This window comes from Streptomyces sp. NPDC088747, from assembly GCF_044751025.1.
In the GTDB taxonomy this organism is placed as follows: domain Bacteria; phylum Actinomycetota; class Actinomycetes; order Streptomycetales; family Streptomycetaceae; genus Streptomyces.
Genome location: NZ_JBIVKZ010000007.1, coordinates 171,679 through 260,971, shown reverse-complemented (window position 1 = coordinate 260,971; position 89,293 = coordinate 171,679). Strand labels below are relative to the sequence as shown.

Below are 89,293 nucleotides of genomic sequence, written 5' to 3'. Positions count from 1 at the left end.
GCCGCCCCCCCCGGCGCGGGGGGGGGGGGGGGGGGTGGGGTGGTTGAACGGCGTCCGCCGCGTTTCCCACCCCCCCCCCGACGCCTCCAGCAGCTGCCGGAGGCCGGTCACCTGGCGCCCGAGGACCGCTTCCGCCTCTCACACACAGCGACCGCGACACCCACTCACCCGCTCACCACCCGCTCACCCACACCAGGACACCCTCCTGCGTGATCGACAGGCGGCAGCCACATCCCCCTTGAGCCGGCGCGGACACGGGTCCGTGCCGCGTGGAGGGCGTGCGGCGCATGGGCATGTTTGCGCGGTGGTGTGGAGGGCCTGCGACGGAACCGCAGGTCTGCGGTGGCGTTTCCAGGGCATACGGCGTTGGTCCGGAGGACACACCCCCGGCGGAGAAGAACGCCGCGAGGCCCTGACATGTGGGAGTCCTGATGCCGACCGCCGTGCCGGAGGAACCCAGCGTTTTGTCCGGTCAATCACCTCGGGCCGTCAAGTCGGCTCGCGCCCTCACCCTGCCTCGTGGCACCGGTCGGACCGCCGCGCGCATCGGCGCTCTGACGCTCTGCCAGGCCGCGTTCATGGTGGGCATCGGGCTGCTGATCACAGGTCCCGCCCGCGACGTATGGCCGATGACCGTCGAGGACGACCTCAACGAGGCCATGGAGCGGCACCGCACTGGCGCCCTCACCAGCCTCTCGTGGTTCGCGTCGGAGGCCGGCAACACCCTCACAGTGATCGCCGTCACGCTCGCGGCGTGCCTGGGACTGGTGCTGATCCCCCGTCTGCCGATGTGGCGCCAGGCCGCCTTCCTGGCTGTCGCCGTATCGCTCCAGGCGCTGGTCTTCCTCGTCATCACCGAGTCGGTGGACCGTCAACGGCCGGAGGTGGACCGCCTCGACGCGTCCCCGCCCACCTCCAGCTACACCTCGGGGCACACCGGGGCGGCCACCGCGCTGTATGCGGGACTCGCCGCGCTCGCCCTGTCCCACGTCCGTGGTCGGCTGCGCAAGCTCGTGTGCGCACTCCTGCTGCTCCTGCCGCTGATGGTGGCCATCGCCCGCCTCTACCGGGGCATGCACCACCCCACCGATCTCGTGGGCGGCCTTGTCAACGGAAGCCTGTCGCTGTTGATCGTCGGCCGTGCCCTCTTCACGGAAGGGACGGTGGCCGCCGCCCCGTCGGCGCGCCCCGCGCCGGGCGTCGGCCCCGGCGCCAGTGCACCGCGCGTGTTGGCGCCGGGCCGCACCGTCGTGGTCGTCAACCCCACCGTGACCGACGAGAACACCTGCGCCGAGCTGCGGGACGTACTGCGGCAACACGGCCACAGCACGGTGGAGTTCGTGGAGACCACGGCCAAAGACCCCGGAGGCGGCCAGGCCGCCCGCGCGGTCCGCGACGGCGCGAGCCTGGTGGTGGTCTGCGGTGGGGACGGCACCCTGCGCGCGGCGGCCGACGCCATGGCCGCCAGTGACGTACCGCTCGCGCTGGTGCCCAGCGGCACCGGCAATCTGCTCGCCCGCAACCTCGACCTGCCGCTGTCACCCACCGCCGCGCTCGACGCCGCGCTGGGCGGCTCGGTGCACCACATCGACCTGGGCCGCATCGAGGGCGACGGCGTGGAAGCGACCCACTTCGCCGCCATGTCCGGGGCGGGACTCGACGCCGCGATCATGGAGAACACCGACGATCGGACCAAGTCCTTCCTGGGCTGGCCCGCCTACGTACTGGCCGGCATCACCACCCTGCGCTCACCCCGGATGCGTCTGACGATCCAGCTCGACGGCGCCCCCGCCCTGCGCCGTACCGCCCGCATGGTCCTCCTCGCCAACGTCGGGACCGTACAGGGCGGTCTCACCCTCGTGCCCGCCGCCCGGTGCGACGACGGACAGCTCGACCTGCTGGTCCTCGACCCGCACGGACCCGGCGGCTGGATCCGTGCCCTCGGAACCCTGCTGCGCGGCGGCGCGAGGACGACCCGGCCCACATCTGTGGAGACCCTCACCGTCCACGACGCCGACTCCGGCGTACCGGTGGAGTACTTCACCTTCCGGCGCGCCGAACTCACCTTCGAGTCCGAGCAGTCCCGCGAACTCGACGGGGACCCGGTGGCTCCCGGCCGACGCCTGACCGCCGAGGTCCGTCCGGGCGCGCTGACGATGCTGCTGCCGCCCCGGGAGAAGTGATGGGTACCGCAACCAAGGTCCCCGAGACCAGGGACATGACCGGCGAGGAACTCTCCGCCGACGAGGCCCTCACGTCGCTGCGCCGCTACGGCCGCTGGCCGCTGCTGCGCGACGCCTTCATCCGGTTCCGCTACGCCGACGGGTTCACGCACTCCCGAGCGCTGGCCCTGCAGACGGTGCTCTCGGTGATCCCACTGGTGATCGCCTTTGTCGGACTCTCCACCACCCTGCACACCGAGAACATCGGGAGGCTCGCCGAGCTGACCATCCACCGGATCGCCCAGGGCCCAAGCGCCGAGGTGGTCGACGACGCGCTGGACCGGAGCAAGCGGACGGCGGGCGACGGGGACCAGATAGCTCTCTGGTTCGGCCTGCTCTTCTCGCTGGTCAACACCACGACGGCGATGTGCCAGGTCGAGCGTGGCGCCAACCGTATCTACGGCAACGAACGCGACCGCCCCTTCCACCTCAAGTACCTGCGCGGCCTGGTGATGTCCCTCAGCGCCGGCCTGCCGCTCGGCGTGGGGTTCATCGTGGTGGTGGCCGGCGCGGACCTGGCCTCCGCGGCGGTGACGGTGTACCACCTGGAGGACAGCACGCTCACCGTGTGGAACATTCTTCGCTGGCCGCTCGGCCTGATCCTCGTGCTCATCTCGGCCAGTGCCATCTTCCGCCGCTCGCCGCGCCGGAAGCAGCCCGGCTACACCTGGCTGCTCTTCGGCGCCATGGTGTACCTGGTGCTGTGGACGACCCTCACCTGGTTGCTGAGCCTCTACCTGGGCATCAGCGGCTCCTTCGACACCGTCTACGGTCCACTCAGCGCCTTCATGTCGCTGCTGCTGTGGGCCTACCTGACCTCCATCGCCCTGTTCCTCGGACTGTCCTTCTCCGCGCAGTTGGAAGCCGCGCGCGCCATGCGCCCCGGTCCGATCCTCGCCGACCCGGGAGTCTGAATGGTTCTGCGGTTCACCATGCGCCGTTTCCGCGAGCGTCGCCGCCGGGAGGCCGATCGCCGGTTCGGTGCCCGGCTGCTCGGCGCGGCTGTCCTGGCCGCGATCCCCGCGGTGCTCTTCGGCCTGGTGCTGGTTCTTGTCGAAGGGCATTGGCAGCCGCTGCGCCGACTCGACGCGGGCGCGGCGCGGCGCCTCAACGAGACCGCGTTGGACCACCCCGCCTGGACCGACACCCTGCGTCTCCTGTCGGACTGGGTGTGGGATCCACTGACGCTGCGCGTCGTGGTCGCGCTTGTCACCCTGTGGCTGCTTCACCGCAGGGCGTGGCGGCTCGCCGCCTGGTCCGCCGTGACGGCGGTGGCCGGCGGACTGATCGGGCTGCTCGTCAAGGTCGTCGTCGAGCGGGCCAGGCCTTCCCTGCAGGACCCGGTCGCGCATGCCCCGGGCTTCTCGTTCCCCTCCGGCCATGCCATGACCGCCACGACGTCGTTCGCGATCCTGCTGCTGGTCCTGCTGCCCATGGTGCCGCGCGCCTGGCGAGTGGCCTGCTGGTGCATCGCGGTGCTGTCGGTACTCGGGGTCGGCTTCACCCGTGTCGCGCTGGGTGTGCACTGGTTCAGCGACGTGGTGGGCGGCTGGCTCCTCGGTCTCACCGTCGTCTCCCTCACCGCCTGGGCCTTCAAGGCGTGGCGCACCGACATCGGCCGCCGCACCACTGAACTCACGGACGGCCTGGAGCCCGAACTCACCGACGCTCACCCCGAACCCGACCCCGTACTGCACAGGAAGCACTGAACAGGGCCCGACCGAAACCCCTTTCGAGGTCCGCAGGACTCTGTCCGATCTGGTGGGCGAGCTGACCGCAGAGGCCGACCGGCGCGCCCGCGACGTCGTCACCGGCACTCATCCGTCCCGCCCGTCCCGCCCGGGTCCTCGGTGGGGACCGGATGAATGACGACGTCGCCACAATCCGTCGGCCTGGCTACAGAAAGGGGCACACCTGCTCGGTTCCGGACAGGCTGACATGCCACCGCGCAGGGCGGGCAGAGACACCACGCCGTTGCCCCTTCAGGAGGTTTCATGTCTGCCGCTACACCGGACCAAGAGGAGTCACCGCAGCGCGGAAGCGGGGAGGATAGGCGCTGGAACTGGACCACGATCGGCAACTTCATAGCGGCGGCTGGGGTCGTGGGCGGACTCGTGTTCGCCGGTGCCGGGGTGTGGATGCAGGCCGAGCAGGCGAAGGAGCAGACGAAAACCCTCAAAGATGAAGACGACAGAGCCGCGAAACAGCAGGCGGTGCAAGTCGCGATACAGCCCCTCACCACGTTCGACGACGGCCGACGCACGGCGGTCGTCACCAACCGCTCGTCCAGCCCGATCTACCAGTTACGTGTCTACACCGCTCTCAGCCGCTCTTCGAGCGACACCGAGCACGGAGACATCGCCTTCGTCACCCTGGGATCCCTGTCACCCTGCACGAACGTCAGGGTCGACCTGAACGCCGTGGCGAACGATCTGCCCGTGACGCGCAAGGCATTGCTCGACCACCGGCCTCTCGACTACGGGGTCACGTTCACCGACTCGTTGGGGAAGGGGTTCCACCGGCACGCGGCCGGCATGTTCAACCCGAGTGCCTGGCTCGAATACGTCGACAACGGAGTCGGCACCCCGGCGCTGCCCAACGCGTTCCAGCACTTCGACAGGCATACCGACACGAGCCGGAGCGGTGTGATCGGAGCGATGACCGCCGGTGTGAAGAGCGACCAGTACGGTGTGGTCGGGACGCCGTCCGAAGCTGACCTCTGCGTGAACAGCCAGTAGCCGTCTACCGGCGATCCTTCGGCAGTGCGCCGGTCCACGGTGGAACGTCCCACCCGGAGCCGGCCTGACCTTGACGCCAGGTCAACCCTCCATCCTTCCGGTCGGAGCGTCCTCGCGGTCGCGTGGAGCAACTCCGCGAAGGAGGCTATGGCCATGACCGCTCAGACGATCGCCGGTCCGGCGATGCACGTGCGAGGGATGGATCTTCGATCTCAACTTGCCTCGGTCGGTCGGATTCGGTCCGTCAAGGGCCCCCTACAGCCCGCATATTGACGGAGTCGATCACACAGCGCGAGTAGTCGAATTCCCCGCGGGCGCCGAGTTCGTCGAGGATGACTCGGCGAAGCGCCGGCAGAGGGCGGGCACCGGCCTCCGTTACTTGGTCGCCTGTGCGTCCAGGGCCATGGCCGACTCCAGCGAGACCAGGCGTGCGTTCTGCAGCGTCGCGATCTCCCAGCGGTCGTTCTGCCAGACCATCGCGAACAGTTGCAGGAAGTAGCGGGTCGGCGGGGGTTCCTCTTCGCCGGCCATCATCATGCCGAAGCGGTGGTGTACCACGGCGCAGCCCGGCCCGACGAGCCGGGTGAAGTGCACCTCGCTCCGCACGAGCCGGGAGCCCTTCAGCACCGTGTCGAAGACCGGCTGCTGAAATGCGATCACCGTGTCACGTCCCTTGTGGACTGTGCCGTCGAAATCAATGAGTTCGGCGTCCTGCGCGAAATCCGCGGCGAACGCGGTCGCGTCACCACGGTTCCACCCCTCGATCATTCGGGCAGGGACAGCGGGCAGAGTTTCGAGCGACGGATTCATTTCAGGGCCCTTTCCGCTTTCGGTCTTTCAGTCACCATCCTTACCGGGTCCGACGAAGTGGTCATTGACGATCAGTGCACCGTCGTTGGACACGCGTGCCCCCGGACTGTGTCCGTAGGTGGCCTTGAACAGCCGACTGAAGTGCGCCGGGTCCGCGAAACCCCACGAGGCGGCCACCGCGGCGACCGTGGTGTTCCTCCGGGTCAGATCCGCGTAGCACCGCTCCAGGCGCCGTCGGCGGATCAGGGCAGCCACGGTCAGAGGCTGGTCCTGGAAGAGTTTGTGCAGCCGGCGCACCGACACATGATGTGCCGCGGCCACCTTGGCCGGGGTGAGATCCCGGTCGGACAGTCTCGCCTCGATGAAGCCGATGACTCTCGTGCGGAGTACGTCGTCCTCGACCGGGCGGACGTCACCCAGGCGAGACGCCAGCGTCACCGCGATCAGTTCGATCACCGCAGCCGCCGACCGGTCCGCTTCATGGGCGCGGAACCCGTCCACCGTCCGCGCCATGTCCCGTACGAGCGAGGACACCAGAGCTCCGGGGCCCCGGTCACCACGAATTCCTACGCCGACCAGCCGCGCCACGTCGTCCGCGCCGAGCCGCAGCAGGTGTCGCGGCATCAGCATGGTCACGTGCGTGGTCGCGGAACTAGCGAAACGCACCGGCCGTGACGGGTCGATGAGGACCAGGTCCATGGGTCCCAGCACGGCGGTGCTGCCGCCCTGCTCGGCACGTACCTGTCCTCGTGTCACCACCTCGACCTGCCACAGTTCGCTGTCGCAGGCACGTGCGGATCGGGCGTCGCGGAAGCACTCGCCCTCCGGGGTCACCAGCTCGGTCAGGCGCAAGGGGCCGAGGTCGCGGCTCACCAGGTCGGCGCGGAAGTCCTCACCTGTGTGCCGGTCGCCGCGCAGCGGCGGCAGGCCGCTGCGCTCAAGCATCTCCAGAAAGCCGTCGGCGCTTGTCATTCGGGCCTCGGCTTGCGCGACGCCGCTCAGCCGCGGCCTGTCACCGTCCATCACGGCCATTGTTTCACGTCATGCGGGCGGTGATGCGTTTGCCGACCGGCTCCCGTTGTACCTCGAAGCCCTGCGCGACGGCCATGACGATCTCCAGACCGTGCTGCCCCACCCTGCCCGCATCAGCGGCCCACGCCACCGGCAGAACCGGATCGCCGTCCCACACGACCACCTCCACCACAGCGCCCGAAACGCGCAGCTCCAACAGCAGGGCCCGGGCGCGTATCTGAGGACGTTGGTGACCAGCTCGCTGACCACCAGGCGGGTCAGGTCCATCGCGCGCGCGGACACCGGCAGACCGTACTCGGCCTGGACCTGGGCGAGGAAGTCCACCGCGCGGTGGCGTGCCTCGGCGATGCAGGAGCCGTCGCCGTGCCGGCAGGCGTAATGGTCGCATGTCAGCGGGGGTCCCCGTGCAGGCACCGGTGATTTCACCGATTCATTGCGCCGCGACCGCCGGTTGAATCGCCGTGAGCCGATGGCGGTGGAACGCTCTCCGGCTGTCGGGCACGAGTACTCCCCCGCGTACGTGCCGAAACGGAGCGCCTGGCCGGTCGGAAGGCGCAGTTCAGAGGGGAACCCCGGATATGTCTCGCATCAGCCCCGCCTGCGTGTGTCAGGTGCCGTGTTAGTCAGCACCCTGGTCGTGTGCGCCATCAGCTCGGCCGCGACGCCCGCCTCCGCCGCCACGCAGATCCACCGTGAGGACTTCGCGAACGGGCTCGGCGCCTACACCGCCTCCGGTTCCGTCAGCACCTCCACCGGCGCCGCCCGGTTGAGCGGGTCACTCCTTACCGATCCAGTGCTGACGTCCGCTCCCCTCAGCCTGTCCGGGTACCGCGACGTGTCGGTCTCGTACTCCCGTGCCGCGTCGGGGCTCGACCTCGGCGAGTCGTTCACCGCGGCCTACTCCGTGGACGGCGGTGCCTACACGCCTCTGGAATCAGCGCGCACCGCCACGGGCGGCGCGTCGTTCCGCCTGCCGGCGTCGGTCGACAACCGCACCCTGCGGCTGCGGTTCTCCCTGGACGCCAACAGCGCCCTGGAGACCCTGACCGTCGACGACGTGCTCGTGCAGGCCACAGGCGGCGGAGGTCCCACCGACCCGCCGCCCGGGTCGCTGCCTCCGGTGGCGGACGTCACCGCGCCGGGGCCGTACGCGGTGACCGTCGACAGCACCGCGGGCCCCGACGACGACGGGTGGCTGGTGTACCCGGCGAACGCCGGCCAGGACGGCGTGGACCACCCGGTCCTCGTCTGGGGCCCGGGGGCGGGGTCCGACCCCGCCGCCTACGAAGACATGCTGCGCCAGTGGGCCTCGCACGGCTTCGTCGTCTACAGCGAGGTCTCCTCCAGCAGCGGCGCCTACATGGTCGACGCCGTCGACTGGCTGGAGGACCAGAACGCGAGCCCGAGCAGTCCGCTTCACCAGGCCCTCGACATCTCCGAAGTCGCCTTCGGTGGCCACTCCCGCGGGTCGATCGGCACGTTCGACGTGGCGGACGAACAACGGCTGGAGACCACCGTCCACGTGGCCGGCGGCTCCTTCGACGGCACCGGCCCGGACAGTCTGCGGAATCCGGCCCTCTACGTCGGCGGCGACGAGGACTTCGCCACGGCGAACATGGAACGCGACTACACCAACACCGATGTGCCCGTCTGGTTCAACATCCTCAACGGCACCGACCACCTCCTGGCCACCCGCAACGGCCAGCACATCATCACCGCCTGGCTGCGGTGGCACCTGGCCGACGAGGAGTTCCGCCGCGCGGAGGACTTCCTGAGCGCCGGCTGCACCTTCTGCGGCCTCGGCGCCGTCCGGCACAAGAACTGGTGACGCCCCCCCCTGAACGGGAGCCCCACCTCGCCGCCTACCGTGGTCCGCGTGAGCCAAACGACCCAGCTCTCCCAGCCGACCCCGGGCAGGACCCGCGGCCCCGAGGTTGCCGCTACACGACGGATAACGGCAGCTTCACGAGTACAGGACCGCCTCAGTGGGCAGCGTCTCCCGCACTCGTCGACATCGAGCTCCAGGCTCGGCGGGTGCCTATCGAGGTTGTCGAGAAGCGACTTCACATGAGTTCGATAAAGCCAGACTGTGCGCTCAACTGGCGCCAGGCACCTCAACTTATCGGCTAGGACGTCGCCGTAGGCCAGCGGACGAGTAGTGCTTCGTTGGGAGGCTTGTGCTGGTGCCTCGACTTTTGGGTCGAGCCTGTGAAGTGTGAGGGAGGCCCAGGCCGTGCTTGAGTTCGCGGTAATCGTGGTCGATCCGCCAGCGCAGCTTCGTCCACCGGGCCAGATCAGCTGCCGGTGTGGTGGCAGGAAGGTTCGATGTCCAGTAGTCCGTCGGGGTGTTCTGGCCGTCCGGCCCTTCGACCTTGAAGGTCTGGGTGGGCAAGGACGCCGTCCCACCGGTTGCGGCCGCCACCCGTTTCCTGGGCAGCGGCCAGGGACTGTTTGCCGGGGGGCCGCACTGTCCGCACCGTGAACCGTGAGGGTCATCGCGCCTTTGCTGCCCTGCCGCCAGGTCACCTCGGTAAACCGCTTTGCGCCCGCCCCAGAGGAAGTCGTTCGATGATCTTGCAGTCGATGCGTACTCCGATCCGCCTGCCGCAGGATGGAGTTCGGCAGTGCGCGAAGAGTGCGGCCGGCTCACCCGGTGGCCGGGGTTCCGCGCGGCCCGTCAGGCGTCACCGTGATCTCGCCACCGGCCCCGCAGACCGTGCTGCTCCCAGTTCGTCGAGCTCGGAAAGTTGTTGAGACGTGCTCTTCGCCATGGCCGCGGCCAGCTTCTTCGGCTCGTCGGCTCGGCCTTGGTTCTGTTCTCCGACGCAGAGCATCCGGGACTGCGTGAAGTGGGCCCTCAGCGCATCGGTGAGAATCCGGTCGAACGCCCGGCCCTTCGTGACGGCAGCCTTGTCGAGGGTGTCGAGGCCGACCATGCCCGGCATGTTGTGACCTTCGTGGGGGCGGGTGTCAGGGACGCCGGAGAGTTTCAGTGCGGCGCGCAGGCGACGCAGGTCCTCGCGCAGCGTCGCGCTCGTCTCCATCGCCACTGTGGCCACGGCCGGGTCTGCCGAGCGGGAAGGAGCCAGGTCGGTCAGTTGCCGTGCACGCTCGGCCATGGGAATCATCAACAGGATCCAGGCGGTGTCGGTCGGGTTGAAGGCCGATGCCTGGGACGCGGCGGCTCCCGGCGACGTACCACTGGTCGCCGGCTGCGCGGAGCAGCCGACGACCAGCAGCGCCACAGCCGCGGCGCACACCGACCACAGGGTCAGAACGTGCCGGCGGAGTTGCACTTGGCCTTCTGGGTAATGCAGTCCTTCACACGGTGTCCGAGAGCGGCGTTGTCCCAGGTGTTGAAGAAGTCACCGTGGATGGACGATGCCATGCCCGAGGCCAGCCGGAAGCCCGCACTGCTGCCGCTGGTCGGGTAACTGGTGACGAACGACAGGTTGGGGATGGCGACGGGGTAGGTGCCGCTGCATTTGCCGTCGTAGGTGAAAGCCACGTGCGACTTGTGGTCGGGACTGTCGAGGTTCTTGCCGTCCCAGCAGTCGGGGAAGACGAGTTGATGGGTGAGGTGGGCCTTCGGGGCGCAGAGCGGCCAGTTGCCGTCGGCGCTGCGGCCGATCTCACCGCCCTCACCGGCGCACCAGAACTGGCCGATCGACCCAGCCGGGGTGGGCGTCTGCGTCTTGGCGTTGCCTGCGATCATGCGGAATCCCTGCGGGAAGGGCACGGTCGGCGAGGGGTCGGTGAGCCGGGACCCGTAGTAGACGATCATGCCCTCGGGCTCGACCGCCCGGTCGCCCTCGTAGAGGGTGGGGATCCAGTACGCCGAGAAGTCGTCGGCAGGGGTGCAACTGGTCGGCTTGTTGGCCAGCAGCGACTGGGTCGTGGAGAAGGCGTCCGTGCTCTTGTTGCCGAAGAAGCTGTGCATGTGGGACGCGCCGGGAAGGCCCGGCAGGACGATGGGGTCGTCCGGCTTGGAGTGACTGTAGGTGCAGGTGGCGTTGAACTCGGGAACCCGGACCGCACCGGCGGGCACCGCGGCCGGCGTCATCGCACGGAACTGCGTCAGTTGGGCGTTCCACTGGGCCGCGTCGATGGGGACCCAGCCAGGCGCTGGGCCCACCCCCTCACCGACGAAGGAGAACCAGTTGATGTTGACGAAGTCGCCGGGTGTCGTGCTGCGCACCAAGGCGAACACGGTCTGAGAACCGGTGGGATGGCTGGAGACCTCGGTGGCCTGGGTCGCCCAGGTCTGCCAACCGCCGGTCGGGGAGACCGGTATGACGGCGAGCAGTGGTCCGGTGACGCTGGTGGTACGCAGCTCCACTGTGCCCGAGCCGACGGCGGAGGCGATCCGCGCCGACACCGTCAGCCGGCCGGCCGCGCCGAGGTCGACGTTGTCGAAGCGCATCCAGTCGCCGTCGGCGAGGAACGCGGCGTTCTGCCCGCCTCCCATGTCCGATGTTGCTTCCAACGTGACGCCCGACTGGGCCGCGTACGACTCGGCCTGGACGGTGACCGTGGCGGCTTGCGCCCGCTGGGTCGAGACGGTCAGGCTCAGAGCGGCGGCCAGCACGACCACCAGGGTGTTCACCAACAGTGTGTACAGAGGGACGCGATATCTGCGCATCTCACTTCCTCACGAACATCGGGGTTGAAGGGGCTGCTTCTTGCCGGAGTGCGGTGATGGGGAGCGCGGGACCCGGACAGTGACGCGTTCCCGCGGCTTGATCCAGGCGTCCCGGGCCGGTCCGCCCCGAGGAGACGGGGCGGACCGGCCCGGGAGTATGACGAACGCCGCTGGTGGGAGCGGGAGTTACTGATAGACCCGTACGTAGTCGACGAGCATCTTGGCGGGGAAGGGGGTACTGGCGTCTGTCGGGCCCGGCCAGTCACCTCCGACCGCGAGGTTGAGGATCATGTAGTGGGGGTGGTCGAAGATCCACGGTCCGCGGGTCTGCTCCACCTGGTCCTTGTCGAGGGACAGGACGGTCCGGCCGTCCAGGCTGAAGGTGATGCCTCTGCTGTTCCAGTCGGCGGCTCAGGTGTGGAAGTCGTCGGAGAAGTCGGCGCTCCCAGGCAGCGTGTATGGCGACCCGATTCCGCCTCCGCCGTTGTAGGCGGGCGCGTGGACGGTCGAGTACGAGGTCTTCACGTCCTTGCCGAGGACCTCCATGATGTCGACCTCGCCGTTGTACGGCCACGGTCGGCCCGTGAGGAAGTCGGCGCCCATCATCCAGAACGCGGGCCACAGACCGTTGCCCTTGGGCACCTTGACGCGTGCTTCGACGCGCCCGTAGGTGAATTGGAACGTCGCCCCGGTGTTCATCCGCGCTGAGGTGTACTGGCAGGTGGTGCTGCCGCTCAGCGGGTCACGTGGGCACGACGATCCGGCGGTGACCTCCTTGCGCGCCTCCATCACCAGGTGCCCCGACCCGTCCAGTGAGGCGTTCCGGTGGTCGGTGTAGTACTCCAGTTCGTTGTTCGGCCCGGTGCCCGGATCGGCCCTCCACTTCGAGGGATCGGGCTTGCCGCCGGCCGCGCCGTCGAAGTCGTCGCTCCACACCAGCCGCGGCGGGTTCGCGGGATCACTGGGCAGCGGCGGAGCCGGTATCGGATCGCCGCCGGAGCCGTACACCTGGAACTCCCACAGCGAGTAGCCGTAGGCCGTGGCACGTTCAGTGCCGTACATGCGGACATGGCGACCGGTGCCGGAGACGGCCAGCGTTTGCCTGAAGCCCGTACCGGACGTCGTCGAATAGATCGGTGTCCAGTCGGTTCCGTTCGGTGAGACCTGAATCTGGAAGGACTTGGCGTACGCGGGATCCCACTGCAGGACGACCTTGTCGATCTGTGCCGTCGCGCCGAGGTCGACGGAGATCCAGGCCGGATCGGTCCATCCCGTGGTGGAGCTCGTGGCCCAGCGGGAGGCCGGATCCCGGTCGAAGGCCCTGGCCGGCGTGCACTCCCAGCAGTTCTGGTCGCTCTGGGAAGAAGAAGCCGCCCCCGGCCTGCCGTAGGAGAGCAGTCGGCCGGTGTCACCCCCGGGGCTGGCGGCGGTGCCGTACACCTGGAACTCCCACAGTGAGTAGCCGTAGGCGGTGGCACGCTGTGTGCCGTGCATGCGCACGTAGCGGCCGGTGCCGGTAACGGTCAGGCTCTGGGTGCCGCCTGTGCCCGTGGCCGTCTGATGGACGGCGGTCCAGCTCTGGGCGTCGCTCGACACCTCGATCCTGAACGCCGAGCCGTACGCGGCTTCCCAGCTGAGGACAACCCGGCTGATCTCGGCACTCGCTCCCAGATCGACTTGGATCCACTGCGGATCGGCGAAGGCGCTGGACCACCGCGTCCCGGGGTCGCCGTCGACGGCGCTCCGAGCGGTGAAGTTTCCCTCGGTACTTGAGGCTGTGGCCGGCTTTCCCTGGGAGAGCAGGACCTCCGCTGCCTGAGCGGAAGGAGCGGGGAGAGCGATGAAAGCGAGCAAAGAGACCGCGAGTGCCGTAAATAAGCCGAAGCGACGCAGCAGCGCATGCATGGGCGACTCCTCAAGTGGGGGAGGGAAGTGAGGGAGCGCTCCCTGAGGGGGAGAATGGAGCGGCGGGTAAGGGCTGTCAAGGGCTCTCTCACCTCGAATAAACAGCGGTGTAACGCGTATGACTTCTGCGGGGAGCGGTCTCTCGTGATCGTTATGACAGATCGTCAGCGGTGAGGTGACGCGAGGAGAGAGGGGCTCTTGGGCATGCTCATGACGCCCCGGCCTGCGGATACGCTGCCGACAACGTCATCACGCTGAGCCGGAGGTCGCCCTGATGAGAAAACCCGCCCCGCGTACGAACCCGGGCGGCGGCACAGGGGACGGACCGGCATGAAACGCCCCACTCTGGAAGTGGTCGCCGCTCGGGCGGGCGTGTCCAAATCGAGCGTCTCCCGAGTCATCAACGGCGAGACGACGGTTGCCCCGGCGATCCGGGACGTCGTCATGCGCGCCGTACACGAGCTGGGCTACGTGCCCAACGGGGCCGCGCGCAACCTCGTCACCCGCCGCACGGACACCCTCGCCCTCGTGGTCTCCGACCCACCACAAGGAGTCGTCTCCGACGACCCCCTCTTCTCCGCCGTGGTCCGCGCTGTCAGCAGAGAGCTCGAGAAGGCAGGCAAACGGCTGGTGCTGATGCTCGCGGAATCGGACCAGAGCCGGACCAGAGTGGCGCAGTACATCGCCGGCGGACATGTGGACGGCGTGCTCCTGGTCGCCCTGCACGGCACGGACTCGCTGCCGACCGCACTGGCCCGGCAGGGCCTGCCCGTCGTGTCCTTCAACCGCACCTCCGCACAGGACGTCCCGTACGTGGCACTGGACAACGCCGGCGGAGCGGCCCTGGCCGTACGTCATCTGCTGGAGCGCGGCCGGCGCCGGATCGCCACCATCACCGGGCCGCTCGAACTCTACGAGTCGCGTGAGCGTCTCGACGGCTACCGCCGGACACTGCGTGACACCGGCCGACGCTCCATCGTGGCACTGGGCGACTTCACCAGAGCCTCCGGCGCCGAAGCCATGAGCCAGCTTCTGGAGGACGATCCCGACCTCGACGCGGTGTTCGCCGCCAACGACCTGATGGCGATCGGAGCTCTGCGCACCCTCCATCAAGCGGGCCGACGCGTCCCCGAGGACGTGGCGGTCATCGGCTTCGACGACATAGAGGCCGCGTCCTACACCAGCCCCGCGCTCACCTCGGTGCGCAGCCCGATGGCCGACCAGGCGACCGCAGCCGTCCACCTGCTCCTCAGCCTGATCGACGGTGGGCCCACAGACCCGGTGATCATGCCGAATGAACTCGTCGTACGCGAATCGACCTGATCGCGCGACTGATCTCCCTGATGGAGCGGGACCGTGCTCAACCCCGTCGACGCCGCCGTCATCCGTGACGGCGGTGCCGCGGGCCGGTTTCCCCGCCGGCTCCGCGAAAGCGTGCCTGGTGGCTGAGCGTCTGCCTCGTCCTCACCGAGAAGGCCCGGCGCATCGTCGTCGCCCACAACGGGCATCCGGCCATCGCCCAGTTCGCCGGCCGCCTGTGCCGCGGAGCCACCAACGCACAGCACTACGCCCGCAACGTGCGACGCATGGGCCGCCAGACTGAGGAACGGTTCCTCGAAACGCTCCAACACCGCCAAGGAGCACCAGGAGCGTGGCTTCCACCCGCCGGCGCAACGGCGCCGTGTTCATCACCTTCGACTCCCTGCGCAACGGCGTCGCGCGCGACGCCCTCGACGCCGGGTGCGCGCCCCACCTGGCAAAGTCGCTGCCGGGCAAGACTTGGAAACGGCGGCACACCCAGGGTGCCTTCAACCTCCGCGCCCGCATGGCGTCCGTGGGTCTATGACGTTTCGTTACCGCTCAGCGACAGCGGTCGGTGGCTGTTGCTGGGGCCGTCGGCGCGCCAGGAGTGCCCGGCACCACACGGCCACGGTCCCCCTCCGCGACTACGGGTGCAGCTTCTCGCCCTTCGCCAGCATCGCTACGTACTTTTCGATACGGCGCGCCCGGGTCTCGGCCTTCTTGGCGTCTTGGATCCGGTAGAGGATCGCGTAGCGGTTCTGCCGGTCCAGCGTCCCGAAGAACTCCGCCGCGGCCGGGTCGGCGGTCAGGGCCGCCATGAGGTCGTCCGGCACCGTGGCGGTCCTCGCGCCGTCGTAGGCCGCTTCCCAGCGGCCGTCGGCCTTGGCGCGGTCGACCTCGGCCTGTCCCGGCGGACGCATCCGGCCCTGCTCGATCAGGGCGGCCACCTTGTCCCGGTTGACCTTGGACCACTTGCTGCGCGGCTTGCGCGGGGTGACCCGCTGGAGCCACCACCGGTCGTCGAACTTCGCCTTCTGGCCGTCGATCCAGCCGTAGCAGAGTGCCACGTCGAGCGCTTGGGCGTAGTCCAGCGCGACGATGCCGGGGCCCTTCTTGCGAAGCTTGAGCCAGACGCCGGGCGAGACGGCGTGGTTCTCGCCGAGCCATGCCTCGAATGCCTCGGCGGATTCGAAAGCGGCGAAGTCCAAGTCCTGAGTCACCCCAGCAGAGAATCACACTGAGCCGATTCTCAAGAGGCACCAGGCACAGCTGTGGAGTCCGGCACCCCCGCGTAGTCGGGCAGTTCGACGCCGTTGATCGCGCGTCCGACCAGCTCGGTGAACCATTCGCCGGTGACGGCCGCCACCCGCGACCACGCGACTCCACCGGGTTTCGCCGGGGAAGCGTGCGGGCCTGAAACGGTGTCAGTGGGCGGGGATATCGTGCGACGCACCCGATGACTTCCGGACCGGTTGTCGACGAATGCCGGTCCGGTCTGCTGCCCCCAGGAGGCACTTGATGGGCGCTCGTTCGTTCATGCTGGCGACCCGGATACCGATGTCGCGCGACGGCTTCGACGAGTGGCTGCACATGCCCCTGCCGAACCTCGACATCATCGAGAACCCGTCCGCGATGTACACCGGGTGGGCCGTCGACGGCGCCGCCCCGGACTGGGACCTGACCGAGACCGCCGCCCACTACCCCCAAGTCGTGGCCGCGATCCGCGCCGACCGGAACAAGACACCCCATCAACTGCTCGCCCCACGCGCAGTTCGGGGCTTCACCCTGCTCCGCCACCTCGATGAAGCAGTCGAGGTCTATCTGTACGACTACCACGGCGAGGACACGAGAACCCAGACCGACCTGCTGATGCTGGCCGGCGCGGGCCGCTTCGCACACCCCGGAACCGAGACACCGGTCATGTACTGGGGCGGCTCCTCCTACCCCGGCCTCCCCACCCCCAGCGACGAACAGCCCCTCGCGATCATGCTCATCACCCCGACGAGGGCCCGCTTCGTCGACACCTACCCGCTCGACACCCTGATCGCGAGCCTGACCCCCATGGAAACCGACTTCCTCACCGCAACCGAGGACGAAACCTCGGCCCAGCCCTCCCCCGGCCTGCTCGATGCGGTCCTCCGCACCCAGCCCACCCCGAATCCCACCGAGAACCCCCGCCTGCCCCTCCCCGCAGACGACCACTAACACGCGAGCACTCGCCCTTCGGACACAACTTCGAACGATGGCACACAGAAGGAGATGGTCATGTCGGACAGTTTTATGGTGGCCGCTCGCATTCCGATGACAAGGGACGGCTTCGAAGCGTGGCTCGGCGCTCCGATACCCGGTACGAGTCGAATCGTGAACTCTGCCGACATGTTCGACGGCTGGTTCTGGGATGGTCGCCGGGCGGACACGGAGTGGGATTCCGTGGGCGCGGAAATGACACCCCGGGAGTTCTTCTCCGAGCGGGTGGAGGATTCCTGTTCGGGTGAGCCGTCGTTCGGGGTGCTGCTGCACCGGGACGGATCACTGGAGGCGTATCTGTTCCACCTGGGATATGACAAGTGGAGTGTCCACACAGCCATGCTCGCACTCGCAGCCGCTGGTGAGTTCAAGTCCGAGCCCGCTGAGGACACCGTCTTGTTCTGGGCCGAGACGGGCGCCAACCTCTGGGCTGCCGATGACACCGGATGGCTGGCGGTGTTGTCCATCGGAAAGAGCGAGGCACGGTTCGTCGACGCACGGGATCTGACCGACGTGGTGACCGACCTGAAGCCGGTCGAGAGCCGGTTCTTCGAGATGATGCAGCGAATGGGTCCGGACACACCCCGCGACCCTGCCTTCACGGACCCCTCAGTACTGGAACAGCCTGGCATCCGGTAGCCGAAGAGAGAGCATTGCTGCGGACGAACGCTGGCGAAGGCGTCGCCACGGTGGTGATGTTCATGGCGTCCCCTTCGGGTCTGTCGAGCACAGAAAGCGAGCGTTCGGCCGCCCCTCCCGAGACCCATTCGAGCAAGCACGTACGAAAGTTGGCGCCGAACGAACTGGGACCTGGGTGAGACGGCGAAGCTGCCACCCAGTACCCCTCGCCACCGGCCGGGGTCAACTCAGGCCGGAACAGGTCCCCTCCTCCCCCACGGCGACCAAGTGAGAGTCACTGGCCGTCTCGCGAAAGACGCAGCTATTCTCGGCGTCGTCGTCAGCCCGAAGGAAAACGAACCCGATGTCTGAGCATCTGATCGAGGACCTGGTCGCGGACTCCGTCCGTGTCCTGGACGCTCACACCGACGCTGACGACTCGCGCGTCCGGGACTGGCTCGCGGTGCTGTACGGCTTCCAGAGCCGGCACGACTGCTCCTTCACACACTTCCGTGTGATGGACATCCTCCTCCGCCGCAGGTACGTCTACCGCTTCCCCGTCTCTCAGCACCCCGACTACGCCGAGCGATCCGCGTACTTCGACACGCTGACAGAGTTCGCCGAACTGCGCACGTTCGACGAGGACGCTGCCGACTTCGACGGCTACGAGTCGTGGCTCGAGGGCGGTTACGTCGTACCGCCGTTCCTGTACTGCGACGCCGGCACCGCGCTGTGGCGGCGCATGGCCGCGATCGGTGCACTCCACGGTTCCGACGCGGCACAGCCTCGCCGCGCCCCACTGATCGAAGTGGTCCTCGCAGTCGCCCTCGCCGCGGAAAAGGAACAGGACCCCGAACTCATCGGCCTCTGGTACTCATTCGGCTGCGACACCCTCCTCGGCGGCCCCGCAGGCTGCCCCTTCGACATCGACGAACTCGTGGACATGCCCTCCGTGCAAGACCTGCGCGCCGTGGTCCGCCGCACCCACGCTCTACCCCACGCGCAAGAGTCGCCGTACGCCCACCCCGTGGAGTACATCGAAGACCACGAACTCGAAACCTGGTGGTGGCAGCTGTAAGTACCGGCGAAGGAAGATCACACCGGCTCAGCTCACGCCACAGTTCGCGGCGCTTCCCCGACGGCAGCGACCGAGGCCTTCGATCGGCCAAGGCGAGTTGGCCTCTCTGCTGGTGGGTACGTAGTGGCCGCGGAACTCATGACGGACTCCCAGTGCCTGAGTTGCTAATCTTCCAGGTCTGATTGTCCCGTCCGTTGCATTCCCAGAGCACCGCGCCCGTTCCGCCGGCGCCCCCGTAAATGTCCACGCACTTCTGCGACTTGTCGGCCATCAGCGCCGTACCGGAGAGGTGGAAACGCTGGTTGGCAGCGCCACTGCATTCGGCCAGTTGGATCTTGGTCAGGCCGGCGATCGTCTCTCCGGCCACGGTCATGCACTTTCCTGACGACCGGATGCTGCCGTCCGATTCCATCTGCCACTGCTGCGCCGGGGAGCCGTCACAACTGGCCTGGAACAACTGTATTTTCTCCGCCCCGGAGCCGCGGCTCAGGCACTTCTTCGACGCGGCGACCACCAGGGATCGGCCGTCCGGCCCGGTTGCGCCGTTCTCCGTCATCGCGTTGACCAGCACCATGGTCACGACCAGTGCCGCCGTGGCGACCACAGCGGCTAGTGCGATCAGCTTCTTCGACCGGTTTGTTCGGTCTGCGGGGGGCGGCGTCTCTGGACCGGTCGTCGCGGGTTGCGTGCGCTCCGCCGCCGAGGCGGCGGCGGTTTCCTCGCTCGTTCCGTGTGCGGAGTCCGGTTCGGGCTTCGCCGCCGGGGCGTCAACAACCGTACTGGCGGCGGCCGGAGTCACAGGATGAACCAGACGTGTGCGTTCCGGATCGGCGTCCACTGCCCGCAGGAGACGCTCCGCTTCCTCGGCCGACATGCGGTCGGCCGGGTCGCTGGTGAGCAGACCCTGGATCAGTGCGGTCAGCGGCCCGGCACCCCGGACCTCGGGGGCCGGTTCCATGGCGATGGCGTACATGGTCTGCGCGGGTGACTCCCGGAGAAACGGTGAGCGGCCCTCAACCGCTTGGAACAGTGTGGCGCCCAGGGACCAGAGGTCGGATTCCGGGCCTGCCTTCGCTCCCCCCAGTCGCTCGGGAGCCATGTAGTCGATCGACCCGGCCAGCTGGCCGGTGCGGGTGAGAGCCGAGGCCTCGGTGGCCTTGGCGATGCCGAAGTCGGTGAGAACCACCCGGCCGTCCTCAGCGAGCAGTACGTTCGCCGGCTTCACGTCCCGGTGCAGGATCCCTACCCGATGCGCCGCCCGAAGCGCGGCGATCACCCCACGGCCGATCCTGGCGGCCTCCTCGGGCGGCACGGGACCGTGCGCCCTGATCAGGTCACCGAGGGTCCTGGACGGCACGTACTCCATGACGATGACGGGCAGCCCTTCGTCGTCCACGACATCGTGGACGACCACGACGTTGGGGTGGCTGATCCGAGCCGCACTGCGGGCTTCGCGACGGGTGCGCTCGAAGCGGGCGGCGAGTTCCTCGGCGTCGAGATCCGGCTGTTGATGGAGCTTCTTGACGGCGACCTGCCGGTCGAGGAGACCATCGTGGGCGCGCCACACCGTGGCCATGCCGCCCCGGCCGACCCGGTTGAGGATGCGATAGCGGTCGGCGATCAGCCGTCCTTCGTCGGACACCGTCGGATCCTTTCCGCTGCGTCACGACCGACCAAGGCAGCGGTGTCACGGGCCCTCTGGCCCGCCGCCCGCCCAACGGCTCCTCACGTGCAGTGTGTTGAGGAGCCCCGTGTCGGTCGAAGGTGGCGATCATACTTTGACCAGGTGACGAGGCGAGTCCTGGGGATCGGGACTCCCCCACCGGCGACCGGGCCAGGACTACCTCCTGCCGACTCGGCCCACGCAACAGACTGACACGGACATCCTGCCCACCAGCACCCTCATCGACCACGCGCTCGCCCTCCCCACGACGCCCGCATGCATGCATGCATGCAGAACGTGCCCGACGAACGACACCGAAACCGGCAGCGGAAGCCCGGCATTGCCAAAGCTTGATGAAAACGATTATCGTTCCTGACTGTGTCCGAGGGGGCATGCACATGACCTAAGGGGTTCCCTTGCGTACCTACAGACGTCTGCTCACCGTCACCGGCCTTGCGGCTGCCACGATCGCCACGGCCGGCTTGAACACCTCCGCCTTCGCCGCCACGAATCTGACCAGTGGCCACGTCGATGTACTCGATGCCGAGTGGGACGGCGCCGACCTCCACCTCCACGTCCACGACGAGGAGACCGACACCGAGTACGAGCCCGCGGACGTGACCCTGTCCGTACCGGCCGCCGCCAAGGTCACCAACCCCGGTTACAGCTTCCTCGGCTCCGGCGGCCAGATATGGCTCCTGCCCGACACCGAGACCGAGGCCGATGCCGCGGGAGTCCTGTTCGCCGGCGTCTCGACCGAGCACCTCTCCACCGGTGTCTTCACCAACAACAGCGTCAACTACCAACTCGTGAGCGCCACCCGCGACGGCGCGGCGACCGAGGACTTCAGCATCTACGCGGGCAGCGGTGTCCGCTGGTTCGACAGCAACACCGCCACCACCTCCTACAAGTCCCGGACCTTCACGGTCGGTTCGCACAACCACGCAAACTGGGCCTTCGAGGAGGCCGGTACCTACCAGCTCACCTTCCGGGTGCAGGGCACGGTCGGCGGCGTGACCGAGTCCGCCACCGCGGCGTACACGGTGGTCGTCAGCTCGTGACACCGGCCCTGGCGCGCGACAGACGCGCTCTCGCAGGTGCGGCGCTGACCGTGGCGGCCGCGGTGCTCCTGGGCGCGGCAGGGCTGGTCGCCGGCGGCAGCGGGGACGCCCGCGCCGCCGGCGGTGCCGTCGTCCTCGACGAAGGTGAACTCGACCTCGCTCCCCGACTCGTCGACGGCGTCCTCCAGTTGCAGATCGACGACCGCAGCAGCGGTGCGACAGTCGTGCGGGAGCCGTCCGCGGTCGTGTTGCACGCGGTGCCGTCCACGTTGCAGTACACGGTGGACCCCCTGGCGACGGCGCTGGGCACCACCACCCTGGACAGCTGGCAGCTCAATGGCTGGGAGGCGGAGAACATCTTCGCGCCGGAGCCGGGCTGGAACGGCTCCCAGGCGGGGGGTGACACCGAGGTCGCGCTGTCGGGCTTCGAGGGGCCCGGCGACTTCGGGATGGCCTCGTACACCCCGGAGATGGACGACGTGAACGCTCCGGCGGTCTCCTACCTGGGTACCGCGAGCTCCATCAAGCGGTCCTTCACCCTTCCCAGCGACGAGGAACGGCTGCTGCCCACCTGGCAGTTCACGGTGGAGGGTGTCTACCGGCTGACGTTCACCGTGCGAGGCGGCGGTTCGGCCGACACCGAGACGCTGGCCGTGGTCGTCGGTGACGACGTCGAGCCGGAAGACGTCCTGCCCGGTGACGGCTCCACGACCACGGCCACGCCCAGCACTCCCCCGCCGAGCACCGGCCCACCGCCCACGGCTCCCTCCTCGCACGTCATCGACAACGGGCACCTGGACCTGGCCGCCCGCCCGGCAGGGGGATCCCTGCGGTTCCAGGTCAAGGAAGGCAGCACGCAGTCGTACGAGTGGTACGAGCCCGACGTGGTCGTGCTGCACGTGAAGCCGCAGGCGCGGCGGAAGATCACCGAGGGCTACGAGTTCCTCGGGGCCGTGGGCGACGCGGTGTGGTGGCTGCCCATCCAGCAGGTCGACGGCCTGGTCTGGCCGGGGTTCAGCACGGACCAGTTCAAGAGTTCCGAGATTAACGGGCGGGTCGCCTTCTCCCTCGACGCGGTGCGAGGTCCGGGCTCGGTGAGCGTCTTCACGGAGGGCTCGGTCGGCTCGGTGACCACACACGCCCACAGCGGCGACGGGCTGCCGGACTCCTTCGACCTGGCCGTCCCGACGCATCGGCACACTGTGTGGGCCTTCGCCGAGGAAGGCGTCTACCGCACCACCTTCACAGTGAATGCCACGCTCGCCGACGGCACGGAGGTGTCCGACACGCAGACCCTCGCGTGGGTGGTCGGGGACGACGTCGACCCGTCGACCGTGGTGCCCGGTGAGGGCGACGAACCCACCGCGACACCAACGACCACTCCTGGTACGACATCCACCGCGACACCGTCGGGTACTGCCGACGCGACACCTACCGGTTCGACAGCGCCCTCATCGTCAACGCCGGATGCGGCGGATGCGGCGGATGCGGCGGATGCGGCGGGCCGAACGGAACCCGAGATCACACCGGTCTCCACGTCGTCAGGAGCACCGGGGAGTTCGTCATCCGGCAGCGGCGGTACCGCGGCGGCCGGTGGTCTCGCTTCCACCGGTGCGCATGTCGCGGTGGTCGCCGGTACTTCGGCGGTCGCCCTCATCGTGGGCGGCGGCGCGCTGTACCTCGTACGCCGTCGGCGTGCCACCTCATGACAACTCGCGTGCGACGGACCGGCGTACACAGCGCCCCGGTCCGTCTCACGCGGCACAGACACGTCCCAGCAAAGGAGGAGCCCCATGCGGGGCCACCCCAGACACACCCCCCTCGCCGGCGCGTTGCTCGCGGCGACCGCACTGCTCAGCGGATGCGGGAGTCCTGAAGGCAACGCTTCCACGGCGGAGTTGACCGTGTCGACGACCACCCCCGTCCTCGCCGACTTGGTGGAACAGGTCGGCGGCGACCGTGTCGACGTCACCTCGATCGTGCCTCGCCACGGCGATCCGCACTCGTACGAGCCGAGCCCCGGGGACGCGACCGGGGTCACCCGCGCCGATGTCGTCTTCAGCAACGGCCTGCTGCTGGAGGAGCCGGGAATCATGAAGATGGTTCACACCAACGCCGGGAAGTCCGTCCCGAAGATCGAACTGGGCGAGAAGCTCGAAGAGTACGGCGGCACCGTGATCAAACTGGAGGAGGACCTCGGCCTCGACGTGGTCTGGCTCGGCTGGGCCGTCGAGGGAGAAGTCGCAGGGGCGGGCTCACAGGTGCGTACGACGGCCACGAAGCTGGAAGGCCCCGGCGATCTGCGGGTCTACCTCACCGACACGCTCGGCAGGCCCAAGGTGTACGTCGACTCCTCCGACGGTTTCAGCGAGGCCGACTCCTTCACGCTGCCGCCCGAGGCACACACGCACGTCAACTGGGCGTTCAGCGAGCCAGGCATCTACCGGCTCACCGTCAAGGGACGGACCGAAGCCCTCGACGGACGTCGTGAGGAGATCGGCAGCGGCACCTTCACCTTCACCGTGGGCGACGACACCCGAGCGCCCGCCGGGTCCGAGGTGTTGGACAGTGGGCATGCCGACATCGCGCTCAACGCGGAGACCGGGAAGGTGTACGTCCGCGCCGATGACGAGAGCGGTGAGCCGAGACGCACAGCCGCCGAGGACGTGGTGATCGACGTACCCGACCGGGCACGAGAGTCGGTCCCGGCGAAGAAGCCGTACGCCTTCCTCGGCGCCCCCGGTGACGACCTGTGGGTGCTGCCGCAGGCAGTGATCGGCAAGCACGTACACGGTGACCTCGACCCCCACACCTGGCAGGACGTCGCCAACGCCGAGGCGTACGTACGCCGGATCGAGACCGAACTGGTGAAGACCGACCCGGCCGGCAGAGCGACCTACGAGAGGAACGCCGCCGACTGTCTCAGGACGCTCGGCGCCCTCGACGAGGAAGTCGCCAGGACGCTGGCCACGGTGCCTGCGGAGAACCGCAAACTCGTCACCACGCACGACGCCTTCGGCTACCTCGCGAAGGCTTACGGCATGGAGGTGGTGGGCTTCGTCGTCCCTGTGCCGAACCAGGAGCCCAGCGCAGCCGAGTTGGAGGAACTCGGCAACACCATCCGGGACAAGCGCGTGCCCGCCGTCTTCCTGGAACCGAATCTGGCGGCCCGCGCCGACGTACTGCGCCGGGTCGCCGAGGACCAGGGGGTCGGCATCTGCAGCCTCTACGGCGACTCGTTCGACGACAGGATCCACAGCTACGTCTCGATGATGCGGCACAACGCGACGGAACTCGCCGAGTGCCTGGGGGGAACAGCCCGATGAGCAGTATGCGCAGAAGCCGGCGGACCGTCGTGGCCGTGGTCCTCGCGGCCACGATGACGCAGAGCGGCGGATTCGCCGTCGCCGACGACGTGACGGACACGGTCGGGGAGCTGGGCAGGATCGCCTACACGGACGGGGCGCTCACCCTGGACCCGGCGGACACCTCGCATGTGGTGCGGGTCGGGCAGGCGGGGACGAAGGACGACTCGGCGCCGGGCTGGGACACCACCGGCGTACCTGGGGGTGCGGTCGCCGGAGACAAGGTGCGGTGGTCCCTCACCGGGCTTGAGGGCCCGGGGGTGCTGAAGGTGTACGACGGGGACGGCGGCGTGCCGGTCTTCGACAGCGGCGACGCGCGGCCCGACGTACGAGAACTGCCTGTCGGTGCACGGGACGACACCCGCTGGGAGTTCAGCGCGGACGGCACCTACCAGATCATCTTCAGCGCCGAGGCTACGACTCCGGAAGGCCACGAACTTTCGGTGGGCACCGTGTACACCGTGGTGGTGGGCGCTGCGGCGCCGGTCGACGACACGTCCCCTGGTGAGGAGAGGGAGGCAGCGGACGTTCCGGTCGCGGAGGATCCCGCGTTCTCACACATCGTCGAGCGGCGCGGGGCCATGGGACCGGCAGAGGAGTTCGGTGCGCGGGCGGGAGAAGCTGACACGGCAAACTCACTGGCCGCCACCGGCGACGGGGACGTCGTGTCCGAGAAAAAGGTGCTCGCCGACGGACACGTCGACTTCGCCGCACGGGTCATCGGTGGCAGCTTGCAGCTTCATCTCAAGGATGGCACGGTCGCCGGGAAGACCGTCTGGCGCGAGCCGTCCTCCGTCGTCCTGCGGGTCAAGCCCGCCGCGAAGAACTCCATCCCGGTCAACGACGACTTCACGTTTCTCGGTAGGGCCGGTGACCCGGTCTGGCTGCTGGACCAGGTGCAGCAGGAGGGCCTGTTGTGGCCCGGCTGGTCGACCGACAACATCGTGGCCGGGGCCAGCGAGGCAGGCGTGAAGTTCTCGCTCATCGCGGCCGACGGCCCCGGCGCCTACGCGCTCTACACCTACGACGCCATGTCCGGCGCGGACGTCCTCTTCAACAGCAGGGACGGGGTGCCGGATTCCTTCGAGGTCGCGCAGAACACGCACGCGCACGGCGGCTGGGCGTTCACCGAACAGGGCACGTACCGGCTGACGTTCAGGATGAGCGGGAAGCTCGCCGACGGGAAGGCCGTGAGCGACACGGAGACGGTGACCTTCGTGGTCGGTGACACCGATCCGTCGACGGTGTCACCGAGCGACGAGTCGGACAAGGGTTCCGTCGACTCCTCGGGTTCCGCGGATTCCTCGGACGCATCCGGCCCGGGTTCCGGCTCCACGGGCGGGTCGGCATCGAACGGCTCCGACGGGCTGATGGCTTCGACCGGCACCGGCGGCGCCGTGATGGCCGGTACGACGGCCGCCGCGCTCACCGCGGCGGGCGTCCTCTGCTTCCTGGTCGCCCGACGCAGAAGGACCGCACATGGCTGACGGCACGGACCCGCTGCTACGAGTCGTCGGCGCGACGGTGTCCCTCAGCGGACGGACCGTCCTGGAGCGGGCTGATCTGTCTGTCGGCGCCGGGGAACTGGTCGGTCTCATCGGCCCCAACGGGGCTGGGAAGACAACGCTGTTGCGCGCCGCCCTCGGACTGGTGCCGCTGGCCGCCGGGGAGGTCACCGTGGAGGGCCGGACCGGGCGCCGGTCCGGGCAGGGGGTCGGCTACGTACCGCAGCGACACGAGTTCGCCTGGGACTTCCCCATCGACATCGCGGGAGCGGTCCTGGCCGGCCGCACCCGGCGGATCGGCTGGCTGCGCCGACCGGGTGCCGCGGACCGGGCTGCGGTGGACCAGGCATTGGAGTTGACCGGACTCACCGATCTGCGGCGCCGACCGGTCGGCGAGCTCTCCGGTGGTCAACGGCAACGGGTCCTCGTGGCCCGGGCGTTGGCCGCCGGCCCGAGTGTCCTGCTCCTGGACGAGCCGTTCACGGGGGTTGACGTTCCCACTCAGGAACTGTTGAGCGAGTTGTTGGCCCGGCTGGCGGCGGAAGGCAAAGGGCTGCTGATGACCACTCACGACCTGGCCACAGCCGCCCGTACCTGTGGCCGGGTGGTGCTGCTCAACCGCACCGTCGTCGCCGCGGGCGGACCGGAACTCCTGTCCGATCCACAGCAGATGCTGCGGGCCTTCGGCCTGGACCGCGCGATCGGCACGGTGACCGCACCATGAACGCCCTCATCGGTTTCCTCACGGACCCCTGGCAACTGCCCTTCATGCAGAGGGCATTCGTCGTGGCGGCGATCATCGGTGCGGTGTGTGGTGTCGTCGGGGTCTATGTCGTGCTGCGCGGCATGGCGTTCATCGGTGACGCCGTGGCCCACTCGGCGTTCCCGGGGGTGGCCCTCGCCTACGCCTTCCAGGGCAACCTGTTGCTCGGCGGTGCCGCGGCCGGCGTCACCACGTCCGTGCTGATCGCCTTCGTCTCGCAGAACCGGCGGTTGAAGGAGGACACCGTCATCGGTGTCTTCTTCGCCTTCGCGTTCGGACTCGGCATCGTACTGGTCTCCACGCGCGACAGTTGGACCACGGATCTGTCGTCCTTCCTGTTCGGGCAGGTCCTGGCGGTCAGCGCCGGGGACGTGTGGACCGTGGCCGTCATCGGCGCCGCGCTCGTCCTGATCGTCCTGGCGATCGGCAAAGAACTCGTGGCCGTCAGCCTCGACCGCGAGACGGCCAGGTGTGCGGGTCTGCCGGTGTTCCGCCTTGACCTCACCCTGTACATCCTGGTCACCACGACGATCGTGATGTCTCTCGAAGCGGTGGGCAACATTCTCGTCCTCGCCCTGCTCATCACGCCTGCGGCCACGGCCCGCATGCTCACCGAGCGACTGTGGGCCATGACCGTGCTGGCCTCGACCGTGGGATGCCTGGGGAGCATCGTCGGGCTCTACGTCTCGTACACGTACGACTTGGCCGCGGGCGGTTCGGTCGTCGTGGTGCTGACCGGCCTGTTCGTCCTGACCTGGTCGCTGGCACCGCGTCACGGGCTGCTGGCGAAGCTGGTCCGACGCCCGGACGCCGGGTCCCTGGTCGCGGCCGGCAGCTGAGCGTGTTTTCGGCCTCCTCGAAGTTTGGCTGGCGAGGATGCCTGAGTCAGGGTTTCCAGGTACGCAGGAAGGAGGCGACCCGTTCGGCGGTGCAGCGGGGGTTGTTCAACTCGTGCGCGAGCGCGGTGAGTTGTTCGCGGGTGGGGCTGACGGGGATGTTGCTGGCCTCGAGATACATGACGGCCGCGGCACAGGCGACGGTGAGGTTGGAGCGCTCCAGCCAGCGGCAGCGGCCCAGGGTGTGCACCAGGGCTGCCGCGCGGGCGTACGGGCCGTCGTAGACCGGGGTGTCGAGGAGCTCTCCGCGGTGGCGGGCGACAGCGGCGATGGGCACACCGTAGTCGTCGGGGGCAGGGTCACGGCGCCCGGCCCGTTCCGCTACTTCGAGGATCCAGGATTCGTCGACGTGCAGGATCACGCGGCAGCGCCCGACTGCGGATCGGCGTACGGGGCGTCGAGCTGTTCTTCCAGATCGTCGAGGAATCCACCGTGTTCATCGATCAGCCGCTGGGCTGCGGTCATGCCTGCTGCGCGGGCACCGGTCGTGTCCTCGATGATGAGCCGCTCCACGTACTTGTTGAAGTCCAGCCGACGGGCGCGCGCGGCGGCCTTACCGGCCTCCAGCACGTCCTCCCCCAGCCTCACCTGAGTCTGCTTCTTTGTGGAAGTCACAAGGGAATGGTAGCAGGGTGGTACCAAGTACGACACCGCGCCCCTGAACGGAGATCCGAGGCACGGCACACCTCCCCGGAGGGACCACTCTCTTCGGTTGAGCGGTTGAACGGTTGAGCGGCCCGGCGAGCCGAGCCTGTCGGCGCCCGCGTCGGCTTCCCCGTCGACATCCCATCACCGCATGAGGATCGCGTTCCGTCGCGACCGAGGGGACCAGCGGCCGCCGCGATCCGCCGGACGCGCGCCGGCGGATACGCCGGGAATCCGCACCGAGCCCTCCGCAACCGACGGCGCGCCGGCTCACGCCGCATGACCACGACAAACGCCCAGTTCCACTGCCGCCCACCTTCCCCGCCGAGGCGGCAACGCGGCGGCGACGCCCCCTGAGCCTCACGTCACACCCCTTGCCTCCACGATGCGCCACTGCTACTTCTTTAAAACGTTAGGAAAGTTTCCTTACAGTCTTCGCCATGTGTCCTGCCTGCGGAGACGTTTGACCACCCCTCACGCATTGGAGTCCCCAATGAAACCGCTGCGCCTGTCCCGTTCCGGGATCCGCGGTATCGGTACCTCCGCCGCCGCCTTAGCGGTCGCCCTTGCCGCCGCGCTCCCGGCCTCGGCCGGGACGCCCGCCCCTGCCCTTCCCGCGCCGCCGCCCGCCGCGCAGGCCGCCGTCGTCCATGAGGCGGAAGACGCCACCGTGTCGCGAGGTGTCGTGGAGTCCAACCACGCCGGCTTCACAGGCCACGGGTTCGTCAACTACGAGAACCTTACGGGCAGTTACGTCCAGTGGACGGTCGACGCGAGCAAGGACGGCTCCGCAGCACTCACCCTGCGCTTCGCCAACGGCACCACCGCCAACCGCGCCATGGACATCACCGTCAACGGCACGAACATCGCCGCCGCCAGAGCCTTCGCCGGCACGGGCGCCTGGACGAACTGGTCCACCGCCACCCTCAACGCCACGCTGAAGACCGGTGCCAACATCATCCGGGCAACCGCCACCACCTCCAACGGCGGCCCCAACGTGGACCACCTGTCCGTCGACACCGCCGACGACCCGGGAGGCCCGGGCGGACCCGGCGCCGGCACCCCCGCCGGGATCAACGGACGGCTGAAGGTCTGCGGCACCAAGCTCTGCAACCAGTACGGCAACCCCATCCAACTGCGCGGGATGAGCAGCCACGGCACCCAGTGGTACAGCCAGTGCCTGACCAGCGGCTCACTCGACGCGCTGGCCACCGACTGGCGCGCCGATGTCCTGCGGGTGTCCACGTACGTCCAGGAGGGCGGCTACGAGAGCGACCCGCGCCGGTTCACCGACCTGGCACACAGCCTCATCGAACAGGCCACCGCCCGCGGCCTGTACGTGATCGTCGACTGGCACCAGCTCACGCCGGGTGACCCGAACCACAACCTGGCCCGCGCCAAGACGTTCTTCACGGAGATAGCGCAGCGACACCGCGCCAAGACCAACCTGATCTACGAGATCGCCAACGAGCCAAACGGTGTCGCCTGGTCACGGATCAAGAGTTACGCCGAGCAGTTGATTCCCGTCGTCCGGCAACAGGACCCGAACACCCCGATCCTGGTCGGCACCCGCGCGTGGTCCTCCCTCGGCGTCTCGGACGGCAGCGACGAGAACGAGATCACGGCGAACCCGGTGAACGCCACCAACATCATGTACACCTTCCACTTCTACGCCGCCTCGCACGACGACGAGTACCTGAGCACACTGTCCCGCGCGGCCGACAAACTCCCGTTGTTCGTCACCGAGTTCGGCACGCAGAATTCCGCCGGCGAGGGAGCGAACGACTTCACCATGTCCAAGCGCTACCTGGACCTGCTGGCGGCCAAGAAGATCAGCTGGGTGAACTGGAACTTCTCCGACGACGACCGCTCCGGTGCCGTGTTCAGGCCGGGCACCTGCAATGCCGGCGGACCCTGGACCGGGACCGCGCAGTTGAAGCCCGCCGGAACCTGGATCCGCGACCAGATCCGCACCCCGGACAACTTCCCGACCACCTGACCCCCGTCCCAACTCGTCGACAGGGCCCTCAGCTGACACGGCGCACACCGTTCCAAGAACGCGTGCCGTGTCAGCTCGACGCCTGTCCCACATCGGCGTGGTCGCATGACGGAGAGGCCACCGGAGCGCGGTGGGCTTCCCCGCCCCGTTCAGACCGAAGAACCCGTCACCTTTCCGGACTCGACGGTGAACGACACGATCAGGCCCGACGCGCGCCTGCTCGGCGTGCGCACCGAGCCGTGCGGTGCCCATCCCGGCCGCACCGACCAGGCACACCTGTCGTCACTGGCCGAGCTGGCGGGGCTGCCCCGCCGCCGGGTCGGTGAAGTCCTGGAGCCACTCCTGTCCGGACGCAAACTACGCATCGTCGTCGCCATCGCGGAGGGAATGGATCATGCTCCGCAGGATCCGGAACGCGACTGACCGCTCGGCCTCGCTCATGCCGGCCAGCATTCTGACCTCGACGGACCGGACCGCTACGGTCGCCTTCTCCAGGCTCCGTCGGCCACGAGGCGTGAGCCGTGCGGGAAGTACCTTCCCGACGGGCGCCTCCGCGGGCCTGGTCACGTAGCCGTCCCGCTCCAGTGCCTGGAGCAGCACGTTCATCGACTGCCGGGTCACGAACGCGCCCCGCGCGAGCTCGGAGTTCGACAGGCCCGGCCGTTGAGCCAGCAGCTCAAGGCAGGAGTAGTGCGTCACGCTCATCCCGAGCGGCCGCAGCACCTCCTCCATGGCTGTGCGCAGGACACTCGACGCCTCTTTGAGCAGGTAGCCCAGTGACGTCTCCAAGTCGACGCCGACACCGTCTTGATTCATGTCAGGAGTCTGACATAGGTTGACCCGTGTCAGAATACTGACACGGAAGAAGGAGTTTCGTCATGCCCGCTACCGGCCCCGACTTCATCTCACTCCAAGCGCGTGATCTCGACGCTTCGCAGGCGTTCTACGAGCAGTACCTCGGCCTCGTCCGCTCCCAGGCCGGACCTCCGCACGCCGTTGTCTTCGAGACGAAGCCGATCGCGTTCGCACTCCGCGAAGTCGTTCCCGGCACCGATCTCGCATCTGTTGCCCAGCCCGGCATCGGTGCCGCGATCTGGCTCCACGCCACCGACGTCCAGGCAATCCACGACGCCCTCGTCGCCGACGGTCACACCATCGTGTCCGCACCGATCGACGGCCCCTTCGGCCGGACATTCACCTTCGCCGACCCTGACGGCTACCAGGTCACGCTCCACGACCGCGCCTGACAGAGCACACATGCGGCGTCGAGATCGAGAACGTCCACACTGAATCTCTCTGCCGCAGGGTCCTGCCTGAACTCTCACTCGGGTGCGCCGTCACGCTGACGGACACCAGCCTCTTGACCCTCCTCGGCAGCGCGCGGACCGGCTCGCACGGCAACAGCTCGTGTGTGCGAGCTGACCACTCCGGCCCCAGTACCTCCGTGTGGAAGCCGAACCTCGATCAAACCTGGGCCGTCTACCCGTTCAGCTTGTGTTTGGCCGGGCGGCATGCCGCAGCAAGCGACGGTCTGGGCCTGGCCGGCATTCGCGAGCGGAACAACGGCAAGTACAGCCGCCAGCGCCATGAGCAAGCCGAGTGCGGTCCTACCCCCACATCTCCCTGGAGAGAAGGGGACTCCTGATCCAGCCCTTGTGCTTGAAGCGGTCACTGGTTCATCGGTGCTCGGAGCGGACTCGGTCGGCGATGCCCCGCGTGAGCTCCTCCGCCTGGTCCTCCAGGTTCCACTTGCCGTCCTGGTATGCGTGGTTGCTCACCCAGAAGACGAGGACGCCGTCGCGAAGCGACCTCGTGAGGTCGGCGAGCGACCAGTCGTTGCCGCCGTTGTGCCAGACGGACCGTCCGTCGGGGGTCTCGCGGACGGCCCAGCCGTATCCGTACGAGCCGTCCAGCCCGGGGACCCGTACGCGTGGCGCGAACAACTTCCGCCTGGCCCGCTCCGGCAGCACCTCGTCGCCCGAGAGAGCTTGGTGCCAGCGGAACATGTCCTCGGCGGTGGAGAGCATGCCGCCGTTGCCCCGCAGGTGCCAGTACGGCCCATCGGCGGCCCAGGGGTGGTCGAAGGGCCTGCCCTGGCTGCGCCCTTGGCTGTCGTACTCCACCGCGACCAGGTTCCGCGGCCACCTGGGGAGGACGTATCCGGTCCGCTCCATCCCGGCCGGGGCGAACAGGTGGCGGGCCAGGAACGGCTCGTATCCCTCCCCGGACGCCACCTCGACGATCGCAGCGAGCAGGCTGTACCCGGTGTTCGAGTAGTGGAACTCCTCCCCCGGAGCCGACTGCGGCTTCGACGCCAGCGCCTGCCGCACCAGTTCATCGCGCGACACGGGCTCGTAGTCGTCGCCGAGCCCTTCGGGGAGACCCGAGGTGTGCGTGAGCAACTGGTCGATCGTGATGTCACGCTTGCCCTTGGGCACCGGTCCCAAGAACCAGCTGATCCGGTCGCTCACCCGCAGCTGCCCCATCACCTCCAGCTTCAGGATCGCCGCGGCCGTGAACTGCTTAGTGATCGACATGATGTCGTACACGGTGCGGCAGCTCGCGGGAGTGCCCGAGGCGCGGTCCGCCAACCCGAACCCCTCGCAGTACGCGAGTTCATCACCGCGTGCGGCGATCACGCTGGCGCCCGCCCCCGCGGGCAGGACACGATGGAGGAAGTCGGCGATCGACTCCCCGCCCCGCGCCTTCGGGCCGGCCGCAGCGGACCCGGTGGCCGGGCGCCCGGCGGTGCCCTCCTCGGCGCACGCGCCCAGCATCAACAGGGCCGCCATGGCGGCGGTGGCGACGCGGGTGCGACGGCGGCAGAGCAGACCCATACAAGCTATGACCTCCAACATCGGGAATCCGCAACGAGGTTGACCGTCACTGCCGCCATTCCTCAAGCTGTCAGGGTGTTCGAGCTTGTGCGAGCACGTGTACGTCCAGCTCAACAGGGGGACTACCATCATGACCACCGCACCGCCCACACCGCCGGACACCGACGCTGCCGCCTTCATGGCAGCCCTGCGGCGCCTCAAGGCCTGGTCGGGCCTGAGCTACCGCCGCCTGGAACGCCACGCGACGGAGGCAGGCCACTGTCTGCCGTACTCCACGGCGGCGACCATGCTCGGCAGGGATCGACTTCCCCGCGAGGAACTCCTCGCGGCGTTCGTAACAGCCTGCGGAATCCGGGGCGACGAGGCGCAAGCCTGGCTCAACGCCCGTACTGACATCGCGTGCGGGCCCGTACCCATAGACGCCACACCCACCAACATCGCGCCCCCAAGCATCCCGACCGGACCCGCCACACCCACACCCACGCGCACGCGCACGCGAACCAGGCCATGGCATACGCGGTGGACACTCGTCGGCGCAGCGGCGCTCCTCACCCTGCTCCTCGGCGGGGCGACGGCGTCCGGCGCCTTCACCGACGAGGAAGAGGTGCTGCGGACTCCGGTGTCGGCCCGCCTGTGACTCCTCGCGAGCGAATCGACGTCCTGGCACTTGGGCTGATGGTTCACGGGCTACCCGGTGGTGAGCCGCTTCCCTGAGAAGCCGGTTCGTGTCCACTGACTCGCCCGTGCCGATCACTGGCGGACGGGTCTCGCCAGCAGCGTCTACACGGTCTGAGGTGCCTTCCTGGGGTGAAGGATCTCTCCCATGGAGTCCTCGCGCCAGCGTTTCAGCAGTCGGTGGAAGGCGAATGCACCGTGTGGGTAGGCGATCGGGCCGTTGGGCCGGCCGCGACCTTCTCGGTTGTAGTAGCCGGGGGTGCATTCGGCATGGAACCACTCGTGGTCGGGGGCGTCCTTGGACAGCACCGCGATCCAGTCGTTCACGGCTTCACGGGTGGGCTCGACGAGGGCGCCGCCTGCTTCGGCTGCCGCGACAAGGGCGGCTGCGTGCACGGCCTGCTCGTCCAGGACGTGTGTGAAGTTGACGCTGCTGGCGTTCTGCAGTGAACCGAGCTGGATCAGGTTCGGGAAGCCGTTGCTGGTGAACCCGTGCAGGGTACGTGGGCCCCGCCGCGCCCACGTGTCATGCAGCTGGGTCCCTCCCCGGCCCCGAACGGGGATCTTGCCGGACTGGATGCCGGACGCGCCGACGGAGAAACCCGTGGCGAAGATGAGGCAGTCGAGTTCGTAGGTCAATTCGCCGACCACCACGCCGCGTTCGGTGACGCGCTCGATGCCATGCGTGTCTGCCGTGTCGACCAGGGTGACGTTGTCGCGGTTGAACGCCGGGTAGTACTTGTCGGAGAAGGCAGGGCGCTTGCAGGCGTACCGGTACCAGGGCCTGAGCTTCTGCGCCGTCTCAGGGTCGGTGACGGTCTGCTCGACGCGGGTGCGGAGTTCGTTCATCTTGGGGGCATCGGCGATTTCATAGGCGGCTTCGAAATCCGTCCGCTCCGCCTGCCGACGGAAGCTCGGCAGGAGTTTCTCCAGGAGACCTGCCGACACGGTCCAGGCGTCCGCCACAAGGTCCTGTTCGACGGTCTCGCCGGAGACGATGCGCAGGAAGTTGTCGCGGCGTTCGCGTGCCCAGCCGTCGCGGTCGGCGCCCACCTCCTGGGCACTGGTACGACGGTTGGCACGTACGTCCACGCTGGAGGGTGTGCGCTGGAAGACGTACACGTGCCCGGCATCTTCGGCCAACATCGGAATGACCTGTACGCCGGTGGCACCCGTGCCGACGACTCCCACCCTCTTGCCCGAGAGCCCGGTCAGGCCTCCGTCGGGGGTGCCGCTCGTGTAGCCGTAGTCCCAGCGTGATGTGTGGAAGGTGTGACCTTTGAAGTCCTCGATGCCGGGGATTCCGGGAAGTTTGGGCTCCGAGAGGGTTCCGGTGGCGGTGACCACATATGTGGCACGGAAGACGTCGCCGCGGTTGGTGGCGACGATCCACGTCTCGGAGGTCTCGTCCCAGTTCAGCGCGGTGACGGTGGTGGAGAAGAGGGCATCCGCGTAGAGGCCGTACGTGTCGGCGATTCGTACGGCGTGGCGGCGGATCTCCTCGCCGGGAGCGTACTTCCAGCCCGGCACGTGGCCGGTCTCGTCGAGCATCGGCAGGTACACGTGCGACTCGACGTCGCAGTGGATGCCCGGGTACCGGTTCCAGTACCAGGTGCCTCCGAAGTCGCTGCCCTTCTCGACGATTCGGACACGCTCCACTCCCTGCTGCCGCAGGCGCGCCCCGGTGAGGATCCCGCCGAAGCCGCCTCCGATCACCGCGACGTCGACTTCGTCGCGCAGCGGATCGCGCTCAGTCCGGTCTCCCGCGTACGGGTCCTCGGCGTAGTAGCCGAATTCGGCTTCGGTGGCGCGGTATTGGCTGGGCCCGTCGGGCGTACACGTCGCTCGCGTTCGTACCGGTAGCGCTCCCGCAGTGCGATGAGCTGGTCCTGGGTGAGGGTTTGAGGGGGTGTCATGTGGGGGCCCCATTTCTCGTCGATCTGCTGGTACGCGCCGCCCCTGGGGCGGGCGATCGGCGGCTACCGTAACAACAACCGGACAACAATGTCCGGTTGCTGTGCCGTGCAGGATCGGTATCCGGCCAAGGCCTGCCCACGCGGTGCGGCGGCCGCCTCCAGGACCGCGTGCCAACGACGAACTCGCCCACCCTCCCCCCGGACAGACAGACAGACAGGAAGAGTGATCCTCACCATGCGAATCCCGGTCCGGCTCCTTGCCACCCTCGCGACGATCGGCACGCTGGCCCTGACGGGATGCGGTACGGAATCAGGTGATCCCGGCAGCGAGCCCGCCCACCTCGGAGCCGACGGGACCATCCGCGCGCAGCAGGTCATGCAGTTGACCAAGGTGCATGTGGAGAGCGGGATGACCTTGCTGGAAGGCCCGACCTTCGCGAAGGACGGCAGCCTGTTCGTCGTCGACGTCACCGCGCCTGCGGGCGCCCCTAAGTTGCTGCGCGTCAACCTGGCCAAGAAGACATCACGGGCGGTCCACACCGACGGCCACGGGGCCTACACCTCTGCCCAGTTCAGCCCTGACGACGGGCGGCTCTACCTGACCGACTACGCACAGGGCAGGGTCGTGAGCCTGGCCCCGGACGGCAGCGATCCGCGGACCTTCTTCTCCGGCGACGTCGAGGGAGCGCAGATGAATCCCGACGACATCGCCTTCGACGAGGAGGGCAACCTGTACATCAGCGACTCGCGTGGCCTGTCCGAGAACAAGGCGCACGGCCGCATCGTGCGGATCGACCGCACGGGGAGGAAGGTCACCGTCCTGGCCGAGGGCCTAGCCTCGCCGAACGGGGTCTCATTCGATGACGACTTCAGTGGGTTGTGGATCAGCGAGCTCACCCAGAACCGGATCTCCTACCTCGGCCTCGACTCATCCGGTGCAGTGGTGTCCCAGCACACCGCCATCCGTGTCGACGGCGGGATCGCCGAGACCGACTCGATCGCCGTGGACAGGAGCGGCAACCTCTATCAGGCTCTGCACGGTCGGCCCGCTATGGGCGTGTTCGACAAGTACGGCCAACGCCTTTCGACGGTCGAGATTCCGGGGAGCACCAAGGGGCTCACGTCCGCGACGAACGTGGCGATCACACCCGGTGGGAGGACGGCCTACATGACCGTCAGCGGGCCCGCCGGGGGCTATCTGTACTCCTTCGATGCCCTCGCGGAGGGTACCCGGCAATCCAACGGAGGCTGACGCCCTCTCACTTCACACCTCGTAGGGCCGCACCGGTCCCACTTCGACGTCGAGCAACCGCCAGGCTGCCAGCGCCCGGCGCTCCCGCTGCTCTCGAGTGGGGCCGGTGACAGCACCAGAGACCATGGCGACTGCCAGCATGAGGTCGTCCGATGCGGCCAGCCGGTCGCCGGGCGGCAGGTGTACACGCAGGGCATGCTCCACTCGCCCAGACAGTGACACCGCGTGCGCGCTGATGTCGGACAGGTTCGTCGCCCCGTCGGCATGCAGGAGGCCGATGAAAGCGGCGGACTCCGTCAGGTGCCAGGTCATGACTCCGAGAACAGCGGAGAGAGTCGCTCCTTCTTCGGCGGCCGCCTGCTCCACCTGGCGCACGTTCTCCTCCAGAACCGCACTGGCCATGGCGGTTCGGTCGGGGAAATGCCGGTAGAGAACGCCTTGCCCCACGCCGGCGCGGCGGGCAATCGCTGACAGCGGTGCCCCCAGGCCGTGTTCCGCGAAGACCTCTCGGGCAGCGACGACCAGAGCGGCCCGGTTGCGGGCAGCGGCCTTCGGCCCCTGGTTCGCGGGCCGCCGTTCAACCGGCGAGGACTGCTGCGTCACCCCGGAAGGGTATCGGTCGAATCAGACAGGAGCCCTCGGGACGCACGGCGCGTGCCGCGTGTGCGACCTCCGTGGCATGGCTGGCGTGATACGGCAAGCGTGATAGTTCGCGGGCTGGGGCCGAGACGAAGATCGACGCCGTCGCCGCCGGGTCGAAGGCCTTGATTTTTGATCCGCCTCCTGCCGCGGCCCTGGGCGTGTCTACGGCAGGGGCGGCAGAGCATCCGGTCCTGTCCCACCGGATCGGATACTCTCCCGCGGCCCAGGGGGTGCAGTGCTCCCACCAGGCCGGCGTCAGGCGGTCGGTGTGAGCGCGGAGGGTTCGCGTGCGGCCGTCGGGCGGGGCCGGTACGCCCGTTGCGTGCCTGCGCGGGGGTGGTGGCAAGGACGTCTCGGACCGTCGCTCCCAACGGGGTTGCTGTGAATTCGGGGGACGGCTGAACACACCGCCGCTCCCTTGCGTATAGGGCTGGGGGTTTTTCAAGCGGGGCCGACCACAACGCGTAGGAGCATTTCCTTGGGACGCAACAGGCGCAGACGCCCCACGGGCGCACGACGCGCAACCTCTGCAGCAGTCGCGCTGATTCTGGGCGGAGGCGGGCTCGTCGCCGTCAACGTCTATGCCTCGGCCACCGAGAGCGGTTCGGGTGGAGGCGCGCAGGGCGCGGGTAGTCATGTCCTGTCCGCCGGAGCGGCCACCATCGACTGCCCTGACGTCGGTGACAAGTTGACGTCCGTTCCGGACGCCGCGAAGGGCGACGTCGACAAGGAACTCGCCACACTTGACCAGCAGATCGCCGAGGCCTATCAGCAACTCCGTTCCGACGGGGCCCAGATGGAGCAGAACGGCGACAGCGACGCCGACGCGGTCATGAACCCGTTGAAGGAGAAGCGGTCCGAGTCGATCGGCCGTATCGTCTCCGCCGTCGACGCCGCGGGCGACCGGCCCGAGGGACTCGACGGCCTGGAAGCCTGCACCCTTCGTTCCAGCGGTGACCAGAGCGGCACGGACGAGAGCGGCGACCAGGGCCAGCAGGATCAAGGCCAGAACGAGCAGGACGAGCAAGGCCAGGACGAGCAGGGCGAGGGACAGGACGGCCAAGAGGGTGGCGCCGCGCCGGCCGGCAACGGCCCCGTGGTCGCGGACTTCGCCGACATCAACTCCGTGCAGCCCGCCGCGCAGACCCCGCAGCCCCAGAACGGCGCGTCCACCGGCGAGTTCGTCACGAGCTGCGGTGTGAACGCGAACGGCGTGTTCAACTCCGACAACGTCATCGTGGCACCCGGCGTCACCAACGGCGCGCACCACTTCCACGACTACGTCGGCAACCAGTCCAACAACGCCTTCGCCAGTGACGACGACCTCGCGGGAGCGGAGACCACCTGCCAGGACCAGGGCGACAAGTCCAGTTACTTCTGGCCGGTGTTGCGTCTCCAGAACGGCATCCGCGAAAGCGACGCCGACGCGGCGGGCGGCGGCACCGAGGGCAACGCCGGTGAGATCGTCACGCCCAAGCAGGCCACGCTGACCTTCGTGGGCAACGCGCGCGGCGCGGTCACCGCCATGCCGCGCCTGCTGCGCATCATCACCGGTGACGCCAAGGCCTTCGTCAACGGCACCGCGAACGCCAACGCGTCCTGGAGCTGCACGGGCTTGGAGGACCGGCAGTTGAAGGACAAGTACCCGGTCTGCCCTCAGGGCAGCGACGTGGTCCGCACGTTCAGGTTCCAGAGCTGCTGGGACGGGGCGAACATCGACAGCGCCAACCACCGCACCCACGTGGCGTTCCAGGACGCCGAGGGCAACTGCCCCGGCGGGTTCAAGGCCATCCCGCAACTGGTGCAGCGCATCGTCTACGACGTCGACGCGCCGAGCCTGAACGACGGTGGCCGTACGTCGCCGCTGTTCGCGGTGGACTCCTTCCCGGAGCAGCTGCACAAGCCGGTCACCGACCACGGCGACTTCATCAACGTCTTTGACGAAGGTCTCATGAAGGACGCGGTCGACTGCATCAACCAGGGCCGGAAGTGCGGGGTCGGCGCGGGTGACGACAACTCCCCGGACCCCGGGGAGACGGATGAGCCGCAGGAGCCGTCCGAGAGCGCCGAGCCCCCGAACCCCTCGGAGAGTGCGGAGCCCCCGAACGCCTCCGAGGAGCCCTCTGAGCAGCCGGCACCCACCGCCGACGACCCGTCCGACGACAACGGCGGCCAGGCCCCCGGTGACGATGACGGCGGCCAGACCGCGGAGCCCACGGCCGACACGCCGGGCACCGAGCCGGGAACCGAGCCGGCCGGTGACGACGCACCGCCCGTCGACGCGGAGGCCAAGGTCGACACCCCCTCATCGGGCCACGCCGCTGGATCCGGTGCCTCGCACAACGGATCACACGAAGGTGCGGGCGACCTCGGGAACGCCGCGTCGACCGCACCGGTGGCCGGATCCGCTCCGTCGGCCGGCTCGCAGACCGAACCGCAGGCCAGCGCGGGCGGCGGGCTCGCCGACACCGGCGCGCAGCTGTGGCCGGCCGCGATCGGCGGGATCTTCGTGATCGCCGGGTTCGTGCTGCTCCGCAGGATCAGGCGGAGCGCCCTGTAACCCCGCCGCACGGCGAGAGCTGAGGACGACTCCTGCTGGAGTCGTCCTCAGCGACGTCGTTGGAGGTGTGCAGGGTCTGCGACACGGACAGGACCGCAGCCTTCGCAGTCGTCGGTTCACGGGGGACTCGGTCCAAGCGGTGACGCCCGGACCGCTGTGCCGCCGCACTCTGACGGCGTTTCGACACCTCCAGCAGCCGACACTCACCGCACCGCCCAACGGGAGACGCGCATCCCCGCGACACCACGCCACGCCGTGCTGCGCCACGCCGTGCCGTGCTGCGCCATGCTGAGCCGCGCCGCGCCGCCGACCGCGAGATCACAAGCGAGCGCCCACCGAAATCGGCGTAAATCGCGGTCCTCACTGGACCGGCGCCAGCGCGTCGGGGACTGCCTCGGCGAGGTCGTCGCACTCCACACCGACCTGCGGGGCGATGCCCTCGCCGCGCGGGTGGCCGAACTGCTCGGCCAGGTGGGGCTCGATGCCCGAGAGGCCCGGTCCCTGCCCCGCGCCCTGTCCGGGGGGCAGCGCCAACGCAACGCCATCGCGCGGGCGTTGGCCGTCAGGCCGCGTGCTCTGGTGCTCGACGAGGCGGTGGCCGCCCTCGACGTGTCCGTGCAGGCCCAGATCGTCACCCTGCTGCGGGAGATCCGCGAACACACCGGTGTCGCCTACCTGTTCATCACCCACGACCTCGGCATCGTGCAGCACGTCTGCGACGACATCGCCGTCATGCACCGCGGCCGGATCGTCGAACGCGGCTCCACCGGTGCCGTCCTCGAAGACCCACAGGACCCCTACACCCGCGCACTGCTGGACTCGGTGCCCCGCCACGGCTGGAAACCCCGCCGCCGCGCCACGGGCGTCAGCGCCCCATGAGCCGTCCCTCCGAAGACCCGACGGCCGCCCACCGCACCGCACTCACGAACGGAGCCACATCCATGTCCACCACCCCCGGACTGACCTTCGCCTTCGAGATCAGGGCCCAGGTCGGCGAAACCCTGCACATCGGCCACGGTGACGGCGAGGTCACCGACTTCACGCCCATCACCGGCGGCCCCGTGGACGGTCCCCGGCTACGAGGCACGGTCCTGGCGGGCGGCGGCGACTGGAGCAGCACCCGCGGCGAGGTCTGCGAACTCGACGCGCGCTATCTGCTCCGCGCCGAGGACGGCGCGGTCATCGACATCGCGAATCGCGGCTTCTACCGGCCCGACCCCCGCCGGCCCGGACCAGTACGACGACGGCCTCCAGACCTCTCACGCCGGCCACTACTACCGGACCTCCCCCGTCTTCCGCACCGACGCGCCCGCCCACCGCTGGCTCGCCGGAACGGTCTTCGTCGGCCTGGCCCGGCCCGAGCACGACGTGGTGGTGATCCGCATGTATTCGGTCGACTGACGCCCAGCGGGGCGTTTTCGCGACCCACTCCGGTGCGCTCCCACTTGGCAACCGATCAGGACGGCACTCGCCCGGGAGAGCTTCCGGGCAGGCCGACAGGTCGCACCAGAACGGGTGTACGGGGGCCTGAAGTGTCACCTTCCGGACACGGCGGGCGCTACGCTCGGCGCTGCCGCCAGGACACAGGGCGGGCATGCCGTGGGGGCGAAGGGGTGGGGATGCGGGTCCGGATCGAAGTCGAGGGCTACGGGGACGGCGAGCCGACCGGACAGGTGGTCGACGCGCTGTCGCTCTACCGATGGCTCGGCGACGATCCTGATGTGGGGAGGGACGTCGGCCTGTCTCTCCTGTCCCGTGAACAGGCTCCCGCGAGTGGTGAGTCGGCGCCCGGGCACATGGGACCGGGGCTGGACGCGATCGAGGCGGTGTGCAACGGAGCAGTGCAGCTTGCCCAGTTGGCGCTGGCGGTTGCCGCTTGGCGCTTGGCCCGTCCACGCCCGCCGCGCGTCCGTCTGGAGCGTGCCGGGACAACTGTCCTGCTGGACAGCGACGACCCCGAGGCGATCCGGCGAGCCCTGGCCGCGCTCGAAGGGCCAGACCCTGTGCCGGACCCCGAGCGCGAAGGGGACCGTCCGCCCGCGCCCCGTCCGGACGACCAGCACACGCCACCGGCCGCGTCCGTATAGCGCAAGCCGTGCCGCACCAGTCCGATGCCGCCTCCTCCCGTGCCGTCCTGATCGGTTCGTACGCCTACCGCAACATGGATGACCTGCCCGCGGTCGAGAACAACGTCAGGCGGCTCGGCGAACTGTTCCGCGAGCCCGCGTTGTTGGGGATGCCCAAAGAGCACTGCCTCGAACTGGTCCAACCCACACGCGACGACGTCTTCGACACCGTGCACAAAGCGGCGGCCGGTGCGACGGACACACTCGTGCTGTACTTCGCCGGCCATGGCCTTGCCGACCCCGACACGGGGGAGCTCTATCTGGCCCTGCACGACTCCCGCCAGGAGCGCTTGGACAGAGCCGTGCGGTACGAGGACGTACGACGCGTGCTGCTGAGGCCGGCCGCGATGGGCGGGACGCGGGCACGGCGCAAGGTCGTCATCCTCGACTGCTGCTGGAGCGGCCTCGCTCTCGGGGGAGCCATGGCGGAGGTCCGTGGGTACATCGGGGCGCAGGCGAGCATCGAGGGTACGTTCGTGCTGACGGCCACCGCCGAGACCCGGCAGGCACTGGCTCCGGCGGGGAAGCGGTACACCGCGTTCACCGGCGAGTTGATCGAGGCCATCGCCCAGGGCATCCCGAGCGCCCCCGAACTGCTGAGCATGGCCGACCTGTACGACCATCTCGACGCCTCGTTGACCGCCAAGTCGCTGCCCAGGCCACAGCAACGCAACCGGAACTCCGCCGGCAACATCAGCCTCTTCCGCAACCAGGCTTTTCGCCCACCAGAGCCTCCGGCCCCGAAGACCGTGGACCACGGCCCCTCCCCGGCAGCCACGCCGACCGTCACACCCTCTGTCACACCGCCTCTTACGTCGGTCGCGTTCCGTCGGACCACCAAGAAGGCTCTGCTGCCCCTGTGCGCCGCCGCGATGGGTGGTGCGGTCGCCGTCTCCATGTGGCTGGCGATTTCGGACGAGGACACCGAGCGAACCTGCGTCCCCGGGAAGCTCACCCTCATCGGTTCCACGGCCTTCGCGCCCGTTCTGTCGAAGGCCGCCGAGGCGTATGAGAGGTCCTGCCCGGAAGCTCACATCACCGTCGACAGCAAGGGCAGCGCGCAAGGCCTGGTCGATCTGGACAAGTCAGGGCAGGAGGAGGGCTCGGGAAGCCCTCAGTTGTTGGCCTTCTCGGACGGTCTCAAGACCGCGGACTTCCCACAGTTGCTGCCGCACCCCATCGCCTCCACCCTGTACACGTTCGTCGTCAACGACAGAACAGGCATCCGGGACCTCTCCTCGGCACAGATCAGGGACTTGTACGACGGAGTCATCTCCAACTGGCAACAGGTGGGCGGGAACGATCATCCGGTCCGTTTGGTCAACCCGCTGCCCGGCTCGGGGTCCCGGCAGATCTTCCAGCGACAGATCCTCGGTGGCGGCCGACAACTCGAGAACAACTCCGACGATTGTGAAGAGCCCGCTGCCGGCACATCGGCCGACGTCGTCAGCTGCGAACGTCGTTCTGCCCAAATGGTGCTGGACACCGTGGCCGGCACAGCCGGCGCCCTGGGCTACGGCCCCGCCAGTGCCGCCTCCGACCGTGACGACCTGCTGGTCGTCCGGATCAACGGCCACCGGGCCAGTACGAACAAAACCAGTTACGGCGCGTATCCGTTCACCCTGCGCACCGCCCCGTGGCGGCGCCGTCAACGCATCGAGCAGCCGCTACGATGACCGGGCCCCGCCGCCCCCACAGCGATCGGGCGTCCAGCGAGAGGACTCCCGAGTGAGCCAGTCCCCCACACGCGCGGCCGTGTTCTCGGCCGGCTCCTGGGGCACCGCCGCCGCCAAGATCCTCGCCGACGCGGGGACGCCCGTCACCGCGTACGCCCGCCGCGGCGAGGTCGCCGACGCGATCAACACCACGCACCGCAACCCGGACTACTTCCCGGACATCGAACTGCCCGCCACCGTAACGGCCACGACGGACCCCGTCGCCGCACTGGACGGCGCCGACTGGCTCGTGCTGTCCATCCCCGCGCAGTCACTGCGCGCCGGCCTCGCCGCATGGACGCCGCACATCGGCCCCGAGGCGGTGATCGTGTCGCTGATGAAGGGCATCGAGCAGGACACCGGGAAGCGGGCCAGCGAAGTCATCGCCGAAGTGACCGGCGTGGCCGCACACCGGGTCGCCGTGCTGTCCGGGCCGAACCTCGCCCGTGAGATCATGGCCGGGCTGCCCGCGGCCGCCACCATCGCCTGCCCCGACGAGGACGCGGCCCGCCGCTTCCAGGCGGCCTGCCACACCCCGTACTTCCGGCCCTACACCAGCACGGACGTGATCGGCTGCGAGCTGGGCGGCGCGGTGAAGAACGTCATCGCCCTCGCGGTCGGCATCGCCACCGGCATGAGCTTCGGGGACAACTCGGCCGCCCTGCTCATCACCCGCGGACTGGCGGAAACGACCCGCCTGGCCACCGCCCTCGGCGCGCACCCGGCAACACTCGCCGGACTCGCGGGCCTGGGCGACCTGGTGGCCACCTGCACCTCGCCGCTCTCACGCAACCGGACCTTCGGCACGCACCTCGGCCGGGGCATGAGCGTGGACGAGGCAACCGCCGCCACCCGGCAGACCACCGAGGGCGTCAAATCCGCCGACGCGATCCTCGGCCTGGCTCACGCTCACGACATCGAAATGCCGATCACCGAGACGATCTCCGCACTACTGCACGACAAGCTCACCCTCGAACAGGCCGCCGCCGCACTGATGCAGCGACCTCCCAGACCCGAGCACTGATCTCCGGCGCCTCGGCCGCTCGGTGCACGTCCGCTCCCGCTCTCAGGGAGTCACCCGGAGGATCAGGTCGTAGTCGGGGCCGGTACGGCCGTTGGTCAGCACCCAGAGTGAGCCGTCCGGGGCCTCCGTCACGAGTCGTAGTCGGCCGTACTGGCCGGTCAGCAACTGCTCGGCCGACGAGCCGTCGGTGGCGATCCGGTAGAGCCGTTCGCCGCGCAGGGCGGCGACCCAGATCCGGCCGTCGTGGTAGGTCATGCCGCTGGGTGAGGCGTCGGCAGGTTTCCAGGTCGCGATCGGGTCCGTGAATTCGGACTCTCCGCCGGTGCCCTCCACCTCGGGCCAGCCGAAGTTGCCGCCGGGTTCGACCCGGTTCAGCTCGTCGAGATTGTGGTGGCCGAACTCGGAGACGTAGAGCTGACCCTTCTCGTCCCAGGCGAGTCCCTGCGGGTCCCGGAACCCCCAGCTGTACACGGGAGAGCCCTCGATCGGGTTGCCCGGCGCGGCCTTGCCCGCCGACGTGACTCGCAGGATCTTGCCGCCCAGGTCGTCGCGGTCCTGGGCCCTCGAACGGTCGTCGGCTTCACCGGTCGTCACGTAGAGCATGCCGTCCGGGCCGAACCTGATCCGCCCGCCATTGTGGATCTCACCGCTGGGGATGCCGGTCAGGATCGGCTCGGGCGGGGCCGCCGAGTCCAGGCGCAGCCGGCCCACCCGGCTGTCCTCCGCGGTGGTGTAGTAGACGTAGACCCAGCCGTCCCGTTCGTATGAAGGCGAGACCGCCACTCCCTGCAACCCGGCCTGCCTGGTCGGCTCGGCGATCTCCCGGATCGTCCGAACGTCCGTGAGCTGTCCGTCCGCGGTGACCTTCCGCAGACGGCCGGTCTCCCGCTCGGTGACCAGCGCCGACCCGTCGGGGAGGAACGCCAGGTCGAAGGGGAGCCGCAGCCCGCTCACCACCGGCTCCACGGCCGCCGGTTTCGCCTCCGGCGCGTCGTGGACGGTCGGGCGCGCCCACCAGCCGAAGAAGGAACCGTAGGAGTAGACCCCGACGGCAGCCGCCACCACCAGCAGACCGGCCGAGCCGAACACGATTATTCGTCGCCATCGCACGCCGCGATCTTAGAAATCGCCCGATGGGCCATCCACCTCAGGACAGTGACCGTGAAATGAAGAATTGGCTCTGCGAGCTGGAGTCCGGCCCGTCACTCACCAGCCGGGCGGAACCCGGTCCTGCGGTCCGCCGGAGTCCTTCGCCCCGGCTTCCTCCAACCGCACTCGCTCGGCCACGAGCGGGTCGGCCGAGTCCGAGACCAACTCCGCGATGCGCAGAGTGCACTCCCACTCCGACAACCTGCCTTTGATCACCACCAGATACGACTCCCGATCAGCGAAGCGGTACACCTGGCGTCGCTTCTCCACGATGCTCTTGCTCGGCAGATACGTGTGGAGGGCAGCGTGTAGCTCCTCCAGCGCCTGGTCCTTCGTCTCCTGCCCTCGGCAGATGAACTCGGTCCTGTACACGTCGCTGTAGTACTCGGCGATCACAGCCCAGTTGCCCATACTCACTCTCCCTCGGTGCACCGCCAGTCATCCACAGCTCAGCCGCCAGGACAAGAGCGTTGCGGACCAAGGGAGTTGATGGCCCTACGGCAGCCTGCCAGCCGGATCCGCCCTAGCCCTGAACTCCCGCCAGGATCCGGCCCGCAGGCCGCGCGTCGGGGGCGAGATAGCGGGCGTACCACTCGCGTTCCTGCGGCGAGATGGTGCTGCGGGTGCCGGTGGAGTCGAAGCGGATGTAGCGCGCGCGGACGGTGGCGTGCTCGCCGCGGTCCGACGTGATGCGGGTGACGAGCGACAGGCTGGCCCGTCCGACCTTCTCCGCCTGGAGGGACATTCCGACCTCGGCCAGCGTCCACGGCAGGGGCATGGTGAAGCTGGCCTGAACGTTCGCGGTGCCCCAGTAGGACTCGATGCCGAGTTCGTCCCGGAGGGTCCACACCCATTCGACGGCCGTGTCCTCCGCGTACTGGATGATCGACAGGTTGTGCACGTTGCCGTAGATGTCCGCGTCGCTCATCCGGATGCGCCGCCGAGTCGTGAACGTTTCCATGGGGTTTCCTGATCAGAAAAGGGTCAGCCCACAAAGGACATGACCGGTCGTACGTGAGGGGTTCGAGTGGCTACGGCCGGCCAGTGGCAGGCCCTGAGCAAGCCGACGCGGGGGCTGGACGACCGCCGCCAAAAGGCCGTGCGAGCAACGTCGTCGGTGCCCGCCGTACCAACTCCCGTGAGCAGGCACGAGAAACCTTGGACGATCTTGTCTACCAGAGCAGGACGAACCTTTATGCCCGTTTCGCGCCCAGGAACTGTCCATCCATCAGGAAAGGTGAACTCCAACGCGACTCACTTGGCATGTGCGGGTCCCTGGCTCGCGTTCCACGCGTTCCCGGCGTCGACGAGGCTCACCGGAGCCCCTGATCGGGCCGTGGCCACAGTGAGCGACGCAACGCCGCACTCCCTCTCGCGTACCACTCCACCGGCCCGGTGGAGAATGCGCAGCATCGCGGAGTTGTCCGCCAGGACGTCCGCGTGGACACGGGGGACATCGGCCTGCTCCGCCAGGCACAACAGACGTTCGGTAAGCGCGGTCCCCAGGCCCTGACGCTGCCAGGCGTCCTCGACCAGCACGGCCAGATGCACTTCTCGGCCGCCGTGGTCCTCCGGGCCGCGGGCCAGCATCCCCATGGCGACGGGGCTCCCCGAGTCGGACTGCGCGAGCAGGGTATGGCTGGAGCTGGGCTCCAGGAGCCGGTTCAGCATGCTCGCCGGGAGCCTGCGAAGGGGAGACAGGTACCGCTGGTACAGCGAGCGCTGCGAGCAGCGGTCGTGCAGCTCCTGGACCAGGCAGCCGTCCTGCGGAGTCGCCACCCGGGTCTGCCAGAGCCGGGTGGCGGCCAGGACCGGCGTGTCAGGGGTGGGCGGCAACCAGGAGTCCTTGAGCCGCTGTCGGGTCAGATCCTGTTCTATCGCCGGATGGAGTGCATGGCATGCCGACTCGTCGCCTCGAACAGTCACGGCGGAGCAGCCCCTTTCGATGGACCGTGCCCCTTCGCGCGGTGAGCGGAGAATGAGAGGACTCGGTGCCCCCTCGTCGTACCGGTCATTTCGCGACGGCGGCGTTCGCCGTGCCTGGCCGTCACCCGTACGAGCTATCGGACAGTCGCGGCTCAGAGCGCGGCGCCTTACCGGCTCAGACGTCGTGGAAGTGGTCTCGGTAGTCCAGGCAGCCGCTCCGGGCCGTTCCCTTGCGACGGTGGCTGACGGTTCCCGGGAAGGGGGCACTGGGCGTGACTCCTTGGTCGGCGGTCGTCGCCGTACCGTGGAATTCATGAGCGATCGAGAGCAGGTCAGGGCGAGTGCGCGGGAACAGATCCGCGAATTCCTCGCGACCCGCCGAGCCCGGTTGACCCCCGAGCAGGCAGGTCTGCCGGTCTTCGGTGGTAGCCGACGGGTCAAGGGACTGCGCCGTGAGGAGGTGGCGACGCTGGCGGGTATCAGCGTCGAGTACTACATCCGCCTGGAGCGCGGCGATGCCACCGGTGTGTCCGAATCGGTCCTCGACGGCATCAATCACGCGTTGCAGCTCAACGAGGCGGAACGCGCGCACCTGCGCGACCTGCTCAACGCCGGGGTTGCCCGCCGACCCTCGTCGCCCGCGGCACACCCCGCACTGCGGGCTCCGGTCCAGCGCATTCTCGACTCGATGGCCACGACCGCGGCGGTCGTGTTCACCGGGCGCCTCGACGTCATCGGCACCAACGCCCTCGGCCGGGCGCTCTACGAGCCGATGTACGTGGCCCCGGGACGGCCGGTCAACACCGCCCGCTTCGTGTTCCTGGACCCGGCGGCGCGTACCTTCTGGCGCGACTGGGACAAGATCGCGGACTACTCGGCCGGACTGCTGCGAGCCGAGGCCGGGCGAACGCCCTTCGACGCACAGCTCACCGCCCTGATCGGGGAGTTGTCCACCCGCTGCGAGGACTTCCGGGGCCGCTGGGCCCGCCATGACGTGCGCTCGTACGCCACCGGCGTCAAACGCGTACACCATCCTGTCGTGGGTGACGTCGAGCTCGCGTACGAGTCCACGCGGCTGGCGGATCCCGGCCAGATGCTGCTCATGTACACGCCCGAGCCGGACAGCCCGTCGGAGGACGCGCTGCGGATGCTCGCCAGCTGGGCGGCATCGAAGCCCGGCGCCGGGCAGCCGTACACGGCCGACGACCCGCACTCCACTGGTGCCGATCCCGGCTGATCGCTGGACGGCCGATCGCGCGGGCTACGGAAACCCGGGCGGAGCAGAGACCACCACGCACCACGGCGCCGTCGAGCGTCGCGCGCCACCGCTCCATCACGCCACCGAGCGCCGCGAACCATGGCGTCGCTCGCGGGATGCCGTCTTCGGCGTTCACGTGGCACTCGCGCACCCCCCACCCCCTTCTACTCGAACACACGTTCCCAAGGAGACCGGCTCATGAGCACCGTGCAATACCGGACCGCCCTCGACCGCCCGGCGTTCTTCGTCGGTGGCACCTGGCTCGCCCCCAGCACCGACGAACACCATGTGGCGTTGGAGGCTGCCACCGAGGTACCCATCGGGACCGCCGCGATGGCCGGCCCGGCCGACATCGACGCCGCCGTCGCCGCCGCCCGCGCCGCCCTCGACAGCGGGCCCTGGGGCCGCAGCGCCGCGGCCGAGCGCGCCGAGGTCATGCGCCGTTTCGCCGACGCGTGGGAGAAGCGAGCAGATCTCGCGACCACCCTCGTGAGCCGCGAGAACGGCATGCCCATCGCTCTGTCGCGGCAGACCAACGGGCTCGGGCCGGCCGGTCATCTGCGCCGCAACGCCGACCTCATCGAGAAGTTCCCCCTGGAGGCCCCTCGCCTCAGCATGCGGGGAGCCACCATCGTGCGCCGCGAACCCGTCGGCGTCGTCGCCGCGATCACTCCCTGGAACTTCCCGCTCGGGCTGGCTCTGAGCAAGCCCGCCCCGGCCCTCGCCGCCGGCTGCACCGTCGTACTCAAGCCGTCACCGGAAACCGCGCTCGACAGCTACCTGTTGGCGGACGCCGCCATCGAGGCCGGGTTGCCCGCGGGTGTGCTCAACATCGTGCTCGCCGATCGGCCGGCCAGTGCCTACCTCGTGAGCCATCCCGGTGTCGACAAGGTCGCCTTCACCGGCTCCACCGCGGCCGGTCGTGCGATCGCCGCCGAGTGCGGGCGCCTGGTCCGTCGCTGCACACTGGAACTCGGCGGCAAGTCCGCCTCGATCGTGCTCGACGACGCCGACCTCGACACGTTCGTCGCCGGGCTGGACGCCGCCTCCTTCATGAACAACGGCCAGACCTGCACACTCCAGTCCCGCATCCTCGCGCCGCGCTCACGCTTCGGCGAGGTCGTCGAGGCCGTGGCCGGCTTCGCCGCCGGCATGGTCGTCGGCGATCCACTGGATCCGGCGACGACCTGCGGCCCGATGGCCAGCAAGGCCCACCAGGAACGCGTGCTGGGCCACATCCGCACAGCCATTGCGTCGCCGGCCAGGCTGATCACCGGCGGTGGGCGGCCCGCGGGACACGAGCGCGGCTGGTTCGTCGAGCCCACGGTCTTCGCCGACGTGGACAACGCCGACCGGCTCGCCCGCGAGGAGGTGTTCGGACCGGTCCTCGCCATCATTCCGTACGACGACGAGGCCGACGCCGTGCGGATCGCCAACCACTCCGAGTACGGTCTCGCCGGGTCCGTCTGGACCGCCGACGAGGCGCGCGGCGTGGACGTGGCCCGCCGGGTGCGCACCGGCACGATCGGCGTCAACTACTACGCGATCGACTTCGACTCACCGTTCGGCGGCCTGAAGGCCAGCGGTATCGGGCGCGAGTACGGCCCCGAGGGACTCAGCAGCTACCTGGACCACAAGTCCATCTACACCAGCGCCGCGCAACTGCCCTCCTGAACGAGTATTTAGCACCCCTCCCGCACATGGCCCTCGCTTTTGTCAAATGAACGTTCATTCCTTACTATCGAAGGGTGCGCACCCGAGACCCTGAAGCCAAGAAGAAACAGCTGTTCGAAGCCGCTCTCGCCGAGTTCGCCGCGTTCGGCCTGGCCGGAGCCCGGGTGGACCGTCTCGCGGAGCGGGCTGGGATCAGCCCAGGGCTCGTCTATTCGTTCTACAAGGGCAAGGCTGAGCTGTACGACGCCCTGTTCGAGGACATCGTGGAACTGACGGTGTCCTCGGTGCCGATCGACGCCGACCATCTGCCCGAATACGCGGGCGCCCTCCACGACATCGGGACCCAGCACCCGGACGTGGTCCGCTTCCTGGCCTGGTACTACCTCGAACGCGGCCAAGGCGCCCAGCACGCGAGCGTCGCGGCGGCCATGGCCGAGAAGGTCTCAGCAATCCGTGACGCACAGGAACGCGGCACAGTGACCGGCGAGCTGTCCGCGGAGCGGATCCTCGCCCTCGTCCTCACCCTGGCCAACATGTGGCAGCAGGCCGGAGAGGACGTGCCCGCACTGGTGCCCGCCGCGTCCCGGCGCGAAGTCGTGGTGCAGGCCGTGGCCAAGCTCGTCGACCCCTGACCCTGGACCCGGCGGCCGGCCGGTCGTTCCAGGTGGCGGGTGCGTGAACTCAGGCGGAGGTTCGAACGCGGGTCAGGGCGCCTGTGGTGAGGGTGGCGATCATCTCCTGGAGAGTGGGGCCGGAGTGCATGCCTAGGGCGGCGAGAGAGAAGCCGGCGTCGTACGCGGTGAGCATGGCCCGCGACGGACGGGAGTGGGTCCACACCACGCCGATGGTCATGATCGTCGATGCGGCCAACTGCGCGGCGCGGTCGCCCAGTTCAGGGAGGTGGACCGGAGCCAGGGCCGCAAGTGACTCGACATCGGCGACGGCTGCCCTCTTGAAGCGGGCGGCCGCGACTTCAGGGGACGCGTTGTGTTCCAGTACGCCGGCCTGCGCGCTGAGCAGATCACACGACACCCGGCGCTCGGCGAGGGAGGCCGTGACGACGGAGGCGAACCGTTCGCACCGCTCGTCCACCGGCGCGTCCGCGTCCACCCCGGCAGCCGGCAACGGCGCCAGTCGCTCCGTCCACTCCTTCCGGTCGTGATCAAACAGCTCCAGAAGGATCGCCTCCCGCGACTCGAAGTAGCGCAGCACGTTCGACTTGCGAGCCCCACACGACGGCTCAGCTCGTTCAGACTGACCGCACTCACGGGCATCTCATCGAGCATCGCAACCGTGACGTCGAGGAACGCACGCCGACGGACGGCCCGTTGCTCGTCGATGCGCGCAGTACGCCGCCGGCGCCGCGGCCCGGGCCCAGGCGGAGTCCGACGAGAAGTGGCGTCCGCTCTCCGAGTCCGTCTGGGACTGAGCACCTCCTGAATGCCCACAGGGGCCCAGGTGACAGCCGGGCCCCTCTCACCCTGCCGGGAGCTGTTTCGCCAGGTCAGCACCCTGACATCTGTCAGGGACGCGATGTCCCGGGCACGGTCTACCGTTCCAGGCGCCGGCTCGGGGACCTCATGACCGCGAGCGTTGCGGCAAAGGGCCGACCAGTGGGCGCTCCCAGCGCTTCGACCAAGGAGAAGACATGCGCAGTATCCGCCGGATCTTCAGCGTGGGAACGGCCGCGCTCGTGCTCGGGGCAGGGCTCATGGCCGGTTCTTCCGGTACGGCTCAGGCGGCGGCGTCGGACTGCGCGGGAGGTGCGAAAGGCTTCACCGACATCCCGGACAGTCTCAGCGGACGCGGTGTGGCGGGGGCCGGGGCAGTCATAGCCAACTTCGGCGGCACTCCGTGGGCCGTCGCCTCGTACGAGATGCACACCGGCAACGTCGGCGGCACACCAATGGGGTGGGGCGTCCTGAGCACCAGCTCCAGCATCTGGGGCCCCAGTGCCATCGGGTGGGTCTGGATGGATGTCACCAACGACGGCCAGAACTCGTGGATCCAGTGCGGCCCGTTCACTACGTCCGCAAGCGGCGCCAGGATCACCACCCCGGCCTACCCGACCAGCAACTCGGCGAGTCGGGCCTTCCGTGTCTGCGCGCAGGTGACCAGTGCCTCCCCCGTCAGCGGTATCACCTGCACCCCCTGGTGGTAATCCCCCGATCCTGTACAGCGGCACTCCACTTCACTTCTGCACGTACACCGATTCGTCCGCGTAGCGCTCCTGTTCCAGGTTGTCGAGCATGAACTCGGCGAGGTCGGCCCGGGAGATCCGGCCGAGGATGGATTTGCCTCGGTAGTCACCATGCCGGTAGGCGCCGGTGGTGGGGCCGAACGTGAGGGTGGGCGGCTGGACGATCGTGTACGTGAGGCCGGAGGCGCGCACCAGGGCGTCCTGGCGCTCCTTGGCCAGGAAGCCGGAGCGGGCGAGGAGACGGACCGCGCCCAGCAGGCCTCGCATCGCGGGGTTGAGTTGGCGTCGGCTGATGGCGCTGGTGCCGAATCCGGTGAGCGCCTCCAGGCGTCGTACGCCGGTGTTCCGCATCGCGGTGACGATGGTGCGGGTGCCTGTGTCGCAGACGGCGTCGCCGAGGCTGATGATCGCCGCTTGAGCTCCGGAGAGGGCCTTCTCCAAGGCCGGTACGTCGTCGAGTTCAGCGACCGCTACCGTCAGATTCGCATGTCGGAGCGTGATGTTGGAGGGGTCGCGGGTGACGGCGATGACCTCGTGGCCCCTCCGCAGCGATTCGGGGAGGAGCACGCGGCCGACACTGCCGCTGGCGCCAAAGACGGTGATCCTCATGACTGTGCCTTCTCCAGGTCCTTGACGTAGGTCTTCTACTGCGGCTCGCCGGTCAGGAGGCTGAGGGCAGGCTGGTGATGCCGAGTTGCAGAAGCATGGCGAGGACGTCCTCGACGAAGGTCGCCTCAGCGATCTTGCCGTCGTGGACGCGGTAGACGCCCACGCCGTTCCACTTGGCCGCCTTGCCCGTGGCGGGCACGCCCATGAACGGACCTGTGTTGACACCGCTGTTGGTGAACAGCGCGACGACGGTGTCGCCCTCCGCCAGGAACCGCTGCGGCTCCAGGCGCATGCCGGTGAAGGCCCCGGCGGCGTTGGCCTCGGCGAACTCCCTGAATTTCGCCGGGCCGTGGTACTCGCCGAGGCTGCCCCCGCGCCAGACCATGTCCTTGGCCCAGTACTTCTCCAGGGCGGAGAGGTCTCCCTTGTTCAAGACGTCGTCGATGAATTCCTGGACGACGGTGATGTTGTCCTGTGCGCTCATGTTGGTGCCCCTGTGGTTGGTGGATCAGGCGGAGAGACGGGCGTTGAACCAGGACGCGACGCGCTCGGCGACGGCGTGGCCGGTGTTGGGGGCCATGTTGTTGAAGCCGTGGACGCCATCGGGCCAGACGTCGAGGTCGGCGTGGTTGCCGGCGGCCTGCCAACGGGCTGACATGAACAGGCTGTCGTCCAGCAGCCAATCGAGCGAGCCGACCGTGAACAGGGCAGGCGGCAGGTTGTCCAGCTTCGCGAAGAGCGGGGAGACGGACGGGTCGCGCCGCTGTTCGGCATCGAGGTCGGGGAAAGCGTTGTCGACGAAGCCGCGGATCCAGTGACGGGGCAGGACGAGGGTGGTGTGGTCGGCGAGGCGGCGGCTGGGAGTGCCGCTGACGTCGTACGCGCCGTAGACCAGACTGATCGCGGCGATGCGCTCGGCCACCTCGGGGTGCTCGTCACGCAGCCGCAGCAAGGTCACGGCCGCCAGGTGTCCGCCGGCCGAGGCACCGTGCAGCAGGAGCCGGTCGGTGCCGAACTCCGCGACGGCGTTCTCGGCGACCCACAGGGCTCCCGCCATGCAGTCGTCGATCGGGGCGGGCACGGGATGCTCGGGGGCGAGCCGGTAGTCGATGCTGACGGTCGCGATCCGCGAGTGCTCGGCGTAGTAGTCGTTGATCCAGTCATCTTCCTGAGGCGTGCCGATGCACCAGCCGCCGCCATGAATGTCGATCATGACGGCCTTCACCGGGCCCTCGGGCCGGATGATCCGCAGTACGAGATCCCCGCCCGGCCCCGGGATGGTCCGCTCGCTCACCGACTGCTTCACATCGCGGCTGAGTGCGAAGTCCGCGCCACGAACCGCCGCCAGGCCTTCGCCGGTGGTGACATCCGGATACTGCATCGACTCGGCGATCTGCTGGTTGACGGCGGCGAGTTCGGCCGCGTCGGGGTTCGGGACGAATCCGTCGGAGCTGGTCATGGAGCTGTCTCCTTCACTGGCACGGCCGCCACCAGCGGCCCTGCGGGTGTCTCGTTACCTTGTCGAGCACGGGACATGTAGACGATTGATTTCATTCCTGCGCGTACCGGGCATCCGGTTGCGCACGGGTCGGGAAGCTGCCGCACCGCCGCTCACCCCGCGCGCAGAGGTCAAGCGCCGGACTCCGTCAGGCCTTGAAGGTGACGCCGATCAGCCGTTCGCTCTCCGTCCACAGGCGTGCACCCTGCTCCGGGTCGTCCGCGCCGCGGGGGAGCTTGGCCGGCTTCGGCGTGCCGGAGGTCTGGTCGCGCCCCGAGGGGCCGATGAACTGCCCGTTCGTCACCCCGGCGGCGGTGGCGGCGTACAGCGAAGGCCACGCGGCGCCCTCGGGCGAGCCCATGAGCAGACGCTCGGCGATCGGGGTGAACACCTTGGCCAGGGCTCCGTTGCCGTGCTGCTGGAGGTTGGTCATCGCGGCCCCTGGGTGAACCGCCAAGGCCTTGAGGGATGTGTCGGCGCTGCGCCGGGCGAGTTCGAGGGTGTAGACGATGTTGGCGCGCTTGGACTTGGCGTAGGCACCCATGCCGCTGTAGCGCTTCTCGCTCATCAGGTCCTGGAGCCGGCCCATGGGCCAGCGCGCGGCGATCGCACTGACTGTGACCACGCGAGGGGCCGGGGAGCGGAGAACGGCGGGCCACAGTTGCGCGTCGAAGGCGAAGTGGCCGAGGTGGTTGGTACCGAAGGTCATCTCGAACCCGTCGCGCGTGGTCTGACGGGTGGGCAGGTTCATCACCCCGGCGTTGTTGAACAGCAGGTCGATCGTCTCGGTCTCGGCGATGCGCGAGGCCGCGTCCCGGATCGACGCGAGATCCGACAGGTCCACCACCAGCGTGTCGGTCTCGGCCTTCGGTGCGACGGCGAGCACCTGCCGCACCGCTCGGTCGAGGTTCGCCCGGCTGCGTCCGGCGAGGATGATGCGCGCGCCGTGCGTCGCGAGCACGCGTGCGGTCTCCAGCCCGATGCCGCTGTTGCCGCCCGTGATCAGGGCCGTACGCCCGGTCTGGTCGGCGATCGAATCCGGGGTCCAGTGACTCACCGCGATCATGCTCCCTTACTGAATGATTTTTCAATACCAATGTTGTGGACGGGTCGGAGCTTTGTCAAATGAACGTTCATTAGTTACGCTCGACGGATGTGTACCGGGTATCCAGAGGCCAGGAAGCAGCTGTTCCGCCAGGCTGCGCCGGTGGAGTTCACCGAGTCCGGCCGAGCGGGAGCCCTGATCGACCGGACGGCCGGACGTGCGGTTGCCAGGACCCACCCGGGACCCGCCGGGTCAGTCGCGCTCGTCCACGCCCTCCGAGGCAGTGTCCTCTCGCTGCTGAACTGACGTCGTGTCGCGCACGCACGCTCGTTGTACGGGCGTACGTCGGCAGACAGGCGCAACTGGCGCCGGATGCTGACATCCACCCGGGCGTCCGTTGTCCACCGGCCCAAGTGACCGGTTCCGGGCCGGTCAGCCCGGTTCCGTGGCGGCCGATGCGGGGGTGCGCCGGGTCTGCGCGAGATGGAGAGCGATGTGACGGCCGAGGATCGTCGATATCCCCGAACGGGGAGCACGGGCTAAGAACAACTCGGGTGCGTCAATCGGTCGCGTCAATTCGTGTCACGACAAGGAGGAGGGAGGACATCATCGGATGAGTACGGCCACCGCGGCTGCGAGGAAGAGCACTCCTGCGGTAAGGAGGGGAACGAAACGGGATCGGCTGTGCTTTCCGGTGCACACCCTTGCGCTTTCCGGCAGTTCGGGGAGGTAGACAACCGGTACAGACGTTCCGAGGTCCAGGGCCAGGCTCGCCCCGGTCATCGGGGGCGAGAACCTTACACGTCGGCCTTGCCGGTTGGTGAACTCGACGACGGGCGCCGGGTGATCGTCCGACGGCGCCTGCGCCTGGTCCACCACCACTCCCTCGGCGCGTACGCCGTACCGACGCAGCCGTCCCTCCATCCGCACCTCGCGCACCCCAAACCACAGAGCCCCCAGCCCCGGCAACGCCAGCAGCCCGGCACCGATCACTTCATCCGTCATCCGCCCCTCCTCTCGCTCGCGCGTCGCCGCAAAGAACGGGCCGCACACCAGAATGACGCGGCACCCGGTCCGGCGGTTCACAAAGTGACGCGAGCACACCGTCCACCCGCGCTCATCGACGCGAGGTGGCAATCACGCCTCTGGAGCGAACGGGTTGCCGTGTCCGGGAAGCCGGCCCTCCGGGGGCACATACCTCAGCCGTCCGCTCCCGTCGGTCACCATCGTGAATCCGGCGGCATCCAACTGGGCGGCGCACTTGGCGTCGTAGTGCCGACGGACGACGATCCCGACGGGCAGCAGGACGATGAGTGCGGCCCACACGCTCACGGCGATGGCGACGCCGACGGTACTGTCCGCGAACCTGTAGCCGCAGGTCGCGACGCTCACGGTGATGACGACCGCCGCGATCGCCACCCGCTGTCTGTCGGTGAATTGACGAGTGAGGTCGAACAGCATGCGGGCCTTGAGGAGTTCGACCGTCTCGGGCACGACGGGCGGCAGCGAGAGGCCCTCGTTCGCGTCCGGGTATCGCTGCCGGTTCTGCGCGGCGCGCTCCCGGGCCTGCGGACTGGGATCGGGCACCACGCTCAGCACGACCTTGTCGCCGGTCTGCCACAGATCCTCGTACGCGTACCCGAACTCCTCGGCGATGAGGGCGAGTCGGGCGGCTCCCTTCGCCGTCATCATGCCGAGGGTGAGCTGTACCGGCTCCCCGCTCTCCATCTCCCGCAGCATTCTCCGCACGTACTTCTTGCTCACCGACTGCCCCCCGTCACCCATAATCCCGACAGTCTGTCACCCGAGCAAGTTGCGGTTGTGGCTGCGAAGCGGAACTGAGACGTACGGCGATGTCACAGGTTCCGTTGCTGTGCGAAGGGGCCGCTCAGGGCTGCCCATTGCAGGAGCAGGATGGTCTTGCCGTCGGTTATGCGGTTGTCGCGGGTCATGGCCAGGGCTTCGGTGAAGGGCAGTTCGAGGACCTCGATGTCCTCGCCGTCCTCCTCCAGCCCGCCACCGGCACCGGTCCGGTCGGCGGGAGTGTAGGAGGCGGCGAAGAAGTGGAGGCGTTCGGTGACGGAGCCTGGGCTCATGTAGGCGTCGGTGATGTGGGTGAGCGGGCCGAGGGTGACGCCGAGTTCCTCGATGCTCTCCCGGCGGATCGCGGTGTGCGGATCATCCGCGTCGAGCAGTCCTGCCGCGGCTTCGATGAGCATGCCGTCAGGGTGGTCGTTCACGTAGGCCGGATAGCGGAACTGGCGGGTGAGCAGCACGCAGCCGCGTGCCGTGTCGTAGGGGAGGACGACGGCTCCGTTGCCACGGTCGTAGGTCTCGCGTTGCTGGGTCTCCCAACGGCCGTCGCTGCGGCGGTAGTCGAAGGTGGTACGGCGCAGGACGTGCCAGCCCCGGGATGTCAACTCGACGTCGCGGACCCGGACATCGGGGTTGCGGCGCAGGTCGCGTCCGACTTGGTCGAGACCGGTTCGGCCGCGATGGTCGGGACTGTCGATGCCGGGGCGGCTCACACGGTCTCCTGTGAGGTGCGGCGGGGGACCTCGGCCACGTCGTGGTAGACGGGCAGGCCGCGACGGCGGGCGGTGGCGACGTCCTGGTCGGCGCCGGCCGAGTCGCCGGGCAGGCGGAGCACGGCGTCGCAGTGGGTGAGCAGACGGTCGGCGGTCGGGTAGAGCACCTGGTCCGCGAGGGGGTCCGTAGGCCCCGCGCCGGCGGATCGGAGGACGGGTAGAGCGATCCACTCCCCGATGACGGGGAGATGTCCGGCGGCGAAGACGGGCCAGGCGGCGGCTTCCAGGCGAGCGAGGTTGGCGGCCATGGCCTGCGGGGATCCGCCGGTGCCGGATCGGTAGGGCCCGGCGATGAGGATGAGCATGGGCTTGTCGGTCATGAGGCGCTACGATACATGCAGAAACGTGCAAGAACAGGAGAGAGTGTGCATGCTGGCTGCTGAACGACGCGATCACCTGCTCGGCCTGCTCGCCCGCGAGGGCAAGATCGTCGCCAAGGACGTCGCCGCCGAGCTGGGCATTTCCGAGGACAGCGTGCGACGTGATCTGCGCGATCTCGCGGCCGAGGGGCTGTGCCAGCGGGTCTACGGCGGCGCACTGCCCGTGTCCCCGGCGGTGGTGGACTACGCCGCCCGGCAGAGTGTGGCCCCGGAGGGCAAGGAAAGGGTCGCTTCGGTGGCCGCGGGGCTGGTGCGGCCGGGTGGCTCACTGATCCTCGACGGAGGGACCACCGCCCTCGCCGTGGCCCACGCGCTCCCGCGGGACCTCGCCTGCACGGTGATCACCCACAGTCCGACGATCGCCGCGGCCCTGCTGGACCATCCGCAGGCGGAGCTCTTCCTGATCGGGGGCCGCGTCTTCAAGCACTCGGCGGTCACCTGCGGTGCCGCCGCGGTCGAGGCAGCGCAGAACATCTCCGCCGACCTCTGCCTGCTCGGCGTCACCGGCGTGCACCCCGAGGCGGGCCTGACCACCGGAGACGCCGAGGAGGCGGCGATGAAGCGCGCCCTGTCAGCGCGGGCCGCGGACACCTACGTCCTCGCCTCCTCCGAGAAGATCGGCACGGCCTCCCAGTTCCGCGTCCTGCCCTGGCAGAAGGTCAGCGGACTGATCACCGACGCCGATCCCCACGACCCGGCCATCGAGCAGCTCAGGACGCTCGGCGTGGAGATCCTCACAGCCACCTGACGGACCGACGACCTTGAGGCCGCGGCTCTCCTGCATGAACAGGGCAGCCTTCCTCACCGTCAGAGCCCGGCTGAAGGAGCCTCCACGGCCAGGTGAGATGCGGGGCCGGAGGGGGGCTCAGTGCCCGTGTCAGCGCCGACAGCCCTCTCGGAGTGAGTGCTTGACGGGCCATCAGGTCGTGGGGATGTCGCACCTCGACGGCTTCCGTTCTCCGGGGCGGGTCGCCTCGGAACCGCTCCCCCTCCCCGCCATCGGGAACCCGCCGTCCACATCGCTCGCGAGCGATGTCGTAAAGAAGTTGTGTCCGACGGGTTGCCGAGCCGTTGATTCATTACTTAAATCAACACCTGAACTAAGCGTCGTCTCAACAGTTTTGGGCTTTCTCAGACCTCTCGGGCTGCTGGCCGGAGGTCTCTGTACCGCGCGCTCGACAGATTCACCAGCTCCATGCTTCTCCCTCTTCGGGTCGTCATGGCGGCCCGCCCTTCACACCCGCACGGAGTCAACGTATGAGACTCAGATCCCTGGGGATCGCGCTCGCCACAGCGGCGGCGCTCGTGACCATCCCCTCCCAGATACCGGCCGCCGCGGCCGAAGTACCGCTCTCACAAGGCAGAACCGCCACTTCCTCCTCCACCGAGAACGCCGGCACACCCGCCGCAGGCGCGGTCGACGGTGACAACGGAACCCGGTGGTCGTCGGCGCGTACCGACGCGCAGTGGCTCCAGGTCGACCTGGGGACGTCGGCCACGCTGAGCAGGGTCGTTCTCAACTGGGAGGCGGCCTACGGCAAGGACTACAAGATCCAGGTCTCCGACAACGGGAGCTCCTGGTCCGACGTCAAGTCCGTCACCGGCGGCGACGGCGGCACCGACACGCTCGACGTCTCGGGCCAGGGCCGTTACGTCCGTATGCAGGGCGTGTCCCGTGCCACCGAATACGGCTACTCCCTCTGGGAGTTCCAGGTCTTCGGCACCTCCGGCACCGGCAATCCCCCGGCCGGCGACTGCTCGACCGCCAACGCCGCGCAAGGCAAGGCGGCCACCGCGTCCTCCACGGAGAACGCGGGCACGCCCGCCGCGAGCGCCTTCGACGGTGACGCCGGCACCCGCTGGTCCAGCCAGGCGTCCGATCCTCAGTGGGTACGGGTGGACCTCGGCTCGCAGCAGAACATCTGCAAGGTCGACCTGAGCTGGGAGGCCGCCTACGGCAGGGAGTTCACCATCCAGGCCTCGGCCAACGGCCAGGACTGGACGACCCTGAAGTCCGTCACCAACGGCACCGGCGGCACCGCCTCCTACGACGTCAGCGGCTCGGGCCGCTATGTCCGGATCAACGGCACTGTCCGCGGAACCGGCTACGGCTACTCACTGTGGGAGGTCGCGGTCCACACCGGCACCGGCGGCACCCCGCCCGTAGAGGGCGGCGGTGATCTGGGCCCCAACGTCATCGTCGTGGACCCGAACACCCCCGATCTGCAGGCCAAGTTCGACCAGGTCTTCACGCAGCAGGAGTCCAACCAGTTCGGCTCCGGCCGCTACCAGTTCCTGATGAAGCCGGGCACCTACAACGGCATCAACGCGCAACTGGGCTTCTACACCTCGATCTCCGGGCTCGGTCTCAACCCCGACGACGTGAAGATCAACGGTGACATCACCGTGGACGCGGGCTGGTTCAACGGCAACGCCACCCAGAACTTCTGGCGTTCGGCGGAGAACCTGTCGATCAAGCCCGTCAACGGCACGGACCGCTGGGCGGTGGCGCAGGCCGCGCCGTTCCGCCGGATCCATGTCGAGGGCGGCCTCAACCTCGCACCGGCGGGCTATGGTTGGGCCTCCGGCGGCTACATCGCCGACTCGAAGATCGACGGCACGGTCGGCCCGTACTCGCAGCAGCAGTGGTACACCCGCGAGAGCTCGGTCGGCGGCTGGACCAACGGCGTGTGGAACATGACGTTCTCCGGTGTGCAGGGCGCTCCGGCGACGAACTTCGACTCCGGTCCGTACACGACGCTGGACACCACGCCCGTCTCGCGTGAGAAGCCGTTCCTGTATCTGGACGGCAACGAGTACAAGGTGTTCGTGCCCGGCAAGCGGACGAACGCGCGGGGTGTGTCCTGGCCGGCGAACGCGGGCGGCACCTCGCTCCCGCTCAGCCAGTTCTACGTCGTGAAGGCCGGTGCGACCGCCGCGACCATCAACGCGGCGCTGGCCCAGGGCCTCAACCTCCTGTTCACGCCCGGGGTCTACCACCTCGACCAGACGATCAACGTGAACCGCGCGAACACCGTCGTCCTCGGGCTCGGCCTGGCCACGATCGTCCCCGACAACGGCGTGGACGCGATGCACGTCGGCGACGTCGACGGGGTCAGGCTGGCGGGCTTCCTCATCGACGCCGGTGCCGCCAGGTCCGACACCCTGCTCCAGGTCGGCGCGCCCGGCTCCTCGGCCGACCACGCCGCCAACCCGACCACCGTGCAGGACGTGTTCATCCGTATCGGCGGTGCCGGTCCCGGCCTGGCCACCCACTCGATGGTCATCAACAGCGACGACGCGATCATCGACCACACCTGGATCTGGCGGGCCGACCACGGTGAAGGAGTCGGCTGGGAGACCAACCGCGCCGACTACGGACTGGAGGTGAACGGCGACGACGTACTCGCCACCGGCCTGTTCGTCGAACACTTCAACAAGTACGACGTGGTCTGGAGCGGCGAACGCGGGCGGACGATCTTCTTCCAGAACGAGAAGGCCTACGACGTGCCGAACGCCGCCGCCGTCACCCATGACGGCATCGTCGGGTACGCCGCCTACAAGGTCGCCGACAGCGTCAACGTCCATGAGGCGTGGGGACTTGGCAGTTACTGCAACTTCACGTCCGATCCGTCGATCGTCCAGCACCACGGGTTCCAGGTGCCGGTCAAGTCGGGCATCAAGTTGCACAGCATCCAGGTCGTCTCGCTGGGCGGGAAGGGGCAGTACGCCCACGTCGTCAACGACACGGGCGCACCCACCTCGGGATCGGACACCATCCCCTCGAAGATCACGAGCTTCCCGTGACACCTGGCCACACCCGGCCACACCCGCTGACCGTATGACGGTCGGCTGAACGGCACGATCCTGTGGCCCGCCCTCGCGGCGGGCCACAGGCATGCGGTGCGGTCCCCGGCGGTGCTCCCGCGGCTATGAAGTGGCCGAGCGGAAGGTCCAGTTGCCCGAGCCGACCTCGTACACCGCCTCGTCCTGTCCGATGCGGACCGGGCGGGCCCCGGCGGGTGCGTGGGCCTTCCCGCCGAACAGCGGGACGTGTACCTCCGCGGTGCTGCCGGCGGGCACGTCCACGGTCAGGCGGAACCGGTCGGCGTCCCGCTTCCACTGGGTCCGTGCGACACCGTAGGGGGTGCGGTAGGAGCCGGAGGCGGAGGTCATGTCGCCCTCCACGGCGGGGTCGATGAGGAGTTCGGCGTAGCCGACCGAGTCGGGGGTCTGTCCGATGCCGGCGACTCTGGTGGTGAACCAGGAGTCGATGGCGCCGAGCATGAAGTGGTTCTGCGACTGGCCCGGTCCGCCGTCCCAGGACTCGCCGAGCGTGGTGTTGCCGGCGAGCACCTGGTAGCCGTAGCTCGGGCTGGTCGTCCGGGTCGCGATCTTGTGGACGATGTCGTCGCGCCCGTTGGCGGACAGGACCCGGAACGCGGCGGGCAGGGAGATCTCGCCGAGGTTGAGGTGGTAGCCGGCGTTCTCGACGGCGGTGGTGAAGTGGCTCAGGAGGCGGTCCTTCTCACCTGCCGGGTAGGCGCCCATGTCGAGGGCGAGGGCTTCGGCGCCCTGGCCCGCGCCGCCGAAGGTACCGGTGGTGGTGTCGTAGTACTTCGCGGCGAGGGCCTCGGCGACGGCATCGGCCTTCGCCCGGTAGGTGTCGGCCGCGTCCTGGTCTCCGAGGACGGCCGCGGTCCTGCTGAGGGCATCCAGGACCCGCCAGTAGCCATAGGTTCCGGCGACCGCGCGCGGGAAGGTGCGGTCCGGGGTGAACCAGTCGCCGAGCCCGTAGTCGAGGATGCCGCCGGAGACCTGCGTGGCGAGGAAGTCGGCGTACTGCCGCATGCGCGGGTAGTACGTGGCCATCGTGTCGCGGTCGCCGTAGGTGGTGTAGAGCTGCCAGGGGACGAGGACGAACGCGCCGCCCCAGTTGGAGTCGTTGCGGTAGGCGCCGGGCAGGCTGGTGTACTCGGGCACGGTGCTGGGGATCAGCCCGTCCGTGGTCTGCGCGTCGGCCATGTCCCGGACGATCTTGCGGAGGTAGGAGCGCATGTCGTAGTTCCCGGCGAGGGCGGGGAAGACGAGCTGGTTCTGTTCCAGCCAGCCCAGTTTCTCCCGGCTGGGGCAGTCGGTGAGGACGCTCATCATGTTGCCCTCGATGGCGCGCCGGATCAGCGAGTGGATGTCGTTGACGAGCGGGTCGGAGCTGCTGAAGTCGCCGGCCGAGGCGTTGTCGGTGCGCAGCACCTTGCCGCGTACGGTCACGGTCGCGCCCTCGGGTACGCCTCTGAGTTCCAGATAGCGGAAGCCGTGGTAGCTGAAGCTCGGGTGCCAGGTCTCGGTGCGGGCGCCTCGCGTGGTGTAGCTGTCCCAGAGGGGTCCGCCGACGTTGCTGATGGACTGGAAGGCGTGGCCGTCCTTGAGGGATTCGGCGGGGTAGACGCGGATGGCCGTTCCGGCGGGTGCGCCGACGGTGATCTCGGGCCAGCCGGCGATGTTGCGGCCCAGGTCGAAGACCCGGCTGCCCGCGGCGCCTTGGACCTCCTGGCCCTTGAGGATCTCGACGACGCGGATGGGTTCGGTCTCGCGTGCGCTGAGTTCGGCGGGGTTGTCCGCGGTGCCGGGACCGGCCACCGTGACGGCCTTGTCCCATCCGCGGCGGTCGCCGTTCGGCTCGTCCCAGCGGGCGCTCTCGCGGCGGGCGTCGTAGTCCTCGCCGCCGTACCAGTTGGAGGAGGTGGTGGGCCCGAGCGTGGTACGCCAGTCGTCGCCGCTGGTGACGGTGCGCACGCTGCCGTCGGCCAAAGTCATCTCCAGGCGGGCGATGAGCTTGGGGTCGCTGAGGTTGCCGTACAGCTTGCGGTAGCGGTCGGCGGTGCTGACGACGTTCGACATGCCGTTGCCGAGCGCGACGCCGAGGGTGTTGGCGCCGGTCTTCAGGTGGTCGGTGACGTCGTAGGTGGCGTACTGGACGCGTTCCGCGTAGTCGGTGTTGGCGGGTTCCAGGACGGCGTCGCCCACCGGTTCGCCGTTGACGGTGGCGTCGTAGATGCCGAGGCCCGCGATGTAGAGGCGGGCGCTGCGCACGCGCGCGGGGAGCTTGAAGTCGTCGGTGAGCAGGGGCAGTCCGGCCGGGAGGTAGGGCGTGGGCGGTTTCTGTCCGTGGACGCCGGCGAGGGTGGTGAAGGGGCCCGTGGCGCTGTCGGCGCTCGAAAGGGCGTAGTCCACGGGGAAGTTGGGGACTCGGCCGTCGGCGGTGAGGACGTCGGCGCGCGGGTGGAGCGCCACTTCGTCGAAGGTCTTGGCCGACTTGAGGTCGAGGGTGAGGACCACGGGTGCGCCGGAGACGTCGGCGGTGGTGTGTGCGGTGCTCGCGTATCCGGCGGCGGTCTGCAGGGCGCTGTTGGGCAGGCCGTCGACGGCGAGGGCCGGTTCCCACGTCTTGCGCAGGGTGTTGGTCTCCGAGGCCGTCACCGCGGCGCCGCGGGCGAGGCCGGTGGTGGAGGTGGCGGAGTCACGGATGTCGATCTCGCCGAGCTGGACGCGCCAGGTGCGGTCGGGGAAGGCTTCCTGAAGGGGCAGTCCGAGCTTCGTGACGTCCAGTCGTACGTAACGGGCCGTGGTGCGGGGGACCTTGACGACGACGGGTTCGGCGGTGCGTTCGCTCAGCTGCCAGTCCGGGTGGGTGATCCAGTCGGCTTTCCAGTCCGACTGCCGGGACAGGCCGGTCTCGAAGACGGCGGTGTCGCTCCAGCCGGAGTCGCGCGGCCCGTGCGAGGACCAGAGCATGACGTGCCAGTACACGCGGGTGCGGGAGCCGAGTTCGCGGCCCGCGTAGGTGGTCTGCGGCAGCGCCGAACGGACCTTGCCCGAGTCCCACAGGTCGGGCCGGCCGCGGCGCAGCAGCTCGGGGGAGCTGGCCGCCTGGACGCGGTAGGCGGCCTGCCGGGTGTCGGCGGCGCGGGAGCCGGTCTCCCAGCTGAGGTCGGGGGTGGTGTCGTCGATGCCGAGGGCCTGGGTCAGGTGCTGGGTGCGCAGCCGGTCCGCCGTGATGGTGGCGGTGGTGGTGGCGTCCGCGGTGACGGCGCCGGCCAGCACGGTCGCGAACGCGGTCAGCGTGGCGAGGAGGACGGGGACGGGCCGCCGGTGTCCGCGGCGCGGACGGGGTCTGGGCATGCGGGCTCCCTGGAGTGCGTGCGGGTGCGGGAAGGAGGGCGAGGGGCTGGTCAGACGCGGGTGAGGTCGACGGTGAGACGGCGCCGGAAACGTAGGGTCACCGGCCCCAGCAGGCCTGAGGGCAGCGGCTTGTTGCGCTCGTTGGAGAGCGTGTTGGCCACGCGCACGGCGAGCGAGTTGCGGCCGGGCTTCACCAGGGACGTGATGTCGAGGGTCCAGGGTGCCCAGAGCAGCGGCGGGAGGGCGGTGCCGTTGACGGTGACGGCCGCGATGTCCCTGACGTCGCCGAGGTCGAGCAGGACGCGGCGTCCGTCGAGCAGGGATCGATCGACATCGAGGTCGGTGGTGTAGGTGCCGCTGCCGGAGAAGAGACGGTCGTGTTCGACCCAGCTGCCCAGGGGCCCGGTGACCGGTGTGGCGCCGTCGCGTTCCAGGGTGAGGGTCCAGTCGCCGGTCACGGTGACCGGTTGCAGCGGGTCGTCGGTGTGGGCCGTACCGACGTAGGTGTGGGTGCCGTCGGTGCCGGTGAACCGGTGGCTGCCGGGGGCGGCGGCCTCCACCGTCGCGCGCAGGGCCTTGCCGTGCCGCTCGACCGCGAGGACGGGAAGCGGCGAGGCCGTCAGGTGCGGGACGGCGCGGCCTTCGTGGCGCACGAGGACGATCCGGGTCTGGAACGGCTCCAGGAACAGGGGCAGTTGGACGCCGTTCCTGCCGCCGCGGTGCACCGGTGCGGTGCCGGTGGTGCCCGTCGCGGGATCCCAGAGTTCGGGAACACCGGTGGCGGGGAGGGTCACGGACGTCTCGACCGGTTCGGCGCCCTCGTTGTTGAGGATGAAGGCGGTGTCATCGCCACGGTGGACCCGGTTGACGCGCACGGCGTCCTGGGGTGTCTCCAGCACGGCGGCGGCCACCCCGGCGTCGTGGGTCGCCTCACGCAGACCGTCCGGATCGGCGACGCGCACGGCATGGCCCTTCCCGACGGTACGGCGGCCGGGGACCCGGTCGCCGAAGAGGTCGGTCAGCGCTCGGGCGAGGGAGCGGTCCTGGTGGTCCGCCTCCTCGGCGGCGAGGGTGCCGACGGCGACGACGGTGCCACCGGCCCGCGCGAACGCCGCGAGGGTGCGCACCGCGGCCACGTCCAGGGTGGGCGTCACGGGCACCACCACCAGGTCGTAGCGGGCCGCGCCCACGCTGAGCCGGCCGCCGCGGACCTCGGCACGGGCCAGCAGGTCGAGGTCGCCGGTGAGCGCGCCCTCGTGGACGAGGTCGAAGTCGACCTGGGCGCGTTCCAGCGCGTAGGCGGCGTCGGAGAGCGCGCCGTCGACCTCGCCCTGCCGGTCGGTGCCCGTCCACTGCTCGGCGGCGCGCTGCGGCTGCAGGAGCCCGGTGCGGGCGCCCGAGGTGCCGCGTCCGGCCTCCATGACCCGGCCGATCCACTCGGCGAGCGGCCGCATCGCCCACCACCAGGGGGCGCGCGGGCCGAACGGCGGCGGGAAGTAGACGCGGGTCTCGTCGGTCCAAAGGGCGTGCAGGACCGTCAGGTTGACGCCTCGGGCCGCCTGTGCGCCGACCGTCGTGTGGACGAAGCCGGGTGTGACCTGCCAGCCCATGTTGCCGAACATCTCCAACAGAGCCCGTTCCCGGCCCATTTGGTGTGCGACGGACACGGGGTTGCGGAGGATCATGGTGGGTTCGCCGGCCACGTACTCGGCGGTGATGATGTCGCCGCCGGGCACGTGCGCCCACTGGCTGACCTTGTGGAGGTCTCCGGTGGAGGGGATGCGCTTGGCCGGGGACGTCTCGTCGTAGAGCGGGTTGGTGATCAGGGCGACATCGCGCTGCTCGTACCAGCGGGCCTGCTTCTGGAAGTAGCGGGCGAAGCGGTTGGACACCGCCTGCCAGTAGCGGCCACGGGCGATCCGTCCGTCGCGGCCCAGGTCGTCGAAGGCGGCGGCGTAGGCGAGGCCGGGTGCGACGTCCACCGCGCGCAGTGCCTTGTCGAGCGTGGGCGACCAGGGCAGGCGCTTGAAGTGGGCCTCGGCGGAGGCGAAGAACGGCTCGTCGTCCCAGAAGCCGGGGATCACCGTGCCGAAGTAGCGGCGGAATCGGCGGTGGTACTCGCCCGGGACGATGTCGAGAAACAGCTCCACCGGCTCGTCGTCGAGCAGGTCGACGTAACTGCGGCTGTAGCCCTGGGTGTCGTCGACGAGGGGGGATCCGCCGAAGAGGTCGATCTGCCAACGGCCCGCCGGGATCTGCCAGGTGTGCGCGCCGCTGAGCCGGGAGGTCAGGTCGACGACGTCGGTGGCGTCCGTGGTGCCCGCGGGGCGGGCGGCGGCGGCGACGGCCGTGGCGTCCGCGCCGAGGCCGGGGCGGTCGGGGAAGTCCCCCGCGGCGGCGGGATCGTCGAAGGCCGTGGTGTACAGCGCGGCGCCGTCCGCCCCGGTGACGGTGAGGGTGTCCCAGAGAGAGCGCTGGTCGTCGACGGCCCGTACGCCCGCGCCGCCGGTCGCGTACCGGTCGTCGGTGACGGTGCCCTTGTCCTTGCCGTCGAGGGTGACGGACAGCGTGGCGGCACGGACGGTGACGGCAACCGTGTGGAACTTCGTCTTGTTGAAGCCGTCGGTGCGGGTGCTGCGCCGCAGTTCGACCGGGTCGGCTCCACGCGCGAGGCGTTGGACGGTGACGACTCCGGTCTGGTCGAAGGTGACGGCGTACCCGTCCAGTCCGTCGGCGGAGGCCCGGACGACGAGGCCGGCCGCGGTGTGTTCGGCCTTGGCACTGGCGGTGACGGTGTAGTCCGTCCACCCGTCGCTGCCGCGCAGGGCGGTCGCGCCGGCCAGGACGGCCGCGTCCGCGACCAGGTGCCCCGCTTCCACGCCGACCCCGCTGCTGCGGCGCAGGTCGACGGTGGCGGGTCCCTCGACGACGGTGGTCGAGCGCCACAGCGCCTTCAGGCGCAAGTCGGGGCGCGGCTCGTACGTGCGGGAGCCGACCGTGCCGCCCTTGACGACGTACTCCCCCGCGCGGCCGCTGGGGAAGTGGTCGTCGTTGAACAACCACACCCGCATACCGGTGCGTTCCGCGGTACGCAGCACGTGGCCGACGATGTCGAACCACTCCTCGGTGAAGAACACCGGCTGCATCTCGGCGTTGTCGAACGGGAAGAGCACCACCTCGTACATGCCTTTGTCCCGCAGGTCGGCCATCTGCCGGTCCACGAGTTCGGGGGTGACAGGCCCGTTCCAGTACCAGTAGACGGTCGGTCTGCTGTCGCGCCGGGGATCGGTGAATTGCCGTGCGGAGAAGGTGCGTTCGGCGCTCGCGGGCGTACCGCCCGTGCCCGTGGCCGCTGTTCCGGCTGCGTGGGCGGCGTCGGGCAGTCCGATGGCGAGGACGGTGCCCGCCGCACCGGCGGCGGCCACGAAGCGGCGTCTGGACAGGTCGTCGTGAGACATGGTTGAACTCCTGCGTGGACGGCGGGCGCCGGGGCGCTCGCCGGACGGAACGGCGTACTGGGCCAATCGAGGCGTCGAGGGGTCGAGGGGTCGGGGCAAGAGGGGGTGAGGGAAAGGAGGTCTCGGACAGGAGGGCCGGGGCTCGGTGGAGGGCCGGGAGCGGCGGCTCAGCCGGCTGCCAGGCGTGCCACTTCGGCCGCGTCGAGGGCCTTGTTGTGCAGGCTGAAGTCCCGCACCGCGCCCTGCAGATACGGGTGGGTGGTGTTCTGCGAGCGGCCCAGGTAGTTGTGGGTGCTCGCGCCGAGCAGGAGCGGGCTCGCCACCATGGCGGGATTGCGGCCCGCCTCGACGCCGTCGAGGTAGAGGACTCCGGTGCCGGCGCCGAGGGTGAGCGCCACGTGCACCCACCGGCCCACGGGGAGCGGGCCGGTGGCGTCGATGACGTCCTCGGACTCCATGCCGGCGATCTTCAGGGCGGCCCGTGCGCGCCGGGCGCCGGTGGTCGCCGCCAGGAACAGGTAGGTGTCCTTGTGGTAGCCCAGGTCGAAGACGCGGGCTGACGGGGCCAGGGTGTCCACGCGGACCCGGACGGCGACGGTCAACTCGTCGAGTCCGCGCGGCAGTCCGGCAGGGAGGGCGATGTGGGCGCCCTGCCCGTCGAGGGTCACCGACCGTACCTCGTCGGCCTCGGCCCAGGCGGCGCCCGCGGCGAGGGCGGCATCGGCGAAGGTGCCGGTGCGGTCGGCGGCCGAGGTGCCGCCGCCCTCGTCGAAGGGGTAGCGGGCGATGGTCCGTCGGCGTGCGGGACGCGGCTGCACGGCCCAGTAGACGTTGTAGTTCTGGTGGTGCACCTCGTGGAACGGGCGCATTGACACACGGCGGTCGTCGGCGAGCGCGGTGAACGCCGTGCCGCTGCCGGACACCGGGCGCAGGGTCTCGGGCCGGATCGCGGGCAGGGTGGCGAGCGCGGTGTCGCCGTACTCCCCCGCGAGGACCAGGGGCCCGTACGAGAGTGACTTCACCTGCGGGTTGTCGGGGGCGGCCCGCCAGACGGGCCGTCGGGGCAGCACGAGTTCGACGGTGTCCCCGGCACGCCAGTGCCGCTCGACGGCGGCGTACGTGCCCGGCTTCGGCCGGTCCGGGAGGTGCCGGTCGTTGACCTTGATCCGGGGCTCCTGGCCGGTGTCCACCACCCAGGACGGGATCCGCAGCCGCAGCGTGAAGCGGGCGTCTCCCCGGGTGACGGTGAGACGGGTGCGGTCGGTCGTGGGATGCCCGGTGTCCTGACGGAGCGTCACGCCTGTTTGGCGCCAGTGCAGTTCGGAGGGGATGAACAGGTTGACGTACAGCGAGGGGCGGCGGGTGTCGCGGGTGCGGAAGTAGATGCTGTCGGCGAACTTGGTGTGCGTCTCCAGGCCGGAGCCGTGGTCGCAGGAGAAGTTGTCGTAGTCGCCGCTGTAACTGCCGGGCGCCGAACCGAGACCGCCCTTGGGCTGCCGCCGCGAACCCGCCCACAGGCCGGTGTAGTAGGTGACGAACCCGTGCACGGAAGCGGGGTCCTGCTCGCCGAGCATCTGGTTGTAGAGCGTCCACTCGTAGTGGTCCATGTACACGGTGTGGGAGGGGCGGTGCAGGAAGAGGTGTCTGCCGAGCTTGAGCATGTTGTAGCTGTTGCAGTTCTCGCAGGTCACCTCGGACAGGCGGCTCACTATCTCGCCCGGCGGGCCGAACAGTTCCTGGTTGGAGTTGCCGCCGATGGCGTACGAGTGGTCCTTTACGACCGCCGTCCAGAAGTTGTCGGCGATGTCGAGGTAGCGCTTCTCCCCCGTCGCCTCGTAACTCGGCACCGCGCCCACCACCTTGGCGATCTCGGTGTTCGCGTGGCGGCCCGCGAGTTCGTCCCGGCCGGCGGCCAGCGGGGCGTACAGCTCCTCGTGGTCGAAACGGCGGGCGGTCCGCAGATGGGCCGGGTCGCCGGTCAGCAGGTGGAGTCGGGCCAGTACGTCGTTCATGCCGCCGAACTCCACCTTCAGCACTGCCTGCATGCGCTCGGTGGACAGCGGTGCGGTGCGTGCGTCCGTCCAGGCCGCCATGTCCAACAGCACTTCCAACGCCTGCTGGTCGCCGCCCAGTTCGTACTGGTCGAGCAGCCCCGCCATGATCTTGTGGAGGGTGTAGTACGGGGCCCAGGGCTTGCCGCCCGCCTCCAGCTGGTCGACGACGGACTCGGGGAACGCGGACAGGTATCCGGCGTGGTACCCGGCCGCCGGGGCCGCCCGCTGGCACTGGGCCAGTGCTGACACCAGCGAACGGGCCTTGGCCGCATAGGCGTCGTCACCGGTGTTGGCGTACGCCTGGGCCAGGGCGCTGAGCAGATGGCCGGTGGTGTGGCCGCGCAACTGGACGTCCGGCGCCTCCCAGCCGCCGCAGGGCTCGGCGGAGGAGGGCAGTCCCACGTTCAGACGGAAGGTGTGCAGCAGCCTGTCGGTGTCGACGAAGAGCAGATACGCGCAGGTGCGCCGCATGTTGGCGAGGAAAGGGCTCTCCAGCAGCCGGACATCGGCCAGGGGGAAGGCGGTGAGGGCCGGGCGCGGTCCGGCCGTCCCGGGTCCGGGCGTCGCGGCGGCGGCCTCCCACGGGGCAAGCGTGGCGGCGGCCGCCGCCGCGGACACGACGGCGAGGATCTGGCGGCGGGACGGGCGGGGCATGTCGTGCGGTGCGGGCACGGCGCTGTGCTCCTTCCGGACAGGGGGAAGTACCTCCGGAGACAGCCGCCACCGCGCACGCTGGAACCGGCGCGCGGCGACGGTGAACCGGACTCGACAGAGAAAAGCAGGCTCACAGCAGACAGAAAGCAGGGGTGACACATCGAGGAGAACTTGAATCGTTTTACATCGTCCGCGGGAGACGGTAAGTGTGCACACCGCACGCGTCAAGAGTTCGTGCATGGAGGGCAGTTGTCAGGACAGTTCCCCATGAATGAGCTTTTCAGGAAGAGTTGATCACACCGGAGAGGCCGAAATCGCGGGAATCGAGCGGGGCGGATCCTTCGACCCGCCGTCTCCGGACCGGCGTTATCGGATGAGCAATTTGAATCGTTCAAAGTGATCAAGGACGCTTTCGCGGGCACAATCGGGCCGAAGTCGTGGCTCGACGCGGTAAGAGAATGGAACGTGGTGGACATTGCCGGGCATGGACGGGAACGAACGGGGTGAACGGCTGGAGCGACTGTTCCGGCCGACCTACCGAAGAGTGACGGCGTACTGCCTGCGCCGCACCGGCGAAGCCGCGGCTCACGACGCGGTGGCCGAGGTGTACGCGGTGGCCTGGCGGCGCCGTCGGCAACTGCCCGACGACGACGAGGAAGCGGTGCTGTGGCTGCTGGGCATCGCACGCCGGGTGATCGCCAACCAGGAACGCGGGCGACGCCGTTGGGCGCGGCTGCTGCTGCGGATCGCCGAACGCGGCCGGCCGGATCCGCCGCACGGCGGTGACCCCTCGGACACCGGCGAGGCTGCCGACGGGCTCTCGGCGGCCCTGGCGCTGCTGCCCGCCTCCGACCGCGAACTGCTGCGCCTGGCCTACTGGGACGATCTCTCCCGCGCCGGCATCGCGTCCGTGCTGGGAATCTCCGTCGGCGCCGTCGACACCCGCATGCACCGGGCCAGGCAGCGGCTCAAGCAGCACCTGGCCACGGCTGACCCCAGGCAGGATTCGGCGAGCGAGAAGGAGAAGGATCATGCTGAGCGATGAGGCGCTCGACCGGATGCTCCGCGACAGTGATCCGGATCCCGGCGAACGGGCCACCGATCCCGACTCGCCCGTCGCCACGGGGATTCTCGCCCGGGTGCGGCGGCGCGCCCGCGAGCGGCGCAGGCGCGTGCTGGTCATGGTTCCGGCCGTGGCGCTGGTCGTGACCGGCGCCACGGCGGGAACGTACGCCTGGGTCGCCGGTGACGGCCGGGGCCACACCCTCGACTCGACCGGGTTGTCCTGCGTCGGTTCCGCGACCGGTGACGCCGTGGTGGGCTTCGATCCGGGCACCGACGATCCCGTGAAGACCTGCCGCCAGAGGTGGCCCGAGTTGTTCGGACAGCCGGCTCCCGCCGAACTCACCGCGTGCGTCGACAGCTCACGGCAGGGGTCGATCAACGTCTACCCGGGCGGCCGGGACCAGTGCCGCAGCCATCGTTCGGACCCGTACCGCGGGCCTACGGATGAGCAGCTCCGTCTCTCGCGCTTCCGGGCGGACCTTGAGAAGCAGTTCGCCGGTTGTACCTGCGTGTCCTATCCGGAACTGCGGAAGACCGTAACCCGGTTGGTGGACCGGCACGGCCTCACGGGCTGGACGGCACGCCACGCCCAGAGCGCGGAGCGGGAGCCGGAGGGGGCCTGCGCGGAGGTCAGCCATTACGAGGAGACCGGACGGGTGGTCTGGCTCAGCGACCACGAGGGTGGGACGGTCATGTTCTGGCCGTGAGTCAGTCGTTGTCGCTGGGTTGGGCTGGGCTGGGGCAGGCCGGGCTGGGCTAGGGCAGGCCGGGTTGGGGCGGAGTGGGTTCGGATCGGTTCGGTTCGGGCCGGGTTGGGCCCGGGGGGGTGCGGGTTGGGTACGGAGTGGTCCGCCGGGACGCCGCCCAGCCACCTGACCGCCCGTTGCGTCAGGTGCCCTGCCCGTCGTTCCCTTCCGGGTCCCAGTCCAGCAGCCGTACCCTCGCCACCGTCCGTACGTGCCGGCGCATGGCGGCGGTGGCCCGGCCCGGCTGTTGGGCCACGATCGCGTCGAAGATCGCGCGGTGCTGGGTGAGGGAACGGGCGGGGCGGCCCGGCTGGCGCAGGGACTCGTGGCGGCTCTCGGCGATCTGCTCGGCGATGGAGCGCATGAACTCGGCGAGGATTCCGCTGTGTCCGGCGGCAGTGACCGCCGCGTGGAAGAGCCGGTCGCCCTCGACCCCGTGTCCGCCCGCCGTGATCTCGGCCCGCATGTGCGCGAGGGCGGAGTCGATGGCGGCCACGTCCTCGTCCGTGCGGCGCTCGGCGGCCAGTGCGGCGAGTTTGGTCTCCAGGGCTTCCCGGGCGTCGAGCACGTCGGGCAACCGGCGGCGCCTGTCGACGAGTTGTTCCACCGGTTCGGCGTCCAAGGTGTCGCGGACCAGGTAGGTACCGCCGCCGTGCCGCACCTCGACCAGGCCTTGGACTTCCAGGACCACGATGGCCTGCTTCACCGAGGCGCGGCTGACACCGAGTCGCGCGGCCAGGTCGCGTTCAGGCGGGAGGCGGTCACCGGCGCCAAGACCGCCTTCGACCGCGTAGCTGCGCAGCCGGTCGAGGACCTGCTCGTACAGGCGCGGCTTGGATCCCATGGGCCGCAGTGCGTCGGTCATGTCCGGTCCTCCCCCTTACCTCACGGTCTGTTGGACTTACCTCATGGTCCGGTGGTCGTACCTCATGGTCCGGTGGATGAGTGGCTGAGCCAATTTACGTCACCTCTCTTGACGCTCTCCGCGACGGCCGACCAGTGTGGTTCAGCCGCTCGACCAGGCGGCGACCCATCGGTCAAGTGGCTGAGCCACTCAGCCAACGGGAGCCCGTATGTCCGCCGAACTGACATCGATCCTCGTGCTCGTCGTGGTGTTCGTCATCGCGACCACCCGGTCCATCAACATGGGCGCCCTCGCCTTCGCCGCCGCCTTCGGGGTCGGCGAACTCGTCGCGGACCTCGACGCCGACAAGATATTCGCCGGTTTCCCCGGTGACCTCTTCGTGGTGCTCGTCGGCGTGACGTACCTGTTCGCGATCGCCCGCGCCAACGGCACGACGGACTGGCTGGTGCACGCCTCGATCCGGCTCGTGCGCGGGCGGGTCGTGCTGATCCCGTGGGTGATGTTCGTGCTGACCGGCGCACTCACCGCGATCGGCGCGGTCAGTCCTGCCGCCGTGGCCATCGTGGCGCCGATCGCCCTGAGCTTCGCCGCGCGGTACTCCATCAGCCCGCTGCTGATGGGCGCGATGGTCGTACACGGCGCCCAGGGCGGCGGCTTCTCCCCCATCAGCATCTACGGAACGATCGTCAACGGCATCGTCGAGCGCGAGGGCCTCCCCGGCAACGAGATCGCCCTCTTCCTCGCCTCACTCATCGTCAACCTCGTGATCGCCTCGGCGGTGTTCGTACTGTTCGGCGGCCTGAAGCTGCGTAACGACGTCGTACTCGCGGGAGCGTCGGCGGCCACGGCGTCAGAAAAGGGCGGCAACGGCACGGTCGTAGGTGCCAGGGCCGAGGCGAGGGCCGACGCCGGAGCGGATACGGGTATGGGTGCGGGTGCGGGTACCGACACCGGTACGGGCTCCGGTACTGGCACCGGTACTGGCACCGGTACTGGCACCGGCAAGAACGCGGAAGGCGGGGCCGACGGCGCTGGAGACGACCTCGACGCGGACGCCGAGGAGGACGCCTCCCGCCTCAACCCGGCCCGTATCGCCACCCTCGCCGCTCTCGTCGCCCTCGTCGTAGCCGTGCTCGCCTTCGACCTGGACGCCGGGCTCACCTCCATCACTCTCGCCGTCCTGCTGAGCACCTTCTGGGCCGAGGACAGTCGCAAGGCCGTCAGCCAGATCGCCTGGCCGACGGTCCTGCTGATCTGCGGTGTGCTGACGTACGTCGGCGTGCTCGACGAGATGGGCACGATCGACTGGGCGGGCGAGGGCGTCAGCGACATCGGCGTCCCGCTGCTCTCCGCCGTGCTGCTCTGCTACATCGGTGCGCTGGTCTCCGCGTTCGCCTCCTCGGTCGGCATCATGGGGGCGCTGATCCCGCTCGCGGTGCCGTTCCTCGCGCAGGGCGAGATCGGAGCGGTCGGCATGATCGCGGCGCTCGCGGTGTCGGCCACGGTGGTGGACGTGAGCCCGTTCTCGACGAACGGCGCCCTGGTCCTCGCCGCGGCACCCGGTGTCGACCGGGAGCGCTTCTTCCGGCAACTGATGATGTACGGCGGGATCGTGGTCGCCGTGGTCCCCGCCGTGGTGTGGCTCGCGCTGGTGGTACCCGGCTGGGGGTGACGCTGACGCCCCTCGCCCGGCGGCGGTATGGCGTCCGCGCCGAACCGGCGTCTCGTACACGCCGCCGGGGATCAACTCCCGAACGCGCCGGCGGCGTTGGAGCGCATCGGCGGCCACAGGGCCGACACCGCCTCCGTGGCCGTCCGGGACGTCGATGACCGGACCACCGAGGTGGGGTCAGCGGGCGAGCGAGACCGCGAAGGGCTGGAAGCCGTTTCGGCGCAGTACGTGGGGAACCACGAGGATCATGGCTTCGGTGGCGCGGGCTGTGCGGATGTCGCCGAGGTCCTCGATCCAGGCAGGCCGCCAGCCCAGGTCGCCGAGCAGGACGGTGACGGACTTCCTCGCGTTCTCGTCGTCGCCCGAGACATACGCGGTCGGTGGGGTGGCCAGGGATTCGGGGGCGGTCATGACCGTGAACAGCATGGTGTTGAGGGTCTTGACCACGTGCGTGTCCGGGAGCGCTGCCTGGAGTTTCTCGGCGAGGCTGCTGCCGGGGTAGACCAGGTTGTCGGGCAGGCCGTCCGCGGCGTCGCGAGTGGCGTTGGAGACGTCGATCAGGATCTTTCCGGAGAGCTCGGTACGCAGGTCGGTGAGACGGTCCAGGGAACTGTCGCCGGGGGTCGCGTTGATCACGATGTCCGCGGTGCGGGCGGTGGCGCGCTGGTCGGCGAGGGTGATCCGCGGGGCGGCTGCGCGGGCGGCGGCCTCCTCCGGGTTCCGGACACCGAGGGTGACACGGTGTCCGGCCGCGGAGAGCCTGGCGGCGAGATTGGCCCCGACGCGACCGGCGCCCAGGATGCCGATGCTGGTCATGAGGTGATGCTCCTTGCGGGTTTGCGGTCTCGGGTGGGGCAGGTAGGGCGGAGTGGGCGAAGACCGCCGGTCAGACGATCGGCGAGAGGACCCCGAGGGCTGCGGCGTGGATACCGGGGGCGGCGGCCAGGAAGTCGCGGCTGCCCGTGTTCCAGGTTTCGCCCGCCAGGTCGGTGACGGTGCCTCCGGCCTCCGAGACCAGCAGGGCACCGGCGACCAGGCCGGAGCGTACGTCGGAGAACTGCCAGAACGCGTCCATGCGTCCGGCGGCGACGTGGATGAGCTGCATCGTGGCGGGAACGGACACGCGCACGACCAGCCCATTGATGAGCATGGCGGTGACGGAGTCGCCGATCCGCCGGAAGGTGCGCTCGTCCTCGCCCGGCCTGGCCTGGCCGGTGCCGATGAGCGCGGCGCCCAGGTCGGTCTTGGCGGAGGCCTTCAGCGGCCGGTCGTTGAGGCGCGCACCGCCCCCGGCGACGGCGGTGTAGGTGTCGCCGGTCAGCGGCAGGTGGACGACGGTCAGCACCGGCTGGTTGTCGCGGACCAGGGTGGCAGTCACGGACCAGTCGTCCATGCCGTGGACGTGGTTGATGTTGCCCTCGGCAGGGTCGACGACCCACCACTCACCGGACGGGAGCGCGCCGCCGGCCAGTTCGTCCTCGGCCCACTGCGATCCCTGGCGGGCCCGCAGCAGCGGCTCGCGCAGTACGTCCAGCACCGCCGCGTCGTTGGCGTGGATCTCGGCGACGACCTCGTCCATGCTCACGCCCCGGGCGTGCGAGGTGTAGCGGTCGCGCAGCGTGAGGCCGGCGGTCCGCACGGCGGCGGTCACCTCGGACAGGAGCGTCGTGCCGGCGGCAAAAGGCATGGCTGTGCTCATGGTGGGCTTCCCTGGGGTTGTCGTTGCGGGGCGGCTTGTCCCGCGCCCACACGTCGAACGTAGGCCTCCCGCCGATTAACAACAAGTGCAGGCTAATCACTCGTAGAGTTACTCCCATGCAACTGGATCTGAACCTGCTCACCGCCCTGGACGCGCTGCTGGAAGAGGGCAGTGTCGCCGGTGCCGCGGCCCGTCTCCACGTCACCGCACCGGCGATGAGCCGTTCCCTGGGCCGTATCCGCAAGGCCACCGGCGACCAGATCCTGGTCCGCACCGGCCGCAGCATGGTCCCCACCACTCGCGCACTGGCCATGCGCGCCGAGGTCCACGCCCTTGTGCAGCAGGCGCATCAACTGCTTTCCGCGCAGCGGGACCTCGATCTGGCGGCTCTGGAACGGGTGTTCACCGTGCGCTGGCACGACGCCCTGACCGCCGCATGCGGCACCGCGCTGATCACCGCCGTCCATCGCCAGGCCCCCGGCGTCCAACTGCGCCTGCCTGCCGAACCCGGCTCGGACACCCCTGACCTGCGCCGGGGAGAGGTCGACCTCGAATCGAGCTCCAGCCGGCCGACGCTCCCCGACATCCGCCACCGCCTTGTCGGCAGCGATCAGTTGGTCGTCGCGGTCCGTCCCGGCCACCCGCTCACCGAGGGCCCGCTGAGCCCTGAGCGCTACGCCGCCGCCGAACACCTCACCGTCTCGCGGCGCGGACGACTGCGCGACCAGATCGACGACGCCCTGAGCGAGCACGGCTACGAGCGCCGCGTCATCGCCGCCGGCCCCACCGCCGCGTTCGCTCTGCAACTCGCGCTCGGCACCGATCTGGTCGTCACCCTCCCCGACGCGGTCACCCGCGCGGCCCGGGACCAACTCGGCCTGGTCACACTGCCGCTGCCGCTCCAGATGCCCGACGTCCCGCTTCACCTCCTGTGGCACCAGCGTTACGACGACGACCGGGCCCACGTGTGGCTGCGCGACCTGGTCACCGAGACCGTGCGGACACTGTTCGCGCCGTCACATGGCGGGGCAGACGATGTCGAGCAGTAGGGTGCCCAGCTCCGCGGGGTTGGTGATCATGGCGTCGTGCCCCGACTTCAGCTCGTGGACGCGGGAGGGTTCGCCGTTGGGCTGAGTCTGCGGAATGGGACGCCGAGTGGCGCCTTCGGGCTCGCTGCCGACGCAGAGGATGTGGGTCCGGGGGATCAACGCCTGTGCGGGGTCGTCCATCTGGACCGGCTGCTGGAAGCAGAGGACCGACTCATCCGTGAGCGTGGTCCTGAGCCAGGCGACGTCTTCGGGGTCGGTGACACCGAAGAGACCGAGCGGCGCGGGGAACTCCGAAAGCGGCGCAATGCGCCAGGGCTCTTCACTGCCGACGGCACCGTCGATCAGTGCTTGCGTGAACGGCATGACGTCGATGGCGTTCTCGCCGTGCGCCGGCACCATCGCGTCGAGGTACACCAGGCGGGAGATGCGGTCGGGGACCCGGTTGGCCACGCCGGAGATGACCATTCCGGCGTAACTGTGTCCGACGAGGACGATGCCGTTCAGGTCCTGATCGAGGATGAGGCCGACGATGTCGTCGACGTGGGTGCTGAGCCCGACCTCGGAGCTCAGCAGGTGGGCCTTGTCCCCGTGGCCGGTGAGGGACGGCGCGAAGACGCGGTGGCCCTGGGCGGTGAGCAGCGGGGTGACGCGGTGCCACGCCTGTCCGTCGTGCCAGGCGCCGTGCACGAGGACGTACGTGGTCGGGTTGGTGGTCGGGGTGGACATGGCTGTTCCCTTCGATCGGGCGTGGACGTGCTTGTGCGTGTGCTGTCGGATGAAGTCGCGGACACACGTCCGGACAGGCACGCGGGGTCTCGGCGCCCTTCGGGGTGGTGCCCCGCATGCCTTCGACGTTAGGCAGCCGACAGGAACCTGGAGGTAACCTTCGGGCTCGCCACGAAAATGGTCGCTGTCAGGGTCTCGCGGTCAAGCGGTCCGTCACCGGTTCTGAGGGACGGTGACCGTCTGGTCCACGCGTGCCTTCAGGCACTCCTGCGCGCTTCCCGCCGCGGGGCTGAAACAGGCTTGCACCGACATTCCGGGGACGACCACGCTCATGAGGGTGTGGACGTAGAGGTCCGCCTCCTCGCGGCTGGTGACCTGGGCGCCGTGCGGGGAGTTGCCCCGGCCGCTCGCGCGGAACTCCACTCGGTCGTCCACGGCCGCGCCCCACATCCGGGCCCAACTCGTCCCGCATTCCTGGCTGTAGCGGATCTGCATCCAGGCACCCGTGGCCGTCTCGTACTCGGCGAGTGTCAACGGCTGGGCGCCGCATCTCATCGTGATCGGGTCCTTGTTCTGGCAGGAGTTGTGCCGGCAGAGCACTCCGGTGGACGGGGTGGGCGTGGGGGTAGGTGACGCCTCCCCGCGGCGCGAGGGGGGAAGGTGGATGAGGACGAGTGTTCCCAGGGCCAGGGCGCAGATCGAAGCGAGGGCGGTGAGAACGGTTGCGCGCCGGTGCCCGGCCGGGCGGGTGGCGTCCGGCACCGCCTCGATCTCGTCGGGGCGGGGCGGGGCGGAAGTGGGGGTCGAGATCGGTGCGGGGGTGGGGGAGCCTGTGTCCCGACGTGTCGGTGTCCCCCGTGTCGGCTCACCGGTCTCTGCCCGGTACGTCCGGGCGATGTCCAGGAGCGCCAAGGGGTGGTCGGCGGGTTCACCGGCGAGACGGCACAACTCGTTGACGGCGCTGCGGGGTGGCAGGCTCTTGGCGTTGAGGTAGCGCTCCCAGGACGACTTGCTGAAAGTGGTCGCGTTCGCGAGTTGTGCCAGGCTCAGACCGGTCCGCTTCCTCAACTGCTGGAGCACTGCGGCGAGTCGGGCGTCCGGCGGTGAGGGTGCAGCCCGTGTCACCCGCGCAACGCCTTCCAGGAGCGGGGTCCCAGCATGCCGTCGGCGACCAGGCCTTCGCGCTGCTGGAACGTCTTGACGGCTCGTAGCGTCAGCGGGCCGAACATGCCGTCGATCCCGCCGGGCGAGATGCCTGCGCGGCGCAGCAGACACTGTGCTTCGGCGACGTCGGCACCTGTGGCGCCGTAGAAGATCTCGGTGTCCCGGCCCTTGTTGATGCCCGCCGACCAGCGGTCGTCGAGGCGGGTGACGTGACATGTGTAGGAGGGGGGTGGTGAGGCCGCCGTGGTGGTGGGCGGGGCGGCGACGGCCGCTGGAGCGAGGTCCTCCTCAAGGCGCAGCATGAGCAGCAGTGCCGCCAGGACGGCCACGGTCAGGGCGAGGACGCCTGCGGTGAGGGCGATGTGCGGGATGCGACCGGCGGTCGGTCCGGTGGCGGGTGCCGTCGTGAGCACGGCGGGTGTCACCGGCGGCCCGGCATCTGCCCGCGTCGACCCCTCCGGCCCCTCCGGCTCCTCCGGTTGTACCAACTCGTCCGGTTGTTCCAGCTCCTCCGGTTGTTCCAGCTCCTCCGGTTGTTCCAGCTCCTCCGGTTGTTCCAGCTCCCGTTCGCCCTCTCGCTCGCCTTCCTGCTTCCGGGTGGTGGACCTCGCCTGTACGACGGAACCGGCGCGACGGCTGCCCCAGGCGTCGGCGGCGACGTCGTGCAGTGCGAGCAGGGGGACGGGATCAGCACCGGTGATCCGGGCCAGCGCTTCCACCGCTTCCCTGGGAGGCAGGGACGCGCCTCCGAGGTACCGCTCCCACGACTTGGCGCTGTAGCCGGTCTTGGCCGCCAGGTGTCGCACCGTCAACTCACTGTGGTCCTTGAGCCGGCGTAACCGCTCCACCAACTGCCTTACGCAAGGATCGAGTTCGGCGGGCAGCGGCTTGTAGCGCGGCATGTGGCTCCAATGCGGTCATGATCGTGAACAGCGGCCCCCTCCGCTGCTCCGCATTCTGCATGAACCCGTCACATCTGTCACAGCTGTCCCACACAGTCGTCTCCTGGGACGGTGTCGTGGCAGGTCAGCGGCGTTGTCGTCCCATACAGCCGTCACCTGTGCCGCAGCCGTGGCCGACATGCCCGGGCGCCCTGCACCTTTGGTCTCGTCACCTGGCCCGCCGACCGGGACGGGTGCGGATTCCACGACCGAAAGAGGAGAGCATGCGACCGAACGCTCTGGGCAGGACCATCGCCGGCCTCATCGCCGTTGCCGGCCTCACCGCAGGCAGTGTGGCGACCGCGGGCACCAGTTTCGCGGCTACGGCGACCAACGCGCAGACGGCGGCGGCCGCGCAGCCCGCCGCCGTGGCCGCGACGCAGAACTTCGGTCTGACCACGGCCGAGGCCAAGAACGTCCAGGAGTTCCTCGCGGACTACTGGGGATACACGGACAGCATCGACGGCCAGCTCGGCACCAACAGCTGGAAGGCCTTCCAGCGCTGCCTCGCACGGTACTGGGGCTACACCGGCGCCATCGACGGCGACCCCGGCACCAACACCATCAAGGCGCTCCAGCGTCTGCTGGCGGACGACTACGGCTACACGGGCGACATCGACGGTATCGCCGGTACGGGTACTCGGGCGGCGTTCAAGCGCTTCGCCGCCTGATCCCGTCCGGGCCATCCCGACCCGGATGACCGGTCCGACCGTCGGGTGACCGAACCCGGCCCGTCCCTGAACAGCAGGGACGGGCCGGGTTCACGTGCCCTCGCCACGCCCGGATCGGACCTTTCCGGATTAGGCCCGTCCGAATCGGCTCCGCCCGGATCAGGCCCGTCCGAATCGGCTCCGCCCGGATCAGGCCCGTCCGAATCGGGTCCGACCGAATCGGGCCCGTCCGGATCAAGCCCGTCCGGATCAGGCCCGACCGAATCGGGCCCGACCGAATCGGGCCCGCCCGGATCAGGCTCGCCTCAATCAAGCCCGCCCGGATCAGGCTCGCCTCAATCAAGCCCGTCCGGATCAGGCCCCGGCCGGATCAAGTCCGCCCGGATCAGATCCCGTACGTCTGGGAGCAGTTGTGGGCGCCACGAGCAGCTGGGCCCTTCGCTCTCCCTCACACAGGTCGGCCGCCCGGCCGTCGCCATCGCCGCCGCCAGGCGTCATGCACGCCGTACGGTCGTCCCGGCCGACGTCCGGCCAGCCCGGTGCGGGAGATGCCCACGGCCCCCGCGCTTGGACCCGAACGACGGCGGAGCCGAAAGGCGCCGGCCGAGCAAGACGGTCCCCCGCCCGACGGAGCGTCCGACGACGCTCCGGCTACCGAAGGAGAACCTCGCCGCCATGGGAAGACCCGCCATCCTCGTTCACCCCGAAAACGAAGGCTCCCGGCATCGGGAGGCGCACCGCCCCGGGAAGGAGTGGCGGATGCGCATCGGTACGTTCGCCGCCACCGCGGCCATGCTGTCGGCCGGCATCGTGCTCGGTGCCCACCCGGCCGCCGCGGCGCCCGTCGCGATCAGGCTGACCTCCGCGTCCTGCCCCGCGGAGATCGTGCAGGGCCAGACCAGCGGCTGCGTAACGGAGTTGCAGAACCTCCTCAACGCACACGGCGCCGGTCTGGTGGTGGACGGCCAGTTCGGGTCGAGCACCCTCTACGCGGTCCGTGAGTACCAGGCCGCCACCGCCATCGCCGTGGACGGGCGGGTGGGCCCCGCGACCAAGAGCAAGTTGTACGCGACCGGCGGCTCGGCGCCCGCCCCCGTCAACCTCCAGTCCTCCTCGTGCCCCGCGAACATCGCCCAGGGTGCCAAGGGCGGCTGCGTCACCGAGCTCCAGCGGCTGCTGATCCACCACGGCTACGCCGTCGACGTGGACGGCGACTTCGGCGCCGGGACGCTGAGTGCCGTCCGCGGCTTCCAGTCCTCCCACGGCCTCACGGCCGACGGCCAGGTCGGTACGGACACCAAGCGGGCGCTGTACGACACCGACGAGTCACCTTCGACGAGCCTGGACCTGAGGTCGGCGTCCTGCCCGGAGAACATCGTGGAGGGGCAGAGCGGCGGTTGTGTCGCCACCCTCCAGGCCCTGCTGAACGGCAAGGGGCAGAGCCTCGACATCGACGCCAGCTTCGGGCCGCAGACCCTGGCGGCCGTGAAGGCGTTCCAGTCCGCGAGCGGCCTCACCGCCGACGGCGCGGTCGGCCCGAACACCAAGACCGCCCTGTACGCGAACATCGGCGGTGGCGGCGGCAACGGCGCGCCCGCGCCGGTCAACCTGAACTCCGCCTCCTGTCCCAGCGAGATCGTGCAGGGGCAACGCAGCGGCTGTGTCACCGAGTTGCAGAGCCTGCTCAGCCACCACGGTGCCGACCTCGCCGTCGACGGCGACTTCGGTCTGCTCACCGACAGCGCCGTCAGGGACTTCCAGGCCGAGAAGGGCCTCTCGGTCGACGGCCACGTGGGACCGAACACCAAGGCCGCGCTGTACGGCGAGGTCACCCCGCCCTCCTCGCCCCCGCCCGGCGGCGGCTACGCCAAGATTCTCGACGTGGCCGCGGCCGAGGTCGGCACGGTCGAGGGCAGCGCCCGCGCGAACAGCTACGGCTCGGCCGTGGGCCTCTCGCTCTCCACCAGCAACTACGCCTGGTGCGCGAGCTTCGTGAGCTGGGTGGCGAAGCAGACCGGGGCCAGCTCCTACCGCAACTCCTACGTCTCGGGCTGGGTCAAGCAGGCACGGGCCGGCAACTACCACCTGTCGGTGACGACCAGCCCGCAGCCGGGCGACATCGTGGCCTTCGACTGGGACGGCGGAAGCGACTTCACCGGCGGCAACGAACACATAGGCATCGTGCGGACGCTCTCCGGATCGTCCTTCACCACCGTCGAGGGCAACACCGGCAATCCCAACGGCGGCAGCGACGGCGTCCACGTCAAGTCCCGCACCACGAACAGCACCTACGACGTGGTCTTCATCCGGGTCCGCTGAGCACACCCGAACAGTTCGAGCCCGCCCGTCCGTCCTCTACCGGCACTCGTCCGCCGTACCCCCCTTCAGCAGCTGAAACAGATAAACATGTGAGGTTGCGGAGACTTAGGGAAGAAGGTGCGGCAGACGATTGGAGGATGCCGTGGAGGGTGGAGATCTTGAACTGGGCGAGTTGCTTGCCGCTGCGGAAGAGGCCCCGCCGGGCGAGTCCGTTCATGTGGTGGCACATGACCTTCAGAAGAGGTTCGGCGCCGAGCGGGTGTCCTTCCTTTTCGTCGACCTCATCGGTCAGCGCCTGGTACGCCTCGCCGGTGCGGGCGGCGAGGACGGAGACCTCGGTGAGCCGATCGCTCTGCGGGGCAGCGTCTACGACGAAGTCCTGCAGAGCCAGTTGCAGCACGTGGAGCCGGACGGCCAGGGCGGACGGCGCGTCATCACGCCGGTCACCAACCGCGGCGACTGCATCGGCCTCTTGGAGGTGTCCCTGCAGTCCGCCGACGACACCGTGCTGCGCCAGGTCCAGGACGCGGCACACGCGCTGGCCTACATCATCGTCACGGACCGCCGGTTCACCGATCTCTACCACCTGACCCGGCGCACCACCGAGACCAGCCTGGCCGCGGAGATCCAGCACCAGCTGCTTCCCTCGGCTCCCTGCTGCGAGGCGGCGGAGTTCACCCTCGCCGCCGGACTTGTCCCTGCGGACGACATTGGCGGCGACACCTACGACTACACGCTCGACCGCGACACCCTGCACCTGTCGATCACCGACGCCATGGGCCACGACACGGACTCCGCGCTCCTGGCCACTCTGCTGGTCGGTGCCCTGCGGCGGGCCCGACGCAGCGGTTGCGACGCCCTCAAGCAGGCCAACCACGCCCACGAGGCCCTGCTGCGCCACGATCTCGGCCTGGCCACCGGCCAGCTGATGTGCGTCGACCTCGACACAGGCCTGTGCGAACTGGTCAACGCCGGCCACCCCCGTCCGCTACGGCTGCGCGACGGCCAGGTCGAGGAGGTCGAACTCGGCGTCAACCTGCCCTTCGGGGTGACGGCACCCACCGCCTATCGCCTCCAGGAACTCCAGCTGCTTCCGGGAGACCGTCTGGTCCTGCTCACCGACGGGATGCAGGAGCGCTGTGCGTCGTCCGTCGACCTGGGCGCCGTCATGCGCGACACCCGCGCACTCCATCCGCGAGAAGCCGTCCGGGCGATGACCGCCGCGGTCCTCGACGCCTGCGACGGCAACCTCAAGGACGACGCCACGGTCCTGATACTGGACTGGCACGCCAACCGAAGCCGACCGGCCGAACCGGGACCGGATTCGAATTGGCATTCGGTTTAGCCCGAAACGCCGCGATGAACCCTGACGGCGTCCACGATCATGACGGCATACATCAGCTCATGACGGCTGACGGCCGCCCGCGCCGCCTGCCTTCTCTTCGTTGAGGACGACCGTCGCCCGGAGGCGCTTGCCCACGGGCTCACGGTGCGCCTCGAAGCTGCGACACAGGGCCATGACGAGTTCCAGCCCGTGCTGCCCGACCCGGGCAGGGTCCGGCGGCAGGATCAGAGGGAGCGTGGTGCTGCTGTCCCACACCGTCACCGCGACCATGCCCTCGTCGGCCTCCAGAGTCAGCAGGCAGGGGCCCGGAGCGTACTTGTGGGCGTTGGTCACCAACTCGCTCACCACCAGCTGAACGGTCTCGACCGCCCGCGAAGACACCGAGATCCCGTGCGCGGCCTCCAACGACTCCAGAAATTCCCGGGCCGCGTCGCGGGTGTCACCGATCGCCGCGGCACCCTCCACCACGACGGAGACCTCCGCTGAAGGCCTGTTCGACTGCTGGCCGTGGTCGTACTCAGCCAGATTCACACGTTCCGCCTCACTGCCGAAGCGCTATTGCTCTGTCTCACCTACCCCGGAAACAACACCCCAGCTCTGAGAATTGCCACCCGGAACGGCGCGAGGAGCGCCGGGCTCCACTCCCCCGGGCTGCAGCGTACGTGCCCTCCCACCTGCCTCCCAAAGCCGGACTCCGGTGCGATCCCGATGCGTCCTCACGGCACTGCGACATGGGAACGGGCAGCTCGTCTAGGGTGAGGTGGTGACTTCGGCGAACGATCTCAGTGGCCCGCCCCGCGGGGGCGCTTCCCCCTCCCGGGGCCGCCGCCGGGAGAACGCCATCCTCGCGGTGGCGCTGGAGCTGGTCGGTGAGGCGGGTTTCGATCGTCTGAGTGTCGATGCCATCGCGACCAGGGCCCGCGCCTCGAAGGAGACGATCTACAGCCGGTGGCGGACCAAGGACGAGATCGTCGCCGAGGCGCTGCGCCGTCAGAGCGAGGGAGACACGCCCGAAGTCCCGGACACCGGCAGCCTCAGGGGCGATCTCCGGAAGGTCCTCGACGCTCAGGCCATGGCGTTGGGCGGCAAGGGAGGCGTGTCGCTGCTCAGTCTGGTCGAGGCCGTTCGCGATCACCCCGGTCTGCGTGACACGGTCCGCGCGAACATCGAGCACACCCATGCCGCCATCGGTGGGACGGTCGCCGAGCGGGCCGTCGCCCGCGGTGAACTGGCCCCCGGCGCCGACGTGGCCACGTGCATCTCGCTCGCACTGTCGCAGTTGCTGTTCTCGGCGCTGCTCGGTGGTTCCGTGCCAGGTCGCGCGGACCGGGACAAGCTGGTCGACGAGGTACTGCTGCCCCTCCTCGTGTCCCGGGCTTGATCCTCTCCCGGCCTTGATCCTCTGCTACTACCGCATGCCAGAATTCCTCCGCGCGACCGGGGTGCCTCGGACTGCACTGCGGGGGGCATCGGCGGGGGCCGAGCGGGGCTCCGCCCGCCACCGGGCAGGCGTCCGGTGGCGGGCGGTCTTCGGCATGAGGACTCGGGCCGACCGCTACGGGACGTGACCCGGTGCGAAGCGGTGGCAGCCGACCGTTCGGCGGGGCGATCCGGCTAGCGGCCGGTCCGCCGCGCCCTGCCGGAGCGGACGCGCTCTGCCGTCACCGCACCAGTCACTCCCGCCAGCAGGGTCAGGGCCAGGGCCAGTTGCGGGTGCATCCCCAGCACTTTGGGCTCGGCGTCCTCGAATTCAGGGTCCGACGCCGCGGTGCCCGGGAACAGCAGCGCTCCGAACATGCCCAGCCAGGGCACCGCGGCGATCGTTGCCGCGGTGTTGAGATTGGCTTGCTGATCGCCTCCGCGCCGCGACAGGAGTCGTAGTCCGTAGCCCCCGCTCAGTGCACCCATCGCGATGTACTGAGCGTTGTGAAACTTCGCGTGCGGCGGCCAGTTGGGGTTGTGCATGTGCTGGCCGGCGCTCCGGGGAACGACGAAGTCGGCCAACAACGGGCCGACCCCGGTTGCCACCAGGGCGGCTCCGATCACAGCCCGCGACACTCTCGACACCGGCTTGTCCGTCGTTGTCGTGGTCATCGCCATCGCCATCGTCTTCCACTC

75 protein-coding genes and 6 pseudogenes are annotated in these 89,293 nt (G+C 69.2%); 41 read left to right on the top strand and 40 right to left on the bottom strand.

The features are described 5' to 3' along the window. Window positions 1–431 precede the first annotated feature (431 nt). From ACIP79_RS19140 to ACIP79_RS19125, 4 genes are all read left to right on the top strand, one after another. Complete coding sequence (locus tag ACIP79_RS19140) at window positions 432–2,183, top strand: diacylglycerol kinase family protein (protein WP_401224700.1); 1,752 nt, start codon at window positions 432–434, stop codon at window positions 2,181–2,183. Beyond that, window positions 2,183–3,136, top strand: coding sequence for a YihY/virulence factor BrkB family protein (locus tag ACIP79_RS19135; protein WP_401224697.1), 954 nt, complete (start codon window positions 2,183–2,185; stop codon window positions 3,134–3,136). Before ACIP79_RS19140 ends, ACIP79_RS19135 begins: the two co-directional genes overlap by 1 nt. Then, complete coding sequence (locus ACIP79_RS19130; RefSeq protein WP_401224695.1) at window positions 3,137–3,931, top strand: phosphatase PAP2 family protein; 795 nt, start codon at window positions 3,137–3,139, stop codon at window positions 3,929–3,931. A 285-nt stretch (window positions 3,932–4,216) separates the two neighbouring features. Continuing rightward, entirely contained in the window at window positions 4,217–4,960 is a 744-nt protein-coding gene (locus ACIP79_RS19125; protein ID WP_401224693.1) for a hypothetical protein, read from the top strand. 198 nt (window positions 4,961–5,158) lie between these two features. On the opposite strand, the pseudogene ACIP79_RS19120 reads toward ACIP79_RS19125, so the two are convergent. The 4 genes and pseudogenes from ACIP79_RS19120 to ACIP79_RS19105 all read right to left on the bottom strand — a co-directional run. Further along, window positions 5,159–5,300: pseudogene (locus ACIP79_RS19120) on the bottom strand (IS5/IS1182 family transposase); the annotation flags it as partial. A 35-nt stretch (window positions 5,301–5,335) separates the two neighbouring features. Continuing rightward, entirely contained in the window at window positions 5,336–5,770 is a 435-nt protein-coding gene (locus ACIP79_RS19115; RefSeq protein WP_401224691.1) for an SgcJ/EcaC family oxidoreductase, read from the bottom strand. Window positions 5,771–5,797: 27 nt separating this feature from the next. Beyond that, window positions 5,798–6,793, bottom strand: a complete 996-nt coding sequence (locus ACIP79_RS19110; protein ID WP_401224688.1) for a helix-turn-helix domain-containing protein — start codon at window positions 6,791–6,793, stop codon at window positions 5,798–5,800. A gap of 13 nt (window positions 6,794–6,806) precedes the next feature. Further along, window positions 6,807–7,216, bottom strand: a pseudogene (locus ACIP79_RS19105) (ATP-binding protein). Between the two features lie 202 nt (window positions 7,217–7,418). On the opposite strand from ACIP79_RS19105, the gene ACIP79_RS19100 reads away from it, so the two are divergent. Beyond that, entirely contained in the window at window positions 7,419–8,630 is a 1,212-nt protein-coding gene (locus tag ACIP79_RS19100; RefSeq protein ID WP_401224687.1) for a hypothetical protein, read from the top strand. 856 nt (window positions 8,631–9,486) lie between these two features. On the opposite strand, the gene ACIP79_RS19095 is transcribed toward ACIP79_RS19100, so the two are convergent. From ACIP79_RS19095 to ACIP79_RS19085, 3 genes and pseudogenes are all read right to left on the bottom strand, one after another. Further along, window positions 9,487–10,047 (bottom strand): DUF305 domain-containing protein, encoded by a 561-nt coding sequence (locus ACIP79_RS19095; RefSeq protein WP_401224685.1) that lies wholly within the window; start codon window positions 10,045–10,047, stop codon window positions 9,487–9,489. A gap of 26 nt (window positions 10,048–10,073) precedes the next feature. Beyond that, window positions 10,074–11,444, bottom strand: coding sequence for a DUF1996 domain-containing protein (locus ACIP79_RS19090; RefSeq protein WP_401224683.1), 1,371 nt, complete (start codon window positions 11,442–11,444; stop codon window positions 10,074–10,076). Window positions 11,445–11,630: 186 nt separating this feature from the next. Next, window positions 11,631–13,349 (bottom strand): annotated as a pseudogene (locus tag ACIP79_RS19085) (discoidin domain-containing protein). 330 nt (window positions 13,350–13,679) lie between these two features. On the opposite strand from ACIP79_RS19085, the gene ACIP79_RS19080 reads away from it, so the two are divergent. Both ACIP79_RS19080 and ACIP79_RS19075 read left to right on the top strand, forming a co-directional pair. Continuing rightward, window positions 13,680–14,672: a LacI family DNA-binding transcriptional regulator gene (locus ACIP79_RS19080; RefSeq protein ID WP_387178885.1), complete on the top strand. Its 993-nt coding sequence runs from the start codon at window positions 13,680–13,682 to the stop codon at window positions 14,670–14,672. Window positions 14,673–15,000: 328 nt separating this feature from the next. After that, window positions 15,001–15,195 carry a hypothetical protein gene (locus ACIP79_RS19075; protein WP_401224681.1) on the top strand — a complete coding sequence of 65 codons (195 nt, stop codon included), beginning with the start codon at window positions 15,001–15,003 and terminating at the stop codon, window positions 15,193–15,195. Window positions 15,196–15,295: 100 nt separating this feature from the next. Here ACIP79_RS19075 and ACIP79_RS19070 read toward each other — a convergent pair whose 3' ends face one another. Beyond that, window positions 15,296–15,871 carry a YdeI family protein gene (locus tag ACIP79_RS19070; RefSeq protein ID WP_401224679.1) on the bottom strand — a complete coding sequence of 192 codons (576 nt, stop codon included), beginning with the start codon at window positions 15,869–15,871 and terminating at the stop codon, window positions 15,296–15,298. A gap of 298 nt (window positions 15,872–16,169) precedes the next feature. On the opposite strand from ACIP79_RS19070, the gene ACIP79_RS19065 reads away from it, so the two are divergent. The 3 genes from ACIP79_RS19065 (at window position 16,170) to ACIP79_RS19055 (ending at window position 18,594) form a co-directional block, all read left to right on the top strand. After that, window positions 16,170–16,856 carry a hypothetical protein gene (locus tag ACIP79_RS19065; protein WP_401224677.1) on the top strand — a complete coding sequence of 229 codons (687 nt, stop codon included), beginning with the start codon at window positions 16,170–16,172 and terminating at the stop codon, window positions 16,854–16,856. Window positions 16,857–16,910: 54 nt separating this feature from the next. Further along, window positions 16,911–17,537 carry a hypothetical protein gene (locus ACIP79_RS19060; RefSeq protein ID WP_401224675.1) on the top strand — a complete coding sequence of 209 codons (627 nt, stop codon included), beginning with the start codon at window positions 16,911–16,913 and terminating at the stop codon, window positions 17,535–17,537. 343 nt (window positions 17,538–17,880) lie between these two features. Continuing rightward, the gene (locus ACIP79_RS19055) at window positions 17,881–18,594 is read left to right on the top strand and encodes a hypothetical protein (RefSeq protein ID WP_401224674.1); all 714 of its coding nucleotides are present in this window, start codon (window positions 17,881–17,883) and stop codon (window positions 18,592–18,594) included. 136 nt (window positions 18,595–18,730) lie between these two features. Here ACIP79_RS19055 and ACIP79_RS19050 read toward each other — a convergent pair whose 3' ends face one another. After that, entirely contained in the window at window positions 18,731–20,236 is a 1,506-nt protein-coding gene (locus ACIP79_RS19050; protein WP_401224673.1) for a serine/threonine protein kinase, read from the bottom strand. 437 nt (window positions 20,237–20,673) lie between these two features. Between ACIP79_RS19050 and ACIP79_RS19045 the strand changes: the two genes are divergently transcribed. The 6 genes from ACIP79_RS19045 to ACIP79_RS19020 all read left to right on the top strand — a co-directional run bounded on the left by ACIP79_RS19045 (window position 20,674) and on the right by ACIP79_RS19020 (window position 27,790). After that, window positions 20,674–21,318 carry a choice-of-anchor M domain-containing protein gene (locus ACIP79_RS19045; protein ID WP_401224670.1) on the top strand — a complete coding sequence of 215 codons (645 nt, stop codon included), beginning with the start codon at window positions 20,674–20,676 and terminating at the stop codon, window positions 21,316–21,318. Continuing rightward, complete coding sequence (locus tag ACIP79_RS19040; protein WP_401224667.1) at window positions 21,315–23,027, top strand: choice-of-anchor M domain-containing protein; 1,713 nt, start codon at window positions 21,315–21,317, stop codon at window positions 23,025–23,027. Before ACIP79_RS19045 ends, ACIP79_RS19040 begins: the two co-directional genes overlap by 4 nt. Window positions 23,028–23,111: 84 nt before the next feature. Further along, window positions 23,112–24,644, top strand: a complete 1,533-nt coding sequence (locus tag ACIP79_RS19035; RefSeq protein WP_401224665.1) for an anchored repeat ABC transporter, substrate-binding protein — start codon at window positions 23,112–23,114, stop codon at window positions 24,642–24,644. Then, the gene (locus ACIP79_RS19030) at window positions 24,641–26,170 is read left to right on the top strand and encodes a TIGR03773 family transporter-associated surface protein (RefSeq protein WP_401224664.1); all 1,530 of its coding nucleotides are present in this window, start codon (window positions 24,641–24,643) and stop codon (window positions 26,168–26,170) included. Before ACIP79_RS19035 ends, ACIP79_RS19030 begins: the two co-directional genes overlap by 4 nt. Continuing rightward, window positions 26,163–26,912 (top strand): anchored repeat-type ABC transporter ATP-binding subunit, encoded by a 750-nt coding sequence (locus tag ACIP79_RS19025; RefSeq protein WP_401224662.1) that lies wholly within the window; start codon window positions 26,163–26,165, stop codon window positions 26,910–26,912. Before ACIP79_RS19030 ends, ACIP79_RS19025 begins: the two co-directional genes overlap by 8 nt. Next, window positions 26,909–27,790: an anchored repeat-type ABC transporter permease subunit gene (locus tag ACIP79_RS19020; protein ID WP_401224660.1), complete on the top strand. Its 882-nt coding sequence runs from the start codon at window positions 26,909–26,911 to the stop codon at window positions 27,788–27,790. The genes ACIP79_RS19025 and ACIP79_RS19020 overlap by 4 nt, the downstream gene beginning before the upstream one ends. 46 nt (window positions 27,791–27,836) lie before the next feature. Here ACIP79_RS19020 and ACIP79_RS19015 read toward each other — a convergent pair whose 3' ends face one another. Continuing rightward, on the bottom strand, window positions 27,837–28,208 hold the full coding sequence (locus ACIP79_RS19015) for a fic family toxin-antitoxin system, toxin component (RefSeq protein ID WP_401224659.1): 372 nt from the start codon (window positions 28,206–28,208) through the stop codon (window positions 27,837–27,839). After that, the gene (locus ACIP79_RS19010; protein ID WP_383687790.1) at window positions 28,205–28,462 is read right to left on the bottom strand and encodes a hypothetical protein; all 258 of its coding nucleotides are present in this window, start codon (window positions 28,460–28,462) and stop codon (window positions 28,205–28,207) included. The genes ACIP79_RS19015 and ACIP79_RS19010 overlap by 4 nt, the downstream gene beginning before the upstream one ends. Window positions 28,463–28,877: 415 nt before the next feature. Between ACIP79_RS19010 and ACIP79_RS19005 the strand changes: the two genes are divergently transcribed. After that, on the top strand, window positions 28,878–30,491 hold the full coding sequence (locus tag ACIP79_RS19005; protein ID WP_401224657.1) for a cellulase family glycosylhydrolase: 1,614 nt from the start codon (window positions 28,878–28,880) through the stop codon (window positions 30,489–30,491). Between the two features lie 357 nt (window positions 30,492–30,848). On the opposite strand, the gene ACIP79_RS19000 is transcribed toward ACIP79_RS19005, so the two are convergent. Next, the gene (locus ACIP79_RS19000; RefSeq protein WP_401224655.1) at window positions 30,849–31,307 is read right to left on the bottom strand and encodes a MarR family winged helix-turn-helix transcriptional regulator; all 459 of its coding nucleotides are present in this window, start codon (window positions 31,305–31,307) and stop codon (window positions 30,849–30,851) included. Window positions 31,308–31,369: 62 nt separating this feature from the next. Here ACIP79_RS19000 and ACIP79_RS18995 point away from each other — a divergent pair, with 62 nt between their 5' ends. Next, window positions 31,370–31,738, top strand: coding sequence for a VOC family protein (locus ACIP79_RS18995; RefSeq protein ID WP_358313197.1), 369 nt, complete (start codon window positions 31,370–31,372; stop codon window positions 31,736–31,738). A gap of 429 nt (window positions 31,739–32,167) precedes the next feature. On the opposite strand, the gene ACIP79_RS18990 is transcribed toward ACIP79_RS18995, so the two are convergent. Beyond that, window positions 32,168–33,328: a serine hydrolase domain-containing protein gene (locus ACIP79_RS18990; RefSeq protein WP_401224653.1), complete on the bottom strand. Its 1,161-nt coding sequence runs from the start codon at window positions 33,326–33,328 to the stop codon at window positions 32,168–32,170. A gap of 130 nt (window positions 33,329–33,458) precedes the next feature. Between ACIP79_RS18990 and ACIP79_RS18985 the strand changes: the two genes are divergently transcribed. After that, a complete protein-coding gene (locus tag ACIP79_RS18985) occupies window positions 33,459–33,965 on the top strand; it encodes a hypothetical protein (protein ID WP_401224650.1) in 507 nt (168 codons plus the stop codon). A gap of 143 nt (window positions 33,966–34,108) precedes the next feature. On the opposite strand, the pseudogene ACIP79_RS18980 reads toward ACIP79_RS18985, so the two are convergent. Then, window positions 34,109–35,919 (bottom strand): annotated as a pseudogene (locus tag ACIP79_RS18980) (flavin-containing monooxygenase). Between the two features lie 235 nt (window positions 35,920–36,154). Between ACIP79_RS18980 and ACIP79_RS18975 the strand changes: the two are divergent. Further along, window positions 36,155–37,171, top strand: a complete 1,017-nt coding sequence (locus ACIP79_RS18975; protein ID WP_401224648.1) for an SMP-30/gluconolactonase/LRE family protein — start codon at window positions 36,155–36,157, stop codon at window positions 37,169–37,171. A gap of 12 nt (window positions 37,172–37,183) precedes the next feature. On the opposite strand, the gene ACIP79_RS18970 is transcribed toward ACIP79_RS18975, so the two are convergent. After that, window positions 37,184–37,774 (bottom strand): TetR family transcriptional regulator, encoded by a 591-nt coding sequence (locus tag ACIP79_RS18970; protein ID WP_401224646.1) that lies wholly within the window; start codon window positions 37,772–37,774, stop codon window positions 37,184–37,186. A gap of 517 nt (window positions 37,775–38,291) precedes the next feature. Here ACIP79_RS18970 and ACIP79_RS18965 point away from each other — a divergent pair. Further along, window positions 38,292–40,373, top strand: coding sequence for a DUF1996 domain-containing protein (locus tag ACIP79_RS18965; protein ID WP_401224644.1), 2,082 nt, complete (start codon window positions 38,292–38,294; stop codon window positions 40,371–40,373). A gap of 360 nt (window positions 40,374–40,733) precedes the next feature. Here ACIP79_RS18965 and ACIP79_RS18960 read toward each other — a convergent pair whose 3' ends face one another. Then, the gene (locus ACIP79_RS18960; protein WP_401225018.1) at window positions 40,734–40,907 is read right to left on the bottom strand and encodes a hypothetical protein; all 174 of its coding nucleotides are present in this window, start codon (window positions 40,905–40,907) and stop codon (window positions 40,734–40,736) included. On the opposite strand from ACIP79_RS18960, the gene ACIP79_RS18955 reads away from it, so the two are divergent. The 6 genes and pseudogenes from ACIP79_RS18955 to ACIP79_RS18930 all read left to right on the top strand — a co-directional run bounded on the left by ACIP79_RS18955 (window position 40,824) and on the right by ACIP79_RS18930 (window position 45,238). Next, complete coding sequence (locus ACIP79_RS18955) at window positions 40,824–41,252, top strand: ATP-binding cassette domain-containing protein (protein WP_401224991.1); 429 nt, start codon at window positions 40,824–40,826, stop codon at window positions 41,250–41,252. The two genes, ACIP79_RS18960 and ACIP79_RS18955, sit on opposite strands and share 84 nt — an antisense overlap. Further along, a pseudogene (locus ACIP79_RS18950) lies at window positions 41,249–41,536 on the top strand (DUF3237 family protein); the annotation flags it as partial. The gene ACIP79_RS18955 and the pseudogene ACIP79_RS18950, both read left to right, overlap by 4 nt. Then, window positions 41,526–41,774 (top strand): DUF3237 family protein, encoded by a 249-nt coding sequence (locus ACIP79_RS18945; RefSeq protein ID WP_401224988.1) that lies wholly within the window; start codon window positions 41,526–41,528, stop codon window positions 41,772–41,774. The pseudogene ACIP79_RS18950 and the gene ACIP79_RS18945, both read left to right, overlap by 11 nt. Before the next feature lie 218 nt (window positions 41,775–41,992). Beyond that, window positions 41,993–42,460 (top strand): hypothetical protein, encoded by a 468-nt coding sequence (locus ACIP79_RS18940; RefSeq protein WP_401224986.1) that lies wholly within the window; start codon window positions 41,993–41,995, stop codon window positions 42,458–42,460. 8 nt (window positions 42,461–42,468) lie between these two features. Continuing rightward, window positions 42,469–44,175, top strand: coding sequence for a substrate-binding domain-containing protein (locus ACIP79_RS18935; protein ID WP_401224641.1), 1,707 nt, complete (start codon window positions 42,469–42,471; stop codon window positions 44,173–44,175). A gap of 52 nt (window positions 44,176–44,227) precedes the next feature. Beyond that, on the top strand, window positions 44,228–45,238 hold the full coding sequence (locus ACIP79_RS18930) for an NAD(P)H-dependent glycerol-3-phosphate dehydrogenase (RefSeq protein WP_401224638.1): 1,011 nt from the start codon (window positions 44,228–44,230) through the stop codon (window positions 45,236–45,238). Window positions 45,239–45,280: 42 nt separating this feature from the next. Here the strand turns inward: ACIP79_RS18930 and ACIP79_RS18925 are convergent, their stop codons facing one another. The 4 genes from ACIP79_RS18925 to ACIP79_RS18910 all read right to left on the bottom strand — a co-directional run bounded on the left by ACIP79_RS18925 (window position 45,281) and on the right by ACIP79_RS18910 (window position 48,223). Next, the gene (locus ACIP79_RS18925; RefSeq protein ID WP_401224637.1) at window positions 45,281–46,348 is read right to left on the bottom strand and encodes a PQQ-dependent sugar dehydrogenase; all 1,068 of its coding nucleotides are present in this window, start codon (window positions 46,346–46,348) and stop codon (window positions 45,281–45,283) included. A gap of 96 nt (window positions 46,349–46,444) precedes the next feature. Then, window positions 46,445–46,798: a hypothetical protein gene (locus ACIP79_RS18920; protein ID WP_401224635.1), complete on the bottom strand. Its 354-nt coding sequence runs from the start codon at window positions 46,796–46,798 to the stop codon at window positions 46,445–46,447. A gap of 112 nt (window positions 46,799–46,910) precedes the next feature. Continuing rightward, window positions 46,911–47,348 carry an acyl-CoA thioesterase gene (locus ACIP79_RS18915; protein ID WP_401224634.1) on the bottom strand — a complete coding sequence of 146 codons (438 nt, stop codon included), beginning with the start codon at window positions 47,346–47,348 and terminating at the stop codon, window positions 46,911–46,913. 293 nt (window positions 47,349–47,641) lie between these two features. Continuing rightward, the gene (locus ACIP79_RS18910; RefSeq protein WP_401224631.1) at window positions 47,642–48,223 is read right to left on the bottom strand and encodes a GNAT family N-acetyltransferase; all 582 of its coding nucleotides are present in this window, start codon (window positions 48,221–48,223) and stop codon (window positions 47,642–47,644) included. 403 nt (window positions 48,224–48,626) lie between these two features. On the opposite strand from ACIP79_RS18910, the gene ACIP79_RS18905 reads away from it, so the two are divergent. The 3 genes from ACIP79_RS18905 to ACIP79_RS18895 all read left to right on the top strand — a co-directional run bounded on the left by ACIP79_RS18905 (window position 48,627) and on the right by ACIP79_RS18895 (window position 51,877). Beyond that, the gene (locus tag ACIP79_RS18905) at window positions 48,627–49,550 is read left to right on the top strand and encodes a helix-turn-helix domain-containing protein (protein ID WP_401224629.1); all 924 of its coding nucleotides are present in this window, start codon (window positions 48,627–48,629) and stop codon (window positions 49,548–49,550) included. 219 nt (window positions 49,551–49,769) lie between these two features. Further along, window positions 49,770–51,245, top strand: coding sequence for an aldehyde dehydrogenase (locus ACIP79_RS18900; protein ID WP_401224627.1), 1,476 nt, complete (start codon window positions 49,770–49,772; stop codon window positions 51,243–51,245). 74 nt (window positions 51,246–51,319) lie between these two features. Next, complete coding sequence (locus ACIP79_RS18895; RefSeq protein ID WP_401224624.1) at window positions 51,320–51,877, top strand: TetR family transcriptional regulator; 558 nt, start codon at window positions 51,320–51,322, stop codon at window positions 51,875–51,877. 49 nt (window positions 51,878–51,926) lie between these two features. On the opposite strand, the pseudogene ACIP79_RS18890 reads toward ACIP79_RS18895, so the two are convergent. After that, window positions 51,927–52,585 (bottom strand): annotated as a pseudogene (locus tag ACIP79_RS18890) (TetR family transcriptional regulator). A gap of 308 nt (window positions 52,586–52,893) precedes the next feature. Here ACIP79_RS18890 and ACIP79_RS18885 point away from each other — a divergent pair. Continuing rightward, complete coding sequence (locus tag ACIP79_RS18885) at window positions 52,894–53,406, top strand: hypothetical protein (protein ID WP_401224623.1); 513 nt, start codon at window positions 52,894–52,896, stop codon at window positions 53,404–53,406. A gap of 30 nt (window positions 53,407–53,436) precedes the next feature. On the opposite strand, the gene ACIP79_RS18880 is transcribed toward ACIP79_RS18885, so the two are convergent. From ACIP79_RS18880 to ACIP79_RS18845, 8 genes are all read right to left on the bottom strand, one after another. Continuing rightward, the gene (locus ACIP79_RS18880) at window positions 53,437–54,054 is read right to left on the bottom strand and encodes an NAD(P)-dependent oxidoreductase (RefSeq protein WP_401224621.1); all 618 of its coding nucleotides are present in this window, start codon (window positions 54,052–54,054) and stop codon (window positions 53,437–53,439) included. Window positions 54,055–54,106: 52 nt separating this feature from the next. Next, a complete protein-coding gene (locus tag ACIP79_RS18875; protein WP_401224619.1) occupies window positions 54,107–54,538 on the bottom strand; it encodes an ester cyclase in 432 nt (143 codons plus the stop codon). 24 nt (window positions 54,539–54,562) lie between these two features. Beyond that, window positions 54,563–55,513: an alpha/beta hydrolase gene (locus ACIP79_RS18870; RefSeq protein WP_401224617.1), complete on the bottom strand. Its 951-nt coding sequence runs from the start codon at window positions 55,511–55,513 to the stop codon at window positions 54,563–54,565. Window positions 55,514–55,700: 187 nt separating this feature from the next. Then, a complete protein-coding gene (locus ACIP79_RS18865) occupies window positions 55,701–56,618 on the bottom strand; it encodes an oxidoreductase (RefSeq protein WP_401224614.1) in 918 nt (305 codons plus the stop codon). Between the two features lie 585 nt (window positions 56,619–57,203). After that, window positions 57,204–57,683, bottom strand: a complete 480-nt coding sequence (locus tag ACIP79_RS18860; RefSeq protein WP_401224613.1) for a DUF3592 domain-containing protein — start codon at window positions 57,681–57,683, stop codon at window positions 57,204–57,206. A 51-nt stretch (window positions 57,684–57,734) separates the two neighbouring features. Continuing rightward, on the bottom strand, window positions 57,735–58,361 hold the full coding sequence (locus ACIP79_RS18855) for a hypothetical protein (RefSeq protein WP_401224611.1): 627 nt from the start codon (window positions 58,359–58,361) through the stop codon (window positions 57,735–57,737). Window positions 58,362–58,453: 92 nt separating this feature from the next. Then, entirely contained in the window at window positions 58,454–59,125 is a 672-nt protein-coding gene (locus tag ACIP79_RS18850) for an NUDIX domain-containing protein (RefSeq protein WP_401224609.1), read from the bottom strand. Then, window positions 59,122–59,505 (bottom strand): DUF4406 domain-containing protein, encoded by a 384-nt coding sequence (locus tag ACIP79_RS18845; RefSeq protein ID WP_401224607.1) that lies wholly within the window; start codon window positions 59,503–59,505, stop codon window positions 59,122–59,124. The genes ACIP79_RS18850 and ACIP79_RS18845 overlap by 4 nt, the downstream gene beginning before the upstream one ends. Before the next feature lie 49 nt (window positions 59,506–59,554). Here ACIP79_RS18845 and ACIP79_RS18840 point away from each other — a divergent pair, with 49 nt between their 5' ends. Next, on the top strand, window positions 59,555–60,313 hold the full coding sequence (locus tag ACIP79_RS18840; protein WP_401224605.1) for a DeoR/GlpR family DNA-binding transcription regulator: 759 nt from the start codon (window positions 59,555–59,557) through the stop codon (window positions 60,311–60,313). Window positions 60,314–60,822: 509 nt separating this feature from the next. Continuing rightward, entirely contained in the window at window positions 60,823–63,372 is a 2,550-nt protein-coding gene (locus ACIP79_RS18835; protein ID WP_401224603.1) for a discoidin domain-containing protein, read from the top strand. Between the two features lie 123 nt (window positions 63,373–63,495). Here ACIP79_RS18835 and ACIP79_RS18830 read toward each other — a convergent pair whose 3' ends face one another. From ACIP79_RS18830 to ACIP79_RS18820, 3 genes are all read right to left on the bottom strand, one after another. Beyond that, complete coding sequence (locus ACIP79_RS18830) at window positions 63,496–66,747, bottom strand: family 78 glycoside hydrolase catalytic domain (RefSeq protein ID WP_401224600.1); 3,252 nt, start codon at window positions 66,745–66,747, stop codon at window positions 63,496–63,498. A gap of 50 nt (window positions 66,748–66,797) precedes the next feature. Beyond that, window positions 66,798–70,205 carry a glycosyl hydrolase gene (locus tag ACIP79_RS18825; protein WP_401224599.1) on the bottom strand — a complete coding sequence of 1,136 codons (3,408 nt, stop codon included), beginning with the start codon at window positions 70,203–70,205 and terminating at the stop codon, window positions 66,798–66,800. 167 nt (window positions 70,206–70,372) lie between these two features. Beyond that, window positions 70,373–72,931: a beta-L-arabinofuranosidase domain-containing protein gene (locus ACIP79_RS18820; protein WP_401224596.1), complete on the bottom strand. Its 2,559-nt coding sequence runs from the start codon at window positions 72,929–72,931 to the stop codon at window positions 70,373–70,375. 466 nt (window positions 72,932–73,397) lie between these two features. On the opposite strand from ACIP79_RS18820, the gene ACIP79_RS18815 reads away from it, so the two are divergent. Next, window positions 73,398–73,958, top strand: a complete 561-nt coding sequence (locus ACIP79_RS18815; protein WP_383689178.1) for an RNA polymerase sigma factor — start codon at window positions 73,398–73,400, stop codon at window positions 73,956–73,958. Then, complete coding sequence (locus tag ACIP79_RS18810) at window positions 73,945–74,685, top strand: hypothetical protein (RefSeq protein WP_401224593.1); 741 nt, start codon at window positions 73,945–73,947, stop codon at window positions 74,683–74,685. The genes ACIP79_RS18815 and ACIP79_RS18810 overlap by 14 nt, the downstream gene beginning before the upstream one ends. 181 nt (window positions 74,686–74,866) lie before the next feature. Here ACIP79_RS18810 and ACIP79_RS18805 read toward each other — a convergent pair whose 3' ends face one another. Continuing rightward, window positions 74,867–75,589, bottom strand: a complete 723-nt coding sequence (locus ACIP79_RS18805) for a FadR/GntR family transcriptional regulator (RefSeq protein WP_401224591.1) — start codon at window positions 75,587–75,589, stop codon at window positions 74,867–74,869. A gap of 208 nt (window positions 75,590–75,797) precedes the next feature. On the opposite strand from ACIP79_RS18805, the gene ACIP79_RS18800 reads away from it, so the two are divergent. Beyond that, on the top strand, window positions 75,798–77,261 hold the full coding sequence (locus tag ACIP79_RS18800; RefSeq protein WP_401224589.1) for an SLC13 family permease: 1,464 nt from the start codon (window positions 75,798–75,800) through the stop codon (window positions 77,259–77,261). Window positions 77,262–77,438: 177 nt separating this feature from the next. Here ACIP79_RS18800 and ACIP79_RS18795 read toward each other — a convergent pair whose 3' ends face one another. Continuing rightward, window positions 77,439–78,077, bottom strand: a complete 639-nt coding sequence (locus ACIP79_RS18795; protein WP_401224587.1) for an NADPH-dependent F420 reductase — start codon at window positions 78,075–78,077, stop codon at window positions 77,439–77,441. 70 nt (window positions 78,078–78,147) lie between these two features. Then, a complete protein-coding gene (locus tag ACIP79_RS18790; RefSeq protein ID WP_401224585.1) occupies window positions 78,148–78,960 on the bottom strand; it encodes an inositol monophosphatase family protein in 813 nt (270 codons plus the stop codon). Window positions 78,961–79,076: 116 nt separating this feature from the next. On the opposite strand from ACIP79_RS18790, the gene ACIP79_RS18785 reads away from it, so the two are divergent. Then, window positions 79,077–80,009, top strand: coding sequence for a LysR family transcriptional regulator (locus ACIP79_RS18785; protein WP_401224583.1), 933 nt, complete (start codon window positions 79,077–79,079; stop codon window positions 80,007–80,009). Here the strand turns inward: ACIP79_RS18785 and ACIP79_RS18780 are convergent. From ACIP79_RS18780 to ACIP79_RS18770, 3 genes are all read right to left on the bottom strand, one after another. Further along, window positions 79,977–80,735 (bottom strand): alpha/beta fold hydrolase, encoded by a 759-nt coding sequence (locus ACIP79_RS18780; protein ID WP_401224581.1) that lies wholly within the window; start codon window positions 80,733–80,735, stop codon window positions 79,977–79,979. The genes ACIP79_RS18785 and ACIP79_RS18780 overlap by 33 nt on opposite strands. 213 nt (window positions 80,736–80,948) lie before the next feature. Next, entirely contained in the window at window positions 80,949–81,860 is a 912-nt protein-coding gene (locus ACIP79_RS18775; protein ID WP_401224579.1) for a helix-turn-helix domain-containing protein, read from the bottom strand. Next, on the bottom strand, window positions 81,857–82,801 hold the full coding sequence (locus ACIP79_RS18770; RefSeq protein ID WP_401224577.1) for a peptidoglycan-binding protein: 945 nt from the start codon (window positions 82,799–82,801) through the stop codon (window positions 81,857–81,859). Before ACIP79_RS18770 ends, ACIP79_RS18775 begins: the two co-directional genes overlap by 4 nt. Before the next feature lie 263 nt (window positions 82,802–83,064). Between ACIP79_RS18770 and ACIP79_RS18765 the strand changes: the two genes are divergently transcribed. The 3 genes from ACIP79_RS18765 to ACIP79_RS18755 all read left to right on the top strand — a co-directional run bounded on the left by ACIP79_RS18765 (window position 83,065) and on the right by ACIP79_RS18755 (window position 87,175). Continuing rightward, a complete protein-coding gene (locus ACIP79_RS18765) occupies window positions 83,065–83,511 on the top strand; it encodes a peptidoglycan-binding protein (protein WP_387178661.1) in 447 nt (148 codons plus the stop codon). 759 nt (window positions 83,512–84,270) lie between these two features. Next, window positions 84,271–85,830: a peptidoglycan-binding protein gene (locus ACIP79_RS18760; protein WP_401224575.1), complete on the top strand. Its 1,560-nt coding sequence runs from the start codon at window positions 84,271–84,273 to the stop codon at window positions 85,828–85,830. A 142-nt stretch (window positions 85,831–85,972) separates the two neighbouring features. Continuing rightward, window positions 85,973–87,175, top strand: coding sequence for a PP2C family protein-serine/threonine phosphatase (locus ACIP79_RS18755; RefSeq protein WP_401224572.1), 1,203 nt, complete (start codon window positions 85,973–85,975; stop codon window positions 87,173–87,175). A gap of 57 nt (window positions 87,176–87,232) precedes the next feature. Here ACIP79_RS18755 and ACIP79_RS18750 read toward each other — a convergent pair whose 3' ends face one another. Then, window positions 87,233–87,706 (bottom strand): ATP-binding protein, encoded by a 474-nt coding sequence (locus ACIP79_RS18750; protein WP_401224570.1) that lies wholly within the window; start codon window positions 87,704–87,706, stop codon window positions 87,233–87,235. Between the two features lie 232 nt (window positions 87,707–87,938). Here ACIP79_RS18750 and ACIP79_RS18745 point away from each other — a divergent pair, with 232 nt between their 5' ends. Next, window positions 87,939–88,556 (top strand): TetR/AcrR family transcriptional regulator, encoded by a 618-nt coding sequence (locus ACIP79_RS18745; RefSeq protein ID WP_401224567.1) that lies wholly within the window; start codon window positions 87,939–87,941, stop codon window positions 88,554–88,556. Window positions 88,557–88,789: 233 nt separating this feature from the next. Here the strand turns inward: ACIP79_RS18745 and ACIP79_RS18740 are convergent, their stop codons facing one another. Next, window positions 88,790–89,281 carry a DUF6640 family protein gene (locus ACIP79_RS18740; protein ID WP_401224564.1) on the bottom strand — a complete coding sequence of 164 codons (492 nt, stop codon included), beginning with the start codon at window positions 89,279–89,281 and terminating at the stop codon, window positions 88,790–88,792. Window positions 89,282–89,293: the final 12 nt, after the last annotated feature.

Bases quoted from the DNA above. Each gene is read 5' to 3' on its own strand.
- ACIP79_RS19140 (WP_401224700.1), top strand. From the start codon at position 432: ATGCCGACCGCCGTGCCGGAGGAACCCAGCGTTTTGTCCGGTCAATCA.
- ACIP79_RS19125 (WP_401224693.1), top strand. From the start codon at position 4,217: ATGTCTGCCGCTACACCGGACCAAGAGGAGTCACCGCAGCGCGGAAGC.
- ACIP79_RS18875 (WP_401224619.1), bottom strand. From the start codon at position 54,538: ATGAGCGCACAGGACAACATCACCGTCGTCCAGGAATTCATCGACGAC.
- ACIP79_RS18940 (WP_401224986.1), top strand. From the start codon at position 41,993: ATGCGGGTCCGGATCGAAGTCGAGGGCTACGGGGACGGCGAGCCGACC.
- ACIP79_RS19025 (WP_401224662.1), top strand. From the start codon at position 26,163: ATGGCTGACGGCACGGACCCGCTGCTACGAGTCGTCGGCGCGACGGTG.
- ACIP79_RS18780 (WP_401224581.1), bottom strand. From the start codon at position 80,735: ATGTCCACCCCGACCACCAACCCGACCACGTACGTCCTCGTGCACGGC.
- ACIP79_RS18865 (WP_401224614.1), bottom strand. From the start codon at position 56,618: ATGATCGCGGTGAGTCACTGGACCCCGGATTCGATCGCCGACCAGACC.
- ACIP79_RS18790 (WP_401224585.1), bottom strand. From the start codon at position 78,960: ATGAGCACAGCCATGCCTTTTGCCGCCGGCACGACGCTCCTGTCCGAG.
- ACIP79_RS18805 (WP_401224591.1), bottom strand. From the start codon at position 75,589: ATGACCGACGCACTGCGGCCCATGGGATCCAAGCCGCGCCTGTACGAG.
- ACIP79_RS18870 (WP_401224617.1), bottom strand. From the start codon at position 55,513: ATGACCAGCTCCGACGGATTCGTCCCGAACCCCGACGCGGCCGAACTC.
- ACIP79_RS18995 (WP_358313197.1), top strand. From the start codon at position 31,370: ATGCCCGCTACCGGCCCCGACTTCATCTCACTCCAAGCGCGTGATCTC.
- ACIP79_RS18915 (WP_401224634.1), bottom strand. From the start codon at position 47,348: ATGGAAACGTTCACGACTCGGCGGCGCATCCGGATGAGCGACGCGGAC.
- ACIP79_RS18990 (WP_401224653.1), bottom strand. From the start codon at position 33,328: ATGGGTCTGCTCTGCCGCCGTCGCACCCGCGTCGCCACCGCCGCCATG.
- ACIP79_RS18840 (WP_401224605.1), top strand. From the start codon at position 59,555: ATGCTGGCTGCTGAACGACGCGATCACCTGCTCGGCCTGCTCGCCCGC.
- ACIP79_RS19110 (WP_401224688.1), bottom strand. From the start codon at position 6,793: ATGGACGGTGACAGGCCGCGGCTGAGCGGCGTCGCGCAAGCCGAGGCC.
- ACIP79_RS18835 (WP_401224603.1), top strand. From the start codon at position 60,823: ATGAGACTCAGATCCCTGGGGATCGCGCTCGCCACAGCGGCGGCGCTC.
- ACIP79_RS18815 (WP_383689178.1), top strand. From the start codon at position 73,398: ATGGACGGGAACGAACGGGGTGAACGGCTGGAGCGACTGTTCCGGCCG.
- ACIP79_RS18845 (WP_401224607.1), bottom strand. From the start codon at position 59,505: ATGACCGACAAGCCCATGCTCATCCTCATCGCCGGGCCCTACCGATCC.
- ACIP79_RS18905 (WP_401224629.1), top strand. From the start codon at position 48,627: ATGAGCGATCGAGAGCAGGTCAGGGCGAGTGCGCGGGAACAGATCCGC.
- ACIP79_RS18795 (WP_401224587.1), bottom strand. From the start codon at position 78,077: ATGACCAGCATCGGCATCCTGGGCGCCGGTCGCGTCGGGGCCAATCTC.
- ACIP79_RS18785 (WP_401224583.1), top strand. From the start codon at position 79,077: ATGCAACTGGATCTGAACCTGCTCACCGCCCTGGACGCGCTGCTGGAA.
- ACIP79_RS18880 (WP_401224621.1), bottom strand. From the start codon at position 54,054: ATGAGGATCACCGTCTTTGGCGCCAGCGGCAGTGTCGGCCGCGTGCTC.
- ACIP79_RS18765 (WP_387178661.1), top strand. From the start codon at position 83,065: ATGCGACCGAACGCTCTGGGCAGGACCATCGCCGGCCTCATCGCCGTT.
- ACIP79_RS19060 (WP_401224675.1), top strand. From the start codon at position 16,911: ATGGTCATGTCGGACAGTTTTATGGTGGCCGCTCGCATTCCGATGACA.
- ACIP79_RS19065 (WP_401224677.1), top strand. From the start codon at position 16,170: ATGGGCGCTCGTTCGTTCATGCTGGCGACCCGGATACCGATGTCGCGC.
- ACIP79_RS18760 (WP_401224575.1), top strand. From the start codon at position 84,271: ATGCGCATCGGTACGTTCGCCGCCACCGCGGCCATGCTGTCGGCCGGC.
- ACIP79_RS18800 (WP_401224589.1), top strand. From the start codon at position 75,798: ATGTCCGCCGAACTGACATCGATCCTCGTGCTCGTCGTGGTGTTCGTC.
- ACIP79_RS18985 (WP_401224650.1), top strand. From the start codon at position 33,459: ATGACCACCGCACCGCCCACACCGCCGGACACCGACGCTGCCGCCTTC.
- ACIP79_RS18740 (WP_401224564.1), bottom strand. From the start codon at position 89,281: ATGGCGATGGCGATGACCACGACAACGACGGACAAGCCGGTGTCGAGA.
- ACIP79_RS19030 (WP_401224664.1), top strand. From the start codon at position 24,641: ATGAGCAGTATGCGCAGAAGCCGGCGGACCGTCGTGGCCGTGGTCCTC.
- ACIP79_RS19035 (WP_401224665.1), top strand. From the start codon at position 23,112: ATGCGGGGCCACCCCAGACACACCCCCCTCGCCGGCGCGTTGCTCGCG.
- ACIP79_RS19005 (WP_401224657.1), top strand. From the start codon at position 28,878: ATGCGCCACTGCTACTTCTTTAAAACGTTAGGAAAGTTTCCTTACAGT.
- ACIP79_RS19115 (WP_401224691.1), bottom strand. From the start codon at position 5,770: ATGAATCCGTCGCTCGAAACTCTGCCCGCTGTCCCTGCCCGAATGATC.
- ACIP79_RS19135 (WP_401224697.1), top strand. From the start codon at position 2,183: ATGGGTACCGCAACCAAGGTCCCCGAGACCAGGGACATGACCGGCGAG.
- ACIP79_RS19080 (WP_387178885.1), top strand. From the start codon at position 13,680: ATGAAACGCCCCACTCTGGAAGTGGTCGCCGCTCGGGCGGGCGTGTCC.
- ACIP79_RS18830 (WP_401224600.1), bottom strand. From the start codon at position 66,747: ATGCCCAGACCCCGTCCGCGCCGCGGACACCGGCGGCCCGTCCCCGTC.
- ACIP79_RS19020 (WP_401224660.1), top strand. From the start codon at position 26,909: ATGAACGCCCTCATCGGTTTCCTCACGGACCCCTGGCAACTGCCCTTC.
- ACIP79_RS19055 (WP_401224674.1), top strand. From the start codon at position 17,881: ATGTCTGAGCATCTGATCGAGGACCTGGTCGCGGACTCCGTCCGTGTC.
- ACIP79_RS18885 (WP_401224623.1), top strand. From the start codon at position 52,894: ATGCGCAGTATCCGCCGGATCTTCAGCGTGGGAACGGCCGCGCTCGTG.
- ACIP79_RS18770 (WP_401224577.1), bottom strand. From the start codon at position 82,801: ATGCCGCGCTACAAGCCGCTGCCCGCCGAACTCGATCCTTGCGTAAGG.
- ACIP79_RS18825 (WP_401224599.1), bottom strand. From the start codon at position 70,205: ATGTCTCACGACGACCTGTCCAGACGCCGCTTCGTGGCCGCCGCCGGT.
- ACIP79_RS18920 (WP_401224635.1), bottom strand. From the start codon at position 46,798: ATGGGCAACTGGGCTGTGATCGCCGAGTACTACAGCGACGTGTACAGG.
- ACIP79_RS18900 (WP_401224627.1), top strand. From the start codon at position 49,770: ATGAGCACCGTGCAATACCGGACCGCCCTCGACCGCCCGGCGTTCTTC.
- ACIP79_RS18810 (WP_401224593.1), top strand. From the start codon at position 73,945: ATGCTGAGCGATGAGGCGCTCGACCGGATGCTCCGCGACAGTGATCCG.
- ACIP79_RS18975 (WP_401224648.1), top strand. From the start codon at position 36,155: ATGCGAATCCCGGTCCGGCTCCTTGCCACCCTCGCGACGATCGGCACG.
- ACIP79_RS19130 (WP_401224695.1), top strand. From the start codon at position 3,137: ATGGTTCTGCGGTTCACCATGCGCCGTTTCCGCGAGCGTCGCCGCCGG.
- ACIP79_RS19090 (WP_401224683.1), bottom strand. From the start codon at position 11,444: ATGCGCAGATATCGCGTCCCTCTGTACACACTGTTGGTGAACACCCTG.
- ACIP79_RS19000 (WP_401224655.1), bottom strand. From the start codon at position 31,307: ATGAATCAAGACGGTGTCGGCGTCGACTTGGAGACGTCACTGGGCTAC.